This window comes from Kribbella sp. NPDC058245, from assembly GCF_042882005.1.
GTDB lineage: Bacteria > Actinomycetota > Actinomycetes > Propionibacteriales > Kribbellaceae > Kribbella.
Genome location: NZ_JBHVWY010000007.1, coordinates 241128 through 355961 on the forward strand (window position 1 = coordinate 241128; position 114834 = coordinate 355961).

General features: G+C 67.5%; 100 protein-coding genes and 2 pseudogenes (2 of these 102 running past the window's edge). 56 read left to right on the top strand and 46 right to left on the bottom strand.

The window, feature by feature from the left end:
* The 6 genes from ACFVWG_RS18920 to ACFVWG_RS18945 all read left to right on the top strand — a co-directional run.
* Positions 1-222, top strand: partial view of a glutamate--cysteine ligase gene (locus tag ACFVWG_RS18920; protein ID WP_391544597.1) — the final stretch only. The gene continues 1257 nt to the left of window position 1, outside the view; 222 of the gene's 1479 nt are visible here — the last part of the coding sequence; its start codon lies off the left edge, out of view; its stop codon occupies positions 220-222.
* A 411-nt stretch (positions 223-633) separates the two neighbouring features.
* The gene (locus ACFVWG_RS18925; RefSeq protein ID WP_391544598.1) at positions 634-1062 is read left to right on the top strand and encodes a universal stress protein; all 429 of its coding nucleotides are present in this window, start codon (positions 634-636) and stop codon (positions 1060-1062) included.
* 1 nt (position 1063) lies between these two features.
* The gene (locus ACFVWG_RS18930) at positions 1064-1684 is read left to right on the top strand and encodes an HhH-GPD-type base excision DNA repair protein (protein ID WP_391544599.1); all 621 of its coding nucleotides are present in this window, start codon (positions 1064-1066) and stop codon (positions 1682-1684) included.
* A gap of 233 nt (positions 1685-1917) precedes the next feature.
* The gene (locus tag ACFVWG_RS18935) at positions 1918-3246 is read left to right on the top strand and encodes an RNA polymerase sigma factor (protein ID WP_391544600.1); all 1329 of its coding nucleotides are present in this window, start codon (positions 1918-1920) and stop codon (positions 3244-3246) included.
* Between the two features lie 4 nt (positions 3247-3250).
* Entirely contained in the window at positions 3251-3505 is a 255-nt protein-coding gene (locus ACFVWG_RS18940) for a DUF6412 domain-containing protein (protein WP_391544601.1), read from the top strand.
* 48 nt (positions 3506-3553) lie between these two features.
* Positions 3554-4231, top strand: coding sequence for a YidC/Oxa1 family membrane protein insertase (locus tag ACFVWG_RS18945; protein ID WP_391544602.1), 678 nt, complete (start codon positions 3554-3556; stop codon positions 4229-4231).
* Between the two features lie 16 nt (positions 4232-4247).
* On the opposite strand, the gene ACFVWG_RS18950 is transcribed toward ACFVWG_RS18945, so the two are convergent.
* Positions 4248-4973: a TetR/AcrR family transcriptional regulator gene (locus ACFVWG_RS18950; RefSeq protein ID WP_391544603.1), complete on the bottom strand. Its 726-nt coding sequence runs from the start codon at positions 4971-4973 to the stop codon at positions 4248-4250.
* A gap of 641 nt (positions 4974-5614) precedes the next feature.
* On the opposite strand from ACFVWG_RS18950, the gene ACFVWG_RS18955 reads away from it, so the two are divergent.
* From ACFVWG_RS18955 to ACFVWG_RS18965, 3 genes and pseudogenes are all read left to right on the top strand, one after another.
* Positions 5615-6928 carry an MFS transporter gene (locus ACFVWG_RS18955; RefSeq protein ID WP_391544604.1) on the top strand — a complete coding sequence of 438 codons (1314 nt, stop codon included), beginning with the start codon at positions 5615-5617 and terminating at the stop codon, positions 6926-6928.
* Between the two features lie 42 nt (positions 6929-6970).
* Positions 6971-7877, top strand: a pseudogene (gene ppk2, locus ACFVWG_RS18960) (polyphosphate kinase 2).
* A gap of 200 nt (positions 7878-8077) precedes the next feature.
* Positions 8078-8773, top strand: a complete 696-nt coding sequence (locus ACFVWG_RS18965) for an alpha/beta fold hydrolase (RefSeq protein WP_391544605.1) — start codon at positions 8078-8080, stop codon at positions 8771-8773.
* Here ACFVWG_RS18965 and ACFVWG_RS18970 read toward each other — a convergent pair.
* Positions 8673-9875: pseudogene (locus ACFVWG_RS18970) on the bottom strand (MFS transporter). The gene ACFVWG_RS18965 and the pseudogene ACFVWG_RS18970 overlap by 101 nt on opposite strands.
* A gap of 83 nt (positions 9876-9958) precedes the next feature.
* Between ACFVWG_RS18970 and ACFVWG_RS18975 the strand changes: the two are divergent.
* Complete coding sequence (locus tag ACFVWG_RS18975; protein WP_391544606.1) at positions 9959-10849, top strand: LysR family transcriptional regulator; 891 nt, start codon at positions 9959-9961, stop codon at positions 10847-10849.
* Here the strand turns inward: ACFVWG_RS18975 and ACFVWG_RS18980 are convergent.
* The 4 genes from ACFVWG_RS18980 to ACFVWG_RS18995 form a co-directional block, all read right to left on the bottom strand.
* Positions 10842-12278, bottom strand: coding sequence for a sensor histidine kinase (locus tag ACFVWG_RS18980; RefSeq protein WP_391544607.1), 1437 nt, complete (start codon positions 12276-12278; stop codon positions 10842-10844). The two genes, ACFVWG_RS18975 and ACFVWG_RS18980, sit on opposite strands and share 8 nt — an antisense overlap.
* A 56-nt stretch (positions 12279-12334) precedes the next feature.
* A complete protein-coding gene (locus ACFVWG_RS18985; protein ID WP_391544608.1) occupies positions 12335-13036 on the bottom strand; it encodes a response regulator transcription factor in 702 nt (233 codons plus the stop codon).
* Positions 13037-13114: 78 nt separating this feature from the next.
* Positions 13115-13657, bottom strand: coding sequence for a hypothetical protein (locus ACFVWG_RS18990; RefSeq protein ID WP_391544609.1), 543 nt, complete (start codon positions 13655-13657; stop codon positions 13115-13117).
* Positions 13658-13720: 63 nt separating this feature from the next.
* Positions 13721-14206 (bottom strand): DUF456 domain-containing protein, encoded by a 486-nt coding sequence (locus tag ACFVWG_RS18995; RefSeq protein WP_391544610.1) that lies wholly within the window; start codon positions 14204-14206, stop codon positions 13721-13723.
* 42 nt (positions 14207-14248) lie between these two features.
* Here ACFVWG_RS18995 and ACFVWG_RS19000 point away from each other — a divergent pair, with 42 nt between their 5' ends.
* Positions 14249-16228 carry a glycogen debranching N-terminal domain-containing protein gene (locus tag ACFVWG_RS19000; RefSeq protein ID WP_391544611.1) on the top strand — a complete coding sequence of 660 codons (1980 nt, stop codon included), beginning with the start codon at positions 14249-14251 and terminating at the stop codon, positions 16226-16228.
* Between the two features lie 14 nt (positions 16229-16242).
* Here ACFVWG_RS19000 and ACFVWG_RS19005 read toward each other — a convergent pair whose 3' ends face one another.
* Complete coding sequence (locus tag ACFVWG_RS19005) at positions 16243-22674, bottom strand: RHS repeat-associated core domain-containing protein (protein ID WP_391544612.1); 6432 nt, start codon at positions 22672-22674, stop codon at positions 16243-16245.
* A 294-nt stretch (positions 22675-22968) separates the two neighbouring features.
* Between ACFVWG_RS19005 and ACFVWG_RS19010 the strand changes: the two genes are divergently transcribed.
* Complete coding sequence (locus ACFVWG_RS19010; protein WP_391544613.1) at positions 22969-26844, top strand: RICIN domain-containing protein; 3876 nt, start codon at positions 22969-22971, stop codon at positions 26842-26844.
* Between the two features lie 96 nt (positions 26845-26940).
* Here the strand turns inward: ACFVWG_RS19010 and ACFVWG_RS19015 are convergent, their stop codons facing one another.
* The gene (locus tag ACFVWG_RS19015; RefSeq protein ID WP_391544614.1) at positions 26941-27189 is read right to left on the bottom strand and encodes a hypothetical protein; all 249 of its coding nucleotides are present in this window, start codon (positions 27187-27189) and stop codon (positions 26941-26943) included.
* A gap of 399 nt (positions 27190-27588) precedes the next feature.
* On the opposite strand from ACFVWG_RS19015, the gene ACFVWG_RS19020 reads away from it, so the two are divergent.
* Positions 27589-29673, top strand: coding sequence for a type IIA DNA topoisomerase subunit B (locus tag ACFVWG_RS19020; protein ID WP_391544615.1), 2085 nt, complete (start codon positions 27589-27591; stop codon positions 29671-29673).
* On the opposite strand, the gene ACFVWG_RS19025 is transcribed toward ACFVWG_RS19020, so the two are convergent.
* Positions 29640-30563, bottom strand: a complete 924-nt coding sequence (locus ACFVWG_RS19025) for a LysR family transcriptional regulator (RefSeq protein ID WP_391544616.1) — start codon at positions 30561-30563, stop codon at positions 29640-29642. The two genes, ACFVWG_RS19020 and ACFVWG_RS19025, sit on opposite strands and share 34 nt — an antisense overlap.
* A gap of 88 nt (positions 30564-30651) precedes the next feature.
* Between ACFVWG_RS19025 and ACFVWG_RS19030 the strand changes: the two genes are divergently transcribed.
* Both ACFVWG_RS19030 and ACFVWG_RS19035 read left to right on the top strand, forming a co-directional pair.
* Entirely contained in the window at positions 30652-31710 is a 1059-nt protein-coding gene (locus ACFVWG_RS19030) for a threonine aldolase family protein (protein ID WP_391544617.1), read from the top strand.
* Positions 31679-32299 carry an HAD family hydrolase gene (locus ACFVWG_RS19035; RefSeq protein ID WP_391544618.1) on the top strand — a complete coding sequence of 207 codons (621 nt, stop codon included), beginning with the start codon at positions 31679-31681 and terminating at the stop codon, positions 32297-32299. Before ACFVWG_RS19030 ends, ACFVWG_RS19035 begins: the two co-directional genes overlap by 32 nt.
* A 12-nt stretch (positions 32300-32311) precedes the next feature.
* On the opposite strand, the gene ACFVWG_RS19040 is transcribed toward ACFVWG_RS19035, so the two are convergent.
* Positions 32312-33604 (bottom strand): hypothetical protein, encoded by a 1293-nt coding sequence (locus ACFVWG_RS19040; protein WP_391544619.1) that lies wholly within the window; start codon positions 33602-33604, stop codon positions 32312-32314.
* Positions 33605-33723: 119 nt separating this feature from the next.
* On the opposite strand from ACFVWG_RS19040, the gene ACFVWG_RS19045 reads away from it, so the two are divergent.
* Complete coding sequence (locus ACFVWG_RS19045) at positions 33724-34452, top strand: carbonic anhydrase (RefSeq protein WP_391544620.1); 729 nt, start codon at positions 33724-33726, stop codon at positions 34450-34452.
* A 319-nt stretch (positions 34453-34771) separates the two neighbouring features.
* On the opposite strand, the gene ACFVWG_RS19050 is transcribed toward ACFVWG_RS19045, so the two are convergent.
* The 10 genes from ACFVWG_RS19050 to ACFVWG_RS19095 all read right to left on the bottom strand — a co-directional run bounded on the left by ACFVWG_RS19050 (position 34772) and on the right by ACFVWG_RS19095 (position 46504).
* Positions 34772-36082, bottom strand: a complete 1311-nt coding sequence (locus tag ACFVWG_RS19050) for an FAD-dependent monooxygenase (protein WP_391544621.1) — start codon at positions 36080-36082, stop codon at positions 34772-34774.
* A complete protein-coding gene (locus tag ACFVWG_RS19055) occupies positions 36079-36717 on the bottom strand; it encodes a VC0807 family protein (protein ID WP_391544622.1) in 639 nt (212 codons plus the stop codon). The genes ACFVWG_RS19050 and ACFVWG_RS19055 overlap by 4 nt, the downstream gene beginning before the upstream one ends.
* Entirely contained in the window at positions 36717-37316 is a 600-nt protein-coding gene (locus ACFVWG_RS19060; RefSeq protein ID WP_391544623.1) for a TetR/AcrR family transcriptional regulator, read from the bottom strand. Before ACFVWG_RS19060 ends, ACFVWG_RS19055 begins: the two co-directional genes overlap by 1 nt.
* A gap of 78 nt (positions 37317-37394) precedes the next feature.
* Positions 37395-37892 (bottom strand): beta-class carbonic anhydrase, encoded by a 498-nt coding sequence (locus ACFVWG_RS19065; RefSeq protein ID WP_391544624.1) that lies wholly within the window; start codon positions 37890-37892, stop codon positions 37395-37397.
* On the bottom strand, positions 37889-38836 hold the full coding sequence (locus ACFVWG_RS19070) for a sucrase ferredoxin (RefSeq protein ID WP_391544625.1): 948 nt from the start codon (positions 38834-38836) through the stop codon (positions 37889-37891). Before ACFVWG_RS19070 ends, ACFVWG_RS19065 begins: the two co-directional genes overlap by 4 nt.
* A 45-nt stretch (positions 38837-38881) precedes the next feature.
* A complete protein-coding gene (locus tag ACFVWG_RS19075) occupies positions 38882-40552 on the bottom strand; it encodes an MFS transporter (RefSeq protein WP_391544626.1) in 1671 nt (556 codons plus the stop codon).
* A 10-nt stretch (positions 40553-40562) separates the two neighbouring features.
* Positions 40563-41267 (bottom strand): LppX_LprAFG lipoprotein, encoded by a 705-nt coding sequence (locus ACFVWG_RS19080; protein ID WP_391544627.1) that lies wholly within the window; start codon positions 41265-41267, stop codon positions 40563-40565.
* Positions 41268-41272: 5 nt separating this feature from the next.
* Complete coding sequence (locus tag ACFVWG_RS19085; RefSeq protein WP_391544628.1) at positions 41273-43723, bottom strand: DNA topoisomerase (ATP-hydrolyzing) subunit A; 2451 nt, start codon at positions 43721-43723, stop codon at positions 41273-41275.
* Between the two features lie 34 nt (positions 43724-43757).
* Positions 43758-45710 carry an FtsX-like permease family protein gene (locus ACFVWG_RS19090; protein ID WP_391544629.1) on the bottom strand — a complete coding sequence of 651 codons (1953 nt, stop codon included), beginning with the start codon at positions 45708-45710 and terminating at the stop codon, positions 43758-43760.
* A 2-nt stretch (positions 45711-45712) separates the two neighbouring features.
* Positions 45713-46504, bottom strand: a complete 792-nt coding sequence (locus ACFVWG_RS19095) for an ABC transporter ATP-binding protein (protein ID WP_391544630.1) — start codon at positions 46502-46504, stop codon at positions 45713-45715.
* Positions 46505-46613: 109 nt separating this feature from the next.
* Between ACFVWG_RS19095 and ACFVWG_RS19100 the strand changes: the two genes are divergently transcribed.
* The 4 genes from ACFVWG_RS19100 to ACFVWG_RS19115 are packed head-to-tail and all read left to right on the top strand — an operon-like array spanning position 46614 to position 49380.
* Entirely contained in the window at positions 46614-47888 is a 1275-nt protein-coding gene (locus ACFVWG_RS19100; RefSeq protein WP_391544631.1) for a sensor histidine kinase, read from the top strand.
* The gene (locus ACFVWG_RS19105) at positions 47870-48523 is read left to right on the top strand and encodes a response regulator (RefSeq protein ID WP_391544632.1); all 654 of its coding nucleotides are present in this window, start codon (positions 47870-47872) and stop codon (positions 48521-48523) included. The genes ACFVWG_RS19100 and ACFVWG_RS19105 overlap by 19 nt, the downstream gene beginning before the upstream one ends.
* Before the next feature lie 14 nt (positions 48524-48537).
* Positions 48538-48939 carry a CoA-binding protein gene (locus tag ACFVWG_RS19110; protein ID WP_391544633.1) on the top strand — a complete coding sequence of 134 codons (402 nt, stop codon included), beginning with the start codon at positions 48538-48540 and terminating at the stop codon, positions 48937-48939.
* A gap of 18 nt (positions 48940-48957) precedes the next feature.
* A complete protein-coding gene (locus ACFVWG_RS19115) occupies positions 48958-49380 on the top strand; it encodes a TIGR03667 family PPOX class F420-dependent oxidoreductase (protein WP_391544634.1) in 423 nt (140 codons plus the stop codon).
* Between the two features lie 613 nt (positions 49381-49993).
* On the opposite strand, the gene ACFVWG_RS19120 is transcribed toward ACFVWG_RS19115, so the two are convergent.
* The 4 genes from ACFVWG_RS19120 to ACFVWG_RS19135 form a co-directional block, all read right to left on the bottom strand.
* Positions 49994-50239 carry a DUF2630 family protein gene (locus ACFVWG_RS19120; RefSeq protein WP_391544635.1) on the bottom strand — a complete coding sequence of 82 codons (246 nt, stop codon included), beginning with the start codon at positions 50237-50239 and terminating at the stop codon, positions 49994-49996.
* Positions 50240-50354: 115 nt separating this feature from the next.
* Positions 50355-51122: an ABC transporter permease gene (locus ACFVWG_RS19125; protein WP_391544636.1), complete on the bottom strand. Its 768-nt coding sequence runs from the start codon at positions 51120-51122 to the stop codon at positions 50355-50357.
* A 124-nt stretch (positions 51123-51246) separates the two neighbouring features.
* Positions 51247-52968 (bottom strand): AMP-binding protein, encoded by a 1722-nt coding sequence (locus ACFVWG_RS19130; protein ID WP_391544637.1) that lies wholly within the window; start codon positions 52966-52968, stop codon positions 51247-51249.
* Positions 52969-53021: 53 nt separating this feature from the next.
* Positions 53022-54062 (bottom strand): SLC13 family permease, encoded by a 1041-nt coding sequence (locus ACFVWG_RS19135; protein WP_391544638.1) that lies wholly within the window; start codon positions 54060-54062, stop codon positions 53022-53024.
* A gap of 41 nt (positions 54063-54103) precedes the next feature.
* Between ACFVWG_RS19135 and ACFVWG_RS19140 the strand changes: the two genes are divergently transcribed.
* The 4 genes from ACFVWG_RS19140 (at position 54104) to ACFVWG_RS19155 (ending at position 58972) form a co-directional block, all read left to right on the top strand.
* A complete protein-coding gene (locus tag ACFVWG_RS19140; RefSeq protein ID WP_391544639.1) occupies positions 54104-56830 on the top strand; it encodes a GNAT family N-acetyltransferase in 2727 nt (908 codons plus the stop codon).
* Positions 56831-57070: 240 nt separating this feature from the next.
* Entirely contained in the window at positions 57071-57763 is a 693-nt protein-coding gene (locus tag ACFVWG_RS19145) for a 4a-hydroxytetrahydrobiopterin dehydratase (protein ID WP_391544640.1), read from the top strand.
* A 7-nt stretch (positions 57764-57770) separates the two neighbouring features.
* A complete protein-coding gene (locus ACFVWG_RS19150) occupies positions 57771-58361 on the top strand; it encodes a GNAT family N-acetyltransferase (protein ID WP_391544641.1) in 591 nt (196 codons plus the stop codon).
* Between the two features lie 32 nt (positions 58362-58393).
* Positions 58394-58972, top strand: a complete 579-nt coding sequence (locus ACFVWG_RS19155; RefSeq protein ID WP_391544642.1) for a GNAT family N-acetyltransferase — start codon at positions 58394-58396, stop codon at positions 58970-58972.
* 117 nt (positions 58973-59089) lie between these two features.
* Here the strand turns inward: ACFVWG_RS19155 and ACFVWG_RS19160 are convergent, their stop codons facing one another.
* Complete coding sequence (locus ACFVWG_RS19160) at positions 59090-59596, bottom strand: hypothetical protein (RefSeq protein WP_391544643.1); 507 nt, start codon at positions 59594-59596, stop codon at positions 59090-59092.
* A gap of 78 nt (positions 59597-59674) precedes the next feature.
* On the opposite strand from ACFVWG_RS19160, the gene ACFVWG_RS19165 reads away from it, so the two are divergent.
* Entirely contained in the window at positions 59675-60157 is a 483-nt protein-coding gene (locus ACFVWG_RS19165) for a hypothetical protein (protein WP_391544644.1), read from the top strand.
* Between the two features lie 31 nt (positions 60158-60188).
* On the opposite strand, the gene ACFVWG_RS19170 is transcribed toward ACFVWG_RS19165, so the two are convergent.
* Positions 60189-60698, bottom strand: a complete 510-nt coding sequence (locus ACFVWG_RS19170) for a DUF2087 domain-containing protein (RefSeq protein ID WP_391544645.1) — start codon at positions 60696-60698, stop codon at positions 60189-60191.
* 52 nt (positions 60699-60750) lie between these two features.
* Here ACFVWG_RS19170 and ACFVWG_RS19175 point away from each other — a divergent pair, with 52 nt between their 5' ends.
* From ACFVWG_RS19175 to ACFVWG_RS19195, 5 genes are all read left to right on the top strand, one after another.
* Positions 60751-61800 carry a P1 family peptidase gene (locus ACFVWG_RS19175; protein ID WP_391544646.1) on the top strand — a complete coding sequence of 350 codons (1050 nt, stop codon included), beginning with the start codon at positions 60751-60753 and terminating at the stop codon, positions 61798-61800.
* A 109-nt stretch (positions 61801-61909) separates the two neighbouring features.
* A complete protein-coding gene (locus ACFVWG_RS19180) occupies positions 61910-62617 on the top strand; it encodes an ABC transporter ATP-binding protein (RefSeq protein ID WP_391544647.1) in 708 nt (235 codons plus the stop codon).
* Between the two features lie 5 nt (positions 62618-62622).
* Positions 62623-64260: an FtsX-like permease family protein gene (locus tag ACFVWG_RS19185; RefSeq protein WP_391544648.1), complete on the top strand. Its 1638-nt coding sequence runs from the start codon at positions 62623-62625 to the stop codon at positions 64258-64260.
* An 80-nt stretch (positions 64261-64340) separates the two neighbouring features.
* Positions 64341-64952 (top strand): DUF5998 family protein, encoded by a 612-nt coding sequence (locus ACFVWG_RS19190; protein ID WP_391544649.1) that lies wholly within the window; start codon positions 64341-64343, stop codon positions 64950-64952.
* Positions 64953-64956: 4 nt separating this feature from the next.
* Complete coding sequence (locus ACFVWG_RS19195; RefSeq protein WP_391544650.1) at positions 64957-66081, top strand: alkaline phosphatase family protein; 1125 nt, start codon at positions 64957-64959, stop codon at positions 66079-66081.
* 1 nt (position 66082) lies between these two features.
* Here the strand turns inward: ACFVWG_RS19195 and ACFVWG_RS19200 are convergent, their stop codons facing one another.
* Entirely contained in the window at positions 66083-67723 is a 1641-nt protein-coding gene (locus ACFVWG_RS19200; protein WP_391544651.1) for a S8 family serine peptidase, read from the bottom strand.
* Between the two features lie 142 nt (positions 67724-67865).
* Here ACFVWG_RS19200 and ACFVWG_RS19205 point away from each other — a divergent pair, with 142 nt between their 5' ends.
* Positions 67866-68519 (top strand): thymidine kinase, encoded by a 654-nt coding sequence (locus ACFVWG_RS19205; RefSeq protein WP_391544652.1) that lies wholly within the window; start codon positions 67866-67868, stop codon positions 68517-68519.
* Positions 68516-69337: a sulfurtransferase gene (locus tag ACFVWG_RS19210; protein ID WP_391544653.1), complete on the top strand. Its 822-nt coding sequence runs from the start codon at positions 68516-68518 to the stop codon at positions 69335-69337. The genes ACFVWG_RS19205 and ACFVWG_RS19210 overlap by 4 nt, the downstream gene beginning before the upstream one ends.
* Before the next feature lie 76 nt (positions 69338-69413).
* On the opposite strand, the gene ACFVWG_RS19215 is transcribed toward ACFVWG_RS19210, so the two are convergent.
* Complete coding sequence (locus ACFVWG_RS19215; protein ID WP_391544654.1) at positions 69414-70286, bottom strand: hypothetical protein; 873 nt, start codon at positions 70284-70286, stop codon at positions 69414-69416.
* 238 nt (positions 70287-70524) lie between these two features.
* On the opposite strand from ACFVWG_RS19215, the gene ACFVWG_RS19220 reads away from it, so the two are divergent.
* Positions 70525-71583 carry a DUF4185 domain-containing protein gene (locus tag ACFVWG_RS19220; RefSeq protein ID WP_391544655.1) on the top strand — a complete coding sequence of 353 codons (1059 nt, stop codon included), beginning with the start codon at positions 70525-70527 and terminating at the stop codon, positions 71581-71583.
* 95 nt (positions 71584-71678) lie between these two features.
* On the opposite strand, the gene ACFVWG_RS19225 is transcribed toward ACFVWG_RS19220, so the two are convergent.
* Positions 71679-72050: a VOC family protein gene (locus ACFVWG_RS19225; RefSeq protein WP_391544656.1), complete on the bottom strand. Its 372-nt coding sequence runs from the start codon at positions 72048-72050 to the stop codon at positions 71679-71681.
* Positions 72051-72247: 197 nt separating this feature from the next.
* On the opposite strand from ACFVWG_RS19225, the gene ACFVWG_RS19230 reads away from it, so the two are divergent.
* The 7 genes from ACFVWG_RS19230 to ACFVWG_RS19260 are packed head-to-tail and all read left to right on the top strand — an operon-like array spanning position 72248 to position 79421.
* On the top strand, positions 72248-73624 hold the full coding sequence (locus ACFVWG_RS19230) for an ABC transporter substrate-binding protein (RefSeq protein WP_391544657.1): 1377 nt from the start codon (positions 72248-72250) through the stop codon (positions 73622-73624).
* 4 nt (positions 73625-73628) lie between these two features.
* Positions 73629-74549: a carbohydrate ABC transporter permease gene (locus tag ACFVWG_RS19235; RefSeq protein WP_391544658.1), complete on the top strand. Its 921-nt coding sequence runs from the start codon at positions 73629-73631 to the stop codon at positions 74547-74549.
* Positions 74546-75427, top strand: coding sequence for a carbohydrate ABC transporter permease (locus tag ACFVWG_RS19240; RefSeq protein ID WP_391544659.1), 882 nt, complete (start codon positions 74546-74548; stop codon positions 75425-75427). Before ACFVWG_RS19235 ends, ACFVWG_RS19240 begins: the two co-directional genes overlap by 4 nt.
* Positions 75424-76296: an NAD-dependent epimerase/dehydratase family protein gene (locus ACFVWG_RS19245; protein WP_391544660.1), complete on the top strand. Its 873-nt coding sequence runs from the start codon at positions 75424-75426 to the stop codon at positions 76294-76296. The genes ACFVWG_RS19240 and ACFVWG_RS19245 overlap by 4 nt, the downstream gene beginning before the upstream one ends.
* Positions 76297-77550: an enolase C-terminal domain-like protein gene (locus ACFVWG_RS19250; protein WP_391544661.1), complete on the top strand. Its 1254-nt coding sequence runs from the start codon at positions 76297-76299 to the stop codon at positions 77548-77550.
* A gap of 51 nt (positions 77551-77601) precedes the next feature.
* Entirely contained in the window at positions 77602-78867 is a 1266-nt protein-coding gene (locus ACFVWG_RS19255) for an ROK family transcriptional regulator (protein WP_391544662.1), read from the top strand.
* The gene (locus ACFVWG_RS19260) at positions 78864-79421 is read left to right on the top strand and encodes a GNAT family N-acetyltransferase (protein WP_391544663.1); all 558 of its coding nucleotides are present in this window, start codon (positions 78864-78866) and stop codon (positions 79419-79421) included. The genes ACFVWG_RS19255 and ACFVWG_RS19260 overlap by 4 nt, the downstream gene beginning before the upstream one ends.
* Here ACFVWG_RS19260 and ACFVWG_RS19265 read toward each other — a convergent pair.
* The 5 genes from ACFVWG_RS19265 to pepN form a co-directional block, all read right to left on the bottom strand.
* Positions 79418-80506 (bottom strand): Gfo/Idh/MocA family protein, encoded by a 1089-nt coding sequence (locus ACFVWG_RS19265; protein ID WP_391544664.1) that lies wholly within the window; start codon positions 80504-80506, stop codon positions 79418-79420. The two genes, ACFVWG_RS19260 and ACFVWG_RS19265, sit on opposite strands and share 4 nt — an antisense overlap.
* 7 nt (positions 80507-80513) lie before the next feature.
* Positions 80514-84353 carry a discoidin domain-containing protein gene (locus ACFVWG_RS19270; protein ID WP_391544665.1) on the bottom strand — a complete coding sequence of 1280 codons (3840 nt, stop codon included), beginning with the start codon at positions 84351-84353 and terminating at the stop codon, positions 80514-80516.
* Between the two features lie 262 nt (positions 84354-84615).
* Positions 84616-85029 carry a hypothetical protein gene (locus ACFVWG_RS19275; protein ID WP_391544666.1) on the bottom strand — a complete coding sequence of 138 codons (414 nt, stop codon included), beginning with the start codon at positions 85027-85029 and terminating at the stop codon, positions 84616-84618.
* Between the two features lie 253 nt (positions 85030-85282).
* Positions 85283-86689, bottom strand: coding sequence for a septation protein SepH (gene sepH, locus ACFVWG_RS19280; RefSeq protein WP_391544667.1), 1407 nt, complete (start codon positions 86687-86689; stop codon positions 85283-85285).
* Positions 86690-86898: 209 nt separating this feature from the next.
* The gene (pepN, locus tag ACFVWG_RS19285) at positions 86899-89355 is read right to left on the bottom strand and encodes an aminopeptidase N (protein ID WP_391544668.1); all 2457 of its coding nucleotides are present in this window, start codon (positions 89353-89355) and stop codon (positions 86899-86901) included.
* 22 nt (positions 89356-89377) lie between these two features.
* On the opposite strand from pepN, the gene ACFVWG_RS19290 reads away from it, so the two are divergent.
* The 3 genes from ACFVWG_RS19290 to ACFVWG_RS19300 all read left to right on the top strand — a co-directional run bounded on the left by ACFVWG_RS19290 (position 89378) and on the right by ACFVWG_RS19300 (position 91806).
* Positions 89378-90322, top strand: a complete 945-nt coding sequence (locus tag ACFVWG_RS19290) for an aldo/keto reductase (RefSeq protein WP_391544669.1) — start codon at positions 89378-89380, stop codon at positions 90320-90322.
* Positions 90319-91080 (top strand): YaaA family protein, encoded by a 762-nt coding sequence (locus ACFVWG_RS19295; protein WP_391544670.1) that lies wholly within the window; start codon positions 90319-90321, stop codon positions 91078-91080. The genes ACFVWG_RS19290 and ACFVWG_RS19295 overlap by 4 nt, the downstream gene beginning before the upstream one ends.
* Before the next feature lie 105 nt (positions 91081-91185).
* On the top strand, positions 91186-91806 hold the full coding sequence (locus tag ACFVWG_RS19300; protein ID WP_391544671.1) for an HNH endonuclease family protein: 621 nt from the start codon (positions 91186-91188) through the stop codon (positions 91804-91806).
* 53 nt (positions 91807-91859) lie between these two features.
* Here the strand turns inward: ACFVWG_RS19300 and ACFVWG_RS19305 are convergent, their stop codons facing one another.
* Positions 91860-92801, bottom strand: coding sequence for a DUF389 domain-containing protein (locus ACFVWG_RS19305; protein ID WP_391544789.1), 942 nt, complete (start codon positions 92799-92801; stop codon positions 91860-91862).
* A 118-nt stretch (positions 92802-92919) separates the two neighbouring features.
* Here ACFVWG_RS19305 and ACFVWG_RS19310 point away from each other — a divergent pair, with 118 nt between their 5' ends.
* Positions 92920-94338, top strand: a complete 1419-nt coding sequence (locus ACFVWG_RS19310) for an APC family permease (RefSeq protein ID WP_391544672.1) — start codon at positions 92920-92922, stop codon at positions 94336-94338.
* Here ACFVWG_RS19310 and ACFVWG_RS19315 read toward each other — a convergent pair.
* Entirely contained in the window at positions 94280-95509 is a 1230-nt protein-coding gene (locus ACFVWG_RS19315) for a Cmx/CmrA family chloramphenicol efflux MFS transporter (protein ID WP_391544673.1), read from the bottom strand. The two genes, ACFVWG_RS19310 and ACFVWG_RS19315, sit on opposite strands and share 59 nt — an antisense overlap.
* A gap of 82 nt (positions 95510-95591) precedes the next feature.
* On the opposite strand from ACFVWG_RS19315, the gene ACFVWG_RS19320 reads away from it, so the two are divergent.
* Entirely contained in the window at positions 95592-96197 is a 606-nt protein-coding gene (locus ACFVWG_RS19320) for a rhomboid family intramembrane serine protease (RefSeq protein WP_391544674.1), read from the top strand.
* 888 nt (positions 96198-97085) lie between these two features.
* On the opposite strand, the gene ACFVWG_RS19325 is transcribed toward ACFVWG_RS19320, so the two are convergent.
* Complete coding sequence (locus ACFVWG_RS19325; RefSeq protein WP_391544675.1) at positions 97086-98006, bottom strand: threonine/serine dehydratase; 921 nt, start codon at positions 98004-98006, stop codon at positions 97086-97088.
* 25 nt (positions 98007-98031) lie between these two features.
* Here ACFVWG_RS19325 and ACFVWG_RS19330 point away from each other — a divergent pair, with 25 nt between their 5' ends.
* On the top strand, positions 98032-99912 hold the full coding sequence (locus tag ACFVWG_RS19330) for a propionyl-CoA synthetase (RefSeq protein ID WP_391544676.1): 1881 nt from the start codon (positions 98032-98034) through the stop codon (positions 99910-99912).
* A gap of 68 nt (positions 99913-99980) precedes the next feature.
* Here the strand turns inward: ACFVWG_RS19330 and ACFVWG_RS19335 are convergent, their stop codons facing one another.
* Positions 99981-100760, bottom strand: coding sequence for an alpha/beta fold hydrolase (locus ACFVWG_RS19335; protein WP_391544677.1), 780 nt, complete (start codon positions 100758-100760; stop codon positions 99981-99983).
* Between the two features lie 36 nt (positions 100761-100796).
* Between ACFVWG_RS19335 and ACFVWG_RS19340 the strand changes: the two genes are divergently transcribed.
* Positions 100797-101447 carry an SDR family oxidoreductase gene (locus ACFVWG_RS19340; RefSeq protein WP_391544678.1) on the top strand — a complete coding sequence of 217 codons (651 nt, stop codon included), beginning with the start codon at positions 100797-100799 and terminating at the stop codon, positions 101445-101447.
* Between the two features lie 41 nt (positions 101448-101488).
* Positions 101489-101917: an OsmC family protein gene (locus ACFVWG_RS19345; RefSeq protein WP_391544679.1), complete on the top strand. Its 429-nt coding sequence runs from the start codon at positions 101489-101491 to the stop codon at positions 101915-101917.
* Here the strand turns inward: ACFVWG_RS19345 and ACFVWG_RS19350 are convergent.
* The 3 genes from ACFVWG_RS19350 to ACFVWG_RS19360 form a co-directional block, all read right to left on the bottom strand.
* Positions 101898-102683 carry an SDR family oxidoreductase gene (locus ACFVWG_RS19350; RefSeq protein WP_391544680.1) on the bottom strand — a complete coding sequence of 262 codons (786 nt, stop codon included), beginning with the start codon at positions 102681-102683 and terminating at the stop codon, positions 101898-101900. The genes ACFVWG_RS19345 and ACFVWG_RS19350 overlap by 20 nt on opposite strands.
* A complete protein-coding gene (locus ACFVWG_RS19355) occupies positions 102680-103522 on the bottom strand; it encodes a hypothetical protein (RefSeq protein WP_391544681.1) in 843 nt (280 codons plus the stop codon). The genes ACFVWG_RS19350 and ACFVWG_RS19355 overlap by 4 nt, the downstream gene beginning before the upstream one ends.
* Positions 103523-103585: 63 nt before the next feature.
* Entirely contained in the window at positions 103586-104482 is an 897-nt protein-coding gene (locus ACFVWG_RS19360) for a toxin-antitoxin system, toxin component (protein WP_391544682.1), read from the bottom strand.
* A gap of 120 nt (positions 104483-104602) precedes the next feature.
* Here ACFVWG_RS19360 and ACFVWG_RS19365 point away from each other — a divergent pair, with 120 nt between their 5' ends.
* From ACFVWG_RS19365 to ACFVWG_RS19375, 3 genes are all read left to right on the top strand, one after another.
* On the top strand, positions 104603-105553 hold the full coding sequence (locus ACFVWG_RS19365; RefSeq protein ID WP_391544683.1) for a helix-turn-helix transcriptional regulator: 951 nt from the start codon (positions 104603-104605) through the stop codon (positions 105551-105553).
* Positions 105546-105836, top strand: coding sequence for a DUF1905 domain-containing protein (locus ACFVWG_RS19370; RefSeq protein WP_391544684.1), 291 nt, complete (start codon positions 105546-105548; stop codon positions 105834-105836). Before ACFVWG_RS19365 ends, ACFVWG_RS19370 begins: the two co-directional genes overlap by 8 nt.
* A 74-nt stretch (positions 105837-105910) precedes the next feature.
* Positions 105911-106477, top strand: a complete 567-nt coding sequence (locus ACFVWG_RS19375) for an isochorismatase family protein (RefSeq protein ID WP_391544685.1) — start codon at positions 105911-105913, stop codon at positions 106475-106477.
* Here the strand turns inward: ACFVWG_RS19375 and ACFVWG_RS19380 are convergent.
* Both ACFVWG_RS19380 and ACFVWG_RS19385 read right to left on the bottom strand, forming a co-directional pair.
* Positions 106455-107126: an HAD family hydrolase gene (locus tag ACFVWG_RS19380; protein WP_391544686.1), complete on the bottom strand. Its 672-nt coding sequence runs from the start codon at positions 107124-107126 to the stop codon at positions 106455-106457. The two genes, ACFVWG_RS19375 and ACFVWG_RS19380, sit on opposite strands and share 23 nt — an antisense overlap.
* 19 nt (positions 107127-107145) lie before the next feature.
* Complete coding sequence (locus ACFVWG_RS19385) at positions 107146-108000, bottom strand: aldo/keto reductase (RefSeq protein WP_391544687.1); 855 nt, start codon at positions 107998-108000, stop codon at positions 107146-107148.
* Between the two features lie 239 nt (positions 108001-108239).
* Between ACFVWG_RS19385 and ACFVWG_RS19390 the strand changes: the two genes are divergently transcribed.
* Entirely contained in the window at positions 108240-109391 is a 1152-nt protein-coding gene (locus ACFVWG_RS19390; protein ID WP_391544688.1) for a lipid II:glycine glycyltransferase FemX, read from the top strand.
* Here ACFVWG_RS19390 and ACFVWG_RS19395 read toward each other — a convergent pair.
* Positions 109342-109971: an AAA family ATPase gene (locus tag ACFVWG_RS19395; RefSeq protein ID WP_391544689.1), complete on the bottom strand. Its 630-nt coding sequence runs from the start codon at positions 109969-109971 to the stop codon at positions 109342-109344. The genes ACFVWG_RS19390 and ACFVWG_RS19395 overlap by 50 nt on opposite strands.
* A 64-nt stretch (positions 109972-110035) precedes the next feature.
* Here ACFVWG_RS19395 and ACFVWG_RS19400 point away from each other — a divergent pair, with 64 nt between their 5' ends.
* A complete protein-coding gene (locus ACFVWG_RS19400; protein WP_391544690.1) occupies positions 110036-110200 on the top strand; it encodes a hypothetical protein in 165 nt (54 codons plus the stop codon).
* Positions 110197-110946 (top strand): DUF3626 domain-containing protein, encoded by a 750-nt coding sequence (locus ACFVWG_RS19405; RefSeq protein WP_391544691.1) that lies wholly within the window; start codon positions 110197-110199, stop codon positions 110944-110946. Before ACFVWG_RS19400 ends, ACFVWG_RS19405 begins: the two co-directional genes overlap by 4 nt.
* Here the strand turns inward: ACFVWG_RS19405 and ACFVWG_RS19410 are convergent, their stop codons facing one another.
* Positions 110947-111291, bottom strand: a complete 345-nt coding sequence (locus tag ACFVWG_RS19410) for a hypothetical protein (protein ID WP_391544692.1) — start codon at positions 111289-111291, stop codon at positions 110947-110949.
* Between the two features lie 162 nt (positions 111292-111453).
* Here ACFVWG_RS19410 and ACFVWG_RS19415 point away from each other — a divergent pair, with 162 nt between their 5' ends.
* Positions 111454-112194, top strand: a complete 741-nt coding sequence (locus tag ACFVWG_RS19415) for a DinB family protein (protein WP_391544693.1) — start codon at positions 111454-111456, stop codon at positions 112192-112194.
* 65 nt (positions 112195-112259) lie between these two features.
* Here ACFVWG_RS19415 and ACFVWG_RS19420 read toward each other — a convergent pair whose 3' ends face one another.
* Positions 112260-112592 carry a hypothetical protein gene (locus ACFVWG_RS19420; RefSeq protein WP_391544694.1) on the bottom strand — a complete coding sequence of 111 codons (333 nt, stop codon included), beginning with the start codon at positions 112590-112592 and terminating at the stop codon, positions 112260-112262.
* 378 nt (positions 112593-112970) lie between these two features.
* On the opposite strand from ACFVWG_RS19420, the gene ACFVWG_RS19425 reads away from it, so the two are divergent.
* A protein-coding gene (locus tag ACFVWG_RS19425; RefSeq protein WP_391544695.1) for an RHS repeat-associated core domain-containing protein crosses the window boundary here: on the top strand, positions 112971-114834 show its 5' portion. It continues 1292 nt past the right edge of the window; the window shows 1864 of its 3156 coding nt (coding positions 1-1864); the start codon lies at positions 112971-112973; the stop codon falls past the right edge of the window.

A 114834-nucleotide genomic window follows, 5' to 3' on the forward strand; every position in this document is an offset into this window, starting at 1 on the left:
GAGGCCTGGGGTGTCGACACTGCTGTGCGGGATCGCCTGCTGGGCATCATCGAACAGCGCTGCCTGACCAACCGGAACGGTGCGTCGTGGCAGGTCGAGGAGTTTCATCGACTGTATACAAAGGGATCGCACAGCCGGAAGGACGCGTTGCGGGGCATGCTGAGCCGCTATCGCGACCACATGCACGAGAACACGCCGGTGCACGAGTGGCCGGTGGACTGAACTGCTTCGTGAGCGTTCGGGGCGCTGGGGCGGGGAAGGTATCAAGCGAGACAACGGTGGACAACACGCTCGGGGGAGCGCGGAACCACGGTCAGTCGGGTGGAACCGGCGATCTTGCCCAGGGCAACTGGGTGGACGAGTTCGATAACGACCCGGCCTACAGGGGTGGCGCGTTGGGTGACAGCCCTGCAAAGGTGTGGCAACCGGAAGGTTAGAGCGTCCCGCCGCGGGTAGTACTCGGGCACCGGCGTCAGCCGTCTTCGCAGACGGCGCGGCGGTGATGGAGTAGTACCCGCTGACGATCAGCCGACCGCGACACCAGTTGGTGTGAATGCAGCGGATGCCGACCACGGCGCGGAGCAGTATCGTTCGGAACGGGTCGACATTGATACCCGGAGGTGAGGCAGGGCGATGACGACCATCGTCGTGGGATATGTGCCGAAGGCCGAGGGCCGAGCCGCCCTCAGGCGAGCGGCCGAAGAGGCGACGCTGCGCGACGCCAAACTGGTGGTGGTGAACTCGCACCGCGGTGGACGGAGCTTCGACAGTGATGAGGCCGCGGCGAGCGACGCCGCGTTGACGGAGGTTCGGGAGCAGCTCGACTCGACCGGTGTGCCGTACGAGGTGCGGCAGCTGGTGCGTGGACTCGATCCGGCGGAGGACCTGGTGGCCGTCGCCGAGCAGGTGCACGCAGAGATGATCGTGATCGGGCTGCGGCGCCGGTCGCCGGTCGGCAAGCTCATCCTCGGCAGCAATGCCCAGCGGGTGCTGCTGGACGCTCCGTGTCCGGTGCTGGCCGTCAAGGCCGAGCCTGAGTTGTCTGAAGGGGAGGAGGACTGAGGTGACTTCGACACGCAGCAAGAAGCTGTGCCTCGCACAGCAGCCCGACGCCGACGAGATGCTGAGCAGAGACCCGTTCGCACTGCTGGTGGGGATGTTGCTGGATCAGCAGATCCCGATGGAGCGTGCGTTCGCCGGACCGGTGGCGATCGCCAAGCGGATGGCCGGCCCGTTCGACCCGACCACGGTCGCGCACTACGATCCCGACGCGTTCGTCGAGATCGTCGCCGGTCCGCCGGCGGTGCACCGGTTCCCGACCGCGATGGCGGCCCGGATCCAGACCCTGGCCAAGCACCTCGACGAGGAGTACGGCGGGAACGCCTCAGGGCTGTGGTCCGACGTGAAGTCCGGGGACGACCTGCTGGCCAGGCTGTCGGCGCTGCCGGGGTTCGGCGCGCAGAAGGCGAAGATCTTCGTCGCGCTGCTCGGCAAGCAGCTGAAGGTCCGGCCGCGCGGCTGGCGTGAGGCCTCCGAGCCGTACGGCGAGGACGGCGCGTACAAGTCGGTCGCGGACGTGATCGACGTGGCCTCCCTGGTGAAGGTGCGTCAGTTCAAGCAGGAGGAGCAGGTCGGCCGGCAGCGGGTGGTCGCCCGTCCACTGCGGCAGACGAGGAACGGTTAGCACGCCACTACCCGACGTACAGGATCAGGCCTCCATCGGAGCGGGAAGACCGCTCGGTGGGGGCCTGAGGGCGTCGTTTCGGGGGGTCGCGGAACGCCGCGGCTTGGTGCGCAGATTACAATGGAGTGTTGTCGCAGCCTGACCAGCGCGCAACCGCCGACAGTCGTATCCAAAAGCTTGTTGCACCAGCACCAGTACGTCGTACAAACCCTGCGTCAGACGAGAGGTATTTCGTGTCGTCCAGCTCGTCCGAGAATGTTCCCGCCGAGTCGGCCCGGGCAGTGGTGGCCGCCACAGCTCGCAGTGCGGCTCCGAGGACCAGCGCCCGAGTGACCGGCCCCGCTGCCAAGAAGGCGGCGGCTGCAAAGAAGACTACAGCGGTCAAGGCCGCCGACACCTTGGAGGACGGTATCCCCGCCGCGAAGAAGGCTGCCGCCAAGAAGGCGCCGGCGAAGAAGGCAGTGTCCGAGGCCGGACTGGCGATCGATCCCAAGACGGGCAAGCCGCGCGCGCTCGACGAGGTCGACGACGCCGACTTCAAGCCCGATACGGTGAAGGTCCTGGAGAAGGAGATCACCGAGGACCAGGGCTTCATCGTGTCCGAGGCCGACGAGACCGACGAGCCCGAGCAGCAGGTGATGGTCGCCGGGGCCACCGCGGACCCGGTCAAGGACTACCTGAAGCAGATCGGCAAGGTCCCGCTGCTGAACGCCGAGCAGGAGGTCGAGCTCGCGAAGCGGATCGAGGCCGGCCTGTTCGCCGAGGAGCAGATCGGCGACGAGGCGAACAAGCTCAAGGAGAAGGTCCGCGACGAGTACGAGTGGATCTCCGAGGACGGCCGCCGCGCCAAGAACCACCTGCTCGAGGCCAACCTGCGCCTGGTGGTATCGCTGGCCAAGCGCTACACGGGCCGCGGCATGCTGTTCCTGGACCTGATCCAGGAGGGCAACCTCGGTCTGATCCGCGCGGTCGAGAAGTTCGACTACACCAAGGGCTACAAGTTCTCGACGTACGCCACCTGGTGGATCCGGCAGGCGATCACCCGCGCGATGGCCGACCAGGCCCGCACCATCCGGATTCCGGTGCACATGGTCGAGGTCATCAACAAGCTGGCCCGGGTCCAGCGCCAGATGCTGCAGGACCTCGGGCGCGAGCCCACTCCGGAGGAGCTCGCCAAGGAGCTCGACATGACCCCGGAGAAGGTCATCGAGGTGCAGAAGTACGGCCGGGAGCCGATCTCGCTGCACACTCCGCTCGGTGAGGACGGCGACTCCGAGTTCGGTGACCTGATCGAGGACTCCGAGGCGATCGTGCCGGCCGAGGCCGTCTCGTTCACGCTGCTCCAGGAGCAGTTGCACGCGGTCCTCGACACGCTGTCCGAGCGCGAGGCCGGTGTGGTCTCGATGCGCTTCGGTCTGACCGACGGCCAGCCGAAGACGCTGGACGAGATCGGCAAGGTCTACGGCGTCACCCGCGAGCGGATCCGCCAGATCGAGTCCAAGACGATGTCGAAGCTGCGGCACCCGTCGCGCTCGCAGGTCTTGCGCGACTATCTAGACTGATCGGATGGGACAGTTGATCGCCAGCGCGCTTGCGCTGGTGGTCCCTGTCCTCGATACGGCATCTCTGGCCGCCGCCGTGTTCACGGCGGCGGCTTTGCTGTTGGCCGTGCTGCTGGTCGCCCGCGCCGCGGCGCCCACCCCAGCACCGCTGCTCGCCCGCGCCGCCTCAGTTCGCGATCGCGCCGAGCGCACCGCGTTCCTCCGGCTCCGCGATCCGGACGCTGCAGGCAGACCCAGGCCCAGAGCTCCAGGACGGTAGCCCGCTCTTCTCGGGTTACCCATTCCTGCTCACCTTCCTGGAGTTGCTGTGCCTTCTTTCCTGGAGGCACCGGTTTCCGGTGCCTATCACCTGCTCACGTCTCTCGTCTCCGCGCTGCAGCCGCTCGCCGGCCCCTGGGCCGCGGTGATCGCGATCATCGCCTGCACTCTGCTGGTCCGCCTCTGCCTGCTCCCGCTCAGCGTCCGCGCGCACCGCGGCCTCAAGGCGAGAGCCGAAATGATGCCGCACTTCCGCAAGCTGTCCGAGAAGCACCGTGACAACCCAGAGCGTCTGCAACGCGAGCTTGCCAAGCTGCAGTCGGAGCACGGTACGTCGATGTTCGCGGGCATGCTGCCGACGCTGGCTCAGTTGCCGTTCTTCTGGCTGATGTACACGCTCTTCTCCCGCGCGCTCGTCGGCGGAGAGACCAACCAGCTGATCAGCGGAACGCTCCTGGGTGCGCCGCTTGGTCTGCACTGGCCGGTGTTCGCGGCCACGCCCGGGTTCCTGGTGCTCGCCGTACTGCTCGTGGTGGTCGCATGGTTCTCGGCGCGGCTGGCGCTGCGGCAGCTGGACTCGTCCACTTCGCCGCTGATGCGGAGGATCGTCGGGGTGATGCCGTTCGCCACCCTGGTGACCGCGGCCTTCGTTCCGCTCGCCGCCGGTCTCTACCTGCTGACGACAACCGCATGGACCGTCGCCGAGCGCACGGTCCTGCAACGTTGATTGCCCTCAGCAACCTTTAGCTGAGGCGCGCCGCCAGGCCGTCGAGAACGCACGCGAGTCCGTAGTCGAAGACCTCGTCATCGTTCTCGGCGGCATCGCGCGCGGTGTACTCGTCGTACAAGGCCTTCACCCGCGGATACGCCTCAGCGGCCTGCTGAGCGGCCGGCCAGACCTTGGTCATCCACTCCTCGGCCGACAAACCACTCCGCTTGATCTTGCTGACCGCCGCGGCCTCGGTCGAGGCAAGGCCGACGACGAAGCTGACGACCGCTGTGGAGGCATGGTTCGCCTCGCGCAGGCTGAAGCCGGCCGTCTCGTAGATCGCCAGCATCTGATCCGACCGACGCAACATGTTCGGCCCCAGCAACGTCAACCCGACATCGGCCAGCGTCGCGCCCATCCAAGGGTGGCGCAGGATCATCCCGCGGAACCCCTGCGCACACTTCGTAGCAGCCTCCCGCCACTCAACCTTGGTGGAAACCTCCGGTACGTCGATCTCGGCGTACACGTGATCGACCACGAGCTCCATCAACTCGTCCTTGGTGGCGACATGCCAGTAGACCGCAGTCGCGACCGCACCCAGCTCGACTCCGAGCTTGCGCATCGTTAACGCCTCGAGGCCGTTCGCGTCCAGGAGCTTGATCGCCGCCCCCACGATCTGCTCCTGGGTGAGCGCCGGCTGCTCCCGCCGCCGATTCCGCTTAGGCCGAGCCCACACCGACCCATACTCCTCAGTCGCCATACCCGAACCCTACCTGAACACCGTTCAACTCTGGAGTGGACTAAGTCGCCTCCGCGCCATGGCTCCCCAAACCGGTTCGGGGAGAGTTCTCTCCGCCGGAGAGGTCGTCTGGGGAGGATTCACTGCCCGAATCGGTCCTGGAACCGCCCCAAAGCGGTTTGGGGAGATGACCTGCGCCCCTGAACCCGGTTTGGGGCGGATTCACCCCCTGAATCCGTCCCCGACCCTCCCCAAAGCGGTTTGGGGAGGAACCATCCATCACATCGCAACAGCTACTGGTCGGCAGGGTTGAGGAACCGGACCGCCCCCACTCACCAAGTGCCTCTGGCAGGAGTTCCCGCACCTCGATTGGGCGTGCCGGACGAGATGCCGCGCAGGTTAGTGAGTGCTGGCGGTCCGCCCCGGCGCACAATGTGTCCTGCACAAGGGTTCTTGTCTAATTGCTGGCAAGCTGTAGTTCTGCCGAGGGAAAGCGAACTTCCACCGCGACCGAGCGGGGATGCCGGCACCGAGCAGCGGGACCCTCTTCCGCTGGTCGTCGAACCCGGAAGTGCGCTCATTCCACTGGGCGAAACGTTTGTCCGCACAAGATCTGAGTGCGGGGTAACGTGCGACGATCCGCCCTCAGATCGGAGCACACAGTGACCGCCACCACCGTGAAGGCGCCGCCGGGCGCGACCCGTCGGCGCTACCTGATCCTCGGTCTCGCCTTCATCGGGCTGTCACTCAACTATCTGGACCGGGCCAACCTGAGTGTCGCGCTGCCGTTCATCCAGGAGGACCTGCACCTCGATCTGTCGAACGCGGAGAAGGGGCTGATCCTCGGCGCGTTCTTCTGGGCGTACGACGGCGCGATGCTGGCCGCCGGGTGGATGGCGGACCGTTACGGATCGCGGAAGGCGTTCACGTTCGCGGCGCTGTGGTGGAGTGTGATCACCGCGCTGACTCCGTTGGCGCGCGGGTTCTGGTCGCTGTTCGCGTTCCGGTTCGCGCTCGGTGCGGGCGAAGCACCGGCGTACCCGAGCGCCACCAAGGCGGCGTCGCGATGGTTCCCGCGGCATGAGCGGGCGTTCGCGACGGCGGTGATCGACTCGGGCTCGCGGGTCGGCACGGTGTTGTCGCTGCCGCTCGTGACAGCGCTGATCGCCTTGGTCAGTTGGCATTTCTCGTTCGTCGTCCTCGGTGTGGTCGGCATCATGTGGGCTGCGGTCTGGTACTGGTATTACCGCGATCCGCGTGAACATTCCGGCGCCAACGACCTCGAGCGCGAGTACATCGCAGCGAACGGCGCGCGGCTCGAGGAGACCGATGACGAGGCCGCGGCGCAGGTGCGCTGGCGGGATCTGTTCCGCTACCGGACCATCCGCGGCATGATGCTCGGCTTCTTCTGCCTGAACTTCGTCATCTACTTCTTCCTCACCTGGTTCCCGTCGTACCTGAAGGACGCCCGCCATCTCGACCTCGCCGAGCTCGGCACCCTCGGCACGCTGCCCGGGATCACCGCGATCGCGGGCGGCTGGATCGCCGGCATCCTCGCGGACCGGCGGATCCGTGCGGGCGCCGATGTGACGAGGGTGCGCAAGACAGTGATGGTCGGCGGTCTGCTCGGTGGTGCGGCGATCGTCTTCGCGGCTCCGGCAAAGTCCGTGTACGTCGCTCTGCTGTTCCTCGCGATCTCCTACGCGAGCCTGGCGATCGCGGCCACGGGGATCTGGTCGCTGCCGGGTGACGTCGCACCGAGCTCACGGCACGTAGCGTCGATCGGCGGCATCCAGAACTTCGCGTCCAACATCGCAGGCATCATCAGCCCGTTCATCTTCGGTCTCTTGCTCGACCTGTACGACGGCAACTACCTACCGTCATTTCTCGTCGCCGGCGTGGTCGCGGTGATCGGTGCGCTGACGTACGCGTTCATCGTCGGGAAGGCGGAGCCGTTGCCGGTGCTCGATCGGTGACCTGTTCACCTGGATGTCACCGGGCCAGACGAACCTGGGTCCATGAGCACCCCTGATCTGGTTCAAGAGCTCGGCTTCCGTGTTCTCGACGAGGAAGACGATGATCCTGTCCTGCTGCGCGCCGACGGTACGCCGGTCGACACCTGGCGCGAGGCTATCCCTACAGCGAGCGGATGGCGCGGGAGGTCTACGACCGGGACAAGCGGCTGCTCCAGATCGAGCTGCTCAAACTGCAGTACTGGGTGAAGCGGTCGAAGCAGAAGCTGGTGATTGTGTTCGAGGGCCGCGACGCGGCCGGCAAGGGCGGCACATCAAGCGGTTCATGGAGCACCTGAACCCGCGCGGTGCCCGGATCGTCGCGCTCGAGAAGCCGACCGAGCGCGAGCAGACACAGTGGTACTTCCAGCGGTACGTCGAGCACCTGCCCGCGGCCGGCGAGATGGTTCTGTTCGACCGGTCCTGGTACAACCGCGCCTGTGTCGAGCGCGTGATGGGGTACTGCACCGACGACCAGTACGAGGAGTTCATGCGGCAGGCGCCGGAGTTCGAACGGATGCTCGTCCGGTCCGACACGCTCCTGGTGAAGCTGTGGTTCTCGGTGTCGCAGGCCGAGCAGCAGACCCGCTTCACGATCCGCCAGATCGACCCGGTCCGGCAATGGAAGCTGTCGCCGACCGACCTCGCCTCGCTGGACAAGTGGGCCGACTACACCGAGGCGAAGGAGGCGATGTTCCACTACACCGACACGCCCCACGCGCCCTGGACCGTTGTCAAGAGCAACGACAAGAAGCGCGCCCGCCTCGAGGCCATGCGGCACGTCCTCAGCCTGTACGACTACACCAACAAGGACCACGAGCTGGTCGCGCAGCCGGACCCCAAGATCCTCGGCCCGGCCGCCCAGGTCCTCGAACACGGTGAGACCGCGAACCGCCCCTTCCCGGTCCTCTAGCGCAGCGCCGCGACCTTGTGCACGGCTCAACCATCTCGGCGGTCCTCGGGTGGTTGATCGGTGCTCAAGGTGAGTCGGCGATCTGACTTTGTGCACGGTTCGACCGTTTTGGCGGTCCTCGCATGGTTGATCGGTGCTCAAGGTGGCTCGTGGCCTCGGAGCCGGTACGCCGCAGTCGGCTTCCCGGCTACGGTGTCGCCGTGGCGAACTTCGTGCTGGTTGCGGGTGCTCGGCTTGGCGCGTGGGCGTGGGATGAGGTCGTCCCACCCCTGCAGTCTGCCGGGCACGGCGTCTACCCGCTGACGCTGTCCGGGCTGGCTGAGAAGCAGGGACTCCCGGCTGGCCAGCAGACTCATGTGCAGGACATCGTGGACGCGGTAGAGAATCAGGACCTGTACGACGTCGTACTGGTTGGCCATAGCTATTCGGGTGTTCCGGTCGGCCAGGCGGCGGAGCGGATTGGTGACCGGCTGTCCCGCGTCGTCTTCGTCGACTCCAGCCTCCCGGTCGACGGAGAGCCGTTCTGTGCAGCGTTTCCCGACGGTGGCGTGCAACTGAAGGCCCTGCTCGCGGAGCACGACGGATTCTGGCCAGTTGCACCCGCCGCGCACTTCGAGGGCCACGGGCTCACCGACGAACAGATCGCGCGGATCGTGGCCGGTGCTACTCCCCATCCCGGTCCCACGCTCACCGAGCCCGCCGTACTGGCTCGACCGCTTGCGGAGCTGCCGGCGACGTACATCCTCTGTGCACTCGACCAACGTGAGCCGGATGACGACCTGGCTGAGCTACTAGCTAGTGAGCACTGGCGATTGGCCCGGATGGAGACCGGTCACTGGCCCATGATCTCGCAGCCGCACGAGCTTGCACGGATCCTTGGTGACGTACTGCGGTGAAGAGGGCGAGACCGAGGGCTGTGCTGGTGAGGCAGAGGGTGGTTCGGCCTGCGTGGGTGAGGAGCGCCGTACCGAGGAGTGGTGCTAGTACGGCGCCGACGCTCCACGTGGTGGACGCGATGCCCATGTAGCGGCCGCGGAGGTCGGCCGGGGCGAGGCTGGCGAAGGTGGCGCCGAACAGGACGGAGACGCCGATCTGGCCGAGCGTCCACACCAGAATCGCTGCAGCATAAGCAGCACTGCCCTGTACGACGGCTGTGAGTCCACCGCCTATTCCGGCGAGCAGCATGGAGATCGCCAGAGCTGTGGTGGTGTCGCGACCGTCGAGAAAGCGGACCGCGATCGGCTGCACGGTGATGATCACTATTCCGTTCAAGGCGAGCACTGCGGCGTACGTCCCCGGGCCGACGCCGTCGCCGGCCATGACGAGGGGGAGCGTGGAGAACACCTGCAGGAACATGGTGAAGTAGACGACGTGGATTGCTGTCATGGCGAGCATCACCGGGTCGCGGAGCAGGACGGGTAGCAGCGCTCGCTTGGGTGCATCCGACGGTGCCGGCCGGGTCTCGGGGACGCAGCGCCAGACGATGAGCGCTGACAAGAGGGCCGCGGCGGCGTTGATCCAGAACAGCAGGCCGTAACCCTGCCGAACGAGTACTCCTGCAGCCACTGTGGCGACCGTGGAGCCGACATTCGCCGCCCAGAACAGTCGGCCGAACGCTGACAATCATTCCTGGGGAGGCAAATCGGCCAACGCAGCCGAGCCGACCGGGCGGAAGAGCTCAGCCATCAGCCCGACACCGAGAGCTGAGACGCAGATCGCCGGCAGCGTGGTTGCCGAACCCAGTGCGATCAGTGCGACGGCTGTGCCCAGGAAGCCGATCAGCATGGTGTGGCGGCGTCCGATCCGGTCGCCCAGCCAGCCGCCCAGAAGTTGCGAGCCGATGTCGCCGACGCCGACCGCGGCGATCACGGCTCCGGCGGTCGTGGCGGACAGTCCGCGTTCCTGGGTCAGGTAGAGCACCAGGAACGACCTCGCCACCCCACCTGCCCGGCTCACGAAGTGCGTGGCCATCAGTCCCGACACCAGGTTCGCTCTCATGATTCGACGGTAGGGAGGCCGAGGGCATCGTGAAAAGCGATTGTTTTCGATCGATTCGATCGGCCTCGGCTATATTCAGATCCATGGTCGATGTGGAACTGCGGCATCTCTTGGCGATGGCAGCCATCGTGGAAGAGGGCACGTTCGGACGGGCAGCTGGACGGCTCGGGTACACCCAATCGACGATCAGCCAGCAGGTTGCCGCCTTGGAGCGGTCGGTCGGGGGAGCGCTCTTCGAGCGACCAGGAGGTCCCCGGCCGGTGCGCCTCACACCGCTCGGCACCGTCGTTCTCGAGCAGGGGCGCGAGCTGCTGACCAAGGCTCGAGCTCTGTCCGATGCCGTCGACCGGTTCAAGGCCGGCGGCGGCCGGATCGACATCGGCACCTTCCAAAGCGTGTCGCACGTGATCTTGCCCGCGCTCATCGGCCGGCTGCGTGCCGAGCAGCCGGACTGCGAGATCAAGCTGGCCGACATGCCGGCCGAAGTCCCAGAGATCGGTGATCTCGACCTGCTGTTCTACGACCGTCCGATCGAGGGCGACCTGGAGCAGCTCAGGCTGATCGACGATCCGTACCTGCTGGTCACCCAACCCGGCGACCTTCCCGACGGGCCGGTCGCGTTGGCAATGCTCGACGGCCGTCCCATGGTGGGCTGCCACGAGGCCTGTGACCAGGTGTGGATGGGTCCTGCCATCGCCGAGGCGGGTGCGCGACCGGAGATCGTGTTCCGCACACCTGGCAACGAGACGATCCTGTCGATGGTCCGCGCCGGCCTCGGCTGGGCAGTGCTGCCCCGGCTTGCCGTGTACGGCGCTGATGCCCGTGCTGACGCTCGTCTCGCCGTACACGCTCTGGAACCGGCGCCGACGCGCGGGATCTACCTGCACTGGCCGGCGAGCAGGACGCAGTCTCCGCTCGCGAAGCGGGCGATCGAGATCGCCCGTGAGATCGCGGCCGAGATTTCGGCTAGTTAGGTAGGGGCAGGAGCACGGTGAAGGTCGCGCCGTGTGGGTCGGTGTCGGTCACGGTGACGCGACCCGCGTGGGCTGCGACCAACGCGGCGACGATCGACAGGCCGAGGCCGGAGCCACCCGTCGTACGGGTGCGGGCTGAGTCGGCGCGGTAGAAGCGTTCGAACACGCGCGCCTTTTGCTCCTGGGTGAGCCCGGGACCAGAGTCTCGAACCTCCAGTACGGCGTCGCGGCCGCGCGTCCCGACCGAGACCAGGATCGGCGCATCGACCGGAGTGTGGTGGAGCGCGTTGCTGATCAGGTTGCCGAGGACCTGGCGGAGCCGTGCCTCATCGCCTTGGACCACAGGAGCTTCCGAGTCGGTGAGGATCTTCAGCGAGATGTTGCGTTCGGGCTGGACGGCTTGCGCGTTGTGCAGCGCGTCGGCGGCGACAGGGAGCAGGTCGACTGCCTCCATGCGGAGTGGTCGTTGCTGGTCGAGGCGCGCGAGCAGGAGCAGGTCGTCGACGAGTAGGCCCATGCGCTTGGCCTCGTCCTCGATCCGCTTCATCACGTCCGGCTCGACCATGCCGCCGCGTTGCCGGCTGAGTTCGGCGAAGCCGCGGATGGAGGTCAGGGGAGTGCGGAGCTCATGCGACGCGTCCGCAACGAAGCGCCGCATACGGTCCTCCGACTGCTTCGCGTCCTCCTCGGACCGGCGAGCGGTCTCCTCGGAGATACGGGCGGCGAACTCGGAGGCAGTGCGTTGGGCAAAGGCATTCTCGATCTGACCGAGCATCTGGTTCAGCGCCTGCGAGAGACGGCCAACTTCGGTGCGGGGGTCCCGCTCCGGGACGCGCCGGCTGAGATCCCCACCGGCGATCGCAACCGCGGTGTGTTCGACATCCTCGAGTCCGCGCAGACTTCGCCGTACGACGTAGGTGCCGACGCCGGCGAGCAGTACCAGCAGGATGAATCCAGCCGCAGCCTGCACCCCGACCAATCGCTGCACAGTCCGCGTGACGTCGTGCAGGTTCTGCGCCACCATGACGGACCCGGAGCTGTCGTTCATCGGCACCGCCAGCACCCGCCAGGTGTCGCCCCCAGAGGTGGCAGACACGTTGAACGGCTCACCCTTCAACGCACGGATGTCGTCGAGATCGAGGGTGGGGAGCTTCGGCGGTGCGGCGCCCTCTGCGAGAGGAGCTTGGTGGGGGCCGTCGTCAACGGGGCTTCCATCCGGCCAGTTGATCTGGATCACGAACTGGCTCGGTAGCGGCCGCCCGCTGTTCTTACCACCACGGAACTGCGGGGGAGGTCGGTCGCCGTTTGCGAAGGGCGTTGCGACCTGGGACAACTGGGTGTCGATCTTGTCGACCAGGTAGCCGCGCATGATGGTGGTCGCTACGACGCCGGAGCCTACGAGTGCCAGCGCCACCAACGTCAGCAGCATCACGACGATGGTGACGCGTAGTGGGTATCTGTCGGTGAAGCGCCGGTGGTTGAGCATCAGCTGGGGCCTCGCGGGGTGCGTAGGACGTAGCCAACCCCGCGGACGGTGTGGAGCAGCTTCTGGTCGCCGTTGTCGACCTTACGACGCAGGTACGACATGTAGGACTCCACCACTCCGGCGTCGCCGGCGAAGTCGTAGTTCCAGACCGCGGAGAGGATCTGGCCCTTGGACATGACGCGCTCGGCGTTCTCGAGCAGGCAGCGCAGGAGCTTGAACTCGGTCAGCGAGAGCTGCACGGCTTCGCCGGCTTTGAAGACCTCGTAGCTGTCCTCGTTCAGCTCGAGGTCGGCATACCGCAGTACGGCGGACTCTGTCGCGGTCTGCTCGCGGTGACCGGAGCGTCGCAGCAGGGCGCGGACGCGGGCGACCAGTTCGTCGAGACTGAACGGCTTGGTGACGTAGTCGTCGCCGCCGGTCTGCAGACCGAGGACCTTGTCCTCGACGGCGTCGCGGGCGGTGAGGAACAACACCGGCACATGCCGATCCTCACCCCGCAGTCGCCGGACCACTTCGAACCCGTCCAGCCCGGGCATCATCACGTCCAGCACGACCAGGTCGGGCTGGACCTCCCGCGCCTTGCGGAGGGCCTCGGTGCCATGGCTGGCCGTGGACACGTCGTACCCCGCGAAGCGCAGGCTCGCGGAGAGCAGTTCGACGATGTTCGGCTCGTCGTCGACCACCAGCAGATGCGCGCTCATGTGCACAGTCTGCCGCGACAAGCCATGCTTAGCCTGGCAGCTTCCTGGCAATCAGCTGTGAGTCGCCAGGGGAGTCGCTCAGCGCGGTCCCCTATGGAAGCCCCATTTCTCCCCAGCGGCCTGACGGACAGTGCCGTCGTCGACGCTGCTCGCGGTGGCCTTGCCGTCGGCGACCACAGCGGACACGTTGACCGTGTTCCCGGTCTTCACGTCGTCGATGCCGTCACGGGCAGCATTCACCAGGGTGTCCTCGGTCAGGGTGTAGGTGCGGCTGAAGCCGTCCTCGCTCTTGACCGTGATGGAGTCCTTGCTGACCGCGGTGACCTGGCCGCGCTGGGTGGCTACGGTCTGGTAGCCGCCGCCGTCCTTCGGTACGACGAACTCACCGTGCAGCGCGCCGCCCTGGCCGAGGAACTTGCCGGGGCCGCCCGCGCCTCTGCCCGGACCCTTGCCGGGATCAGCCGGCTGACCGGGGGTGGACGGCGAGGCGGAGGGGGACGGAGTCGGGTCGGCGCTGGTCGCTGCCCAGGCCACACCGCCCGCCGTGGTGGTGACAGCGACCGCGGCGATCGTGCCCGCGATGCGCCAGCGCTTCTCTGAGAACTTCCTGAACATAGCCATACGTTCCAGAGTTGCTCGCAGGTCTGAGACGAGCCTCCGGTGCGCCTGAGAAAACCCTGGCAATCAGACCAGGAACAGGACCGCGATCAGCCAGACCGCGGCCGCGAGCGACGTACCGATGAATTCGATCAGGATCGACAGACCGGTCGCTCGCAGAGCGTGTTTGGTGGAGGTCCAGGCATCCGCGTGGGTCTTGAGCCGCTGCCGCTCAGACAGATAGACGCCGAGCGGGAACCCGATGAACATGCCCACCACCGGGATGACGAAGAAGCCGACGATGCCGAGCAGTACACCGATGAACATCGAGCGCCGCGGTACGCCGGACTCGCGAAGGCGTCGTTCGGGAACGATGTACTTCACCACCTGGCTGGCGCCGATGAGCACCACAGCAGCGGCCAGCACGATCCACCCGGTGGCACTGCGTTCCACCAGCGCCCAGACCAGGATGGCTGCCAGGCTCAGGATGGCTCCGGGCAGCACCGGGAGCACGATGCCGAGGATGCCGACGAAGATCGCCACGCCGACGAGGACCGTCATAGCAGTGTTCACACGGACACTCTGCCGCAAATCGGGCGCCCTTAGGGTGGAGACATGTCCCAGCAGCACGAATTGGTCACTGCATTGGCTGCACCCTGGGTGGTCCTGTCACCCCGCTCCGGGCAGCTCACCGGCTCTGGTACCGAGGGTGTCTATGCGCGTGACAGACGCCTGCTGTCCAGATTGGCAGTCACCGTTGACGGTGTGGAGCCGCTTCCGCTGCAGGTGGACGAGCAGAGCGCTTCGACCCATGTGTACGTGGCGAAGGTCGACAGGGAGGAGACCGCCCTGCTGTACCGCCGGCGTGAGGTCAGCCGCGACGGGATGACCGAACACATCACCCTGGTGAACAACTCCCGGGAGACGCTGACGTGTCGGCTGGAAGTTGCCTTAGGCACCGACCTCGCGGGCATCGTGCAGGTGCGGAACAGCAGCGCCGTGACACTGCCCACTATCGAGCCCCAGTACGACGGTTTGTCCCGCATCTACTGGGAGAATGAGGGCACGCGGGTGACCGCGGAGCTGGACCCCGGGACGACTGCCACACCTGAGCTGGCGCCGGGGGAGCAGTTCACGATGATCATTAAAGTGATCGCTTCCGTCCCGCGCTCGGTCAGCGGGTTCGATATCGACCCACCAGTGAACACTATTGTGTACACCGCAAGTGTTCACTGTAGTGATCACCGAGTCGAGCGATGGTTCGCTCGCTCGTTGGATGACGTGCAGGCGTTGCAACTTGCGATTGGCAACGATCGCTACCTCGGCGCCGGCCCACCCTGGTATCTGACGCTGTTCGGCCGGGACTCCCTGATCTCGGCCGGAATGCTGATTCCGGTCGACCCCGAGCTAGCCGCCGGCACCCTGCGAGCACTCGCCGCCTGGCAAGGCACCAAGGTCGACATCGACACCGCTGAACAACCCGGCAAGATCCCGCATGAGCTCCGTGCGGAAGCCGCCGAACACGGCACCGACTTCGTTCTGCCGCCGGTGTACTACGGAACGCACGACGCGACGCAGCTCTGGATCACCACACTGCACAAGGCCTGGCGCTGGGGGATGCCCAGTGATCAGGTGAGTGAGTTGCTCCCGAACCTCCGTCGTGGACTCGAATGGATGCGGGACTACGCCGATCCGGACGGCGACGGCTTCCTCGAGTACATCGACGAGTCCGGTCACGGGCTGGCGAACCAAGGCTGGAAGGACTCCGACGACTCGGTGCAATGGCCGAACGGCGATATCGCGACCGCGCCGATCGCGCTGTGTGAGGTGCAGGGCTACGCCTACGCGGCTGCGGTGCGTGGTGCAGAGTTGCTGGACGCCTTCGGTGAGTCCGGCGATGAGTGGCGTGCGTGGGCGGCCGCGCTACAGGAACGCTTTCGCAGCGCGTTCTGGGTCGACGGCTATCCGGCGATCGCTCTCGACGGCGCCAAGAACGCGGTAGCCGGCCGTGCTTCGAACATGGGTCACCTGCTCGGAACCGGTCTCCTGGACGCGGACGAGGAACAACGCGTGGCCGACATCCTCGGCGAGGATGATCTCGACAGCGGCTTCGGCCTTCGCACGCTGTCGACGACGATGTCCCGTTTCAACCCGATCGGCTATCACACCGGCAGCATCTGGCCGCACGACACCGCGATGACCGTCCAAGGGCTCTACGCAACCGGGCACGACGACGTCGCTTCGTCGTACGTCGCGGGACTCGTCCGGGCAGCCGAGGGCTTCGACTACCGCCTTCCCGAGCTGTACGGCGGCCGCGGGCTCAGCACGGAGATCCGGCCGACGCCGTACCCGGGCTCGTGTCGTCCCCAGGCCTGGGCCGCGGCCTCCGCAGTCGCGGTCCTCGTTGCTGCGTTGGGCATCGAGCCGGACGCCCCAGGCGGCACGCTGACGATCAATCCGGCGTTGTCGCTGCCGTGGTCCGAGCTGAGACTCGAAGGGCTCAAAGTCGCCGGCGCACCGCTCACGGTCGAGTGGCGCGACGGAAACGCAGCAGTGCTGGAGGCCCCGAGGGACCTCCAGCACCTGGTCAGCTGACTACTGCGCCGAAGTTACTTCGGCAGGAAACTCGTCAGGCCGGAGGGGGACTTGAAGCTCCAGTTCTTCGTTGTTCGTAGTGCGTCGCCGAACGCTTCGCCGACGCCCTTGGGCCCCGCGATCGGACTGAACCCGCCACGGAAGACGCTCTTGGTCATGGCCCATCCGCCAGTTCCGGTGACCTTCCGCATCCCACTGATGGCTCGGCCCGGTGACGCGTTCTCAACGAACCACCCGGCCACCTTGCCCGGGGTGATCTTCTCCCCGCTGAAACCCGCCACAGCGCTGTTCAGGCCAGCGCCGATCACGCCGCCGGCCGCCATCCCGACCAGCGCGCCGCAGATCAGGGCGGCCGGACCACAGGCCAGACCGACGACCGCACCGGCGACGATGCCAGTGACGAGGTTGGCCCCGATGTGGAGGAGCTTGCGCCCGGTCTCGGTCTGGGCCCAGTTCTTGAAGCCGTTGCCGACCTTGTTCAGCCAATCGGTCTGCATCTTGAAGCCGATGCTGCTGATGGCCAGGCCCATCTTCCAGTTCTGTTTCAGCTTCTCCTTCGCATTGGCGAAGGTACTCTTGGCCACCACCTTCGCCTTCGCGAGGAAGACCTGGACCTTCTTGACGTGTGGTTCGATCTTGGTCCGGTAGACCGTCTTGGCGACCTCCTTCACCGCGTTGACGAAGTTGGTGACCGCGTTCCACACGCCGCCCGAGGCCTGGACGTAGTTGATCACGGGTGCCAGGAACGGCACCGCGACCTTGATGATCTCCGGGATCCGGGTGACGACCTGCTCCACCGTGGTCTTGATGGCGCTGCCGATCGACGACACCACGCTGCTGAACCAGGAGTTGCCGCTGGGGTCCGAGAACGAGATCGGGCTGTTGTTCGAGTACGAGTAGCCGTTGATCGTCTGCGGATCCGAGTAGTTGGCCTCCGGGTCGACCGAGATGAATCGCCCGGTCTTCGGGTCGTACTCCCGGGCCCCGAGGTGGACCAGCCCCGTGCTGGGGTCTTCGGTCCCGCCGACGAAGCCACGCTGTCCGGGCCACGCCGCCGGAGCAACGCCGCGCAGGTTGCCGTACGGGTCGAGCCGCTTGCGCTGCACGTTCTGCGCCGGCGTGTTGTCGATGACGATGGTCGAAGTGCCGTGGTGGTCCGCACCGAGCCAGCTGAGCTGGTTGGCTCCGACCCGGACCGCGACCGTCTGCTCGCCGTGCTTGTAGTACCGCGTGCCGACCAGCGAGCCGTCGGCCTTGAGCAGCACCTCGTTGTTGTTCGGCAGGTAGAGCGTGACGCCCGCCGGGTCCTTGCGGATCAGCCGGTCGCCGTCGGCGTTGTTGATCACCTCGGTGGTCTTGCCGGCGCCGTCGACCTTGACCATCTCGCCCTGGGCATCCCAGTCGAAGGTCTCGATCCCCGCTGCGTTCAGGTTGCGGGTCTTCAGGTTCCCGGTGTCGTCGTAGCTGTAGTTGTCGGTCTTGGTGCCACCGGTACCGGTGGTGACCACGGACTGCACCGCGTGCGGCCGCGGCTGACCGGTCGCCGGGTAGCTGTACGTCGCCGTCGTGGAACCGGCGGCGTCCGTCCGGGTCTCGGTCTTGCGGTTGCCGGTCACGTCGAACGTCCAACCGTGCCAGTACGGCGCCGGTCCGCCCAAGCTGTCCTTGGTCGGCGCGGCCGCGCAGTCACCGCTGCCCGGGGTCCACGCCGAGGTGAGGCGGCGCAGGTGGTCGTAGGTGAAGCACTGCGTGTCGGTGGTCTCGCCGGCGTCGGTGATCTTCGTGATGTTGCCGGTGGGGTCGAACGCGTACCGGACGATCGAAATCGGGTCGGCGGCGGTCTCCGTGCTCGTGGTGACCTTGTTCAGCCGCCGGGTCCCGGCCTCGTAGTCGAACTCCTGGGTGACCGACTTGCCGCCGGTGCCACGCTGGACGAACGACGAGACCTCACCCATCGTGGTGTACGCCGTACCGGTCACGTAGGTCGAGATGTCCGAGCTCAGCGTGGTCGGCAGGTCCTTGTCGTTGTAGCCGTACTGCAGGGTCTCGGCCGGAAGTCCGCCGACGGCCGGCATCGTGGTGGACGCGACCTCACCGTCGTCCTTGTAGGTGTTGCCGAACGTGTAGGTGCGGGCCAGGCCGCCCTGCACGGCCGGGATCACGACCTCCTGCCCCAGTGGCTTGCCGCTCTTGTCGTAGCCGGACACCTTCGTGGTGTACGGCTGCCCGTCGACCCAGTGCGTGCTGGAGCTGATGTTGCCCTTGGCAACGGCACCAGCCCCGCCGACGACCGGCGTGTTGTCGTAGGTCCACTCCGAGATCAGCTTCGTCGGACCCGTCTTGGGTACCTCGCTGATGGCGGTCTTGCGCCCGATCAGGTCATAGGTGTACTCGAGCGTCGTCCCACGGTTGTCGGTCGAGGTGACCAGCTGGTCGAGGTCGTTGTAGGTGAAGGTCGACGTGCCGCGGTCCGGGTCGACCTCCTTGGTCTTGCGGCCCTGGATGTCGTACTCCCAGCTCCACTTGTTCCCGGCCGCGTCGGTGACCAGGGTCGGCAGACCCCGGCTGTTGTAGCTGTACGACGTCTTGTCGAACGCACCGGTCGCCGTCTGGCCCTTGAACTGGCGCAGCTCGACCAGGCGGCCGTCGCCGTTGGTGACCTTCGTGGTCGCCTGCTCACCCTGCTGCGGCTCGACGGTCTCCTCGTCGGCCGAGTTCTTCCGCTTGGTGCTCCACTTGATCGTCTTCGCGGACTTGAAGGTCTCCTCGGTGGTCCGCCCGGCCCCGTCGAACGTGATCAGCTTCTGGGTCGGGATGACGTTCTGGTCACCGTGGAAGACGTCCTCGGTCACGGGCTGCGCGTTCCAGTACGGTCCGTTCTGCCGCACGACCAGACCCCGGGAGTCGTACCAGGTCTCGGTCACCGTGCGGCCGCCGCCCGGGGCGAGCTCCTGCTTCTGCACCGGCCGGAACAGGCCGTCGGACAGGTCGTAGCTCTCGTTGACGCTGCCGTCGCTCTGCAGGGACTTGGTGATCACCGAGCTGGCACCGTTGTCGATGCCGATCCGGTACTCGTACTCGAGGTTCGGAATCACGGCGTTGTCGGCGGTGAAGGCCTTGCCCGCCGACTTGCTCTGCTTCGCGGCGGAGCCGGTCCGGCCCGGCATCCACACCTTCAGAAGCCGTCCGAAGCCGTCGTACGTTGCTTCACTGCTGCGGCCGCTCTGGTCGGTGACGGCGACCTCCTGGCCGAAGGCGGGGTCGACCTCCGTCGTGGTGGTGTGCCCGTTGGCCTTGGTCGCGACGCGCTCGGTGACCGGACCACCGTTGGCCGGGAAGTAGCTGGTCGTGGTGACCGCGCCTCCCGCGTCTGTGGCCTTGGTCGGCCGGCCGAGTGCGTCGTACTCCAGCTTCGACTGCTCGTCGTACACCGGCTTGCCGGCCGCGTCGTAGCTGTCGACCCGCTCTGTCTTGGTCGGGTTGCCCTTGGTCGGCGTCGCGTTGACGTCGGTCGCGCCGTCGTAGTAGGTCTGCTGGTCGCTGATCACCTGCTCCTTGGTGTACGGCTGGTCGCAGGCGGTCGAGACGGCGTACTCGCGCTTGATCAGCTCGCCGATGCCGGCCCCTGCGTTGCTGGCGTACTCGTAGTAGGTGCAGGTGTCATCGGCCGTGGTGGTCACGTCGTTGGCGTCGTACTTGGACTTCAGTGCGCCGTCGGCGTCGTAGTTGTTCTTCGCGGCCAGCTTGCGCAGACCGCCGCCGGCGACGGTCTGGACCTGGGTGTTCCCCCCGGCCTGGGACTGGTAGGCCTTGACCGTGCCCCAGGGCTTCACCCGGGTGGCGGTCGGCTCGGAGACCCACTGATCGGAGATCGTCCGGTCGACGATCTCGGTGCCGTTCAGCGTGGTCTGCTCCCGGGACTGACCCGACAGCGGCGCCAGGTCGGGTACCGCCACGTTGTTGGAGTCGGTGATCACCGGGTGCTTGATCGTGCCGTCGGCCTTCTGGTCGCCGTCCATGCCCTGGAAGTACCGGGTCTCGGTGACGGTCGGCGGCCCGTCGCTACCGTCGCCCTTGGTCACCCGGACCAGGCTGTAGCCGCGCCACTGGGCCCAGGTCTTGCTCCCGATCTCGACGAGACCGTCCTCGTCGTCCTTGCGCCAGGCCGGCTTCGACAGGTACTCGACCTTCGTCACCGCGGGCCGGGTGTCGGCGAGCCGGTCGGTCTCGGTGACCTGCGAGACGACGTACTTGTTGAACCAGTCGGTCCGCTCGGTGCCGTTGTCCGGCGTCCACTTCAGCGGGTGACAGCGACGGGTGTTGTCGTCGGGGTTGGCCGGGACGTCACCGGACTTGCAGTCCGGGTCGGCATACGTGACCTTGATCTGGCCGCCACTGCCGTAGTTGACCGCGCTGACGCGCAGCCAGTTCATCGGCGGGTTGGTGTCGCCCGGCGGCACGATGCGGTTCGCCAGCTGGATGCTGTCGAAGTTGGTCTCCGGCATCTGCGCGGGCTCACCGGCCAGACCGGCCTCGCTGATTCCCTCCAGCCAGAGTCCGGCCCTGGTGCCGTCACCGGGGTCACGGAAGGACTGGCGCAGGTCCCAGCGCTGGACGTCACCGAACTTGTTCTCCGCCGCACGCCAGACCTGGGTGGTGATCTTGGTCAGCCGCTTCTTCGTCCAGAAGCTCGGGTTGAAGTGGTTGTTGCAGTTGGTGCTCGAGGTGCACTCCTGGTCGAGCGGAGTGTCCAGGTAGTCGGCCGCGACACACGATGCGGACGCGATGCAGCGGTCGGTCGTGGTGAACACCATCTGGGCGACGGGCTTGGTCTGGTAGACGTTGCCGTCGGTCTGGCCGTACTCGATCCGCTGGACGTTGCTGGCCCGCGTGTACGAGCTGACCTTGGTGGCGGTCATGCTGCGCGCGTAGTAGTTGCTCTCGCGGTCGTAGAACAGGCTCATCGTGTTGCCGTTGCGGTCCACGACGTAGTCGAGGTTCCACTTGTAGGCCTGCGTGCACCAGGAGTCGGCGAACGCGGCCTTGTTGCAGGGCTCACCGGCGTTGTTGCCGAACACCGGCAGCGTGGAGACCGATCCGGTCTCCTGCTTGACCGCGGGGTCGGGCTTGTCCCAGCCGGGCAGGTGGTTCAGGCCGAAGTAGTACTTGATGCCGTCCTTGCTGGTCAGCTCCCAGTACTCGCCGTCCTTGGCGCCGTTGTTCGCGCCGGTGAGGCGGCGGATCGTCGATCCGTCCTCCTGGCGCGCGTGCCACTCGCCGGTGGTGTCGTCCTTGACGAGCTCGCCGCCGGCGCCGTTCAGCGTGAAGGTCGCGTTGTCGGTGGCCCAGCACTGGTCGCCGGTCGGCGTCTTGCCGTTGTTCCCGGTCTGCTCGCTCTTGGAGCCGCAGGACGCGTAGCGGCGCTCGATCGAGCCGCCCGGAGCGAACTCGAAGCCCTCACCGACCCAGGACGGCTGGTTGTTGGTGGACGAGGTCCGGCCGTCGACACCGCCGGAGGAGTAGCCGATGGTTGCCTGCGGCAACGGGCCGCCGAGGGCCGGCGGCGTCTGGAGCGGATAGTTCCAGCTGAAGTCGCCGGACGATCCGCCGACCGTCCAGGTGGCTTGCGGCTTCAGGGTGGTCGCCTTGTAGTCCCCGGCGCTGCTGGCCGCAACGGCCGCGACGGCGAAGGTGCTGTCCGAGGAGCCGGCCGGAGCGACCGGTACGTCGGCGCTCAGGGCGCCGGCGCCGTTGTTGACCGTCTTGAGCAGCTTCGGCGCACAGTCCGGGCCGGGAGCAGCCTTGTTCAGGCCACAGGCCGGCAGCTGGAAGACGCGCAGCCGCAGGGCGTAGTCGGCGCCGAAGGCCTTGCTGAACTGGTCGTAGCCGACCGTCAGCCTTGTCTGCCCGGCCTTCGCGATGTCGTCGGCACGGTTGAGCTTCAGGAGGAACTGGTTGCCCTGACGGCCGAGCGACTCGACCTTCACCTTCGCCGGTACGGCGTCCACCGCCGCCGCGGCCGTGAGACCGGCGGCCGGAGCGGGAGTGGACAGCCAGACCGGCAGTGCACCGGCCTTGCCCTTGGCGAGCTCGATCGGGGAGACCTGCGTCTTCGGCTGCGGACCGAAGGCGAGCCGCGGGTCGACCGCCGACACCGCAGGCTGGACCTCGGTGGACCCGGTCGCGGGCCAGCTGACCTCGGGCCGCTTGGTCACGTCGAGCTTGGCGCCCGTGTCGACCGGCCGCGGCTTGACCGCGACCTTCTTGCCAGGCACGGATTCGAGCTTCGTGGTGTGGGGTTCAGTGTCTTTCTTGGGCGTGCTCGCGACTGCCTGAGCGGCCTGGCCGTGGACACCGACCGACAGCGACATGGCTGCGGCCAGTATCAGGCCTGCGCGGGGCAGGGCGAACCGGCGTGATCGCCGGTGACCGGGGTGGGCGGGCATGGAAAAACCTCCGGTGTTCGAGAGGGGGACGAGGTAAGGCTGACACCCGTTCGCCGATCCGGCAGCCGTTTCGAGGTCGGTCGAAACGTGCGCGGCGCGCGCCCTTGTCATGCATCATCGAGCATGTCCCGCCCGCGCCACCGAGGGGTCGTCCCAATCATGCCGCCCAGTCGCCGTCTGCTGCCCGGACTGCTGTCCCTGCTGCTCGCCGTCCCTGCGATCGCTGCTATACAAGGCGATCCGCCCCCTGCAACAGCCCAACCGGAAAAGTTCAGTAGACCACAGACGCCTGAGGTGAGGGCCACCGACGAGGCGGCCCGGACCGGGCGCAGGGTCGAAGTGGTCGACTGGCGTAACGAGACCTCAGAGGTCTACGTCAATCCCACTGGCTCGAAGACGATGACCCAGCACGCGAGGCCGGTCCGGGTGCACAAGGGATCCGGCTGGGCGGCGCCGGACGCATCGTTGCGCCGTCAGTCCGATGGCACCGTGCAGCCGGTGGCCGCCGCCGTACCGATGATTCTGTCGGGCGGTGGCGACAAAACCGTGCTGCGCATCGGAAAACCGGGCAGCCGGGTCACGTTGGGCTGGCCGAACAAGTTGCCGGCTCCGCGGATCTCCGGCGACACCGCCACCTACCCTGAGGTGTACCGCGGTGTCGACCTCCAGATCAAAGTTGCCGTAGACAACTTCTCGTACCTGCTCGTGGTGAAGAACCGCACCGCGGCCCTGACCGACGCGATGCGTGCGCTGCGGACGCCGTTCGTCGGAGATGGACTGCGGTTGTCCGTGCGCCGCGACGGTTCGACGACTGCGGTCAATGCGCTGGGGGAGTTGTTGTACACCGCCCCGCCGCCGACGATGTGGGACAGCACACCGGCCGCCCCGCGGCACGCGAAGGTCGGTATCCGGCTGCAGGCGGGTGCCCTCGAGCTCACGCCGCAGCGTTCGCTGCTGACCGACCCGAAGGCGAAGTTCCCGATCTACATCGACCCGTCACTCAGCGGCCGGAAAGCCGGCTGGCTGCACGTCAACGCGAAGATGGGCAACCAAACCGGTTGGGGTTACGACACCGGTCAAGGTGCCAAGGTCGGTCTTGCCTACGACGACCCCAAGCACAACATGTACCGGTCGATGTTCTTGATGAACACGACCAACGGAGCGCAGACCATTGCCGGGAGCACCATCAGCAAAGTGGTGTTCAGCATCACCCTCGACCACAGCCCGACCTCTACCGCGACGCCGGTGGACCTGTGGCACCTGAACGACTTCACGACGGGCACCTACATCGACTGGGCCAACAATGACCAGTTCTGGCACGAGAAGGTCGCCCAGCGCAGCGCCGAGTCGTACCCGCCACCCGAGGACAAGGCTGTCACGTTCGAAGAGCCCCGGATGGTCCAACTGGTGCAGCAGGCCGCCGATGAGCGCAAGCTGACGATCGGCTTCGGACTGCGGGCGCCGAACGAGGGCGACCAGAACCAGTGGAAGAAGTTCAAGTTCGACACCGCCGTGCTGTCGATCGAATACAACACCGCACCCCGCGAGCCCAAGTCGCTGAACATGATCCGGCCCCGCCCGTGTGGCACTGCTCAAGCCCCGACCGCGATCGCCACACGCACACCGCAGTTCTCCGCGGTCGCGAACGACCCGGACAGCGGTGACGGTGTCACGACGACGCTGGAGATCGCGAACTCGGCGAACACGGTGGTCTACTCGAATGCCGTCGGACCGACCGCGACCGGTGCTGCCTTCTCCTGGGCAGAGGTCCCGGCCGGCAAGCTGAACGAGAACGAGGTCTACCACTACCGGGCCTTTACCCGGGACGCGATCGTCGCCGGCCCGGCGACGACGGACTGCTACTTCGTGATCGACTCGATCAGTCCGGACATCCCGACCATCAGCTCGACCGACTTCCCGGACAGCCTGCGCCGGACTGCGGCGTACACGACCGGCACTGTCACCTTCCGCCCCGCGGCGGGCCAGGAGAACGAGGTCGCGGAGTACGTGTACGGCTTCCTGTCGGACAAGCTGGCGATGCGGGTGAAGGCAGGCGCGGGTGGTGTGGCGACCGTGCCGATCACGCTGACGCCGTCCGCGGAGACCGGCTCGTTCGATCGCACTCTGTACGTCGCCGCCGTCGACAAGGCAGGTAACCAGAGTGAGCTGACGGAGTCCTGGAGCCTCCGGGCCCTCACGGGCGGCACCGCACCGGCGCCGGTCCGCGGTGACAGCAACGGTGACGGACGTGCCGACCTGAACGCGATCTTCGACCAGGGCTTCGGGCGGACCGCCATCTGGTCGATGCCCTCGGCCGGCATGAGCTTCCACACCGGTGTGATGGAGTGGGACACGAGCGAGGGCGGCAGCTTCGCCCTGACCAGAACGCGCGCAGTCCAAGGCGACTGGAACAAGGACGGCAAGGCCGACATGGCGTTGCTGCGGGAGGGCGCCGGCCGGCAGATCTGGCTATACAAGCTGATGTCCGAAGGCAACCGGTACGACGCGCTCGACGCCAGCTGGACGAGTGGGGCGAACGGCTGGCCGCTCAGCACTGCCCGGGTGGTCTCCGGCGATGTCGACGGCGACAAGGCGTCGGACATCGTCGTGCAGAACGCGACGGCCAACGGTGGTTTCGAGGTCCTGGTGTTCAGAGCCGCCACCAACTTCACCGCGCCGGTGAAGTGGTTCACCTCGGAGGCTTCGAACCAGTGGACCCGCAGCACTCCGCTGCTGGCCGACATCAACGGTGACGGCAAGGCCGACTTCGTCAGCATGCACAACCTTGACGGCTGCCGGACCTCGGTGGAGGTCTTCGCCTCGAGCGGATCCGCCTTCGCCGCGCCGGCAACGGCGTACGACTCGGGCGCCGGCGCCTACTGCTGGGAGAAGAGCAAGGCAGCTGTCGCCGACCCGGACGGCGACGGTCGCGACGACATCGTGGCCATGTACGAGGACAGCCCGACCAACGCGTCGCTGCAGGTGTTCAAGCCGTCCGGGTCGACGCTGACCCGGAGTACCTGGTGGTCGGTCACGAACAACGACCTCGACCTGTCCAAGACGAGCCTGTCGGTTGGTGACTACAACGGTGACAAGAAGGACGACGTCTCCCTGCTGTACGCCGGCGGCAGCACACCCGGTGGCCGGCAAGCGTTCACTCAACTGTCCACCGGTACGGCGTTCGGTGCGCGACAGCAGACGTGGTCCGGTCAGGTCGATGCGGTCACCGGGCCGAAGTTCGAGCTGGAACACCGGGCGTACGACCTGGTCAGCAAGAACAGCAACAAGTGCCTGAACGTCGAGTTCGCGAGCACGAACGACGATGCGCGCTTCATCCAGTACCAGTGCCTGCCGGTCGACCTGAACGCGAGGTTCCGGGTCGATGCCATCGCCGGGACCGACCAGTACAGTGCCCGCCCGATGCACAGCATGAAGTGTGCGGACGTCGAGGACTTCGGCCAGCAGGACGGCGCCCAGTTGCTGCAGTGGCCCTGTGGCAGCGGGACCGGCGAGCCGACAGCGAACCAGCAGATGACGATCGAGTACATCGAAGGCACCAGCTACGACACCGTCGTCCAGTTGAGGTTCGCCCACAGCGGCAAGTGCGCGACTGTGACAGCGGAGCCGGAGAAGAACGTGACGGTCTTCGACGACTACGCACCGATCAAGCAGCAGACCTGCGGTCAGCTGAGCACCCAGCAGTGGACGGTGCGTCCGTCGTACAACCAGACGCAGCTCGGTGAGAACGGCAACGCGAGGTACCGGATCGAAGCCGCTACGTCACACAACGTGCTCGACATCGCCAACTGCGCGGCCACTGACGACATCCGGATGTGGGAATGGGTGCAGGGCAGCCCCTGCCAGAGCTGGAAGGTGGAGAGCCTCGGCGACGACGTCTACAAGATCGTCGATCCCAGTAGTAACCGGGCGCTCGACATCCGCGGCTGCTCGAAGCTGCTCAAGGGCTCTCTGATCGCCTTCCCGAGCAACAAGGGGGAGTGTCAGCGCTGGCGGATCGAGCCGGCCGCCGATGGGAGCTTCGCGGTGACCTCGGTGAGTACGGGGCTGTCGATGGATGTCGACAGCTGCAACCCGGCCGCCGGGACCGACGTGATCACCTGGTCCTACCACGGTGGCCTGTGTCAGCGGTGGTACTTCATCAAGCAGTAGGGCCCGAGAACGCAAGGATGGCGGTCTCCCTCAGGGGGACCGCCATCGGCTCTGTAGGACTTTGGCGCCGTCATTGGCGCGTTTATGAGACCTGGCTTACCGTTCGTCCTCCGCGGCAGCGACGGCGGCGGGAGCGGCTTCGAGCCGGCCCGTCTCGTCGTGAATGGTGACGGCGATGTTGCGCAGCTTGTCCGAGTGCTCCCGGCCGTGGTGGGCGCAGAACAGAAGCTCCCCACCGCTGGTCAAGGTGACACGGACGTAGGCCTGCGCACCGCAGCGGTCACAACGATCCGCGGCCGACAGGGCCGAACTCGGGGCGAGTGCTGTAGTCACTTGAGGCCTCATCTCATCTAGTTCCGTTCTCACCAGATAGCAACATCCTGACATGCGGATCGCTTCCCGGTGGGGGCAACGTGTCCGAATGTGAGACGAACCACCTGCTCCCTTATGACGCATGCTGACGCGGAATCGTTTCTGATTCGAGCGATTCAGGCGGAACACGCTGCGTCGGGCGTGTCTTATCTCACTCTGCGCCATGACCTCGTCACGCGGTGCTGATTTTCGGTGTGTCGTGGGGCACGCCCGAATGAGTCCGGATCGATATCTGCCCCGTCATGCAGATACAGCCACCTTCTTAGTTGTGTTGTCAGGTTCCCCGTATGTCGGACCGGCTAACAGGTTTTGGGGGTGCAGCCGCATAGGCTGTGTTTTTGTAGTGAGTTGGTGAACCAGTGAAGGAGCCCTGTGGCCGCCCCGACGCCTCGTAGTACCGAGCTCGACCCGACGTACAACGCCCGCAACCTGCTCGTCCTCGAAGGACTCGAGGCGGTCCGGAAGCGGCCCGGTATGTACATCGGGTCCACCGACAGTCGCGGCCTGATGCACTGCCTGTGGGAGATCATCGACAACGCCGTCGACGAGGCCCTGGCCGGCCACGGCGAGCGCATCGACGTCGTCCTGCACAAGGACGGCTCGGTCGAGGTGCGGGACCGCGCCCGTGGCATCCCGGTCGACATCGAGCCGAAGACCAAGCTCAGCGGTGTCGAGGTGGTGTTCACCAAGCTGCACGCCGGTGGCAAGTTCGGCGGTGGCTCCTACAACGCCTCCGGCGGTCTGCACGGTGTCGGCGCCTCGGTCGTGAACGCGCTGTCGGCGCGACTCGATGTCGAGGTCGACCGCGGTGGCGTGGTCTGGACGACGTCGTTCCGCCGTGGGGTCGCCGGTGAGTTCGACGCCGAGGGCGCGGCGGCCGGTTTCACCGCGGTGACGGGCCTGCGCAAGGCCGGTCGCGCGAAGAAGGGCATGACCGGGACCCGGATCCGCTACTGGGCCGACCAGCAGATCTTCACCCGCGACGCGAGCTTCAACTACGACGAGCTGGTCACCCGGGCGCGGCAGACCTCCTTCCTGGTTCCCGGCCTGGAGCTGGTGATCCGGGACGAGCGCGGTGAGGAGATCACCGAGGAGCGGTTCAAGCACGACGGCGGGATCAGCGAGTTCTGCGAGTTCCTGGCCACCGACCAGAAGGTCACCGACGTGGTCCGGCTGACCGGAACCGGCCGCTTCACCGAGACCGTGCCGATGCTCGACGACGCCGGCCACATGACGCCGACCGACGTCGAGCGCGACCTGGACGTCGACATCGCCGTGCGCTGGGGCGACGGGTACGAGACCGAGCTCCGCTCGTTCGTGAACATCGTGGCCACCACCAAGGGCGGCACGCACGTGGCCGGCTTCGAGCGTGCGCTGGCCAAGAGCTTCACCAACGCGATGGAGGGCACCCGGCTGCTGAAGAGCGGCGAGGAGCTGATCAAGGACGACGTCCTCGAGGGCATGACCTCGATCGTCACGGTGCGCCTGGCCGAGCCGCAGTTCGACGGCCAGACCAAAGAGGTCCTCGGTACGCCGGCCGCTTCGCGGATCGTCTCGAAGGTCGTGCAGACCGAGCTGGAGTCCTTCCTCACGTCGACCAAGCGCGAGCACAAGGCCCAGGCCCGCGCCGTGCTGGAGAAGGTCGTCGCCGCGTCCCGGACGCGGGTGGCCGCCCGTCAGCACCGTGAGCTGCAGCGCCGCAAGACCGCGCTCGAGTCGTCGGCGCTGCCGGCCAAGCTGGCCGACTGCAGAAGTAACGATGTCGACAAATCGGAGCTCTTCATCGTCGAGGGTGACTCCGCCCTCGGAACCGCCAAGGTGGCTCGCAACTCGGAGTTCCAGGCGCTGCTGCCGATCCGGGGCAAGATCCTGAACGTGCAGAAGGCGTCGGTCGCCGACATGCTGAAGAACGCCGAGTGCGCCTCGATCATCCAGGTCGTCGGCGCCGGCTCGGGCCGCAGCTTCGACCTGGAGCAGGTCCGCTACGGCAAGATCATCTTCATGGCCGACGCCGACTCCGACGGCGCGCACATCCGCTGCCTGCTGGCCACGCTGTTCTTCCGCTACATGCGGCCGCTGGTCGACGCCGGTCGCGTCTACACCGCCGTACCGCCGCTGCACCGCTTCGAGCTGACCAACCCGAAGAAGGGTCAGGAGAAGTACATCTACACCTACAGCGACGCGGAGTACCAGCGGAAGACGGCCGAGCTGATGAAGAAGGGCGTCAAGTGGAAAGAGCCCCCGCAGCGCTACAAGGGTCTCGGTGAGATGGACGCCGACCAGTTGGCCGAAACCACTGTCGACCCGCGGCACCGCACGTTGCGCCGGATGACGGTCGACGACGGTGAGGCAGCGGCTCAGGTCTTCGACCTGCTGATGGGCAACGATGTCGCTCCCCGCAAGGAGTTCATCGTGCAGGGCGCCTACGAGCTGGACGAGAGCCGCATCGACGTCTGAGCGGCCTCGGTGAGGTTGCGGGCGAGCTCGGAGATCAACGCCGAGGCTCGCCCGGTGCGCACGGCGAGGAGTAGCCGCCGGGCGAAGACGCGACGGACGGTGGTGTGCAGTGAGAGCTGCGCGATTCCGCTGACGTCGCTCGGCCAGGCCAGTCGCGGTACGACGGCGATGCCGAAGCCGCTGCGGACGAGACTGGCCGTGGCGGCGTAGTCGGCGGTCTCGAAGGCGACGTGGGGTGCGAAGCCGGCGCCCGCCGAGGCCGCGGCCAACGCGATCCGGTTCGGATCGGCCGTCGTACCGGAGATGAAGGTCTCGTCGCGGAGCTTGCCGATGTCGACGCGGGTGCGCCCGGCCAGCGGGTGATCGGCAGCGACCATGAGCAGGAGCGGGTCGGCGATCAGGGTCGCGGTGCGAACTCCGGTGGGCGCGCTCCACGAGACGCCGGGGTAGCGGTGGGTCACCACGGCGTCGACCTCGCCCGCGGCTAGTTGGGTCAGGCCGTCCGGTGGCTCGTAGTGCATCAGCGCCAGCTCCAGATCTGGATGCGCGGCGCGCAACCGGCCGAGTGCTCCCGGGACGAGGTGGTGGGCGGCGCTTGGGAAGGTACCGACGCGAAGACTGCGCAGCTGGCCGGCTGACTCACGCACTGCGAGCACGGTCATCTGCGTCTCGGCCAGAAGCCGGTCGGCGCGTTCCAGCAAGACCGTGCCTGGAGTGGTGAGCCGGACACCTCGGGCCCCTCTGACGAGCAGCTCGCACTGCAGTTCGTTCTCGAGGTGGGCGATGTGTTGGGAGACCGCCGGCGCGGTGTAGCCGAGCGCCTCGGCGGCTGCGGCGAACGACCCGAGCCGGGCCGATTCGACGAACGACCGCAGGCGTAACAGGTCCATACCGGGCTCCTTCGGACCAAAGCTGAGCTTTGGGGTGCTCAAGCAACGGTACCTGGTCTTTGGTCAGTCGACTTCCGACACTGGACGTATGGACCTTCTACCTCCCGAACATTCCTTCGTCAGCGACAACGCCGCCGGCGCCCACCCCGCCGTACTGGATGCGTTGGTACGAGCCAACGTCGGCGACGCGACGCCGTACGGCGGTGATCGGTGGACCGCGGCCGCGGTGGCTCGGATCCGCGACCTGCTGGGTGCGCCGGGAGCCGAGGTTCTCTTCACGTACGGCGGGACCGGGGCGAACGTTGCCGCGTTACAGGCGGCGGTGGATCCGTTCGAGGCGGTCATCACGGCTTCGACCGGGCATGTGCACACCGACGAGTGCGGAGCCTTCGAGCGGTTCACCGGCTCGAAGATCCTCGACGTACCGACAGCCGACGGCAAGCTGACGCCAGAGCTGATCGCACCGCTACTGAATCCGTTGAACGGCGAGCACAACGTGCAGCCGGCCGTGATCGCGATCAGCCAGGCGACCGAGCTCGGGACCGTCTACAGCCTCGAAGAGATCAAGGCGCTGGCGGACCTCGCCCACGCGTACGGGATGCTGCTGTTCCTCGACGGCGCCCGGATCGCGAACGCGGCAGCCGCGCTGGACTGCAGCCTGCAAGACCTCGCCGGCCACGTCGACATCCTCACGCTCGGCGGGACGAAGAACGGCATGCTGTACGGCGAAGCCATGGTGGTGCTGCGGCCCGAGCTGATCCGGCGCGCACGCTTTGCGCGCAAGCAGTTCGGCCAGCTCGCCTCGAAGATGCGCTTCATCGCCGCCCAGTTCGACGCTCTCTTGTCCGACAACCTCTGGCTGCACAACGCCCAGCACGCGAACCGGATGGCCGCGCGACTCGCCGACGGCATCCGCGACCTGCCTGGCGTCGAACTGATGCAGGCTCCGCAGACCAACAGCGTCTTTGCCCGGCTTCCGGCCGAGGCCGTTGCGCCGCTGCAGCAGTGGTCGCCGTTCCTCAAGTGGGGAGCCGGCGTGCGTTGGATGACCAGCTTCGCCACCACCGAGCAAGACGTTGACCGCTTCCTGGCCGGCGTGGCGCAGACTGTGCAGTGTGCTGACTTCGCCACGGCTGGTGTGCTTTGACCTCGACAACACGCTGATCGACCGGGACGCGGCGTTCCTTGCGTGGGCGCGGTGGTGGTGCGGTGCGGCCGGGGTGGACGCGGTCGAGTGGTTAGTTGCCCATGACAACGGTGGGTTCACGCCGCGGGCGGAGTTGTTCGACGGATTGCGAGACGAGTTCGGTACGGCGCCAACGGTGGACAGCTATGACCGCGAGCATCCGTTGTTCACGACGGTCGAGGACGCCGTACTGGCCGGGGTGGCCGGGCTGCGCGCGGCCGGGTGGCGGGTTGCTGTGGTGACGAACGGGACAGTGGTGCAGCAGAGCTTGAAGCTGGAGCACACCGGGATCGCGGCGGCCGTGGACTTCTCCTGCATCTCCGAGGCGGTTGGGGTACGGAAGCCCGAGGCGGAGATCTTTGCGATCGCGGCTGAAGGGGCAGGCGCTGCGTTGGACGGCTGGATGGTGGGTGACCATCCGGCGTACGACGTGGCTGGTGGGCGGAATGCCGGCCTGCGGACGATCTTGGTGGGAGATCGGATGGGCGGGCCGGCTGCTGATTATTGTGTCCGGTCGGTGCTCGAGGTGTTCAGAATTATTGCCACCTGATCAGGAAAGTGATCAGAGGGCTTGGCGGAGGACCGCGTGGGCGCCGCGGACGATGGCTTCGCGGTTGGCCTCGTAGGTCGGGTCCGTGATCGCGGTTTTGTTGGCCGTGTCGAAGGAGAGTACCGGGACGTGGAGGTGTCCGGCGGGCATCGACGGATCCTTGAGATCGCGTTGCAGAGTGTTGCGGTAGGCAACCTCGTTGGACAGGTAGCCGCCGCCAGTTCCCTCGGAGGCGATCGAGCCGGGCGTCGGGCCTAGGGGTTGCCGGACGGGTGCCGTTTGGCCGGCGGGGATCTCCAGGACGGAGGTGTTCACGCGGGTGCGGAAGGGCGTGACGTCGGCCTGTGCCATCCGGGCGAGCGGGAGGCTGGAGGTGATCCATTCCGGTCCCGCAGGCATGCTGGGGGAGACGACCGGGGCTGCGATCGTGCCGCCACCCCAGAGGTTGTTGTTGTCGCCGATCGAGCTCACCGAACGCCGGCGGCCGTTGAAGACCTCCAGGTCGAAGATGCCGACGCGGCCCTGGCTGGCGGTCATCACCAGGTCCGCGTGCTGCGGGCCGCTGCGGTAGTGCGGCGCGAGAGCATCCTCGACCATGCTCTGGTCGAAGTCGGTGTACCGCACCGGGAAGACGACCGTCTGGATCTCGTACGTCGTTCCGTTGACCGTCCAGCGTTGTCCGTCGAGCGTGAGCGCGTTCGCGCCGGACGGGTTGCCGATCCGGATGTCCGCGTCGAGTGTGAACGGATCGAACCCGGTCACCAGGATCTTCTTGACTCCCGGGGAGAACCGCGTGCTGGTGATCCCGCGGGAGGAGTATTCGAGTGAATGGATCAGTTCGGCACGGTCCGTCGTACCGACTGTGAAGCGTGGTTGCCACTGACGCACGGCGAGGGCCATCGAGATGCGGGCCCAGTACAGACCGCGGTCGTCGGTGGAAGGCAGTGCGTCGGTCCCGGAGACCGGGTGCTGAGCGCGGTGGATCGCCGTCCGCCACAGCGCCTCGCCCTGGGCGCGGATGAGTAGCTTGGCGGCTTCGCGGCTCGGCATCGCGCAGAGCAGCCGGCTGAACAACTCCACTTGCTTGTCGAACCCGGTCCGGCGCAGGATCTCGGCCGGTACCGACGGTCCGCCAGCGATGCCGCGGCTGAGCCGCTGCTCCTCAACTGTCCCGGTGATCGAGGTGTCGAGGCAGCCAGTGGTAACCGGGGCGGCGTGGACGATCGGAGCGCCGGACAGCACGCTCGTCAGGGCCAGGGCACCGACCAGCAGGGACCGGGGAAATGAGCTGGGGCGGAGTCTCATATGGCGTATCTATCAGATCTGGGCCGGGAAGCCGAGAGATCTGAACAAACTGCGCGTATTGCAGACTGTATGCAATCGGCTATCTTCGGAAGGCGCCGCCCTTTCTGAGGAGTCCGCCCGTGACTACCACCAGCCGCCGCCGTTTTCTGACCGCCGCCTTAGCCGCCGGAGCCTGTGGTGCCGGCCTGTCTGCCTGCGCCGACGAGAGCCCAGCCGGTACGTCGATTGCTGCCTCGAACCCGCCGACCGGCGCCCCGGTTCTGGACGGTGAGCAGGCACTTGCGCGCCTGATCGCCGGCAATGCGCGCTTCGTGGCCGATCGCGACGAGCGACTCGACGAGGGCGTGGCGCGTCGAGTGGCGGTGAGTCAGGGACAGCATCCGTTCGCGACTGTGCTGGGCTGTGTGGACTCACGGGTGCCGATCGAGCTCGTCTTCGACCAGGGGCTTGGTGATCTGGTCGTCGTACGGAGTGCTGGTGAGGCGCTCGACCACTCGGTGACCGGCAGTCTGGAGTTCGGCGTCTCTGAGCTGCACACCCCGCTGCTGGTGGTTCTCGGCCACCAGCGCTGCGGTGCGCTCGACGCCACGATGAAGGCTCTCGACACCCACCAGCGCACCTCCGGGGCCGGGCAGATCGGCTACCTCGTCGAGGCGCTGGCGCCCGCCGTACGGCAAGTGGCAGGCAAGCCCGGCGACCGCCTCACCAACGCTATCCACGCCAACGTCGCCCTCACGCTGGCCAAACTCCGCCAGTCCCCAGTCATCGCACCCCTGGAGGCGGCGGGCAAGCTCAAGGTCGTCGGCGCCTACTACGAACTCGACACGGGCCGAGTAGTCCTCACCTGATCGCGCGTCGGCGCAAACCGGGGAGCGCTAGGAACCCGAATCGGCAGGCAGAACTCCCCAGCGCTTCCTGACTCCGGCCATCACTAGTGGCGGGAGACAGGAAGTTGGGGCTGGAGATGGTGGGCAACAGGTCTCCGGTGGTCACAAGGTGTCTCAGGCCACTAGTGGTGGCGCGGGCGCGACCACTGATCCGGCGGAGGGGGATCAGCGAAGATCACTGCCACATAGCGGCAGTGGTCTTCCGCAAACAGGATCCGACCGCAGCCGGCGCTGCTGATGTCCGAAAACACGCCGACCACGTACTGCGATCGTTCGGACGTTAGCGTGGGGACGCGGCCTGCACGTAGCCGTCAGGGCGAACGACAGCTCGTGCGGCGGAGCCGTCCGACGGCTCGACCACGATGGTCCGGCCGCGACGCAGTTCCCGCATGACGGTGGAGCCGTTGGGCAGCTTCAGATCGGGCATGCGGTGACCGACCAGCGGGTGGTTGCCGGGGGAGTAGCTGACGGCCAGACCGGAGATGACACCTGCCAACTGGTGGTTGACCTGCGGGAGGTGGAGGAGGTCGGCGAAGGTCTCGCGCAGGCAGGTGACGTCAGCGTCCGGGACGATCAGCACGCCCTGGGCGCGAGTGTTCGCCAAGACGGCCGCGCCGGCCGGGTGCCGCTCGGAGTGGTAGCTGTCCAGGAGCGTATCCGGGGAGTCGCCGCGGATCACGGCTCCGAGCTTCCAGCCGAGGTTGAAGGCGTCCTGCAGTCCCAGGTTCATGCCCTGACCACCGGTCGGCGAGTGGATGTGGGCGGCGTCGCCGGCCACGAAGACCCGGCCCTCCCGATACCGGTCCGCCTGTCGCACCGCATCGGTGAACCTGGACGCGTAGCGGACGTCACGCAGTACGACGTGGTCGCCGTACCAGCCGCTCAGCGCCGTAGCCACCTCGTCGTGGCTGACCGGTTGGTCCTTCGGTAGCCCTTGCTGCTCAGGCCCGGTGAACAGGACCCGCTCGACCCCTCCGCCGAGCGGGACCATCGTCAGCACCGCACCGTCCCGCGGCTCCAGCTTCGGTAGCTGCCAGTCCTCGCGGACACCGTCGACCACTACGTCGGCGACGACCGCACTGAACCGCCCGTCCCGTCCTGGGAACCCGATACCGCTCAGCTCACGCACCGCACTCCGTGCACCGTCGCACCCGACCACCCAGTCCGTGTGGATCGTCGTACCGTCCGCAAAGGCCGCAGTCACCCCATCCGCTGACTGATCGAGTCCGCTTAGCTCCAGACCCCGCCGTACGACGACGCCCTGCCGCGCCAGATGATCCTCAAGATGCTGCTCGATCCGCAGCTGCGGAATCCCGAGCTGATACGGGAACGGCGTGTTCCACGAGCTGTAGTCCAGCGGCAGGCCAGCAAAGTGACCACCTGGCAGCTCACGAGCCTCAGCCAGCAGCGGCTCGAGCAGTCCACGCGAGTGGAGGATCTCCACCGACCGTGGCTGCAACGACAGCGCCTTCGACTGCCCAGACCGCTCCAGCCTCTTGTCCACCAGTACGACGGATGCTCCCGCCAGCACGAGCTCTGACGCCAACAGCAACCCCGTCGGGCCGGCGCCAACCACCAGGACGTTGGTCATGCCAGTAGGTCGTTCTTGCGTGAGTACCAGAACATGAAGACGTAGAGCAGTACGAACACCACGATCCACTGCACTGTCGTCACCCCCGGTACGGCGTCCAGTGGCAGCGCGAGCGCGATCGCCACCCGTACCACTGCGTCGAGCAGCAGTCCGACACCCCACACCGTCGTGATCAGCCGGAGCCCGTGCCGGAATGCGGGCTCGGAGTCCCACCGGCTGGCCCACACCTCGCCACCGCCCTTGCCCCGCTTGGCCTCCGCGATGCCACGCCCGATGGCCAACAGCAGTGGCTTGCCGACCACGACCGTGGCCAGCAACCACAGCCCACACATCGCGGTGATCACGCCATCCTTGGCGAGCAGCATCCGCGGGCTGTGCATGGCCAGTGAGGCAATCGTGCCGACCGCCAGCGCCACCAGCATGAAGACGGCCATCCAGTCAGGCTTGCGCCGAATCACGCCGTACAAGGTCCGCACGGCCGGGATCACCGAGCCGGCGAGGGTGGCCCCGACGATGCCGACGCCGGCCTGCCGGAGACCGTAGAAGATCAGCAGCGGGATCACGAGGTCGATCAGGACTGGCGCGAGGACCGCGCCCCAGCGGGCCTTCGGCTTGCTCTCGGTTGCGGCAGACATCAGGAGTCCTCTCGTGTTGCGCGGTCGAAGATCTCGACAAGTTCCTGGGCGCAGGTCGCCGGGTCGGCTCCGGCGATGACTCTTCCAGCGGCGGCGTCGAGCGCGGCGCGCAGCGTGACCGCCATCAGCAGGGCGTCGAACTTCCGGAAGCCCCCCGTCCGCTGACCGTCGTCGAACAGCGCCACCAGCCGCGACACCGCGCCGTCGGCCTCCTCGCTCGGCACCTCGGCGGCGCCGAACACGATCTGCTGCACGGCCCGGACGTGGTTCGGCCGCGCCGCGACGAAGGCGACATTCGACCGGATGTAGGCCGCCAGCTTCCCGCCCGGCCCCGCGGCGTTGTCGATCGCGGGCCGCATCAGCACTGCCGCGTCGGCGGTCACCCGGTGCAGGACCTCGGCGAGCAGCTCGTCCTTGGTCTTGAAGTGGTACGAGATCAGTCGCTTGCTGCTCAGCCCGGCCTCGGCGCAGATCGCGTCGTAGGTCGTCGCCGCGAAACCGCGCTCAGCCAGTACGGCGATGGTCGCGGCGACGATCTGGTCCCGGCGTGCCGCCGTGCTCCCGGCGCGATCCAGCGCCTCGTCATGTTTTATCCCCATGGATAAAACTTATCCGACTGGGTAAAACGATGTCAAGAGAAAAGCGCCGACCACTTGGCCGGCGCTGATCGAAGGGGGCTAGACGTGCTGGGTCAGTAGCCCGGTGTCCACGTCGTACATGAAGCCGCCGACGAGGATCTCCTCGCCGACGAGTGGGTGCTCGCGGACCGCGGTGACGTCGTGGCGCAGCGCTTCGAGCTGGTCGGGGATGACGTTGATGGGGAGATAACCGGCGGGCTTGCCGGCGGCCTTCTCGACCTTGGCTCGCAGCTCGTCCTCGGACATGGCAGCCATCGCGCAGCGGGTGTGCGGGATGACCATGATCCGGCGGATGCCGAGCAGGTTCACGCCGAGCACCAGCCCGGTCAGGGTGATCTCGGTGACCCGGCCGCCGGCGCTGCGCAGCACCTTGGCGTCACCCGGCTTGAGGCCGAGCAGTTCGAGCGGCGGGATCCGCGAGTCCATGCAGGTGACCACACCGACTCCGGCGTGGGCGATGCCGTCGAAACCGCCGTAGTGGAAATCGGCGGCGTACTCGGCGTTGGCAGCGAGAAGGTCTTCGAAACCGGGGGTCATCGGACGGCACTCGGCACAAGCACTGGAGTTCCGGCCTTCAGGATCGACATCGCGAACGGCTCCTTTCCACAGGACTCCGGACGAGGCGGATCGGCGGGTGCACTGGTCACCGGTACGGTCCAGGACCGCCCGTCGCGATGCCACACTGTCACGGATTCAAGGTCTTCGCCCGCGACAGTGAGGGCGTCCAGCGAGAGTTCACCAGTTTGCTGGCGGACGGCGATTTCCGCGGCCTGACCGCGTTTCGTCCACGTGGTGCGGCCGCGCAGACCGGTGAGCAGAGTATCCCCGATGTCCGAGGCCGCCAGCACATCGAGGGCGGTCTTGGCGTTGAGGTGACCATGCATCGTGCCGGACGGTAGCAGCACGGCCGTGGGGGAGAAGCGGTGGCCGCCGAGGTGGCTCGCCTCCCAGACCCGGCCGGGCGCGGCCGTGGCGAGCGCGTTGACCAGCGGGCGGCCGAGGATCGCGCAGCACTCGTCGCGCTTGCCGTTGGTGCAGACCAGCATGATCGACTCGTGGACCGGCACCAGGCCGGGCAGCGACGCGTTGACGGCCGCGCGGTCGCCGCGGGCGACCGCGCCGAGATCCAGCCCGCTGAGGGTCTCGGGGTCCGTCACATGAGCGCTGAGCAGGAAGGTCTTGCCGGGAACGGTGGAGGCGACGTACACCTGCTGGGCGTGATTGGCCGGGAACGAGTGCCGGCCAGGAGTCCGGATCAGGCCGAAGCGCACGTCGACTTTCTTGCATTCGGCATCGAATCGGCTGCCGAACTCAGGGTCCAGGTGACTGTTGACGACGGCATCGGCGCCCCAGGGACCGGGTTGTTCCAGGACGACCCAGCCACTCGCCACAATGGCGGATCCCTCGAGCGGCTCGAGGAGCTGGCGGCAGTAGGTCGAGCACAGACCTGGCCGACTGGTCGCGTCGGGTGGAACTCTCACAGCACCACTGTAGGTTAGGCAGGCCTCAGTTCCGTGCACCGACCATTAAGTGTGGACAAAACCACGTCGGCCGAGCAGCGCGACCGCCAGGATCGCCGCCAGGAACGCGCAGACGGCGGCTCCCGCGAAGATCGCGTGCGATTGTGAAATGGCCGCGTCGCGCAGCGCGTCGATGAACGGCCGGCACGAGGCGGGCGCGGTCGGACAGAGCTCGTTCGGTGACGGTACGTCGTCGACGATCGAGAAGTAGCGCCGCAACCCGATCGCGGTCAGCGCCGACACGCCGACCAGCATGCCGACCATCCGTGCGACGACCACGAGCGCGCTGACCAGACCGTGGTGAGCCGGGGGAGTCGCGCCAAGGACGGCGGTGTTGACCGGTGAGAGCGCCAGCCCGAAGCCGAAACCACACAGCAGCAGTACGACGGTCGCCGCGAAGTGGTCGAGTGCGTGGCGGCTCCAGAACGCCATCAGCACGAACATGGCCCCGGCCAACGCCAGTCCGGCGCCGGTGATCAGCCCGAGCCCGTAGCGCCTGGTGAGCCACCCGCCGATCACGGCGCCGACCGGCAAGGCGATCAGGAACCGCACGAGCACCAGCGCCGCTTCGAGCTGCCCGCCGCCCTGCGTGGTCCGGGCGAAGACCGGTACGTCGACCAGCGCGGCAATCAGCGCGCAACCGACCAGGAAACTGACCGCCAGCGAACCCCAGGCCGGCCGGGCCGCGAGCAGACCCGCCGGAACGATCGCCCGAGGCGTCCGACGCTGCCAGGCGATGAAGGCGACTGCGAAGACAGCGGCACCGACGAGAAGCCAAGGACCGGCGGGAGACATGAGCTCGCGCTCGGGATCCGCGGTGGCGAAGGCGAGGACCACCCCAGCCAGTGCCGCGGCCAGCAGGAGCGCGCCCGGCAGGTCCACCTGCTTGAGCAGCGCGAGCGCTTGAGAACGACGGAGGGTGAGGAGCAACCACAGCAGACCGAGGACGAGAGCCGCGACCCCGATGGGCGTGAGCAACCTCGACGTACCGGTGAACGGGACGAAGGGCAGTCCGAGGGTGACGTCGGTTGCGAGGCGTTGTGGTGCGGTCAGCGTGAGTCCGAGTGCGACGGCTGCTAATAAGCCGACCGCAGCTGAGAGCGGCGGTCGGCGCGCGCCGCGTAGCAAGACCGCGAGGACGACGGCGACGACCAGGTTCAACCAGAAGATGTACCGCCAGTCGGCCACAGCCAGTACGGCGGCGCCCAGCAGCGGGCCGAGGACCGAACCGAGCTCCTGTACGGCGCCGACCACTCCCAGCGGCAGTCCACGTCGCTCGGCCGGCCACAGGTCGGCGACCAAAGCGAGCGTGGCCGGTACGAGCCCACCACCGCCCACGCCCTGAAGAAACCGACCGGTTACCGCCGAGGGCAGGTCGAACGCCGCCGCCGTGATCAGCGACCCGACCGCGAACAGCATCAGCGCGCCGACCAGGACCGGTGTCCGCCCGGCGACATCCGCGATCCGGCCGATCAGCGGCAGGACGGCGATGTAGCCGAGCAGGAACCCGGAGATGATCGGGGCGGCCCGCTGCAACTGGTCCGCGGACAGCCCGATCCCGGACATCAGATCGGGCAGCGCGAGGACGACGACATACGTGTCGGCGGCCGCGAAGGCGACCGCGATCGACGCGAGCGTGAGCTGTGCTCTCGGCCGGGCGGCCACCGCGTTGCTCACTGGTTGCCCACTACGGCTTGGTGATCGTGACTTGTTCGCCGTACTTGTCGAAGGTGACGTCGTAGCTGCTGGTGGCGCCGTCGTAGAACGGGCCGGAGATGGTCGCCGAGACGAGCTGCTTGGAGTCCTTGTCGAGCTTGAAGCTGCTCGGGAAGTCCTGGTCGGCCGGTGCCTTCGGGAAGATCCCCTGCAGCGACTTGCCCGGGACCGAACCGGTGATCTCGGTCAGCACCTTGTCGCCGTCGCGAGTGTCACCCTTCACCTGCGGGTTCTTCAGCGCCGGCAGCACCGACGTCAGGCCCTTGGCCGGGTCCAGCAGGATCGCCGGGTCCGGGGCGCCGAATCCGGTCAGCTGGTCGGGCGTGAGCTCGACGAACTGCCCCGTGAACGGCAGCTTGGCGTAGACCTTCTTGTCGACGGCAACGACCTCGGAGTCGATCGGCGAACCGCCGGTCCGGATCGTGAGCTTGCCCTTGAACGCCGGTGCGTGGGTGGCCAGGCCATCGCCGCTGGCCAGCGTCTGCGCACTGTCCGGCAAGTCACGGCCGGTCAGCACGATGTGGACGCTGGAGGCGTCGTCGATCGCCTTCTTCGCGGTCGTGAGCTGGGCAACCGCGTCGTCGGACTTCGCGGCGCCACCGCCGGAATCCTTCTTGTCACTGCAGCCGACCAGGGCCAGCACGAGCACCGCGCTCAGCGCGACGAGTCTCTTCATGGGGGTCAGCCTGCCAGCTCGGCGGCCAATGCCGCGATCGGTTGGGCCACCGGCACGCCGGAACCGTCGCGCCGCGGGTCGATCGGCGGCAGGTCCACCGGTGCACCGCTGTTCGCGCTGGCCTTGACCGGGGCCGCGCCGATGAAGGCGAGCAGCAGCCCGTCCTCACCCTTGAGCAGCCGCTGGCAGCGCACACCGCCGGTCCCACGACCCTTGCCCGGGTACTCGCTGAAGGGCGTCACCTTGACCGCGCCGACCTCGGTGCCCGGCAGGGCCGAGTTCGAGCCGGCGATCGTGACCACCTGCGCTTCGCGACCGGGCTCGATGGCGCCGAAGAAGACCACCTTCGCGCCGCTGGCGAGCCGGACCCCAGCCATACCGCCGGCGGTGCGGCCTTGCGGCCGGACTGCGGAGGCAGGGAAGTGCAGCAGCTGGGCATCCGACGTGACGAAGCACAGCTCTTCTTCGCCCGTGGTGAGCTCGACGGCCCCGACCACCTCGTCGCCGTCGTTCAGCCGGACGATCTCCCAGGCATCGCGGTTGCTCAGGTGATCCGGTACGACGCGCTTCACGACGCCGGTCGCCGTACCGAGAGCGACACCGATCGACTCCGGATCCATCGTGGTCAGGGCGAGCGCCTTCTCACCCGGCTCCAGCGAGACGAACTCGGCGATCGGTGCGCCACCCTGCAGGTTCGGCGCGGCGGCCGTCGTCGGTACGGCGGGCAGGTCGAGCGAGTCGAGCCGGATCAGCCGGCCGGCGGTGGTGATCAGCCCGTACTGACCGCGGGCGGTGCTCTTGATCGCGGAGACGATCGCGTCGTGCTTGGCCCGGCCCTCGCCGGACCCGAACGGCTCGACCCCGTTGGTGCGGGCGAGCAAGCCGGTCGAGCTCATCAGGATCCAGCACGGGTCGTCGGTGACCTCGAGCGGCACGGCCGCGGTCTTGGTCGCACCGGACGACTCCAGCAGCACGGTCCGGCGCGGGGTGCCGTAGGTCTTGGCGACCTCGGCCAGCTCGTCGCCGACCGTCTTCTTCAGCAGCGCCGCGTCCTCGAGGATCGCGGTCAGGCGCTCGATCTCGCGCTCCAGCTCGGCCTTCTCGGTGTCCAGCTCGAGCTTGGAGAACTTGGTCAGCCGGCGCAGCGGCATGTCCAGGATGTAGTTGGCCTGGATCTCGGACAGGTCGTAGATGTCGATCAGCCGGGTCCGGGCCGCGGCCGCGTCGTCGCTGCTGCGGATGATCTGGATGACCTCGTCGATGTCGAGGATCGCGATCAGCAGGCCGTCGACGATGTGCAGCCGGTCCTGGGCCTTCTTGCGGCGGAACTCGCTGCGCCGGCGGACGACGTCGTACCGGTGCTCGAGGTAGACCTCCAGCAGCGTCTTCAGGCCGAGCGTGCGGGGCTGGCCGTCGACCAGGCAGACCGCGTTGATCGAGAACGAGTCCTCGAGCGGCGTCATCTTGTAGAGCTGCTCCAGCAGCGCCTCGGGGACGAAGCCGTTCTTGACCTCGATCACCAGCTGGGTGCCGTGGGTGCGGTCGGTCAGGTCCTTGACGTCGGCGATGCCCTGCAGCTTCTTGGCCTGGACCAGCGTCTTGATCTTCTCGATCACCTTCTCCGGGCCGACCGTGTACGGCAGCTCGGTGACCACGATGCCCTTGCGGCGCGGGGTGACGTTCTCGATCCGGGCGGTGGCGCGCATCTTGAAGCTGCCGCGGCCGGTCGCGTAGGCGTCCTTGATGCCTTCCAGGCCGACGATCTTGCCGCCGGTCGGCAGGTCCGGTCCGGGAATGAACCGCATCAGGTCGTCGAGGTCGGCGGTTGGCGTCTTGATCAGGTGCCGCAGTGCCTGGATGATCTCGACCAGGTTGTGCGGGGCCATGTTGGTGGCCATCCCGACCGCGATCCCGGCGGCGCCGTTGACCAGCAGGTTCGGGAAGGCCGCCGGCAGCACCGCCGGCTCTTCCTCGCGGCCGTCGTAGTTCGGCCGGAAGTCGACGACGTTCTCGTCCAGGCCGTTGGTCATCGCGATCGCGGACGGCGCCATCCGGCATTCCGTGTATCGCATCGCCGCCGGACCGTCGTCCAGAGATCCGAAGTTGCCGTGGCCGTCGATGAGCGGGAGCCGCATCGACCACGGCTGTGCCGTCCGGACCAGGGCGTCGTAGATCGCGCCGTCGCCGTGCGGGTGGTACTTACCCATCACTTCACCGACGACGCGGGCCGACTTCACATGGCCGCGGTCGGGGCGGATGTTGTTCTCCGCCATCGAGAACAGGATCCGCCGCTGGACCGGCTTGAGCCCGTCCCGAGCGTCCGGCAGCGCCCGGGAGTAGATCACCGAGTAGGCGTACTCCAGGAAGCTGGTGCGCATCTCGTCGGAGACATCGACGTCGAGGATGCGCTCCTCGAAGTCTTCGGGCTCGGCGGTGGTACTCGAACGGCGTGCCATACGGGCTGAACTACTCCTCGGTCGAACGGAGATCCTATTGTCGCTGGTGAACGACAGTTTCCCGACTCACGACCCGCAGGATGTACGACGTCGGAGCCAAGGCGGACCCTACCGCGAGCGTCAGACAAAGTCCGGCGATGCCCAGCAGGACACCCCAGGGGACGGTCACCGGTACGTCGGAGACGCCCGCGGTCATCGCGTGCCGGATGAGGATCCCGACCGTCACGGTGATCGCCGTACCGAGGCTGAGCGCGACCATTCCCACCAGCGAGGACTCCCACAGCACCATCCGGCGGATCTGGTTCGGCGTGGCCCCGAGCAGGCGGGAGGTGACGAATTCCTGCCGCCGTTGCAGGCTGCCCATCAGCAGCGTGTTGGCGATCGCGATCGCGCTGTAGAGGGCGGCAGGCCCGAGCAGCATGATCAGCCCGAGCTGGTTGCCCTTGCGCACGCCGTCGCCCTGATCAGCCTCCCAAGCAGTGGCCAGTACGGCGTTGTCGATCCGGGTCACGAGTTCCGCCGGATCGACCCCTGGTGCGGGTTGCACGAACAGTTGCGCGGGCTTGGCGTCCGGTGCGTGTTGCCGGACGAGGTCGAGGGGCAGCAGGAAGCTCGGGTTCACGCCGAAGCCATCCGGCACGATCGCGACGATGCGCAGCTTGACCGCGGCACGATCCAGGAACGTCACCGGGACCTCGTCGCCCACCTGGTAGTTCTCGAGGCCGGCCATCTCCTTGCTGACGGCCGCGGTGTTGCCGGTGAGGTGACTGAGATCGCCGGACAGCGGTGTGAGCCGCCGGGTCTGAGACGCGATCGTCGGATCGATCCCTTCGGCATCTTCCAGCTGAGCGTCCTCGGCGCCCGCCCGCACGAACTGCGTCGGCAGCCCGGCATCCACCGCGCCGACGCCTGGGACTGCGGGCATGCTCGCGGCCGCCACCACAATCGGCGCACGGAGCGTGTCGCGGATGGTGGCGACCGCGCTGTCGGCGGCGAAGCTCAGGCTGAGCACCATCGACCCCGCGATCGCCGAGATGGCCAGGATCGGCGCAGCCAACGAGGCACTCCGGCGTGGTGTCGCGGTCACGTTGCTGCGGGCGAGTCGGCCGGTCACGCTGGTCCAGGCGACCAGCGGGATCGCCCACAGCCGCCCGAGCAGCGGTACGACGAGTGGCGCCAGCAGCGTCAAGGCGATCACGAGGATCATCGGGGTGAACATCGCCAGGGGTACGACGCCGTCACCGCTTGACGGCCGGATCAGCGCGAGCATCGTGATCGACCCGGCCAGGAAGAGCAGCCCGAAGATCACCCGCACCGGACCGATCCGCCCCGACTCCAGTGCGGATTCCCGCAACGCGTCGATCGGACCCACCTGACCAGCCCGTCGGGCGGCCGACCGCGCGCCGAGCATCGCGACCACCAGCCCGATCCCGACCGCGATGGCCAACGGCACCCACGGCGATGCGGGTTCCAGCTTCACTGGCGCGAGTTCCGTGTACGACGCTTGGCTGAGCAGCAGCGGGGTGGCGAGCTGGGCCACGAGTGCACCGGTGAGCGAGGCTGCGAGCGCGACGACGAGTGCCTCGCCGAGGATCATCCGGCGAACCTGCCGCGGCGTCGCCCCGATCAGGCGAAGCAGTCCGAGCTCACGCCGTCGGGAGGCGACCGCGAACGCGAAGGTGCTGGCGATGACGAAGATCGTGATGAACCCGCTGATGGTGCCGACCAGGCTGAGCACGACCTGCAGCCCGGACACATCCGCACCGGGTAGCGGCACCTTGACCGGCCGTGGTGTTGCGTCAGCGTCGCCCAACGTGCTGACGGTGATGCTGGCGAGCGCGGGGCCGTGATACGCGATGGTGGCAGCGGTCGCGTTCGCCGCCAGGCCGAGCAGGAAGACGCCCACCGCGAGTGCCACGAACGAACCGGCGTACAGGTGTCGGTGTCTTCCGACCGTCTGCCTGCTGATGAAGAACAGCTGTGCCATCTCTAAGCCCACCCCTCCGCCCCGGTACTGGGTTCCAGATCGCTCATGGCAGCGGCGATCTGGCCGGGCGTACCGCGGTCGAGGTGGCCCGCGATCAGGCCGTCGGAGAGGAAGACCACGCGTTCGGCGTACGCCGCAGCCACCGGATCGTGGGTGACCATGACGACCGTCTGTCCGGCTCGATCCGTTGCCTCGCGCAACAAGCTGAGTACCTGCCGGCTGCTGTTGCTGTCGAGGGCGCCGGTCGGTTCGTCGGCGAAGAACACCGATGGCTTGGTGATCAGCGGGCGAGCGATCGCGACTCGCTGCTGCTGTCCGCCGGACAGCTCGGCCGGCCGCCGCTTGACCTTGTCGCCCAATCCGACCTGCTCCAGTACGGCGTGAATCTCGGCGCGCTGTGGTCGCTTGCCGGTCAGCCGGAGCGGCAGCGCCACATTGTCGTACACGGTCAGCGACGGCAGCAGGTTGTACGCCTGAAAGACGAAGCCCATCTCCTGGCGGCGCAGCTTGGTCAGTTCGACCTCGCCGAGCCCGTTGAGCTGCACACCACCGAGGATGACGACACCGGTTGTGGGCTGATCGAGTCCGGCCGCGCACTGCAGCAACGTCGACTTGCCCGAGCCGGACGCGCCCATCACCGCGGTGAACGAGCCGCGCGGGAAGTGGTAGGTGACGCCCCGCAGGGCGTCGACCCCACCGGCCTTGGAGCGGTAGGTCTTGGTGATCCCGTCCAGCACCAGGGCAGGAGCATTCTCCGGTACGACGTTCGGGTACGAGGGCGCGATTGCGGTCATGGAACCAGCCAACCGGTGAGCGTCGCTTTGTACCCTGGCCCAGAGGGGAGTCCGCGAGTAGCGCGCACGCTACCGTCCAGGAGCCTGGCCGGGACCTAGGGTTGATCGGGTGCAGAAACCGAGGACGGGCTGGGCAGCGCTGGCGTCACCGCGCTACCTGGTCTCGTCATGGCCGTGGCGCAGCTACGCCTACCTGTTCACGTCGGTCGTGACCGGCCCGATCACGATCACGATCCTGCTGACCGCGGCCGGCATCAGCATCGTGCTCAGCCCGCTCGTGGTCGGCGTACTGATGATGACCGCGTTCCCGCTGCTCGGCGCGATGGTCGGGTGGGTCGAGCGCAGGCGGGCGCGGCTCATGCTGCTCGACGGCATCAGCAGTCCGCACGCGGCGATGCCGCTGCGGCTGTCACTGCGTGAGCGACTGCGGTACCGCCGCCGCGAGCCGGCGTCGTTGCGTGCGCTCGGATACGGGTTCCTGCTCGGCACGTTAACCTGGCTGGTGAGCTTGGGGTTCGCGGGGGGCTGTGCCACGGTGCTCGGCACCACCCTGTTGGCGCCCGTACTGTCGACTAACGACACGATGGGGATGGGTCCGTGGACGCTGGACACCACCGGTGAGGGTGTCCTGTTCCTGGTCGCGTTCGGTCCGCCGTTCTATGCGATCAGCTCATATCTGGTCGGGGTCGTGGCGGCTACACAGGCGTCGTTGGCCAAGGCGATGCTTGGGCCGCGGCAGGAGGAGCTGCAGCGCAACGTGGCCGAGCTGCGCCGCTCCCGGCTGGATCTGGTCGATGCGTTCGAAACCGAGCGGGCACGCATCGAGCGGCACCTGCACGACGGCGTACAGCAGCGGCTTGTCGGGCTGACGATGACGCTCGGGCTCGCCGAGCTGGACCTGCCCGAGGGGGAGGGCCGGCGGTTGGTCGTGAAGGCGCACTCCGAGGCTGAGGCGGCGCTGGCCGATCTTCGGGAGGCGGTCCGGGGGATCCATCCGCGAGTGCTGATCGACCACGGACTGGAGGCCGCGATCCGAGAGGTTGCCGACCGCAGTCCGATGCCGGTCTCGGTGTCGATCCCGCTCGCGATCCGGTTGCCGCCGCCGATCGAGGCCGCGGCGTACTTCGTGGTCAGTGAGGCCCTGTCGAACGTCGCCAAACACGCCCAGGCGCGGACCTGCTCTGTGGCCGGCCGAGTAGAGGGCCAGCAGTTGATCGTCACGATCACCGACGACGGGATCGGCGGCGCGACGGTCGGCGCGGGGAGCGGATTGACCGGCCTGGTGACACGGTTGGACGCCTTGGGCGGCACACTCGTGGTCGACAGCCCACCTGGTGGGCCTACACGACTGCGAATGGAGTGCCCGTGCCGACTCGGCGACTGAGCATCGTGCTGGCCGAAGACTCGCTGCTGTTGCGCGAGGGATTGGCCAGCATTCTGGATCGGGCCGGGCACGAGGTTCGCGACACCGTCGGCGACGGGGACACACTGCTGGCCGTGGTCCGCAAGGAGCCGCCGGACCTCGTGATCACCGACGTACGGATGCCGCCCGGGCACAGCGATGAGGGGCTGCGGGCCGCGGCCGCGATCCGGGCCGAGTTCCCGGCGATCGGGATCCTGGTGCTTTCGCAGTACGTCGCCGATGCGTACCTGTCGTCGTTGCTCGAGTCAACGACCGGTGGGATGGGGTATCTGCTAAAGGACCGGGTCGGTCACGTCGCCGAGTTCCTCGAGTCGCTCGATCGCGTCGCCTCGGGTGGGACGGTGGTGGACCCTGAGGTGGTTCGGCAACTGCTGGCTCGGCGCCGGAACGACGGTCCGCTCTCGGCGCTGACCCCGCGGGAGCTCGAGGTGCTGGCGCTGATGGCCGAGGGCCGCGTGAACGGCGCGATCGCTCAACAGCTCGTGGTGAGTGAGGCCGCCGTACGGAAGCATGTCGGCAACATCTTCGCCAAGCTGCAGCTGGACGACGGACTCGATCGCCGGGTGTCCGCCGTACTCACGTATTTGCGTGGCTGAGGGACTCTTGAACCATGGATGCGGATATCCGGAAGATCTTGGCGGACTGCGACACGTGGGCCGTGGTCGGGCTGTCGAACAACACCGACCGAGCGGCGTACGGCGTGGCGCGCTTCCTGCAGTCTCACGGCAAACGGATCGTGCCGGTGCACCCGTCGGCCGAGACCGTGCACGGTGAGCAGGGGTACGCGAGTCTGGCCGAGATCCCGTTCCCGGTGGACTGTGTCGACGTGTTCGTCCGGTCCGAGCTGGCCGGTGAGATCGCGGACCAGGCGGTGGGAATCAATGCGCGCGCGGTGTGGTTCCAGCTGGGTGTAGTGGACCAGGACGCCTACACGCGTACGACGGCCGCGGGACTCACGATGGTGATGAACCACTGCCCGGCCATCGAGTGGGGTCGTCTCGGTCCTTCGTGACGACCCAGGGGCTCTCGAATGTTCTCGATCGACACGTCCACAAACTTCGGCAAGCGGATCGCCCAGCAGTTGGAAGATGAGCGAGTGGTCTGGTTGACCACCGTCGGCAGGTCGGGGACCCCGGCACCGAACCCGGTCTGGTTCCTCTGGCACGACGACGAGATCCTGGTCGCCAGCCAGCGCCACAAAGCCAAGCTGCACAACATCACGTCGCACCCTCAGGTCAGCGTGAACTTCAACGCGACCCACGGCGGCGGCGACGTCGGCGTCATCTCCGGTACGGCGGCCATCGACACCGAGCCGCTCGCCGCGGACGTGGTCGCGATCTACAACACCAAGTACGGCGACGACATCGTCGGCCTCGGCATGACCACCGAGCAGTTCCACTCGGAGTACTCGGTGATCATCCGCATCACCCCGGACAAACTCCGAGGTTTCTAACGTCCGAACACCCGCAGTGCGTGGTCGGCGTGTTTTCGGACGTTCCCGTGTGCGTACGCTCGGATGCGGCCGGCAGCGTACGCGGTGGTTGCTCGCTGCTGCGGCCGGCTGACAAAGGAGGGGTGGTTGGCGTGGCCTCGGGCTGAGGGGGATGGTGCGGCCGGCGAACGGGCCTCCGTTGCCTGAGCTTCCGGGCTGTGGTTGCGGCCGGTGTCGACGAGGCCTGTTAGCTCACCCGTCGCGCTGGTCAATCAGCTCCCCGAGGTGCCCCGCGAGTGAACCCATTCTGTGCGTGGGCTCGCTGTGGCGTCGAGTGTGCGGAGTGTGTCCCCAGAAATCGATATCCAGCAGCACGGTTCGCACACTCGATCGCCGACCGCACACTGGCGCCACTCGCGCGGCTGCCGAGGTCGCTCGGGGGAGCGTCTGACCACAGTGGCCCAGGAGGAACGCACTCATCCGGGCGCAGTGGTTGACTACGCCAACCGGCATGGCGGCCCGCCTTTGTGGTAACCCAGGGTCGCCCAGCGACCCGGATGTTCCACAAAGCGAGCAGATCCACGGAGTTCTCCTGTCACCCAGCGGCAGGAGAATTCCGTGAATCGGAGCTGGGCTAGTTGAGGTAGCCCTCGACTGTGGAGGCGGGGCGGGCCTCGGCGGTCTCGGGGTCCTCGCCGAACTCGCGCTTGGCGCGGCGCTGGCGGAGCAGGTCCCAGCACTGGTCGAGCTCGACCTCGAGGGCCTTGAGGCGGTCGCGCTCCTCGCCGTCGCCGATCTCGCCGGCCGCGTGCTTGCTGCGGAGCTCGTGCTCCTCGGCCACCAGGGCGTCGATCTTGGTGAAGATGTTGTTGTCCGTCATGGGGCCTCCTGGCCTGGACTGAGGAGCGTAGGGAGCGAAGCGACTGGAGTGACGAGGGAAGGATCTGGAGTTGAGCCCCATGACGGGCCGCGCGGAGCGCGGCATTCAAGAGAGCTCATGGGGAAACGGTACGCCCGTCCGGAAGCTGCGAGCGGGACAGCAGCTCGGTGATCACCAGGATGGCGATGGTTTCGGCGGCGATCAGGCCGATCAGTACGACGAGTTGGAGCGCCGCCGCCGCTGCGGGAGACGCGCCGCCGAGGACCATGCCGACGAAGGCGCCGGGCAACGAGACGAGGCCGACGGTCCGGGTCTGGTCGAGGGCGGGGAGCAGCGCGTCGCCGGCGACCGGGCCGACGACGAGCTTGAAGGCGTCACGGGGGAGCAGGCCGATCGACAGGCCGGCCTCGAACTCGCCGAACCGGGTGCCGTACTCGCTCAGCACCCGGCGGCCGGCGAGCGTGGTGGCGGTCATCGCACCGCCGACGATGATGCCGCCCATCGGAAGGATCGTGGCCGGGTTCCGCGGCACCACACCCGGCACGATGATCAGCAACAGCACGGTCAACGCACCCGCCCCGATGGCGGCACCGCAGTACATCCACTGATGCGGAATCACCGCGGTCTGGTGCAGCCGGCGCGTGCTGGTGAAGGTCGCGACGCCGAACATCAGCAGCACGAAGCCGATTGCCCCGAGCGTGTGCTGCAGCGCGAACCCGACCACGAGCCCGACGGCGGCCAGCTGTACGACGGCCCGCAGCGCGGCGGTGACGATCCCCTTGTCGTGCCGAAGCCCGGCGTACCGCGATCCGGCCACTGCGATCGCGATCAGCAGCGGCAGGACGATCAACGCAGCCGGCGCGAGTCCGGTGTCGAACGACATTGCCCCATTCCAGCACGCGGCGTACCGAAGGACTGGTAGTAGGCCGCTCCGAGCGAGTCGTGAGGCGTGCGCCAGGCGGGACGGCGGCCCGCGGCTGTGACGTACTAACAGTCGGTCGGTACGCCTACTCGGATCTGAAGTCCGCCTCGTCGTAGGCGTGGCCCCCGGCCTTGCCGCTGGCGACCTTCGATGCCTCGTCGGCGCGCAGTTCGACGCGACGGATCTTGCCGGAGATCGTCTTCGGCAGGTCCGCGAACTCGATCCGCCGGATCCGCTTGTACGGCGCGAGGTGCTCCCGGCAGAACTGCAGGATCTCCGCCGCGAGTTCTCGGGTCGGCTCGTGTCCGGCAGCCAGTACGACGTACGCCTTCGGCACCGCCAGCCGGACGGGATCCGGCGACGGGACGACAGCGGCCTCGGCGACGGCCGGGTGCTCGATCAGGACCGACTCGAGTTCGAACGGCGAGATCCGGTAGTCACTCGCCTTGAACACGTCGTCCGACCGGCCGACGTACGTGATGTAGCCGTCCTCGTCGCGGCTGGCGACGTCGCCGGTGTGGTAGAAACCGCCGCGGGTCGCCTCGGCGGTCAGCTCCTCGGCGTCGCGGTAGCCGCGCATCAGCGGTACCGGCGGGCGAGCGAGCTCGATGCAGATCTCGCCGTCGTCGCCGATCTCGTCGGTGCTCGGGTCGACCAGCGCGATTGCGTACCCGGGCAGCGGCCGGCCCATCGAGCCGAGCTTCACCGGCTGACCGGGCGGGTTGCCGATCTGCGCGGTCGTCTCGGTCTGTCCGTAGCCGTCGCGGATGGTGATGCCCCAGGCGTTGCGCACCTGCTCGATCACCTCGGGGTTGAGCGGCTCACCGGCCGAGATGCACTCACGGATCGCGACCTCGACCGCGGACAGGTCGGCCTGGATGAGCATCCGCCAGACGGTCGGCGGCGCGCAGAACGTGGTCACGCCGTACGTCTGGAGGACGCGCAGCATCTTCTCCGCGTCGAAGCGCGTGTAGTTGTAGAGGAAGACGGTCGCGCCGGCGTTCCACGGGGCGAAGACGTTGCTCCACGAGTGCTTGGCCCAGCCGGGAGACGAGACGTTCAGGTGGACGTCGCCGGGCTGGAGGCCGATCCAGTACATGGTCGAGAGGTGGCCGACCGGGTAACTGACCTGCGTGTGCTCGACCAGCTTCGGCTGACTCGTCGTACCGGAGGTGAAATAGAGCAGCAGGGAGTCGTCGGCCGCGGTGTCCACGTCGGGCACGGGGCCGTCGTACTGCTCGTAGTCGTCGTAGTGCAACCAGCCGTCAACCGGATCACCGACGGCGACGCGGATGCAGTCGTCCGCGATTCCGGCGTACCGGCTGGTCTCGGTGCTCGCGGTGACCACCGCGCGAACGTTGCCCCGGGCAATCCGGTCGGCCAGGTCGGCGTCGGTGAGCAGCGTCGTCGCGGGGATCATCACCACGCCGGCGCGGATACAGCCGAGCATCGTTTCCCAGAGCGGTACGACGTTGCCGAGCACGATCAGCACGCGGTCACCGGGCTTCACCCCGGCCTGGGTCAGCCAGCCGGCGAACTTGCGGGAGCGCTCGGCCAGTTCGGCGTACGTCCGGGAGTTGACCTCACCGTCCTCCTCGACGATCGTCAGCGCCGCCACCTCGGCCTGCTCGACCGCCAGCGCGTCGAACCAGTCCCGCGCCCAGTTGAACCGCTCGAACTCCGGCCACTTGAAGTCCCGGTACGCCGTGTCGTAGTCCTCGCGATACGCAACCAGGAAGTCCCGCGCGGTCCGGAACTCGCGCGTCACATCCGCCGTGCTCTGCTCGGTGCTCTCGACTTCGCTCATGCCCGCATGATTGCCCATCGCCTACCAATCGGTAAACGCCCCTGGGATGTCGCTCACATCGCCAGGACTGCGCCGGTGATCACCAGGGGAGTGAGGATCAGGCCGCGCCAGACGAAGGACCACCAGGTGATGGTGACGCTGGCGGACTTGCAGCGGGCCCGCCACAGCAGGGTGGCGAGGGAGCCCCAGAGGGTGAGCAGGCAGCCGGTGTTGACGCCGATCAGCAGGGCGGCCATTCGGTGCGGGTCGGCCGAGGCGACCGGTTCCATCGCCAGGTAGGCGGGGAGGTTGTCGAACAGGTTGGCGCCGAGGGCCGCGGTGGCGCTGAGCCGCAGGTCAGAGGTGGTTCCGGCGACCTGCCGGAGGAGATCCTCCAGGCCGTGGTCGGTGAGGAATGCGACCACCGCGAACAGGATGACCACCCCAACGACCAGCTTGGCCGGGATGAGCGACCAGTGGAGTTCACTGCGGCGGCGGATCGCGAAGACGACAACCAGGATCAGCGCGCCGGCACTCGCCGGGTAGGCGACCTCGATTCCCGATACGAACGCTGGGCCGAGTGCCACGCAGACCGCGGTCGAGGTCCAGAACAGCACCTTGTCCTCCACCGCGGGAGCCGCCGGTACGTCGTACGAGCGGCCGAGGTCTTTCAAGAACAGCGCTGCGAGCACGACGACCGTGATCACGATCGCGGCGATCGCGGGCCGCCAACTGACCGAGAGGTACGAGACGTCCAGCAGGCGGAACTGATGCAGCGCGAGCAGGTTGGTGAGGTTGGACACGGGCAGCAGGAGGGACGCCGTACCGGCTAGCCAGACAGTGGTGAACGCGAACAGCTTCGGCGGGATGTCGAGCTGGCGAGCCATCGCGAGCACGACCGGGGTGAGCAGCACCGCGCAGGTGTCGAGCGACAGCACAATCGTCAGTCCGGTCGCCAGCACGACCACCAGCAACCAGAGCCGCCAGACGCGGCCCCGAGCCAGGTGCGCGGCCTCGCGGGCGGCCACGTCGAAGACCTTGGCCTTGTCGGCCAGTTCGGCGATGACGGTCACTGCGATCAGAAACACCAGTACTGGCGCGATCCGCGCGACCAAATTCCCCGCCTCCCGTGAGTCCTGTTGAGTACGCTGGCTGGGTGACCTCGCCGGATGACACGTCGCCTGGACAGCTTGCACAGTATGCCGTGCAGGCCCCGGCCGATTATCCGGTGGACTTCGAGGCCGATGTGGTGCTCCGCGACGGCGCCACAGCGCGCCTGCGGCCGATCACGCCGAGCGACGCCGACCTGCTGGTCGAGTTCTACGCACGCGTGTCCGAGCAGTCGAAGTACTACCGGTTCTTCGCTCCGTACCCACAGCTGTCGGACCGTGATGTGGCGCGATTCACGCAGGTCGACTACCACGACCGGCTCGCCCTGATCGTGACCGTCGGCAACGAAATGATCGGTGTCGGCCGGTACGAACGAACAGGACGCCGTACGGCGGAAGTCGCGTTCCTGATCGAGGACGCGCACCAGGGCCGGGGCCTCGGGCAACTGTTGCTCGAGCACCTCGCCCAGGCGGCCCGGGAGAACGGGATCGCGCACTTCGTCGCCGAGGTGCTGCCGGACAACCGCAAGATGATCACCGTCTTCACCGAGGCCGGCTACAAGGTCGCGCGGGAGTTCGAGGACGGCGTGATCATGGTCGAGTTCGACATCGCGCCGACCGACACGTCGTTCGGGGTGATGCAGGCGCGTGAGCAGCGCTCCGAGGCGCTGTCGATCGCGCGGTTGCTGACGCCGTCGAGTGTCGCGGTGATCGGTGCGAGCCGGCGCGAGGGGACGATCGGGAACGCGCTGCTGCGGAACCTGCGTGACAGCGGGTTCTCGGGGCGGATGTACGCCGTCAATGCGGATACCTCGGCGGATGAGATCGAGGGGGTTCCGGCGTACCCGACGATCCGTGAGGTGCCGGATACGGTCGACCTGGTGATCGTGGCGATTCGCGCTGAGAAGGTAGCGGACGTCGTACTGGATTGTGCGGCCAAGGGCGTGCGCGGGCTGGTCGTGGTGTCGAGCGGCTTCGCGGAGATCGGCGACGAGGGGCGTCGGCGGCAGCGGCATCTGGTCGGGCTCGCGCGGTCTTATGGCATGCGGGTGATCGGGCCGAACGCGCTCGGCCTGATCAACACCGCCGCGGGCGTCTCGCTCAATGCGACGCTGGCGCCGACGATGCCGAGTCGCGGGCGGGTGGCGTTCTTCTGTCAGTCGGGGGCGCTCGGCGTACCGATCCTCGCGGATATGACTGCACGTGGGGTTGGGTTGTCGAGCTTCGTGTCGGCCGGGAACCGGGCTGATGTCTCGGGCAACGATCTGATGCAGTTCTGGTATTCGGACGAGGCGACTGAGGTCGTGCTGCTGTACCTGGAGTCGTTGGGTAACCCACGCAAGTTCAGCCGGGTCGCGCGGCGCCTCGCCGGGCGCAAGCCGGTGGTCGCGCTGAAGTCCGGGCGCGCCACGCAGGGTGTGCCGGTCGGGCAGTTGGTCCGACGGAGCAAGTTGCCGGCTGCAACGATCGACTCGATGTTCCGGCAGAGCGGTCTGATCGGCGTGGACACCACGGGTGAGCTGTTCGATGTGGCTCAGTTGCTCGCGCACCAGCCGCTGCCGAAGGGGCGTCGGGTCGCGATCGTCAGCAACTCGGACGCTTTGACGCTGCTCGCCCTGGACACGATGGCCGAGGTCGGGCTGCAGGTCGGCGGTGATCCACGCAACCTCAGCGCAGACGCGTCCGCCGCGGACTTCGGTGCAGCGCTGACCGAGGTCTTCGCCGACGATCGGGTGCACTCGGTCGTGGTGATCTACACGCCGCCGGTTCAATCGGGCGGGGCCGAGGTGGCCGCCGTACTGGCTGCTGCGGCTGCTGGGTCGGACAAGCCGGTCGTGTCGACGTTCCTTGCGTCGCGGAGTGTGCCTAAGGAGTTGCAGGTCCCGGATGATGACGGCGGCGCGGCTCGTGGGTCGATCCCGTCGTTCTTGAACCCGCAGTACGCCGTGGGGGCGCTGGCCAAGGCGACCCAGTACGCCGAGTGGCGCCGTCGGTCGGACAGCGGCGTACCGGATCTGCCGGATGTGAACACGACCGGTGCCGAGGACTTCGTGGCCGAGTATCTGCAGCGGCATCCCAAGGGCGCTGACCTGGACGACTCGGACCGGCAGTTGCTGCTGAGCTTCTACGGGATCTCGGTGCTGCCGGCGTTCCCGGTACTAAGCGCTGACGAGGCGGTCGCGCGAGCGGAGGATCTGGGCTTCGAGGTGATCCTGAAGGCGACCGCCGAGCAGTGGCGGATGCGGCCCGACCTGGCCGACATCTGGCGGCACATCCACGACGAAGACGACATGCGCGCCGCCTGGGCCGAGATGACGAACACCTTCGGTGTCGCCTCCGACCCGGGGCGCGCCCAGTTCGTCGTACAGAAGATGGCGCCGCCTGGGGTGCCGGTGGTGATCTCAGCGCTGGAGGACGTGTCGTTCGGCCCGGTTGTCACCTTTGGGTTGTCCGGCGTCGCAACTGATCTGCTCGGCGACCGCTCCTACCGCATGCCGCCCCTGACGACGCGGGATGCGGCCGAGATGGTCCGCGAGGTCCGCGCTGCCCCGTTGCTGTACGGCTACCGCGGTACCGACCCTGCCGACATCGCCGCCATCGAAAACCTCCTGCACCGAGTCTCCCGCCTCACCCTCGACCTGGAAGAGGTCGTCAAACTGGACCTCCGCTCCATCCTGGTCGGCGTGCAAGGCGCAACGGTGCTGGACGCCGCCATCCGCATCGCCCCCAACGAGAAGCCCCGCCAAGACACCCCCGTACGCCGCCTCACCTGACCGGCGACGGCAGTAACCCCACCCGTGGCTGTGATCTGCGTGTCGCTGCATCCCGGCCGAAAGCGTGGGCCATTTCAGGGGATCTCCCCTCAGATGGCCCCTTCTCCCCTGAAATTTCGGGCAGAGAACCGGCAACTTCAGGGGATCTCCCCTCAAATTGCCGGAGGGGAAGGGGGAGGCAATTGGCAGGTAGCGGTCAGGCCTCGGATGGAGGGTGAATCGGGAGTAGGGTCCGCCTGCATGGACATGCTGAAGGGTGAGCAGATCGCTGCGGCCGGCCTGGTGGACTGGCGCAAGCTGGCTCAGGGGCTGCACGCCCGCTACCTGGTGGAGGACTTCGGCGCCGGTGTGCGGTTCGTTGCTGCGGTGGGGGAGGCGGGCGACGCGCTTGGGCACCACCCGCGGGTGTCCATCGGCAAGGGGTACGTCGACCTGAAGCTGGTTAGCGACGACGCCATCTACCGCGACGACGAAGGCACCGAATACGTCGTCGAGTGGGTGACTCAGCAGGACATCGACCTGGCGCGACGGATCAGTGAGATCGCTGCCGACCAGAAGGCCGAGGCTGCCCCGGCCACGGTCAGCGAACTCGAACTCGGCCTGGACACGGCGCGCTCAGCGACCATCGCGCCGGTGTGGGCCGCACTGCTCACTGGGAACCCCGAAGCCCAGGGACGGGGGACCCCCGGCGACGAGATCAGGGACGCCATGGGCCGGGTACCGAACCTGTGGTTCGGGGACGAGAGCCCGGGGCAGCGGTTTCACGTCGAGGTCTATGTCGCGCCCGAGGCGGCTGGCCAACGGATCGCCGCCGCTGTCGCTGCGGGTGGGACGATCGTCGATGACAGTGAGGCTCCCGGGCTCACCGTGATCGCCGACCAGGACGGCAACGAAGGAATCGTCTGCGTCGACATGTCCGCCGTGAAGAAATAGGAACGCCATGACCACCGAGACGTCGTACCGGATCGCGCCGCTCAGCCCTGAGACCTGGGCCGCCTTCGATGCAATGGTGGTGAGGCACAACGGCATCTTCGGGGGCTGTTGGTGCATCTGGTTCCACCCGGACGGGCCCGAGCGCGGCCAGGGCGCCGAGGCCAACCGGGCTCTGAAGAAGGCCTACGTCGAGCAGGGCAAGGCGCACGCCGCACTGGTGATGGACGGTGATGAGGCCATCGCGTGGGCCGAGTACGGGACACCGGTCGAGTTGCCCACCCTCCATCACCTCAAGCAGTACGACGCGACGAAGACCGCGGATCCCGACTACCGAATCACCTGCGTCTTCGTCGACAAGCGCTACCGGCGCCAGGGCGTCACTGAGCTGGCGATCACCGGCGCCCTCGATCAGATCGCCCAGGCCGGCGGCGGCCGGGTCGAGAGCTATCCGCACGACCTGACCAACGAGACCAAGAAGATGTCGTCGTCGTTCCTCTACAACGGCACCCGCCGCCTCTACGAGCGACTCGGCTTCACCTACGACCGACCCAAAGGCCTGAAGAACTGCGTCATGGTCAAGACCATCGATCCGGCCTGAGTGCAGCGCGAGCTCGACGAAGGAGAACGCCGGTGACCGGTGCCTATACGACTCGCCCGTTGTCGCCGGAGACGTGGGACGACTTCTGTGCGTTGGTGGAAGCCAACAACGGCGTCTGGGGTGGCTGCTGGTGCATGGGCCTTCATGTCGAAGGGTTCGGCGAGGCACCTCACAGCCCTGCGCGCAACCGCGCTGCGAAGCAGGCCCATGTGGACAAGGGCACAGTGCACCAGATCCTCGTCTACGACGCCGACGGCGATTGCGTGGGCTGGTGCCAGTACGGAACCCCGGCGGAACTGCCCAATATCAAGAACCCGGCCAAGTACGCCGCTGGCGCCTCGGAGCTTCCCGCGTGGCGGATCGGCTGCATCTTCACTGGAAGTCGCCATCGCGGCCGGGGCGTCGCGCGTGCCGCTGTCAGAGGAGCGCTGGACGCGATCCAGGCTGCCGGCGGCGGACTGGTGGAGGCCTATCCGGAGCAGACGATCGACCGCAAGCCACAGCGCGGCGCCTACCTGCACACGGGCCCAGAGGAGCTCTACGAGCAGTTCGGGTTCGTGCGTGACCGCCAGATCGCCAAGTGGCGGTGGGTCATGCGCGCGGAACTCTGACGGCCACGTCGGCGCGGACCTGTGCCACTCACCAACCTCCTCCTCAGCTGTACTGGGAGGATGCGCTGAGCGTGAGCCAGCCAGGCCGCGCAGAGTTGGTGAGTGCTGGCGGTCCGCCTACTGAGTTCCCGACTCACGGTCGTGGGCCAGTTCGAGCATGGTCTGCCCAGATGGGGGTCCGTAGTACCAGACGGTTCCTTGCGGCGGGACCGGAAGGGTTCCGCGAATCAGCTGAGCCAGCGCATGGCCCAGCTCGGCCGCAGGCCCCGTCTGTCGAGGTTCCTCGCCCCGGAATATCACCGGAAAGCCGTCAAGAATCGGCCACGCGTCCGCCTCGTCAGCGGTGAAGACCCCACGCTCCCGCACCAGCTCGGCCGCCTCGTCGAACAGCCGCGCCAACTCTTCGCGCTCGTCATCGTCCAGCCCAAGCTCAAGGTCGAACTGAACATCACCGACCACGGCCTGCTGACGCAGCTCCCGCTCAACCCTCGACCACCACGCCGGCCGCCGATCGGGCAACGACCCTTCGACCAGCCGCACGGTCTCGGCGAGCACCAGCGACAAACTCGCGTCGTACGCCCACATCCACACACCGCCCAGCGCCACAGGCTTGGTCTTGCTCACCGCCCGATCATCGCACCGCTCCCGGCCAACCATCCAACGGGTTTCGATGACGAGGCCTGGCAGCTAGCCTTCACCTCCGTGACAGACAACCCGTCGAACCACCAGGTCATGGTGATCTATCACCAGTTCTTCCTGGCTCCCTATGGGCATGCGACCCTTCCGGATCCGGCCGCGCCGGGACGACTGCTCAATGCCGACCCGGAAGGACGGGCCGCCATCGTTCGTTGTGGTTGCGCCATGGGCCCGGTCAACGTCAGCATCAACGTCGGCACCGACGATTTTCCGGACCTCGCTGTGGCAGCGGCCGAGTGGGAGATCGCCGAGGAGATGTCGCTGCAGATCGATGGAGATCTCTACCTTGTTCCGCTCGTCCCCGAAGGTCCCGTCATCAAGGTGTACAGCCCGCCGGCGCCGGGTCCGCACGTTGTCCAGGCGTTCGCCCGGGGCCGCGCAAACCACTACGACTCGGTCGTCGAAGACCCGACCGAGGACTACCTGATCACCATTGCACCGACAGCGGCTCCACGCCCGCGGCGACAAGTCGGCGACGACACCATCTGACGGCTCAACCAACTTCTGCAGGCGGGTGGGGTTAATGCGCTCGGCGGTAGATGCTGTTGGTGCGGGTGAGGAGGCGGGCGTCGACGAGGGTACGGCGGAGGGCGGCGTGGTCGGGGTGCCAGCGGTTGAGGAGTTCGTTGACCTCTGGCTCCGGGTAGTCGCGGTCTTGGTCGAACGAGGTGGCGATGTGCTCCAGCACGATCTGGAGCTTCTCCGGGTACGTCGGGAAGTGGGTGAGCCGGCCGTCGCGGATGAACGCCTTCAGGACGGCGTCGCGGGCTGGGTCGGGGTCGAGTGGGGTCCAGGCGGGGCGTTGGTCGCGGACGGCGTTCTTGAACGCGTCTTCGTCGGCCTGCAGGGCAGGGTTGGCGGTGACGAGTCCGGCCTTGATCAGCTTCTGGAGGGCCTTGCCGATGGTGGCGTTCGGCAGGCCGGTCGTTCCGGCGACCTGGTCGGGGGTGGTGGCGCCGAGGACGACGGCGGAGTAGGTGCGCAGTCGGGACGGCTCGGCCAGCAGACCACAGAGCTGATCGGTGTTCATACCTACCAAGCTAATGTCGGTGGCAACCAGATTTTCTGCGTGAGGAGCGAGGATGCAGCCGGGTCCGCACAACGCGATCACCGACGTCCCCGGAGTGCTGGTGGGGCAGGTCGAACGCGTCGACGCTCCCTACCTGACCGGTACGACGGTCATCTACGTACCGTCCACTGCGGTCGCCGGTGTGGACGTGCGCGGCGGCGCTCCCGGCACACGTGAGACCGACCTGCTCGACCCGGTGAACTCGAACGGCGGCGTGAACGCGGTCGTCCTGACCGGCGGCTCCGCCTACGGTCTCGACACGGCCGGGGGCGTGATGCGCTGGCTCGAGGAACGGGGTGAAGGTGTCCGCGTCGGCCTGGGCGACAAGGACGTCGTACCGATCGTGCCCACGGCAGTGATCTTCGACCTCGGTCGTGGCGGTGGCTTCCAGGCGCGGCCGGACGCGTCATGGGGGACCGACGCGATCGCCAACGCGTCCGACGGACCGGTTGCCCTCGGCAACCACGGCGCCGGGGCCGGCGCTCGGGCGCGGTCGCTGAAAGGCGGCGTCGGCTCGGCAAGCGTCCGCCTCGATGACGGTACGACGGTCGGCGCGCTGGTGATCGTGAACGCGGCCGGCTCGGCCGTCGACGCGAACGGCGTCCTGCACGGCGCACGCTATGGCCTCGGCGACGAGTTCACCCACCTGCAGGTCCCGACCGAGCCCCCACCACCGGCTGCACCCGGCCGCAACCTGATCCCTGGCCCAGCGATGAACACGGTGATCGCGGTCGTCGCTACCGACGTACCGCTGGACAAAGCCGCCACCAAACGGATGGCGATGATCGCCCACGACGGCCTGGCCCGGGGGATCGATCCGATCCACACCCTGGTCGACGGCGACAGCATCTTCGCCCTCTCGACCCGCACCGACGACGGCCCACGCCTGAGCGTCACTGACCCAGCAGCCCTGGCCCAGCTGGAGTCGGTGTACACCGCCGCCGCCCGCACCCTGTCCCGCGCCATCGTCCACGCCATGCTCACCGCGGAGACCGTCGAGACGCCCGCCGGTGTCATCCCCAGCTACCGAGACGCCTACCCCTCGGCGTTCCGCGCAGGTTGACGTACGACTCAAGTCGTACGTCGCCGGGCTGAACGGCAACCGGAAGGCGATGCCAAGACAGGCCTGTGGGCCGACGAATCGGAGGCTGAAGAACGGAAAGCTCGTCAGTATGAGCTTCCAGAGTCCCCAACTCGCACCGCAGGTCGTCCTCAGTGGGCATGGCCTGGTCAAGTACTACGGCGACGTCGTCGGTCTGGCGGGCGTCGATGTCGGCGTCCGGTCGGGCGAGGCGTTGGCCGTCATGGGCCCGAGCGGCAACGGCAAGACGACGCTGTTGCACGTGCTGGCCGGCATCCTGACGCCGGATCAGGGGGAGGTGTGGCTGGGCGGCGAGCGGGTCGACCAGCTGAACGACGCCGCCCGGACTGTGTTGCGCCGGCGTCGGCTCGGGTTCGTCTTCCAGGACAACCAGTTGCTGGCCGAGCTGCCGGCCGACGAGAACGTCGCGCTGCCGCTGATGGTTGACGGCATCAGCCGTCGCGATGCGATCGGCCGGGCTCGCAACATGCTGGCGCAGGTCGGGCTGGCCAACGAGGCAGGCCGGCGGCCAGGGGAGCTGTCGGGTGGTCAGGCGCAACGCGTCGCGATTGCACGGGCCCTGGTCGGCGAGCCACAGGTGGTGTTCGCCGACGAGCCGACCGGTGCGCTCGACGCAACGACTGGTTCCCAGGTCATCGATCTGCTGATCGGCGCGGCCACCCACCGCGGAGCTGCGGTTGTCGTGGTCACCCACGACAACTCGGTCGCCGCGCGGTGCCACCGGGTGCTCACCATCGTCGATGGCCGCGTGCACGAGTCGCTGGGGGCGAACCGATGAATCCTATGACCGACCTCGGGCTGCGCTTCGTGCGCCGCCCGGGACCTGGCGGACGGGCCGCCAACCTCGCGGCGCTGGGGGCGACCGCGATCGTCGCGCTGCTCGTCACGTTCCTGATCGCGGGTTCGCTCGGCATCTCGCATCGTTCGGACCGGATCGGCTGGCGGGGTGCCGACCACGCCGATGCCAGTACGGCGATCGGCGCGACGCACGAGGTCCAGGATCAGAAGCTCAACGGGCAGAACCTGTTGCAGATCGACCTGACCACGCTGCGGCCGAACAACCAGCCGCCTCCGCCGGGGCTCGATCACACGCCCAAGCCGGGCGAGGTGTTCGTCTCGCCGGAGGTCGCCAAGCAGTGGTCGAGCCTCAGCGCCAAGTTCGGCCTCGACAAACCGACCGGCATCATCACCGACAAGGGACTGTCCTCGCCGGAGGAACTGGTCGTCATTCATGGCGTGGACAAGCTCGACACGAAGTACCCGAACTACGTCGACACCTGGCAGACCGAGCACATGGACAGTCGCCTGGCTGGCCTACTCATCGCCGTGGCGTTCGGCATCGTGCTGGTGCTCTTCCCACTCCTCAGTCTGGTCGGCCAGGCCGCAGGTGTGGCAGCGAAGCGTCGTGAGCATCGACTGGCCGCACTGCGGCTCGCTGGCTCCACTCGGAGCCAGGTGCTCTGGCTAAGCGCAGTCGAACAGGCTGTGCTGAGTCTGGCCGGTGCAGTGGTCGGACTGCTCGGGTACGTCGTTCTGATACCTCTCATTGCGCGGATCCCGCTCGGTGGTGGTCGCTGGTACATCTCAGACATCGCACCGAACTGGTGGACCGTGCTGATCGTGCTGGCCGCCGTACCGGTGCTGTCGGTGCTGAGCGCGATGATCGGGCTCGGCCGGGTCAGCATCACGCCTCTGGGCGTCGTACGGGGTCAGACGCGCAAGGCGACCACTGCGCTGCGGCTGGTACCGCTGCTGATCGGACCGATCGCACTGGCGTCGCTGGGCATGGGCGCCGCGATCGTGCCGCTGCTGATCGCGATCGGGTTCGGAGCACTCGCCGTACGGATCCTTGGTCCGTTCGCAGTCCAGGTGATCGGCAAGATGCTGGCGAACCTGGCCAACGGGCCAGTCGCCCTCCTCGCTGGCCGACGGCTGGCAGACGACCCGAAGGCAGCCTTCCGGCCCGTGGCCGCGCTGGTGCTGAGCGGCTTCGTCACCGGGTTTATCTCGGTGTTCATGCCGGGTGGCGACGATGACCCGACCTGGCAGGACATGCGGATCGGCGTCGCCTTGCTGATGGGCCTGGTGTTCCTGACCGCGGCAGCGTCCACAGCGGCCGGGGCAGTCGGTACGGCGCTCGACCAGGCCGGACCGGCCAAGGCGCTGCGCCGATCGGGTGTACCACTGACCGTGATCGAGCGCGCGGCTCGACTCGCAGCCCTGGTCCCGGTGGTCGGAGTCGGCCTGCCGGTGGTCGGATTCGGTGCCCTGTGCGGTCTGGCACTGAGCGGTGGCCACATCCTCACTCAAGGCAATTCCGGCATCCTGCTGCTGATCGGGCAGATCGTGGTCGGCCTGGCGCTGGTCGCGGCGGCCGGGATGGCGGGCGCGCCGGTGCTGCGGAAGGCAAGTGCGAACTGATCGCGGTTGTCCACAAGGTGTGACCACAGTTGTCCACAAGGGGCAAACGCAGGCGGCAGCGGTCGTGCAAGGATGAGGGTATGCGTGACCTGAATACACCGGAGCTCGTGGACGCCTCCCCGGAGCTGCGCGCGGCGATCGACCACTGTGGCTACTACCCGGACGTGGTGACGGATTCGCTCGCGATCGCGATCGCGAGCGAGCCCATCCGGGCCTTCGTCCTGCAGCACGAGCCGACGTTCGACCGCGACGAGGTCCGGCGGCACATCACGATCCTGGCGCTGACCCCGACCCGGCTGATCGTCGGGCACACCGACGAGCACGCGGCCGACGACCTGATCCGGGCGCCGTACGCGTCGACCTCGACCGAGGCGATCCCGCTGTCGCGGGTGAACGCCGTGGTGGTCAACCGGGTCGTTCCGAACCCGGCAGGCTATGCCTCGGGCAAGTCCGACCCGGCCGTGTCCGGTGGTGGCGAGGTCGTGCTGACGATCGGCTGGGGGATGGTGAACCGGATCGATCTCGAGCCCGCCGTCTGCGCCGATCCGAACTGCGAGGCCGACCACGGCTACACCGGTTCGGTCGCCGCCGACGACATCTCACTGCGGATCAGCGCCGCCGCCGACGGCCCGGCCGGCATCCAGCAGGTGCTGGACTTCGCCCGCGCGCTGTCGTTCGCGACCACCAAGTAGTGCCGTGATCGAGTCTGTCAGCCCCCAGTACGGCGGGGGCGCGCTCGCCGACGTACTGCCATCGGTGGCCGGTGCTTTGTCGGTGCCCGACTTCACGAACGTGCTCGAGCTCCCACCGGCCGCCCGGTACGCCGTTCTGCTGTTCGACGGACTCGGTTGGAACCTGCTCAAGCGCTATGCGGACTCAGCGCCGTACCTGTCCTCACTGCTTGCCACCGGCCGGAGTCTCACCGCCGGGGTGCCGTCGACGACTGCGGTGAGTCTGACGAGCCTTGGGACCGGGCTGCCGCCCGGTGCACACGGCATGGTCGGCTACACGACGATCGTGCCGGAGACCGGCTCTCTGTTGAACGCCTTGCAGTGGGACGCGCCCGTCGACCCCTGGAAGTGGCAGCCGCACACCACGGTCTTCGACCGAGTGGCAGCCGCCGGGGTAGTCACCCGGAACGTGAGCAAGGCCCGCTTCGAGAAGTCCGGCCTGACCCGGGCGGCGTTCCGGGGGAGCATCCATCGAGGTGCCGACACGATCGAGGACCGGCTGGACGCGACACGGTTCGCGAGCCGCGAGGGCACGTCGTCACTGACCTATGTCTATGACTCCCAGCTCGACTACACCGGTCACGGGCAGGGCTGCGACTCGTGGCAGTGGCGCAAGGAGCTGGTCGCGGCGGACGCGTTCGCGATGCAGGTCCGGTCCTCGCTACCGCGCGACGCCGTACTGGTTGTGGTTGCCGACCACGGCATGATCGACGTTGCTCCGGAGAACCGGGTCGACCTCGACAACGAGCCAGAGCTGACCGACGGGCTGCGGCTGATCGGTGGCGAGTCCCGCTTCCGGCATCTGTACTGCGTCGACGGCGCGGCGGACGACGTACTGGCGACGTACCAGGAGCGGCTCGGGGACCGGGCGCTCGTGCTGAGCCGGGACGACGCGATCGGGCGCGGATGGTTCGGGGCGGTCGAGGATCGGGTCGCGCCGCGGCTGGGCGATGTCATGGTGGCGGCGCTGGGGCCGTTGTCCGTCGTTGCGAGCCGACGGTTCCCGCAGGAGGCCGGGCTGATCGGGCTGCACGGCTCGCTGACGACCGACGAGATGGAGATTCCGCTCCTCGTCGACCCGGGCTACTGAGTCAGAAGCTCCAGACGTTCCAGTAGAAGCTCGTGCTGGCGGTCTTGGCCTCGCCGTCGCGCGCGATGACCGTGACCTTGTAGCGGCCGGCGCCCGGAGTCAGTACGCCGGTGATCCAGCCGCGCTCCGGGTTGATCTCCAGGCCAGGCGGCAGACCGGTCGCGGTGTAGCTGATGTCGCCTGATCCACCCATGCCCTTGATGAGCAGCGGCACGGCCGGGATACCGCCGACGCCGAGCTGCTCACCGGGCTTGGTGACCGAGATTGCGCCCTTCGGCTGCGCTGATGCTGCGCCGACCGCCTCGGCGGCGTCGACGAGACCCTCGCCGAAGAACGAGTTCTTGGTCGCGGTGCCCTTGCAGTCCGCCGACGCTCCGGCTGGGCAGGCGATGTCGTTGGCCTGCTCATTGAGCTTGGCGCGAACCTGCTCGGGCGTCAGCTTCGGGTTCGCACTGCGCAGCAGCGCGGCAACTCCCGCCACGTGCGGCGAGGCCATCGACGTACCGCTCATCGCTGCATAGCCGCCACCGGGGACGGTCGAGAAGACGTTCTCACCGGGGGCGGCGACGTTGATCTTGTTCTCGCCGAAGTTCGAGAAACGCGACTTCGCGCCGGCCGCGTCGACGGAGGCGACCACGACCACGTTCGGCAGCTCGGTCGGCAGGCTCACGCAGTCGTTGGTGATCGGGCGCGGTGCCGGAGTGGAGTCGTTGGGGCTCGAGTCGTCGGAGTCCTTGTTGGCCAGGTCGTAGTCCTCGTTGCCGGCCGCGGCCACGTTCACCACGCCCTTGGCATCCGCGTAGGCGACGGAGCGTCGTACCGCCTCGGCGATCGCGTCCTGGTCCTGGTTCGACGGACAGAGGAACAGCCACGGGTCGACGTAGTAGCTGTTGTTGGTGACCGAGACACCCTTGTCGGCGGCGAACATGAACGCGCAGACAGTGTTCTCCGGGAAGAACAGGTTGTCCCCGGTGCTCTCGGCGACCCGGATCGACGAGACCTTCACGCCGGGTGCGACACCGACCACGCCGACGCCGTTCTTGGCGGCCGCGATCGTGCCGGCCACATGCGTGCCGTGGTCGGCAACCGGCCGCCACGCACCGGGCCTGGTGTCCGCCTTGCCGTAGGCACACGACGCCGACTTGGAGGCATCGAAGTTCGCCTTGAGATCGGCGTGCTGGTCGTCGACGCCGGTGTCCAGGACGCCGACCGTGATCGTCTTGGCGCCGAGGGTCTTCGTCCACGCCCGATCGGCGCCGATCTGGCTCATGTCACTGCGGTCGGTCTCCGGTGCGTTGTCCGCCGACTCGGTGATGGCCGGCGGAATGGCCGGGTTCGCGACCTCGGCGGGCAGATCGCTCGTCCGGGTCGCGCCCACCTTCTGCACACCACCGGCGCCTCGGAGTTTGGCGGCGAAGTCGGCGTTGGCCGAGTGCACGACGATCACCCCGATCGCGTCGTACGCGGCATAGATCGTGCCGCCGTTCTGCGTGATCGCACCGGTGACCTGACTGGTCTTGGCCGGTTCGGTGATGACGAAGTACGCCCGGAGCCCGGCCGTCGGCACCGCCATCGCCGGGGTGACGACCGAGGACACGACCGTCAGCACGACCGCAAGAACAAGCAGGAGACCTTTGCGCACGGTCCATTCAAACCGTACGCGCGCAAATACCCAAGCCGGGTCCACCCCTCGTCGGCAGCTTCCGGCCACGCCCGCCGATCTGACCGCCGTAGACACCCCCCGAGGTGCGCTCCAGTCGGTTGACTTGGCAGGATGATCGCCCGTGGCTGAACTGCTCTACTTCACCGGGACCATGGACTGCGGCAAGTCCACGCTGGCGCTGCAGATGGATCACAACCACAAGGCGCGTGGTCGCCGGGGGCGGATCTTCACCAGCAACGACCGGGCGGGGGAGTCGGTGCTGTCGTCACGGCTCGGACTGGTCGCCGACGCGATCGAGGTGCGGCCCGAGTTCGACTTCTGGGACCACGTGGTCAACGAACTCACCCAGGGTGGGCGGATCGACTATGCGGTGTGCGACGAGGCGCAGTTCTACAGTGCGCTGCAGATCGAGCAGCTGGCCCGGCTCGTCGACGAACTGCAGATCGACGTCTTCTGCTTCGGCATCCTGACCGACTTCCGGGCGACGTTGTTCCCCGGATCGGCGCGGCTGGTCGAGCTCGCCGACCGGATGGAACTGCTCCAGGTCGAGGCATTGTGCTGGTGCGGCGAGAGGGCCACCCACAACGCCCGTACGATCGGTGGAGAGATGGTGACCGAAGGCGAGCAGCTGGCAGTGGGCGACATCGAGAGCAACGCGGCCGAGATGGCCTACGAGGTGCTCTGCCGTCGCCACCACCGGCGTCGCCTCACGCAGGCCCGAGCCCGCGCCACGCTGTCACCCGAAGTCCTACCGTTCGGAGGAGCCGCGTCATGACCAGCCCACTGATCACCGTCAACGAACTGCGCGCCCTGGAGCCGCAGCCGGTGCTGATCGACGCCACCTGGAACCTGGCCGGCCCGCCCGGACGCGAGGCGTACGACGCCGGCCACCTCCCCGGCGCCTTCTTCGTGGACCTCGATACCGAGCTCGCCGGCCCACCCGGCCCCGGCCGGCACCCGTTGCCGGACGCGACCACGGTCAGCGTGCTGGCACGCCGTACCGGAATCTCGGCCGAGACGCCGGTCGTCGTGTACGACGCGGCAAACTCACTCGCGGCAGCCCGCGCCTGGTGGATCCTGCGGTACTTCGGTGTCGCGGACGTGCGCGTTCTCGACGGCGGACTCGCCGCGTGGCAGGCCGCCGGGGGAGAGGTCAGCACCGACGTACCGGCCGATGACGACACCGACTTCACCGCCACGCCCGGCCACCTGCCCCTGGTCGACGCCGAAGGAGCCGCCAAGGTCGCGGCCACCGGCGTACTCCTCGACGCCCGCGCCCCCGAGCGCTTCGCCGGCGAGGTCGAGCCGATGGACAAGGTCGCCGGCCACATCCCGGGCGCCGTCAACACCCCCATGGCGGCCTTGCTGAATGCGGATGGCCACTTCAAGCCGACCGACGAGCTGGCCACCTACTTCGCCGCCCACGGAGCAACCCCCGACGCCGAACTGGCCACCTACTGCGGCTCCGGCGTAACAGCAACCCACACAGCACTAGCCCTCGAATCGGTCGGCATCAAAGCCCCCGTCTACATCGGCTCCTGGTCAGACTGGATCACCGACCCCACCCGCCCCATCGCCACCGGCCGCGACTGAAGCTGTACCGAAGAACGGGTAGTGGTGGGCGTTGAGGTTCGCCCAGCGCGGTAGCCTGCGCGTGCAGCGCTTACGTCTACCCGTTCGTTGGTACACCCAGCCGCTGGCTGCGCACGGCACGCGTCGTCGCGACGACGCCGGCCGGGTCGAGGATGATGTCCTGGTAGGTGAAGAGGAGAACTAGCCAGCCCGCCGCGACGAGTTCGTTGTAGCGGCGACAGTCGGCGGCGAACTGCGGGGGAGCCGCGTGGTACTCGTGGCCCTCTGCCTCGACGGCTAGGCGTATGCCGCGCTCGCCGAGGTCCACCCGAATGCGGCGGCCTCCGAGATCGATCACTACCTGGGGCTCGAAGTCTTCGAGGCCCGCCTCCAGGAACACCGCACGCGCCATCGACTCCAGAAAGCTCTCTGCTCTGGCGTCCGCGGCCGCCGCCACGCGTACCGCGTTGGGCCGGCCCGGTCCCTGCATCTTGAAAGCGGCGGCCTGCAACTCCTCCGCGTTGAGTCGGCCAGTGCGAAGTGCCGCGTCGGCAACCGCCAGTGCCTCCCCGAACGGGAGGGTCCGGGCGCAGTCGAGCACTGTGCGTTCCAAGTTGGTGAGCCGCCGACGGAGATCGTCCTTGGGGAGGTCTGCCCAATGCAGGACGGCCTTCTGGGTCGACCGAGCCGCGCGATTGGTCGGCACGGTGACGTGTGGAACCGTCGGTGGGACCAGGAGCGGCAACCGCCAGGCTGCGGCCGCGCTGGTGTGTGACAGCACCCCGTGGTGACTGACCGCGGCGCCGTAATCGGTCGCGAGTGCGGGATGCCCGTAGATCCCGCGGGCGAGCCGGATGACATCTCCCCGCCGAAGCGCCCCTGCCAAGGCTCGTCGCGAGGTCGCCTTGACCAGGTCGGCAGCCGTGGCCCAACCGCCTAGCTGGACCACCACCTCCGCCACCGATTCCATACGAGAATCCTGCCTAATGTGGCGGGAGAGGCGCGGAAGTTATCCACAGCGTACGAACGAGCGGGTAGTGGTCGACGTCCGAGGCTGTCGGCGAGCCGAGCGCACCGTGGCGATAGGCGCAGATGGTGACCACTACCTGCCCTTCGGTACGTCTCGCCCTTGACTAGCTGGGGCTGGTTGTGGAGGGTGAGGGGAGAAATCGATTTCCCGTCCGCCCTTTTGAAGTGGGAGTTTGTCGATGGAGCTTTCTCGGAGAGCGTTGTTGGGTGCTGCGGCAGGTGTTGGCGCTGCGGCTGTTCTGCCTGGTACGGCGTTGGCCGGGCCGCAGGCGATCACGGTGAACAAGGTGAAGGATCTGACCGGGCCTGGGTTGACGGACCGGTTCCGGATGGCGGCCACTGACCTGGGGATTCCGGCGCGGGCGCCGGACGGGCGGATGGTGTTCGTGTTCGGGGACACCTTTGAGGAGGCCCGGGTCGGAGGTGGGTGGTGGCGGTCGCCGGTGGCGTTGTGGTCGAACACGACTGACCTGGCCGGGGGAGTGACGTGGTCGGGTGCGGTGGGTGGGGCGGCGGCGCAGCAGTTGTGGGACTACCCGCATGACAACCCGACATTCTCGACCGTGCTGCCGTCGGATGTGATCACGATCGGCGGGTCGATGTACCTGCACGTGATGGTGAACAAGGGCCTCGGCAACGTGGTGTGGACGGAGATCTGGCGCAGCGACAACTCCGGCGCGAACTGGTACCACACCGGCGCGAAGTTCGATCCGAACATCGACGGCGGGCTGTTCCAGTGCATCACCTGGGGCCTGGGCAACGACGGCTACGTCTACGTGTACTCGACCGGCTTCCAGCGCGACAAGCCGATCATCCTCAAGCGTGTCCGCAGCGACCAGATCGCGAACCCGGCCGCCTACGAACCCTGGGGTTTCCGCGACAACGCGTGGGGCTGGGGCAAGCCCGCCACCCCGATCCTGACCGGCAGCTTCGGTGAACTGTGCCTGCGTCCGCTCGGCGGCAAGTGGATCCTGACCTGGTTCAACGCCGGTGACTACCGCATCGACGGCATGATCATGAACACTCCCACCGACAACCTCTACACGGCCATCCGCCAGCCGCTCATCTACGGTGGCGCCTGGGGCCAGGAGAACGACAACCACGTCGCTCAGCTGTACGGCGGCTACATCATCCCCGGCTCCACCCTCAGCGACCTGCACCTCTCGGTCAGCCAGTGGAAGACCGACGCCGGTTGGCCCTACCGCGCGATGCAGTTCCGAGTTCGCGGCTTCGGGTAACAAGCACCGGGGCCAAAGGTCCAGCACCATGAAGGTCGCCGGCGGTCGCCGGTCGCATGCCACATCCTCGACGACCGCCGGACCGTCGGCCGAGCCTATTTCGGCCCGGCCAGCCCGATCAGGTTCCCTTCGGGGTCGGTGAACCGGGCGACGACGAGTTGCCCCGGATCGCCTTCGGGGCCGAACACCGGCGTACCGCCGAGCTTCTCGGCACGCTCGAGAGCCGCCGTGACGTCGTCGACACCGATGTAGAAGAGCACCTTCGGCTGCAGCAGCGGTCCGCCGCCGACCCCGCCGTTCAGGCCTGCGACCTCGCTCCCGATGAAGCCGTACCCGCCGCCCTCGTACGCCGCCGCCGGTACGGCGCTGCCGGCCGTGTACTGCCAGCCGAAAAGCTCCGCGTAATACGTCTGGAGACTGGCGGGGTCGGTCCCGATGATCTCGAAGTGCACAACGTGGTCTGCCATGGATCCTCCTGGGTGAGTGTTTCTCAGCCGGTACGTCGGAGGCCGGCGACCGCGCTCGACATCGGGCGTCAGGCAACGATTCGGGTTGGCGAGGGAGGAGGTCTTGAATTAGTAACACGCTTGGTTTAACTTACTCAAGAATTTGGCCGGTGTGGCTCAGAGCACATCGGTGCATCCGGAAACCTTGAGGAGTTCCGATGACGAGAGTGAACAGGTTGGGCGCCGGACTGGGCGTGGCGGGACTGGTGTTCGGCCTGGCGGCGTGTGCCGACGGAACCACGCCCGCGGACAGTACCGGTGCGATCGACCAGAACGCGCCGGTCACGATCACGGTCGGGGACCGCCCCACCCCCGACAAGCCGAACGACCTGAAAACGTTCGAGCAGAAGGTCAAAGACTTCACGGCGAAGAACCCGAACATCACCGTGAAGACGACCGAGACCAGCTGGCAGGCGCAGACCTTCCAGGCCCAGATCGCCGGCGGAACGCTGCCGACGGTGATGTCGATCAGCTTCACCGAGCCGGCCAACATGATCCCGAACAAGCAGCTCGCGGACATCACCGACGAGCTGAAGCTGGTCGACCTGACCAAGGACCTGAACCCGAACGTGCTGAAGATCGTTCAGGACGACAAGGGCCGGATCTACGGCGTACCGACCGACGTGTTCTCGGTCGGTCTGGCCTACAACCGGGCGCTGTTCAAGCAGGCCGGGCTGGACCCGGACAAGCCGCCGACGACCTGGGACGAGGTCCGGCAGTACGCCAAGCAGATCGCGGACAAGACCGGCAAGGCCGGCTACGCGCAGCTCACCACCAACAACACCGGTGGCTGGATGCTGACCACGATGACCTACAGCATGGGCGGCACGGTCCAGAGCCAGGACGGCAAGAAGAGCACCTTCAACGACGCCCCGACCAAGAAGGCGCTGCAGACGCTCAAGGACATGCGCTGGACCGACAACTCGATGGGCAGCCGGTTCCTCTACAACCAGGAGGAGGTCCGGCAGGACTTCGCGGCGGGCAAGATCGGCATGGTCATGCAGGCGCCGGACGCCTATGACATGAGCGTGAAGCAGTTCGCCATGAAGCCCGCCGACTTCGGTGAGGGCGCGCTCCCGCAGGCCGGCGGCCCGTTCGGCACGCTGACCGGTGGCTCGCTGAAGATGGTCAGCCCGAAGGCGACCAAGAACGAGATCGTCGCCGCGCTGAAGTGGATCAAGTTCGACCAGTTCGACAAGTACACGTCGGAGTCGGTCGCGGTGACGGACGCGAAGAACGCGATCGCCGACAAGGGTTTCGTCGGCCGGCCGAGCATCACGCCGCTGAGCCAGCAGACCTTCGACCAGTACAACAAGTGGCGTGAGCCGTACGTGAACGTCCCGGTCAAGCAGTTCCAGGGCTACATCGACTCGACCACCTCGCTGAAGCTGCTGCCCGAGCCGGGCAACAAGGGTCAGGAGGTCTACTCACTGCTCGACCCGGTGGTTCAGCAGGTGCTCACGAAGCAGGATGCGGACATCGACAAGCTGTTGAGCGACACCGCTTCGAAGATCGACGCACGCCTGGCGCGGTAAGCCCATGTTCCAGTCGACCAAGCAGAGCCGCAGTGGTACCAGGTCCGTCGCGACCTGGTACCGCTCCGGCGGGCTCAGCGCGGTGATCTTCGCCGTACCGCTGGTGCTGACCTTCCTCTACTTCTCCTGGGGCCCGATCGTTCGCGGTCTGGTGCTCAGCTTCCAGAAGAACAACCTGGTCACGCCGCCCGAATGGGTCGGGATGGCCAACTTCAGCTACGTGCTGACCGACCCGCAACTGCCGCAGGCCGCGCTCAACACCCTGTACTTCGCTGCCCTGGCACTCGTGTTCGGGTTCCCGGTGCCGCTGTTCCTGGCCGTGTTCGTGAGTGAGCTGCGCAAGACCGGCTGGCTCTACAACGTGCTGTCCTACCTACCGGCCGTCGTACCGCCGGTGGCCGCGATCCTGCTCTGGACGTTCTTCTACGACCCGAGCGCGGCCGGCGTGTTCAACTCGATCCTCGGCTGGTTCGGGATCGGGCCGTTCGCCTGGCTGAACTCGCAGAGTCTGGCGATGCCGGCGATCGTGCTCGAGGCGACCTGGGCCGGCGCGGGCGCCACCTCGATCATCTACCTGGCGGCGCTGACCGGCGTCCGCACGGAGCTGTACGAGGCGGCCGAGCTGGACGGCGCCGGGATCTGGAGCCGGATCTGGCACGTCACGCTGCCGCAGATCCGCGGAATCATCTTCATCATGATGCTGCTCCAGCTGATCGGGACGTTCCAGGTCTTCACCGAACCGTTCCTGTTCACCGGCGGCGGCCCGAACAACGCGACCATGACGGTCCTGCTGCTGATCTACCGGTACGCCTTCGTCAACGGTGACTTCGGTGCCGCGACAGCGCTCAGCGTCCTGCTCGCCGGGGTGCTCTGCCTGCTCTCGGTCGCCTACCACTTCGTCACCCGCCGCTGGAGCACCACATGAGCCATGAGCGCGGAATCATCTCGACCAAGGACCGACGCCGTACGACGGTCCGCTACGGCCTGCCGGTGATCCAGGTCCTGCTCTTCATCGGGGTTCTGATCGCAGGGGTCGGCCCGTTGCTCTGGCTGCTCAAGTCGGGCGTCTCGACGAGCCAGGACATCCTCAGCGGCCCGATGCAGCTGTGGCCGTCGGGCATCCAGCTGAAGAACATCCCGGATGCCTGGAACCGCGTCCAGATCGGCGCCTACCTGGGCAACACCGCCTTCATCGCGATCGGCTCGATGATCTCGACCCTGTTCGTCTGTACGACGGGTGCCTTCGTCCTGAGCGTGCTCCGTCCCAAATGGGGACCGATCCTCACCGGCGCCGTACTGGCGACGCTGTTCTTGCCCGGTGTCATCTCGTTGGTCCCGCTCTACATGACCATCCTGAAGATGCCCGTGCTCGGGATCAGCCTGCAGAACACGTTCTGGGCGGTCTGGCTCCCGGCGGCGGCGGGCGCGTTCAACGTGCTGGTGATGAAGCGGTACTTCGACTCGATCCCGCGTGAGCTGATCGAGGCTGCCCGGATCGACGGCGCGAGCAATCTGCGGATGTTCACCGCCTTGATCCTCCCGCTGTCGAAGCCGATCGTCGGTGTCGTCGCGCTGCTGACCGTGATCGGTTCCTGGAAGGACTACCTCTGGCCGCTGCTCGTGCTGCCCGATCCGAAACTGCAGCCGATCTCGGTCGCGCTGCCCCGGGTCGCCAAGACGACGGAGATCTCGCTGCAGATGAGCGCGCTGTTCCTGGCGGTGCTGATCCCGGTCGTGCTGTTCTTGGTGTTCCAGAAGCAGTTCCTCAGAGGTGTGGGGATGAGCGGGGGAATCAAAGAATGACGTCTGCACTCAATGGCCGACGGGTGCTGGTGACGGGGGCCAGCGGCCGGATCGGTCTGGTCACCGTGCAACGACTGAACGAGCTGGGCACGCTGGTGACGGCCTTGTCGAACACCGAGCATCCCGATCTGAAGGCGGATCGGGTGCTCGTGGGTGACACCCGATCGGAGACTGATGTCGCCAAGGCGCTCGACGGCGCCGAACTCGTGGTGCACCTCGCCGCGTTGGCGCACCCGTCAGCCGGTACGCCGTACGACGTGTACTCGATCAATGTGGTGTCGACGTTCAACGTGCTGGCCCAGGCCGGTGCCCTCGGCATCAAGCGCGCGGTGACCGCGAGCAGCATCAACGCGACCGGACTGGTGTTCAACCCGCACGACGTCCGGCCGGCGTACTACCCGTTGGACGAGCGGATCCCGGCCGACGTCGCGGATCCGTACTCGCTGTCCAAGCAGAACGACGAGAACACCGCGCGAGCGGCTTGGCGGCGGTTCGGCATCGACGTGGTCGCGCTGCGGTTCCCGCACACGAACTCGGCCGAGGTCTTGCAGTCGCAGGCCGAGCACATGCGTGACCAACCGGCCACCGGACTGCGCGAGGTCTGGAGCAACCTGGACAGCCGCGATGCGGCGTACGCGATCGAGCTCGGACTCACCGCGCAGCTCGAGGGTGCGCACGTCTTCTTCGTCGCGGCCGGTACGACGAACGCGCCGTACTCGACTGAGGCCCTGCTGGACAAGTTCGCGCCGGACGTTCCCCGCCTGCGGCGGTTCATCGGCCGCGAGGTGCCGATCGACCTGACCGCGGTGCGCACGGTGCTGGGTTTCCAGGCACAGCACGAACTCGACCTTCCGACCCTGGAGTTGTGAATGCCTTCGAACTTCGACCAGCCGTGGCCGGTCCGGGACGACGTCCGGATCCGGGCGGTCAAGGCGATCGTCACCGCGCCGCAGGGCATCCCGCTGGTGGTGGTGAAGATCGACACCACCGAGCCTGGGCTGTACGGCCTTGGCTGTGCGACCTTCACCCAGCGGTGGAAGGCGGTGCAGACGTTCGTCGACGAGCACCTGGCCCGGCTGCTGATCGGGCGTTATCCCGGTGACATCGGCGACCTCACGCGGCTGGCCGGGTTCACCGGCTACTGGCGTGGTGGCCCGGTGACCAACAATGCGATCTCCGGGATCGACCAGGCGCTGTGGGACATCGCCGGCAAGCGCGCCGGGATGCCGGTCTACGAGTTGCTCGGCGGCAAGGTTCGCGCGGCCGCCGACACCTACCTGCACGCGAGTGGACGGACGATCGAGGAGGCGCTCGAGCACGCCCAGAAGCTGGTCTCGCAGGGCTTGCGGCACATCCGCTTGCAGATCTCGACTCCCGGCGGTGGCGGGTACGGCGCTCCGGCGGTCCCGACGCTCTACCCGGATGCGCCGTACCGGAATGGTTGGTCGGCGCGCGACTACCTGCGGGCGACGCCCGAGCTGTTCGCGGAGGCCCGGCATGTGCTGCCGGACAACATCGAACTCCTGCATGACGTGCACTCGCGGCTGACGCCGAAGGAGGCTGTGCTGCTCGCACGGTCGCTGGAGGAGTACGGCCTGTTCTTCCTTGAGGACGTGCTGCCGCCGGAGCATTGGGATCGGCTGCCCGAGGTCCGGGCTGCATCGCCGGTACCGCTGGCTGTGGGTGAGCTGACGACCTCGATGGGCGACGCCGTCCGGCTGGTCCGCGATGGTGGCGTCGACTTCATCCGCTCGCACGTCTCCGACATCGGCGGGCTCACGCCGGCTCGGAAGCTGGCCGATCTCGCCGAGCTCTCCGGCGTACGGACTGCTTGGCATGGGCCTGGCGACACCTCGCCGATCGGTGCCGCGGCGAATGTCGCGCTCGACGTCAGTTCTGTTGCCTTCGGCATCCAAGAGGGCCACCTGTACGGCGACGCCGTGCACGAGGTGTTCCCCGGGACGCTCCGGATCGAGGACGGCTGGCTGACGCCGAACGACACGCCGGGCTGGGGAATCGACCTCGATCTCGAGGCCGCGGCTCGTTATCCGGCGGAGTTGTCCGGCCACGATGAGTGGGCGGCGGGAGTGCGGCGCATCGACGGTGCGCTCGAAGCGCCGTAAATACCGTGCACGCACAGTACGATCACGGCTGATACGACGGGGAGGTGCACGATGGTGACGGCCGACGACGGGTTCGAGGAGCCGGGACGCGCAGGGGCGAACCAGTACGACCTGGGGTCCTTCAACGAGGCTGTGATCATCGAGACGATCCGGCTGGCCGGCATCATCAGCCGGACCGAGATCTCCCGCCGTACCGGGCTCACGCAGCAGTCGGTGTCGCGGATCCTGCGCATCCTGCTGCAGCAGGGCCTGCTGGTTGAGGAGGCGCAGGAGCGGGCCGAGCGGCTGGGCAAGCCGCGGACGCCGGTCCGGCTGCGCTCGAACGCCGCGCACGCGGTCGGGATCCATCTCGATCCCGAGCTGCTGACGGTTGCGGTGGTCGACCTGGACGGCACGATCGTGCGCCGCGAGACGGTCGACCTGGCCGACGATCTGCCGACCGACAAGCTGATCGATCTGACCGCGGCGACTGTGACCGCGGCGCTCAGCATCAGCCAGGTCGACCCGAAGTCCATGCTGGGCGTGGGCGTCGCCGTACCGGGGCCGATCGATGCGGACGGTTCGTTGCTGGCCTTGCCGTTGCAGCCGGCCTGGCGCGGGTTGAAGATCCGGCATCTGCTGCAGGAGAAGCTCAATCATCCGGTCCTGGTCGAGAAGGACGGTACGGCGGCCGCCATCGGCGAGCGTTGGATCGGCCGATCGGCTCGGGCTCGCGACTTCGCGTACCTCTATCTCGGGACGGGTGTCGGCAGCGGGTTGATTCTGAACGGCTCGATCTATCGCGGCGGGACGGCGAATGCCGGCGAGTTCGGGCAGGTCGCGGCGTTGCGGATGGGGGAGTGGGACGTCGAGAACGGCCCGCAGATGGTTCCCGAGTGCAACCCGACCGCGTCGCTGCCGGTGATCGCGGCGTCGTACGGGTATGTCGAGACGGATCTGGACGCGACGGACGAGGCGAAGCGCTACAAGGCTGTCTGCCGGGCCGCGGCCGCCGGTGACGAGGCTGCTTTGCGTGCAGCGACTCGTGTTGGTCAAGTTATCGGGCAGGGCGCGGTGGGGCTGGTGGATCTGCTCGATATCGACCTCGTGGTGGTCGGTGGGCCGGCGTACGCGCCGGAGATCTCGACCATCCTGCTGACCGAGATCGGCCGGGCGGTGAACCTGCATCCGGTGGCTCGCGAGATCCGGCCGGTGGTGGTCGAGGAGTCCATGTTGCAGGCCGATGCGGCCGCGGTCGGCGCGGCCTCGACGATCTTCCACGACGCTTTTACCCCGCGAGTCAGCGGCTCGAGTCAGGCTCGTAGGCTTCCGAAGTGATCAAGCCCCGCCAACTCACGACCTCGGTTGCTCTCCGCCTTGCCGCTCTCGACGACGCTGCCGCGCTGGCCGACGCCTACACCCGCAGCTGGGATCACTTGAAACCCTGGGAACCCACCCGGCCGGACGACTGGTTCACGCCTGAGGGACAGCGGACGCGGCTGACGTCACTACTGGCGAACTTCGAGCGCGGTACGACGGTGCCGCTGCTGCTCGCCGAGGGCGACCGAATCGTCGGCGCGGTCACCTTGAACGACCTCGTGCATGGCCCCTTCAGCAACGCACACGTCGGCTACTGGCTCGCCACCGAAGCGGTCGGCCGCGGCCTGATGACGCTGGCCGTGGAAGCCGCCGCTGAGCTTGCCGACACCGAGCTGAAGCTGCATCGGCTCCAAGCCAGTGTGTTCGTGCACAACGCCGCGTCGCACGCTGTGCTCGAACGCACTGGCTTCACCCAGATCGGCTTCGCCCCGAACTACCTCTACATCGGCGGTCGCTGGCAGGACTCGAATCTCTTCCAGCGCATCCTCAACGACCGCGCCCCCGGCACCTAAGCCGGCGGCAGGCCGATACCGCGGGAGACGTCGACGTCGTCGTACCGGCCTTCGAGGACGTCGACGAACTTCACCGGCCGCTGCAGGGTCGACGCGATGTAGACGGCCTTGACCGTGGCCAGTGCGTCGATGGCGTGCTGGACGGTGATGCCTGGCTGCTCGCCGTTCGCGATGGCGGCCAGGATGTCGTCGTACTGCGCCTTGTGACCGCCGGGCGGACCGGCGTCGATGGACTGGTCGTCCTTGACGCCGTCGGCGTTGAAGCGTGCCAGCAGGTCGTCCTCGAGCTCGGCGCCGCCCTCGGTGCCGTGCACGGACACCCGCGTGCGGCCGCCGGGGAAGGCCGCGGTGGTCGCGTGCAGGGTGCCGACGGCGCCGTTCTCGAAGGTGATCGTGGCGACAACGGTGTCCTCGACCTCGATCGCCTGGTGAGCCGCCCGGATGGCCTGGGCGTAGATGCTGACCGGTCGGCCCATGAACCACAGCAGCAGGTCGACGGTGTGCACGCCCTGGTTCATCAGCGCGCCTCCGCCGTCCTGCGCCCAGGTACCGCGCCAGCCGGCAGAGGCGTAGTACTCGTCGCTCCGCCACCAGGCGACCGTCGCGACGGCAGACGTGAGCTGACCAAAGCGGCCGGCGTCGATCGCCTGCTTCACCTGAGCGCTGCCGGCGTCGAACCGGTGCTGGCTGATCACGGACGTGACCACGCCGTGGTTGGCCGCCCGGCTCGCGGCCGCCCCGAGCCGGCGGGCCCGGATCAGCTCGACGTCGAGCGGCTTCTCGATCACGACATGCTTCTTCGCTTCCAGCGCCTCCTCGGCCAGGGCGGCGTGCGTACCGCTCGGCGTACAGATCGCCACCAGGGTCACGTCGGACTCGCTCAGCGCTCCGGCCAGGTCGTCGTACTGCCCCGGTTCCGGGTGCCCGGCCTCCTTCAGCCGGGCGGCCAGCGCGGCACGGGCGTCGGCGTCGCTGTCGACGAGCGCCGTGACGGTCGCATCGGGTCGTGCTGCGATGGTGTCCGCGTGGGTGCGGCCGATGATGCCGCACCCTACGATCGCGACGCGCTGGTCTGTGTCAGCCATCTCGCTCCTACTTGCCGGTGAAGTTCGCGGTCAGGACCTGGTCCGTGGTCACCGTGAACGTGTACGCCGGGTCGGTCGAGACGACGGTTCCGGCCACGGTCCAGTTCTGGAAAACGCTATCCGATGTTGGCGCCGCCGTCACGGTCACTTGCGCGCCCGGTTCGTACTTCCCGGGCTCGGACTCGTTTCCGGCGATCCGGACGTCACCGTTCCCGTTCGCTGTGACGCTCACACTCCGCTGGACCATGTTGATCGCCATCACGTTGCGCAAAACGGCCGGGCCTTGGAGGGTCGCGCCGTTGTAGCGGGCGATGTTCGTGACTGCGACGTTGCCTTCAGCGACCTTCACGGTGAAGCCGCCGTCGCCGAGGTTGTCGGTGCCCAGGTTGATCGCGTCCACCTGACCGCTGTTGACCACCAGGCCGTCGTGGAACCCATAGGCGAACACGTTCAGCAGGCTGACGCCGGTCGTCCCGTCGACGGTGACGATCTTGGCGGTCTTGCGCATGTACTTGTCGATGACGAGTTCGAAGATCCGGCCCTCGTTCATCCAGTACGGCTGCTGGTAGCCGGTTCGGGTGACCGCGTTCCCGTTCGAGAGCACGCCCTCGACCCGGGCGTCGCGACCGGCGCCGAGGTGGATGGCATGGTCGAAGAACGCTCCCGCGACCTTCCGTACGACGGTGTGGTCGCCGCGCAGGTCGATGCCGTTCCACGCGTTCGGGAAGCCGGCGTTGATCACGTAGTTCCCGCCTGCCGAACCGCGAACGGCGTACGGGTAAGGAACGACGCCATCGTCACTGCCGGGGTTGTTCTCGGGGTAGAAGACCCGGAGCCCGCGCAGACCGCCTTTGGCGCCGAGCGTGATCAGTGCGGGAGCGCTCTCCGGCGCGTTCCGGCCCTCGAAGGCCTGCAGAACGGTGCCGTAGCTGGCGCCGCCTTCATCCCGGTTCGGTACGGCGGAAGCTCCGCGCAGCTCGACCTTCGCGGGCACTGTCAGGTGCGTGCTGATCCGGTACCAGCCGGCGGGGAGGTAGACGATTCCACCGCCGTTCCGCCCGGCCTGGTCGAGCACCTTCTGGACGGCGCTGGTCGCGTCGGCGGTCGGGAGGTATCCGATCCCGTGCGGCGCATCGACGACGTACAGGCGTTGCGTCGGCTTGGGGAGCGCTCTCTCGGTGTAGCTCGGCGCCTTGCCGCTCATCTGGTGGATTACGCCTGTGAGAGCGCCGGAGAGCGCTACCCCGGTGAGTTTCACGTAGCCCTGTGAGTTGTTGACGATCGCGTGGTCGCTGCCCTCGATCCGGCCGCCCGCGACCTGCCAGCCCCACCGGCTGTCCATCTCGTCGACGACGACACCGACATCGGTACGGCGGATGTCCAGGTCGAGGAAGCTGCCGGTGAACTGCGCTCGCTGACCGGTCACCACGTGGATCCCGGTCTGATAGTCGGAGAGCGCGATCCCGCGGAACTGATCCCACTCGAGATCACCGAGCGCCAGACCGGTGCCGTGCGCGCGGGTCCAGGTGTCGAGCGCGGTCCGGGCCGGCGGATGGAAGGCCGCGGGAGCCGTCGCCCAGTAAGAGTTGCTGAAGGCAACGTTCTCCCAGGTGCCGACGTCGGCGCCGTTGTAGGCGCGAGCGCCCTCGAAGAGAGCGGTTCCCCTGATGTTCCGGATCGTCGTCGACTCGTGCACCTGGCCGGAGCTCGGCGCATTGCCGTGGTCGTTCGGCATCGTGCTGATCCCGATACCGCGGTACGAGTTCAGCATGGTGATGTCGCCGATCGTCGACATCATGTAGTTCTCGTTGCCGATCCAGGCGCCGCCCGGCACCTCGAAGGTGTAGTTGTACGGGACCGGGTTGGCCGCGTTCTGGTTCGGGTAGTACGTCGTGACGCCGAGGACGCCGGCGCTGCCGCCGACCCGGAACAGGCTCGGTCCGTCGTCACCGGACTTGAGATCCGCGATCACAACCGTGCCGTAGTCACCACGGCCCTTGTCCGGATCGCGACGGTCGCCGCGCAGCGTGCAGAACGCGTGCACCTCGATCGTGTCGGTCACCTTGTACCTGCCGGCCGGCAGCCACACCGTCCCGCCACCGGCATCCTGGCAGGCGTAGATCGCCGCCTGGATCGCCTTGGTCGAGTCCTTCCGGCCGCTGCGATCGGCGCCGTACGCGGTCGCATCGAAGTCCGCGACCACGCCGTCCTCGGTCGGGTTCACTGTGTCGACCAGGCGCGGCTTGGGAGTCACGACTGGTGCGAGTCTCAGTTGGAGTTCGTTGACGATGAACGAGTCGGCGCCGGTCATCGCGACACGCACGTAGCGGGCGGTCGTGGTCGCGAAGCGGGTCCGGCTGAACTGGTTGGCACCGGGTGAGCCGGTGCGGCCGACAGTGGTGAACTGCTTGCCGTCGTTCGAGACCTGGACGGTGTAGTCGGGGGAGAAGGCCTGCGCCCACTCAACCCGGACGTCGTTGACCTTGCGCGCCGTGCCGAGGTCGAGCTGGATCCACGAGTCCCCGGGACCGCTGGTCCACGCCGACTGGTGGTTGTTGTCGTTGAGGTTCGCCACCCCGGTGCCGCCGCTCGCGGACGCCGTACCGGAGCCTGCGAAGTTGGTGTCCACTGGCTTGAAGGCGTCGAGCTTGGCCTGCAGCGTCTGGAGCGCCGCCTTCACCTGGACGTCGGTCGCACCCGGCGTGTTCGCGACCACCTGCGCGTCAGCGATCGCCTGTCGTAGCGTCGCGCGGCTTCCGGCCGGATACTGCCCGTCGCGGGTTCCCTCGCGAGCCGCCTTCTCCACGCGGGTCGCCGTACCGATGAGGTCGAGCAGACCCTCGGTCACGTTCAGCGTGGTCGCAACCTTGGCCACGCGAACGGCCGCGACCTTCAGATCGACCGCACCGTCACCGTTGTGGATGCGGAAGTCGCCACCATTCGAGCGGTTCGTCAGTACGGCGTCCGGCAGCGCGAACGTGTACGTCTTCCAGGTCTTGGTGTCGCCGTAGCGAACCACCTCGGAGTTCTTGAACATCTCCGGGATCGTCGTCCCGGGGGAGTCGTAGTGCAGCCCGAACTGCCCGTTGCCCGCATCGAAGTAGTCGATGCTGACCAGCACCAGCGCGCGGTTGTTGTAGAGGTAGGTGTCGGACACGTTCATGTAGAAGAAGTTCGTGCCGGGCGCCGGAGCCGTGTGATCGGTCTGCCAGTACGGACGCCCATCCTGTACGCCGGTCACCAGGTTCTCGGCGCGGTCACCGGCCCGCGGGCTGATGCCGGACTGGATCGGTGACGCCCCGAGCTCGACCGACGCACCCGCCGTACTGATGCGCAGCCCGGCGACCGTGATGTCGGCGCTGCCGAAGAGCCGGAGGTCGGCGTCGCCGAGGCGGTTGGTGAAACCGATCCCGGTCAGCTCGAAGATGCCGGTCTTCCACTGGCCGCTGCCGGTCAACTGGAGGTCGGTCGCATCCGCCTGCGGGTTGGTGGCGGCGTCGTACTGGAGTTCGAGGCTTCCGGTTCCACGGTCGAGATAGGTCACCGTCACCAGGACATCGTCGGTGCCGATCTCGTCCACGTAGTCCCGGTCGACATCGAACTCCAGGTAGCCGGTCCCGGCCGCCTGGTCCGTCTGCCAGAAGCCACGGCCCTGCTCGGTCCCGGTGCGCAACCCGGCTGGGTCGTCACCGGCCGCCGGTTTGACGCCGAGCGTCGTCGGCGTCGGCCCGAGATCGGCACCCACGCCGCTCGGATACATCGTCGCCGCCTGGGCTGTCGCCGGTACCGCTATCGAACCGGCGAGCAGGAGGGCGGGTAGTAACCGGGCAAGCAGACGTCTGGTCATGCAGGTCTCCAGGTGGCGGTCCGGAAGCTCACGAGGTCAGGCGCCGATAAGTTAAACCAAGCGTGTTACTAATTCAAGAGCCCACGATCCGACCACCCCAACCCATGCCCAACTACCTCCGTACCTCCGTACCTCCGCCGGCCCCGGCGCGACGCCATTTCGCTGGCTAGGCACCCAAATTGGGGGTTCTGCACTCATAACCACGGTGCAGAACCCCCAACGGGAGTGGCTAGCCAGGCAAATGGGTGGGGGGAGGGGGAGGTCAGGCGACGCCTACTAGTTGGCGGGTGGGGGTGTGGAGGTCTTCGAGGAGGGTGAAGAAGTGGGTGGCGGCGTCGGTGAGGCGGAGGAGGCCGGCCTCGTGGTGCTGCCAGCCGAACTGGAGTTCGCCGTCGATGATGCGCTCGTCGGTCGGTACGGCGTACCGGCTGAGGGCGACGCGGGCCGGGCCGGTCTGCGGGTGGTGGTCACCGCAGCCGCACTCGGCGGCGATCGTGATCGCGGTCAGGGCTTCGGCGGGGTAGTGCTGAAGCTGCAGGGTGGTACCGCGGGCGGTGAAGCGGGCGATCGTGGCGTCAGGCAGCTGGACGAGCAGCTCGACCGGTACGGCGTGGGAGCCGGGCAGCAGGCGAAGCCCGCGGGACGCGAGGAGATCGGCAAAGGCCGGAAGGTTCATGGGTGCAAGATCCTGTGGGTGCTGGTGTCGGCGGGCGGGCCTGGGAAAGGGCAGGGCCTCGTGCGCCGGAGACGGCGCGCGTCAGCGACAACAACAGCAACAACACAGCAGGTTCTGCATGCCGATGATCATGGCAGAGCCCGCGCGCATCGACAACACCATCCGCGACACTGTCCGCGATTTGGGACAACTGTCCGTAGCTACGACAAAACCCGCACCGAAGGATCGATGCGGGTTCGCTGATGCCGTCAGGTCAGTCGGCCTTCTTGCCGAACATGATCTCGTCCCAGCTCGGCACGCTCGCACGCTTCGACGCCCGCTTGGCCGGCTTCTTCTTCGGCTCCTCCGCAGGAGCGGCCGGCTCCTCGGGCAGCTGCTCCTGAGCGGCCGCGGACTGGCTCGGGGTCGGCGGGGCCTCGGTCTGCTGCGGGCGCAGCTCGGCCGGGCGAGGGTCAACATGACGCGATTCGGCCGGGCGAGGGTCAGCAGGCCGCGGTTCGGCCGGGCGTGCGGGCTCGCTGGGCCGGTGGTCGGCCGGACGAGCCGGAGCCGGGGGAGTTGCCGCCGCCGGACGCTCGTACGGGCGCTCGACAGCAGGCGTCTCGGCCGGCGGCGGGCTCGCCGGACGCTCGGGTGCGTTCCGCGACTCCGGGAACGGCGTCTCACGCCGTTCGGTGAATGGGTTCGACGGCGGTGCCGCACGCTCTTCAGGCGGCGCGAACGCGGCCGACTCGACCGGCGGCTGGGCCGGCCGCTCGACCGCGCGAACCGTCGGGTGCAACGCCGGCGGCTGCTCGACCGGTACGTCGATCAGCGTCGGCTCCTCATCCGGATTCGGTACCGAGTGCACCCGCCGCGGACCACGCTCTGCATCACGGGAAACCGGCTGGTTTCCGGGCTGATTGCGCCGCGGCAGACTGATCGTGTCCTCGAAGCCGGCCTCATAAGAGTCGGCGCCGTGATCAGGAGCGACCGAAAGATCGATATCGGCGACGGCGGTCAGCCGCCGCTCACCAGGCTGGACAACCGGCTGCACCGGCGGGGGCAGCACCTGCGCCTGCTCACCGACCAGCCAACGCGCCTCGTCGTCGTCCGGGACGGCGTAGCGCCCGGGAGCGTCGTACGCGAAGTGGGCGATCTTCTCTTCCTTGCGCTCCGGGTCCGCGGCGTCCTCGGCCTCGACGAAGTAGGAGACGCGGACCTGCCAGCGGCCGTCGTCGCGTCGCCAGGCGTCCCAGTCGGCCGTGGCCGGATCGACGTGCCGGGTCCGCAGCCGCTCGGTCACCCACGCACCGAGATTGCGGGTCGGCGCGTCGGCGCCACCACGGCGCCGGACTGAGGCACGCTGGGCGAGGTTCGCGATGTGGTCCCGCTCGGCGAGCACCGGGCCGGCGAACGCCATCACGCGTTCCATCGGCATCTGGGCGACCGCGGCCACTGCCTCGGGACTCTCCCCGGCCCGGATCCGCGCCTGGATGTCTCGTGGGCGCAGCGCGCTCTCCATTTGAATCTCCAGCTGGCCGAGTCGGGCACGGTCGCCGCGCAGGGCCGCACGCAACCGGTCGTCGACCGGGACGGCGAACTCCTCACCCGTCTCTGCCATCGCCAGGATCAGCTGTTTGCCATCCTGGCTCAGACCGACGAGCCTCGCCTCGCGCATTGCCTTTGTTCTCCTGTGCGGTTCTCGACAGTCTCTCCCGGGACACCGGGCCTGACCAAGACCGGCACGCCGTACCGGCCGGTCATTGTGGAGGTTATGTCACGAAAGCGGATTCGTGCTGCTCACCTAGGCCCTTTTCGTCACACCAGTCACATTAGTCACAACGCGCGGTGGCTGCGAGACGATAAGGGCCCGGCGACTGTCACAAATCAGATCTGGTACGCCGCCCGTACCGCGAGCGCCCGCTTCAGATCGTCAGTACGGTCACCGACCGAGCGCCGGATTCCCGCCGCCACGGACTCGTCGGCGATCAGGTCGGCGGCGCGAGCCACGACCCGTTCGTCGACCGCGAAGCGCGGGAAGGCCAGTCCGGCCGTCGCCGCCACGATCCAGCCGGAGCGCAGCTTCTCGGTGCCCGGAATCTCGGCGAAGAACCGCTCCAGGTACGGCGCGGTCAGCTCGGCCTGGGTCGGGTGCCAGAACCCCTCGGAGGCAGCGTCGAGCTCGTAGTTCGGTACGTCGGCGTCGGTCATGATGATCGCCCACGCACGCTCCTTGGCCTCAGCCAGCGGGAGGGCCGCGCGGCAACGGGTGGCGTGCACCTTGCCTTCGGACGACGAGTCGCGCTCGAGTTCGGCGTCGATCTCCGCGTCACCGATCGCACCGAGCCGGGCCAGTTGCACCGTGACGAGCCAGCGCAGGTCCGCGTCCATGGTGACGCCTTCCGGTACGCCGGTTCCGGCGAGCCAGCCGTTCAGTACGGCGGTGTCCGCACTGAACCGCGCGTACGCACGCACGACCGCGAGCTGCAGGCTCGTGCCAGCCGGCACCTGCGGCAGTCGATCCGCCAGCACCTTCTCGAGGCGCGCGCGGTTCTCCTCGTAGGGCAGGTAGCCGCCGAGAAGGTGAGTTCGCGCCCAGTCGGCCATCGTGCTGACGCCGACGTCGGTGGTCTCGGTGGCGAGCATCCCGAGCAGGATGTCGAACGCCAGCCGCGGGTCGAGCTCCGCGTCGGCGGCCGAGTCGCGCACGCTGTTCAGTACGACGGCCCGCGTCACCCCGTCGGTGATCTTCGGCAGTACCGCGGTCAGGTTGGCCAGGCTGTCGGCGTCGAGCCGGATCTTGGCCCAGGTGTCGTCACCGGCGTCGGGGACGACGACCAGGGTCGCCGGGTCCAGCGGTACGTCGACCTCGTCACCATCGAGTACGACGTCGACGATCGTGGCGGCGCCGTCCGCGTCGTACCCGCCGACGGTGAGCTTGTGCGGCCGCGACGCCGGGTAGGCCGCGGGAGCGGTCCGGCGCAGCTTGATGCCGTCCGGGGTACGGACCGCGCTGATCGTGTCCAGGCCCGGCGTACGGAGCCAGTTCTGTGCCCAGGCCTCGATGTCGACCGCGCCCGCCTCGGTCCACTTGGCGAGCAGGTCGGCGAAGGTGGCGTTGCCGAACTCGTTGGCTCGGATGTGCGCGTTCACGCCCGCCAGGAAGATGTCGTCACCGAGGTAGCTGTTCAGCTGCTTGAGTACCGCCGCGCCCTTGGCGTACGAGATGCCGTCGAAGTCGTCCAGCGACGAGATCGCGTCCTTGACCGGGTCGGCCGCGACCGGGTGCGTCGACGAGCGCTGGTCGGCCTGCAGGCCCCACCACTTGCGCACGTAGGAGAAGTCGACCCAGTTGTCCTTGTAGTCGGTCGCGACGGTCGAGACCCGGTGCGCCATGTACTCGGCGAACGACTCGTTCAGCCACAGGTCGTTCCACCACTTCATCGTGACCGTGTCTCCGAACCACTGGTGAGCCATCTCGTGGACGATCGTGTTGGCGCGCGAGCCGCGCTCCTGGTCGGTCGCGGTCGAGCGGAACACCATCGGGTCGCGGAACGTCACGCAGCCCGGGTTCTCCATCGCGCCGGCGTTGAACTCCGGCACGAACGCCTGGTGGTACTCACCGAACGGGTACCGGTAGCCGAACATCCGGTGGTACTCGTCGAAGGACTGCTTGGTGACCCGGAAAATGTCCGCCGCCTCGCGGTCCAGCGCCTCCTTCAGCGACTGCCGCGCGACCACGCTCAGCGGGATCCCGTCGTGCTCGTCGGTGAGCTGGTGGTACGGCCCGGCGACGATCGTGACGAAGTACGTCGACAGCGGCTGCGTCTCGGCCAGCTCCCAGCGACCGGGGGAGACCTGCGTCGCGGCGCCGTTGCCCAGCACCAGCCACTCGGTCGGCGCGGTCACCTTCACCCGGTACGGCGCTTTGAGGTCGGGCTGGTCGAAACAGCCGAAGATCCGCGGTGCCGCGTCGAGGAACGACATCGCGTACGTGTAGACGAGACCGTCCGCAGCGTCGACCGCGCGGTGAATGCCTTCGCCGTCGTGCGTGTACGCCATCGTCGCGACCACGACGAGCTCGTTCTCGGCCTGCAGCCCGGTCAGCTCCAGCCGGCCGTCGTTGAGACCGGCGACGTCGACCGGCTCCCCGTTCAGCGTCACCGACAACAACTCGTCGGGCTTGACGTCCACCCAGCTGTGCGGCTCGGACGCAGTGAACCGGATGACGGAAGTAGATCCGAACGTTCGCTCGCCCTGGGTGAGGTCGAGATCGACGTCGTACGACTGGACGGAGAGTGCGGCGGCCCTGGTGCGGGCCCCGGCGACGGAGAGACTCGGCATGCCGCCACTCTATGCTCTGACTATGAGCAGCATGGAGTACCGGCAACTAGGTGACTCAGGCCTCACAGTCAGTGTAGTTGGCCTGGGCTGCAACAACTTCGGACGCAGGCTGGACGCGTCCCGAACCGACGTGGTGGTGAACGCCGCGATCGACGCCGGGATCACGCTGTTCGACACCGCGGACATCTACCGCGGCGACCACGGTTCCAGCGAGGAACTGCTCGGCAAGGCGCTCGGCTCGCGCCGCGACCAGGTAGTGGTGGCGACCAAGTTCGGCGGCGACATGCACGGTGAGAACGGCCCGGACTGGGGTGTGCGCGGCTCGCGCCGCTACATCCGCAAGGCGGTCGAGTCGAGCCTGCGGCGGTTGGGGACCGACTGGATCGATCTCTACCAGCTGCACTTCCCAGACCCGGTGACTCCGATCGAGGAGACCCTGTCCGCGCTCAGCGAACTCGTTGCTGAGGGCAAGGTCCGGTACATCGGCAGCTCACAGTTCGCCGGCTGGCAGGTCGTCGACGCCGACTGGGCCGCGCGGACCGGCGGACACGAGCACTTCATCAGTGCCCAGAACCACTACTCGCTGCTCGAACGCGACATCGAGGACGAACTGGTCCCCGCCGCCGAGCACCTCGGGATCGGCGTCCTGCCGTTCTTCCCGCTCGCCTCCGGTCTGCTGACCGGCAAGTATCAGCGCGGTGCGGCTGCCCCCGACGGCACCCGTCTGGCCGGTCAGCCCGAGCGGCTGGCCAACGCCGACTTCGACAAGATCGAGGCGCTCGAAACCTTCGCGGCCGAGCGCGACCTCACCATGATCGACGTTGCGATCGGCGGCCTGGCCGCGCAGCCTGCGGTCTCCTCGGTGATCGCCGGCGCGACGAGCGCCGAGCAGATCGCCCAGAACGTCGCGGCCGGCACGTGGCAGCCGACGCTCGAGGACCTCGCGGTGCTGGACGACCTGACGTGACCCTGATCCTGCTGCCCCCGTCCGAGGGCAAGACCGGCCGGTCCCGCGGCCGCGCGGTCGACTTCGAGTCGCTGTCGTTCCCCGAACTCAACCCCGTGCGTGAGCAGGTCCTCGAGACGCTCGCCAAGGTGTCCGCCTCCCAGGACGCGTACGGCGTTCTCGGCGTTGGCGCCTCGCTCCAGCCCGAGGTCGATCGCAACACGCGCTGGCGGACCGAGCCCGCCGTACCGGTATCTGAGCTTTACTCCGGTGTCCTGTACGACGCTCTCGGGTTCTCGACGCTGTCCGCCGGGTCCAAGCGCCGTGCGGGGAGCCGGTTGCTCGTCGTCTCCGCCGCGTGGGGTGCACTGCGCCTGGCCGACCGCGTACCGCCGTACCGGCTGTCCATGGGTACGACGCTGCCTGGTCATGGACCGCTCGCTGGGGTCTGGCGCGAGCCGCTGGCCGCAGCACTCGCCGAGGCCGACGGTGTGATCGTGGACTGCCGTTCCTCGACGTACGTCGCTGCCTGGCGCCCCAGTGGTGAGCGGGCCTCGAAGTGGGTGTCGGTCAACGTGGTGCGCGAGCGGGCCGGCGTACGGACTGTCGTGTCACACATGGCCAAGCACACCCGCGGTCTGGTCGCGCGGCACCTGGTGGAGTCGGGCAAGGACCCCGGTACGCCGAAGGCTCTGCACAAGCTGATCAGTGAGCGGTGGAACGCCGAGCTCACTCCGGCGGCAGCGGGCTGGACGCTGACCGTGGTGGAACACGACTGACCGTTCATCCAGCTGTCATCGGCAGATGGTTTCCGTTGTGAGCAGGCCGGGGAAGGCTTGAGGCAGCAACGTCAGGGGGGATCCGCCCTTCGGAAGGCCTGACCGATGCGACGCTTCACCGCCCTACTGCTCACCGGCCCCACCATCTGGGCGCTCACTTCGAGCCCAGCCCTGGCAGCTCCGCCAACCCCACCCTCAGCCAGTACGTCGACCACCTATCTGAACAGCCTGACGGTCAAGGCCGAAGGGACGACCACTGGCTATTCGCGGGACAAGTTCCCGCACTGGCACACCGTGTCCGGCACGTGTGACACCCGTGACGAGGTCCTGAAACGGGACGGCACCGGCGTCACCGTGGACAGCGCCTGCGAACCGACCGCCGGCCGTTGGTACAGCTCGTACGACGCGACCTGGGTGACCGACGACTCGGCGATCGACATCGACCACATCGTGCCGCTCGCGGAGGCGTGGAAGTCCGGCGCGAGTGGATGGACGACCGCGAAACGCGAGGAGTTCGCGAACAACCTCAGCATCGCGCAACTGATCGCGGTGACCGCCTCGAGCAACCGCTCCAAGGGCGACTCCGACCCGTCCGAGTGGAAGCCGACCAACACCTCGGTGCACTGCATCTACGCGCGGAACTGGATCTGGGTAAAGCACACCTACAGCCTGTCGCTGCAGGCCGCCGAGAAGACGGCGCTGCAGAGCATGCTCGCGACCTGCTGAGGGTAAGGAGTAGCTGGGAGCGGTCGTGCGCGGACCGGACAGGGGACGCCCGGTCAAGCCTCAACGCGCGCGCCCGCTCTCGCCGGATCCCGCCAGATCGCGCGCTGCACGAGCAATGTGAGCACCCCGGCGAGCGTCATACCGGCCAGGTTGATGCCGAGCTGCGCGGCTGCGCCACCGATGTGGTCGGGCGCCCACAGCGCGACCGACAGCGCCAGATCACCGGCGGCCGGCACGGTCGTGACCGAGATGAAGACACCGACCAAGGCATTAGATCGTCCGGCGGTCTGTGACAGCACTCCCGCACACCCAGCCAGTACGGCGACCACCGCTGACCACTTGTCCGGTCGCCAGATGAATCCGGTCAGCGGCCGGGCGGCAGTGACCGAATCGGTGTCCACCCATCCCACGGCCCGAGCCAGCAACGCGGCGACGGTCGTGACCGCGATCGCGAGCAGGAAGCCGAGGACGAGCAGCCGTACCGCCCGCCAGGTCAGCCCCTGATTCCGCAGCGCGAGCCCGACGGCCAGTGCGGCCACGACACCGAACTCAGGCCCGACCACCATCGCCCCCACCACGAGGATCGACGAGTCGGTGACGACGGCCACGGCCGCGATCATCGTGGCGAGTGTGAGGAAGGCGTAGTAGCTCCACGAGGTGCCGGCTTCGTTGTACGCCTGATCGACGACCGCGTCCCAGATCACCGCGTCATCAGGTGCGCCCGGTGCCGCCTTCTCGGTCGCTCGGGCGTTCCGCGACGGTGACGCCTCGACCTGGGCCACCGCGACGGAGCCGTCGTCGTACAGGCCCTGCTCTTTCAAGAAATCGAGGATGTCGGAGGTCGCCTCGCGGGTGACATCGCACTCGATGACGTCGCCTGCGGGTCGCTGGGCGGCCCCGGGGAGGCGGACGACGCTCGTCACGCGTGGATCGCCGACGAGTGCGTTCAAGACGCGGTCGCTGCGATCCGATGGGACGATGAGACGAAGGTGCATCACGGTTCACATGCTCGCAGCACGCGCCGGTCACCTTCCGGTCAGACCCCTCTCAGCGGGCCGTGGCGGTTGCACTCTTGGATAGGGTCCACTGACGCACCGAATCCAGGGAGGCACAATGAGCGACACTGCAGGCGCCACGACTGCGCCCGCAGCAGGCGACCGGCCGGAGCTGAAACGGGTGATGGGTCCCGGCCTGTTGCTGCTGTTCGTGGTCGGCGACATCCTCGGCACCGGCGTGTACGCGCTGACCGGGAAGGTGGCCGGTCAGGTCGGAGGTGCGGTCTGGCTGCCGTTCCTGTGCGCGTTCATCGTGGCGATGCTCACCGCGACCAGTTACCTCGAGCTCGTCACGAAGTACCCGAAGGCCGGCGGCGCGGCGGTCTACACGCACAAGGCGTTCGGCATCCACTTCCTGACCTTCCTGCTCACCTTCGCGGTGATGTGCTCCGGACTGACCTCGGCCTCCACCGCCTCGAAGTCGTTCGCGGCGAACTTCTTCACCGCGGTCGGGATCGGCAAGGGCCACGGCTCGGTGCTGCTGATCACCGCGCTCGCGTTCATGACGCTGATCGCGGTCGTGAACCTGCGCGGTGTCGGCGAGAGCGTGAAGGCGAACGTCGTCATGACCATCGTCGAGCTGACCGGTCTGCTGATCGTGATCGGGGTCGGTGCCTGGGCGCTGATCAGCGGTGACGGCGACACCTCGCGGCTGACCCAGTTCAACGTGCCGGACGGGGAGTCGCCGTTCGGCGCCGTCACCGCGGCGACCGCGCTGGCGTTCTTCGCGATGGTCGGTTTCGAGGACTCGGTGAACATGGCCGAGGAGACCAAGGACCCGGTCAAGATCTTCCCGAAGATGATGCTGCTCGGCCTGAGCATCACCGGCGTCATCTATGTGGCTGTCGCGATCTCCGCGATCGCGCTGGTACCGCCGGACAAGCTGAGCGAGGGCGACGCGCCACTGCTCGAGGTGATCAAGGCCGGCGCCCCGGGCTTCCCGCTCGAGATCTTCGCCTGGATCACGATGTTCGCGGTGGCCAACTCGGCGCTGATCAACATGCTGATGGCCAGCCGCCTGCTCTACGGCATGTCGCACGAGAAGGTGCTGCCGGGTCCGCTCGGCCGTGTCCTGCACAAGCGGCGGACGCCGTACGTGGCGATCTTCTTCACCACCGCGCTGGCCTTCGTCCTGATCGGGTACGCCGACCTGACGGCTCTCGGCGGCACGACGGCATTCCTGCTGCTGTGCGTCTTCGCGATCGTGAATGTCGCCGTACTGGTGCTGCGCCGGGACAAGGTCGAACACAAGCATTTCCACGCACCGACCGCGCTGCCGGTGATCGGCTCTGTCTTGTGCGTCTACCTGGCCAGCCCGCTGTCGGGTCGGGCGTCGGCCGACTACAAGATCGCCGGCTACCTGATGGTCGTCGGTGTCGCGCTGTGGGCGCTCACCTGGGCGCTGAACAAGTACGTGTTCAAGCGGAAGGCCGACTTCGATCCGTCACACCTTGACCAGAGTGGTCCGGTGAACTGACCGGCAGATAGGCGGCCACCACGACCGTCGCGAGGGCCGTGAGCCCGGTGACGACCGCGATCCAGCCGAGGGAGCGATACCCCGCTCCCGCGTTGATCGCGAGCCCACCGAGCCACGGCCCGAGCGTGATGCCGATGTTGAACGACGAGAAGTTCGTCGCGGTCGCCAGGATCGGGGCGTCCCCGGCCAGGCTGAAGACCCGCGCGTTGAGGGCCGGGTTCACGGCGAAGCCGAACCCACCGAGCAGGAAGATCGCCGCGACCGCCACGATCGGGCTGCTCGCGGTCAGCGCGAGCACGGCCGACAGGACGACCAGCCCGCTGATCCCGGTGAAGAGCGTGTGGAACGGCATCGCGTCCGCGGTCCGGCCGCCGATCGCGATCCCGATGAACGAGCCGAGGCCGTAGAGCGCGAGCACCCCCGGTACGGCGCCTGCCGGCAACCCGGTGGTCTGGATGAGCAGCGGCGCGAGGTAGCTGAACACGACCAGGATCGACGCGGTCACCAGCGCTGTCGTGGCGAACGCGAGCCACAACCGGGGGCTCATCAGGACCTTGAGCTCCTCGCGCAACCGCGGTGCTGCGGCGGGATCCGGCTTGCCGCCCGGGATGGTCCGCAGGACGCCGATCATCGCGAGCACACACAACCCGGCGACTGTCCAGAACGCGGCCCGCCAGCCGAGGTGCTGACCGAGCACGGTCCCGATCGGCAGGCCGACGATGGTCGCGATCGTGAGACCGCCGGTGACGATGCTCATCGCGCGTGCCCGGCGGTTGGCCGGGACAAGGGCGACCACTGTGACCGCGGCGACCGACCAGAACCCGGCGTACACGAAAGCACCGACGATCCGGGTCGCGAGGAGGACGGCGTAGTTCGGGGTGAGGGCGCCCGCGATGTGGGTCAGGGTGAAGACGCCGAGGAACAGCAGGAGCGCCGTCCGCCTAGACCACTTCAGTGTCAGCACGGCCAGAATCGGGGCGCCGAGCAGCATGCCGAGTGCGAACGCCGAGATCAGCAGGCCCGCGGCCGGGATCGATACGCCGAGGTCCGTGGACAGCTCGGGCAGCAGTCCGGCCAGCATCAGCTCGGACGTTCCCTGCGCGAAGATGCTCAACCCGAGCACATAGACGGCGACCGGCATCGCGATTCCCCCAAACCCCTCGACAGCCACCTTGAGTATCCCAGAGATCACGCTGCGCTGTCGCCGCGCCCGCCGCGCCTTGAGACTTGGTCCAATACGGCATCGTTGGGGCATGAGCTCTCAGACACCCGCGCGACGGACCGGACGGGCGGTCGACACCTCCCGGATCGGGAGTGGGCTGAAGCTGCTCGCCGTGCTGGTCGGGCTGATGTGGCTCAGCGAGGTCATCGACACCGCTCTCAACGGCCGCCTCGACCGGTACGGCATCATCGCCCGCGACCCCGAGGGCCTGATCGGCATCATCACCTCGCCGTTCCTGCACCTCGGCTTCGGTCACCTGATCTCCAACACCCTGCCCCTGGTCACCCTCGGCGCCCTGATCGCCCTCAGCGGCGCCGCCCGCCTGGCCGCAGTCACCGCCGTCGTCGCGATCATCGGCGGCTTCGGCACCTGGCTGATCTCCCCACCGAACACCATCACCATCGGCGCCAGCGGCGTCGTCTTCGGCTACGCCGCCTACCTCGTTGCCCGCGGCATCTTCAACCGCCGCCTCACCCAAGTCCTCGTCGGCGTACTGGTCATCGGCGTCTGGGGCAGCGCCCTCCTGGGCGGCCTCTTGCCCCAAGACGGCATCTCCTGGCAAGGCCACCTCTTCGGCGCCATCGCCGGCATCCTCGCCGCCTGGCTCCTAGCCGACGACAAACCCAAACCCCGCTAACGCTCTACGCCGGCGGCTCGGGCCGCCGCTCGGATGCGGCCGGGCCGGTACGGCGAGGTGGTTGCTCGCCATTCCGTCTGCGGCCGGATGTGGGCTTGTGGTTGCTCGCCGCTGCGGCCGGCTTACAGAGACGGGTGGCTGGGGCTGTCTTGGGCTGAGGGGGATGGTGCGCCCGGCAGCGTACGGCGTTTGGTTGCTCGCCATTCCGTCTGCGGCCGGGGATGTGGGCTTGTGGTTGCTCGCCGCTGCGGCCGATTTACAGTGGCGGGTGGCTGGGGCCCGGCGCGTGGCTGAGGGGGATGGATCCGTCGGCGACCGCGTGCCCGTTGCCTGGCCTTCCGGGCTTCGGTTGCGGCCAGTAGCGACGAGGCCTGAAAAGTGACCCACCGTGGCGGACGCTCCCGCACAGGCCCTCGCCCCCCTCCGCATCTGATGGGTTCACCCATGAGCTTGTGGGTTCTGCACCCGCATGCGAGTCCAAAGCCCACCACCTCATGGGTTAACCCATCAGATGGCAGAGGCCCGGGGGCGCTCGGGGGCCGGGGGTGCGGCCGCGCCTGGGATTCCTCGCTAATTGGTGGATTTTCGTCGCCGAGTCCCTAAAACTCACCAACTAACGCGCATCTCGAACCTCAGCCACAGCCCGGAAGCCCAAGCAACGGAAACGCGGTCGCCAACCGCACCATCCCCCTCAGCCACCGCCGTGCCGGGCCATCCGTCTTCAGGAAATCGGCCGCAGCGGCGAGCAACTACCGGGTACGCCGTCGGGCGCAGGTTTGCGGAGTCCACCAGGGCCACGCAGCGGCAGTGATCACCCGCTAACCGGCGGAAAGGTGGCTAACGTCCGAAAGACCGGAGACGGTGCCTCCGGTCTTTCGGACGTTAGCGTCAGGTGAGGGTGGTGGGGTCGGTGTTGGCTCCGCAGACCAGGACTACTACGCGTTCGTCAGGGGCTGGTTGGTAGACAGCCGAGTGGAGGGCGGCGTAGGCGGTGGCGGCGCCGTGTTCTACGGCTAGGTGGTAGTCGTGCCAGAGCTTCAGGCGGGCGGCGATGATCGCTTCTTCCTCGACGAGGAGGGAGCCGATGTTTTCGCGCTTGGCGATAGCGAAGGCGATGTCGCCGAGGCGGCGGGAACCGAGGGAGTCGGCCGCTATGCCACCGACCGGGCCGTCGACCGGTTGGCCGGCTTCGAGGGCGCGACGGAGGTCGGGGGCCTGGGTGGGCTCGACGCCGATGACCTTGGCGCGGTCGCCGAGGGCGGCGGCGATTCCGGCGGCCAGGCCTCCGCCGCCTACCGCGACCAGGACCGTGTCGAAGCGGTCGACCTGCTCGAGGAGTTCGAGGCCGATGGTGCCTTGGCCGGCGACGATCTCGGGCTGGTCAAAGGCGTGTACGAGCAGCGCGTCGGTCTCGTCGCGGGCAATCACCGCGGCTGCGAAGGCCTCGGCGTACTCGTTCCCAACCTGTACGACGTCCGCGCCGAGCGTGCGCAGCTTCGCGACCTTGGGCGCGGGTGCGTTCACAGGAACGAAGATCCGAGCCGGTACGCCGAGTTCACGCGCAGGGTAGGCGGACGCGAGACCCGCGTTTCCGCCGGACGCTGCGACGACGCCCTGACCCGTGAGTTCGCCGGTCTCCTTCGCGAGGAGCAGGCGGTTGAAGGCTCCGCGCGGTTTGAACGAGCCGGTGTGCTGGAGCAGTTCGAGCTTGAACGTGAGCCCGGGGGAGACCTCGATCACCGGGGTCCGTCGTACCCGTCCATGAATCCGCTCGGCTGCAGCTCGCACGTCCTCGACATTTACCGTCATGTGTCAACCCTGCCACGATGCTGGCATGGGCGCGTATGAGGACAGTTACCGGCAGAGCCTGGACGACCCGGAAACATTCTGGCTGGACGCCGCGGGGGCGATCTCCTGGACGACTCCACCGACCCGGGCACTCGACGACTCGGCCGCACCGATCTATCGCTGGTTCCCCGGCGCGGAGCTCAACACGTCGTACAACTGCTTGGATCGGCACGTCGAGGCCGGCCACGGTGACCGGGTCGCGTTGATCCATGACTCACCGGTGACCGGCAGTTCGCAGACGTTCACGTACGCCGAACTCCGCGATGAGGTTGCGAGATTCGCGGGAGCGCTCTCCGGGCTGGGCGTCGGCAAGGGCGATCGGGTGATCGTCTACCTGCCGATGGTGCCCGAGGCCGTCATCGCGATGCTGGCGTGCGCGCGGCTCGGCGCCATCCACTCGGTGGTGTTCGGTGGGTTCGCCCCGAAGGAGCTCGCGGCCCGGATCGACGACGCGACACCGCGGGTGATCGTGTCCGCGTCGTGCGGGATCGAACCGACCCGCGTGGTCGAGTACAAACCGATCATCGATGAAGCGCTGACCCTGAGCACGCATCAGCCCGAACACACGATCGTGCTGCAGCGCCCCGCCGTACAAGCAACGCTCGGAGAGCGCGATCTCGACTGGGCCACGCTCGACGCGTCACCGGTAGATCCGGTACCGGTCGCGGCAACCGATCCGCTGTACATCCTCTACACGTCCGGCACGACCGGGAAGCCGAAGGGCGTCGTACGGGACAACGGCGGCCACGCGGTCGCGCTGGCCTGGTCGATGCGCGCGATCTACGACATCGGGCCTGGTGATGTCTGGTGGACCGCGTCCGATGTCGGCTGGGTCGTCGGCCACTCCTACATCGTTTATGCGCCGCTCCTGGTCGGCGCGACGACCGTCCTCTACGAAGGCAAACCAGTCGGTACGCCGGACGCCGGCGCGTTCTGGCGCGTCATCGCTGAGCATCGAGCGAGCGCTCTCTTCACCGCTCCCACCGCGATCCGCGCGATCAAGAAGGTCGACCCCGAAGCGAAGTTGGCCGCCGACTACGAGCTGAGCAGCCTGCGTACGCTCTTCCTGGCCGGCGAACGCCTCGACCCCGAGACGTACCACTGGGCCCACGAGCATCTCGGCGTACCGGTTGTGGACCACTGGTGGCAGACCGAGACCGGCTGGCCGATCGTCGCCAACCTCCGCGGCCTCCAAGCGCTCCCGACCAAGCCCGGCTCAGCCACTGTCCCGGTCCCCGGTTGGGACGTGCAGATTCTCGACAGCACCGGCGTACAGCTGCCGGCGGGGGAGGAGGGCTCGATCGCGATCAAGCTGCCGCTGCCACCCGGCGCCCTTCCGACCCTGTGGGGTGACGACCAGCGTTATGTCGACAATTACCTCAGCCGGTACGACGGTTACTACCTGACCGGTGACTCCGGCTACCTCGACGAGGACGGCTACGTCTTCGTGATGGGCCGCACCGACGACGTCATCAACGTCGCCGGCCACCGCCTCTCCACCGGAGCCATGGAAGCCGTCCTCGCCGCCCACCCCGCCGTCGCCGAATGCGCAGTCATCGGCGTCCACGACGCCCTGAAGGGTCAACTCCCACGCGGCCTCGTCGTGCTCAAAGCCGGCGCCGACATCGACCCCGCCGTCCTCCAGGCCGAACTCGTCGCCGCCGTCCGCCGAGAGATCGGCCCAGTCGCCGCCTTCAAGGACGTCTCCGTCGTCGAAGGCCTGCCCAAAACCCGCTCCGGGAAGATCCTCCGTAAGACCATGCGCAACATCGCCGACGGCCGCACCGAACCCATCCCGTCCACCATCGAAGACCCCGCCGTCCTGGAAACCCTCCGCCCGATCCTTCGGGCAGACCCCAGCCACTGACCAACCTCGGCCAGAGGGTCTCGCGGGTCCTCGTTCAGGCGGGGACGGGTCGCGGCGTGCAGGGTTGATCAGTGGTGGCGGTCCGCCAGGAAGGTGAGGGCTAGTGGGCTTGCCACCGCCTGGAACTCGTGGAAGTAGGCGTGGCGGGCGCCTTGGATGATCTCGGCGCGGGAGTCGGGGATGCGGTCGGCCAGGACCTTGGCGTTGGCGACCGGGCTGAAGATGTCTTCCGACCCGTGCAGGATGAGCGTTGGCGCGATGATGTCGGGCAGGCGATCCCATGCCTCGTGCTTGTTGCTGGCCACCAGGTGCCGGCCTTTCGCGTACGGCGGCATGTCGCGATCACCGAGTACCGGATACGGACCGGGATTCCCGGCTCGCCACTGCGGCGTGTACATCAGGTCGACGAGCACCCGACCGCCCTGCACCGGGTCCGCCAAGGCACGCCGGATCTCGGCGCTCCGCTCATATCCGTGAGCCGGCCCAGGCGACGTACAGCCGAGAACGAGTGCGTCGACGCGCTCCGGGTGGTTGATCGCGACCCACTGCGCGACCCGCCCGCCCATCGAGGTTCCGTAGATATGAGCGGTCGGCAGGCCGAGTTCGTCGAGCACGGCCACGACATCTTCGGCGAAGCCGGGCGTGCTGTAGACCTCGTCCGGTTTGTCACTGATCCCGGTACCACGCCAGTCGAGCGTGATCGTCTGATAGGCCGACGTGAAGTCGGCGCGCACCGGGTCCCACCAGGTGTGATTGTTGGACTGACCAGCCAGCAGGATCAGCGGTTGTCCCTCGCCACTGACCTGATAACCGATCCGGACACCATCAAGTGCTGTTGCATACGGCACCCGCCCAGTCTGCCCGACGCGAGCTAGGCTGCCGGTATGCGAGTCGTGATTGCGGGTGGACACGGGCAGATCGCCCTCCGGCTGACCAAGCTGCTGAGTGATGACGGGCACGAGGTGGTCGGGCTGGTGCGGAACCCCGATCACGAGGCCGATATCGCCGCGGCCGGCGGTCAGGCCGCCGTACTGGATCTGGAGCAGGCTGACGCCGACGCGGTGGCCGACGTACTGAAGCAGGCCGACGTCGCGATCTTCTCCGCGGGATCCGGTCCGGGCAGCGGGAACGATCGCAAGGACACCGTGGATCGAGGTGCTGCGGCGTTGTTCGCCGACGCGTCCGTGCAGTCCGGCGTACGGCGCCACATCCAGGTCAGCTCGATGGGCGCGGACCGGGCCGAGACGATCGATGCCGACGAGTCGTTCAAGATCTACCTGCGCGCGAAGAAGGCGGCCGAGGACGACCTGCGCGGCCGCGACCTGGACTGGACGGTCCTCCGGCCCGGGGCCTTGACCAACGACGCCGGCACCGGCCGGATCCTGATCGCGGACAAGACCGGGTACGGCAGCATCAGCCGGGACGACGTCGCGCTGGTGCTCGCCGGGCTCTGTACGACGACGGCCTCGATCGGCCGGATCCTGGAGCTGATCGCCGGGGACACGCCGGCGGCCGAGGCACTCGCGAATCTCTGACGTTCCTCTGACGTTGCCTGGGGCAACAGATTGTGACGGTTATGGGCGACTCACTGCGCCAGGTCGGTTTCGAACGCGTGGCGAACAGCAGTTACCGGGTGACCAATGCGCGCGGCGGCAGCATCACCGTGGGCTCCGGTGGCGAGGACGACACCGACTTCACGCCGGTCGAACTGCTGCTGGCCGCGATCGGGACGTGCTCGGCGATCGACGTCGACATCGTCGTCAGCCGGCGCGCGGAACCGACCGAGTTCAGCGCGGTGGTCCGCGGTGACAAGGTCCGCGACGCCGACGAGGGCAACCGGATGGAGAACCTCGCGGTCGAGTTCACGATCCGGTTCCCTGAGGGCGAGGAGGGCGACAAGGCCCGCGAGGCGCTGCCGCGCGCGGTCAAGATGTCGCACGATCGCCTGTGCACGGTCAGCCGCACGGTTGAGCTGGGTACGCCGGTCACGACCGAAGTGGTCTGAGAAACTCCCGCACCGGACGCAGCCTGGTCTTGAGCAGGTGCTGCGTCCGCGTGCTGTCGAGCCGGATGTGCGAGATCGCGCCGGGCAACGCCGGCAGCGCATCCGGATCGAGGCCGTCGCGGATGGCGATCAGCCGCCCGAGCTCCAGCCGACTGACCGCCTCGGGTCCGCCGAGATGCGCGATGCCGGTGTGATCGGACTCGACGAGCTCAAGCAGTCCGGCCGCCAAGTCGCTCACGTGCACCGGGCAGCGGATGTTCTCGCTGAAGAATGCACCCGGTGCCCCATCGGCCAGCGCATGAGTCAGCAGCTCCGACTCTGAACTCCCCGCGCTTGCGACGATCAACGACGTCCGCGCGACAACAGCATTCGGATGAAACACCTGTACGGCGGTCTCCGCGGCCGCCTTCGCTGCGCCGTACGGCGTGATCGGGCTCGGCGGGGCGTCCTCGTCGTACGGGTCTGGTCCGCCGCCGAAGACCGCGTCGGTCGAGACGAACACGAACCTGACGTCGCGCGCCGCGACCGCGAAGTTGGCGGGACCGTGCGCGGTGGTCGCCCAGTCGTCCTGCTTGAACGCGGCATGGATGATCGCATCCGGCTGCACCCGCCGGATCACCGCCTCGACCTCGCCCCGATCGCGGACGTCGAGCCGCACGCCACCGTCGACTGGCGCCGAGTGATAGGTCGGTACGACGTCGTGGTCGGCCAGCCGGACGACCTCACGACCGAGCAGTCCGGCCGCGCCGGTCACCAGGAGCTTCACCCAATCACCCTATGACGGGTCAACCTCGAGCCTACGGTTCGCGAGGCCCGTCGTACCTCCGCGACGGTGCGGATCTTGCGAGGCAGCCGCCATGACTGTCCCGGCTTGTGCAGCACCCAGCCGTCGCCGATCGTGATCGCGGCGTGCTGCACGCGGTCCTCGCCACGCCACAGCAGGACGGTGCCGGGCTCGTCGTCGCGGCCGCCCGGGACGGTGTGCGCGGCCAGCCACCCTTCGAACGGCTCACACATCATCCACACTGTTTCCGCGCTCTCAATCCCGGCGGCTGCCATGACCGTGCCGAAGCAGTTCGGTCCGCTGCCGTCAGCGAACGTGCCGGCGAGTTCCCGGGCACGGGGGAGGGAGGCGGGCCAATCGGTGACCTCGGCGTGCCTGCTAGGCCCGAGGTCCTCGCTCACGATCTCCGGCAGAATCTTGTCCGCATGCTTTTCCAGCAGCGACTTCCACCAGACGAAGCGGTGTCCGTCGGCCTGCGCTCTGAGCTCAGGGCCGAGCAGTCCCTGCCACTTGCGGACGGTCGGAACCGAGCCACGGCCATGACGAACCTGCGCCCGCACCAACTGAGCACGGATCGGCTTGTCGAGCGCAGCGAACTGCGCCTCGCCCAGCCACACGATCACGCTCGCGGACTTGTCGACGGCGTACGTCCAGAAGGTGTCGCGGTCCTCGGCGCTGGGCTTTCGGCTCGTGCCCTCGAGGCCTAAAACCTCGGCCTGTTGCGGGGTGAGGAAGAACGGCTGCTCATCGGGGGCCTGCCAGCCGACCCACTTGTCGAGCAGTGCCGGCGGTACGTCGATTCCGAGGACGGTCAGAGTCACGCGGTCACCCTGCCACAGCAGGGGCCGATCGGGCCCGGCCTTTTCCGGCCGGGCCCGTCAGGGTCACTTCGCGCCGAGACAGAGCGTGTAGCTGCTGTACCGCTCCTGCTTCGTGTACGACGCCTCGTAGCCGGGGAACTGCTCACAGGCGCTGTCGTCCGTGCCGCTCAGCTTGCCGACGACCCGGTACTGCGCGTCCGAGCTGCTGCAGTCGACGACCTTCACGTTCGGGTCGGAGTCCGAGCCCTTGTTGACCACGCACGACCCGACGGTCGCCTCGCTGGTGGTCGTGGTGGTGATGTTGCCGATCACGATCGCCGCGATGATCGCGATCGGGGCGAGCAGCATCAGCGCCTGCGGGCGCTTGAACAGCGGCTTGCCCGGGTTCATCGGCTGACGCTGGGCACCCTGCGGCTCGGGCAACTGCTTGAACTTCTGCGCCGGGCCGATGTTCGACAGCATCACGAACGGAGTGATGATCGCCGAGCCGACACCCCACCAGCCCTGGACCATGGTCTTCGCGGTCATGTCGCGGACGGACGCCGTACCGCAGGTCTTGCAGAACGGGCCGGTCAGCTTGAGCCAGCGCATGATGATGAGCATGCCCTGGTGGCCGCGCACGGTCGCGTCGACCGCGGGGAAGCCACCGCAGAAGCGGCAGGTGCCCGGCTGGTACTGCGCCTGCTGGGGGAACTGGCCCTGCTGCGGGAACTGCTGTCCCGGCTGGCCCTGCTGTCCGAAGGGCTGCTGGTACGGCCCCGGCTGCTGCTGTCCGTACGGGGCCTGTGGCTGTCCGTACTGACCCTGGTCCTGCGGCTGCCCCTGCTGGGGCTGGCCGTACTGGGGCTGCTGCGGTGCCGGCTGCTGGGTGTACTGCGGGAACTGCTCCGGCGGGGGACCGTAATTGCCGGGCTGGCCGCCGGTCGGGTTCTGCGGCGGCTGCGGTGGTGATGTGGTCACGGGAACTTCCTGGGACTAGAAGCCTGAAAGACGAACTCCCGAACCTTACTCACCTTCGGAGTCAACTACTCTCTCCGCTAGCCTTTTGTACCGGACGAACTCCTTCCGGAACGGAGGCCGATGGCACACGACGTGAGCCCGACCGCGCGAACGCTGACGGTTCTCGAGCTGATCCAGAACCGGCCCGGTATCACCGCCGAGCAGCTCGGCGACAAGCTCGGCGTCTCCGAGCGCGCCGCCCGCCGGTACGTCGCGATCCTGCGCGAGGCGGAGATCCCGATCGAGTCCGTCCGCGGCCCGTACGGCGGCTATCGGGTCGGCCGCGGTCTCCGGCTGCCGCCGTTGATGTTCAGCACGGCCGAGGCGCTCGGCCTGGTGATGGCCGTTCTCGAGAGCCCGCGCGGCGTCGATGATCCCGTGGAGAGCGCTCTCGGGAAGATCATCCGCGTTCTCCCCGAGCCGATCGCCCGCTCGACCGACGCCGTCCGCAAGGTCAGCGCCCGCGCCGCCGACCCCGGGATCCGCACGCCGGATCCCGCGATCACCGCGGCCCTGGTGGCTGCGAGTACCGAGCGACGCCGCGTCATCGTCGACTACGCCCTCAGCCCGGACCGGGTCCGCCCGATGGAGGTCGACCCGTGGGCGGTCGTCGTACGGCGGGGTCGGTGGTATCTGCTGTGCTGGTCACACGCCAAGGAGGCCCAGCGGGTGCTTCGCGCCGACAAGGTCAAGAGCGTCGAGGAGACCGGCGCCGAGTTCTGCGCCCCGGCCGATCTCGATCCGCTGGCGGCCGTCGAGGAGCATCTCGCGATGGGCTGGAAGTATCCGGTCGAGATCGTCATCGATGCGCCGATCGATCAGATCCGGCATTGGATCGCCCGCAGCATGGGCCGGCTGGAGGCGATCTCCGACGACCAGACCCGGTTGGTGGCCAGCACCGATGAACCGATCTGGTACGTCGCCAAGCTGGCCGAGCTCCCGGCGCCGTACCGGATCATCGGCTCGCCGGAACTGCAGGAAGCAGCCCGGAACCTGGCGGCCCGACTGCTGGAGGCGAGCAACAATGCGTGATCTGGAGTTCACGGGCGAGATCTGGTTCTGGCGCGGCCCGGCGCCTTGGTACTTCATCACCGTCCCGGACGAGGAGTGCGCCTACCTCGAGGCCGAGTCCAGCTTCGTCAGCTACGGCTGGGGCATGATCCCGGTCCATGCCGAGATCGGCGCCAGCACCTGGGAGACCTCGCTCTTCCCCAAGGACGGCCACTACATCGTCCCGATCAAGGCCGCTGTCCGCCGGGCCGAAGACCTGGACGACGGCGACACCCCCACAGTTCGGCTCCGGCTGCGCACCTGACAAAACTGCGCACCTGACGAAAACTGTCGGAGGCCGCGGCTATCGTCTTTGTTCACCATCCAAGGAGGGGCGACATGAGCACGCTGATTGATCGGCCGAACGCGGCTTTGCTGGTGATCGATGTCCAGAACGGGGTTGTTTCCGGCGCGCATGAGCGCGATCAGGTGGTGGCGAACATCAACACCGCGATCGATGCCGCGCGGGCGGCAGCCGTGCCGGTGATCTGGATCCAGCACTCGAACGCGGAGATGGTCCCGGAGAGCGAGGCTTGGCAGTTCGTTCCCGAGCTCAAGCGGGATCCTGCGGAGCGGCTTGTTCCGAAGACCTTTCCGGACTCGTTCGAGGAGACCGACCTCGAGTCGGTTCTGGCCGATGGTGCGATCGGGCGGCTGTTTGTGACTGGCGCTCAGACGGACGAGTGCATCCGGTCGACCCTTCACGGCGCGATCGTGCGCGGGTACGACGTCACGCTCGTCTCCGACGCGCACACCACCGAGGACCTGTCCGAGTACGGCGCTCCGACACCGGACAAGGTGATCGCGCACACGAACCTCTACTGGCAGTACCACCGGGCTCCAGGGCGGACCGCGGGAGTTCAGACTGCTGCCGAGCTCTCATTCAGCGTGCCTGCGGCCAGCTGAGTTCGTCGAGACTGGCAATTCGCCGTACGCCGATGTCGGCGTGCTGGCCGGACCTGGCCAGAAGGACGGCACCCATGCCGACGGCGAGCGCACCCTGCACGTCGTTGGTGAGGGAGTCGCCGACCATCAGTGCCTGATCGGGCTCCACGCTGGTCAGGGCCAACGCCTGCCGAAACGCTCGCGGGTCGGGCTTGCCGGCCGGTAGCTGTTCGGACGAGATCAGACCGTCGATCTCCGCGGTGAGCCCGAAGCGGTCGAGCTTCTGCTGCTGATGGGCCGTGTTGCCGTTGGTGAACACCATGGCCCGCAGACCCGCCGCGCGAGCGCGTCGTACGGCGGGGATCGCGTCATCGAACAGCTGCCAGCCAGCCTCGTAGCGCCAGAGGTATTCGTCGAAGATCGCGTCGGCTTCGGTGTCGTCGACCTGAAGACCGAGGAACTCCTGGACCCGTGCACGGCGCTGCTCGGCGAAGGTCGCCTCCCGGCGCTGATACCGCCGGTAGTGAGGATCCGACACTGCGGCCCAGCGGGCGACGACGTCCGGGCCCGTGATGCCGTACTGCGCGGCCCACTCGACGACCGCCAGGGCCGCCGCGTGCTCTTGTTCGACCAGGGTGCCGTCGAGGTCGAACAGGACAATCTTGAGCACGCGGCGACCTCCAGATCGGTTAGCTAGACGGTACGGCGTCGAGGGCGGCGATGTCGGTGGGGGAGAGGTGGATGAATTCGGCGGTCAGGTTCTCGCTCAGGTGCTCGATGCTGCTGGTGCCTGGGATCGCGAGCATGTGATCGCCGCGGCTGAGGGTCCAGGCGAGCCGGATCTGGGCAGGTGTTGCCTGGTGGGCTTCGGCCAATTGCTGAACGACGTCGGATGCTTCCACGCCACCGGCCTCTCGCGACGCGCCGGCGAGTGCGAAGAACGGGACGAAGGCGATGCCCTGCGTACCGCAGATCCGGATCAGCTCGTCGTTGACCCGGCCGAAGCCGACGCCGTACCGGTTCTGGACGGCGACGACCGGCGCGATCTCTTGAGCCTGCTCGAGGTGTTCTGGCCGGACGTTCGACAGCCCGAGCTCACGGATGAGTCCCTTCTCCCGTAGCTGCGCCAGTACGCCGAAGTGCTCCGCGACCGACTCCAGACCGGTCTGCCGCAGGTAGACGACATCAACTGTGTCGCGACCCAGCGCGCGCAGATCGCTCTCCACCAGAGCCTGCAGTTCGTCCGGGCGGGCCAGCCCGCTGATCTGCGGCCCGACCTTCGTTGCGATCAGTACCTCCTGGTTCGCCGGTGCGAGTGCCTCGCGAATCGCGTCGTTCGCCCAGCCAAGGGACTCGAAACTGTGTGAGTTCCCACCCTGCGCGTAGCTCGGGTAGAACGCGGCCGTGTCGAGGTGGTTCACCCCCAGTTCGACCGCTCGCCGGATCAGCGAGACGGCCTTGGCGCGGACGTCGGTTCCGCCGCCGGACCCGGCCAGCCGCTTCGTGCCGAACCCGACCCGTCGCACTCCCCGCCAAAACTCCATGGACTTGCACCTCGCAATTTCTGGTGATATGTTTCTTAGTAGGAATGCATTTCCATTCCAATTGGGCATTCGCTCAGAATAAAACAAGAATTACTTCGAGTCCACCCTTTCGGGTGGATTTTTTATTGCCCGGGACCCGGTGACCCGCTCCGGATCCCAGCCCGGATCCCCAGCCCGCGTGTGACTTTTCGCGCGCCCGCTACGTCTGTGTAGGTAGAGGCGACTGCTGGGGAGGCACCGTGAGGACCGAGGTCAGGACGCGTTCGGAAGTACTTCAGATCGGAGTAATCACTCCGTCGGAATACCATTCGCTGGCCGAACTGCACGGTGGCCGGAGCTTTCTCCAGGTCGCTTCCTGGGCGGCAGTGAAAACGGAGTGGAGCTCTGAATTGCTGGCTTGGCGCACCAGCGACGGAGAGGTCGTCGGCACGACGCTGGTGCTGTACCGCCGGCTGCCGGGCGTCTCCCGCTGGTACGCCTACCTCCCCGAAGGGCCGGACATCGACTGGGCCGATCCACGGCTCGAGCGGTGGCTGGATCCGCTGCTCGAACACCTGGATCGGCGCCAGGTGTTCGCGGTCCGGCTCGGACCACCGGAGGTCTTGAAACGCTGGCAGGCAACGACCCTCAAGAGCGCCGTACGGCGGGGACGCCGCGTGGACGACGTACTGCCTGATGTCGTTGAACCGGTCGGAGCGTCGGTGGCTGATCGGCTGCGCGATCTCGGCTGGAGCCGTGGCGGCGAGGACGGAGCCGGGAGCGATGCGCAGCCGCGGTACCTGTTCCAGGTCCCGATCGGCGGGCGGACGAACGCCGAACTGTGGAGTGGGCTCAGCAAGGAGTGGCGGCGCAACATCCAGAAGGCCGAGAGGTCCGGGATCGAGATCCGGCGCGGCTCAGAGAGCGATCTCCCGGCGTTCTTCGCGTTGCTGGAGGCCACCGAGCGCCGCAACGGGTTCCGGCTCGGCCGGTCGTTGGCCTACTACCAACGCCAGTACCGGGTGATGAACGCCGAGCGGCACGGCCGGATGCGGCTGTACCTGTCCACCTGGAACGGCGAGGTCCTCGCGGCTCACACGATGAACGTTGTCGGCCGCCGCGTCTGGTACCAGTCCGGCGCCTCGGCCAACCACCACCGTGAGGTCCGCCCGAGCCACATCCTGCAGTGGAACATGATGACCGAGGCCCAGCAGCTAGGCGCCGATCGCTACGACATGCGTGGGGTGTCCGACTCACTCGATCCCGAGGACCGCGCGTTCGGGTTGCTGCGCTGGAAGCTCGGTACCGGCGGTGAACTCGTTCAAGCCGTCGGCGAGTGGGAACGCCCGCTGCCCGGCCCGATCAATCAGGTGCTCCTCCGCGCGATGACGCGCTACCGCTCCCGTCGCTGAAGAAACCGCTCTCTGAAGCGGCCTGGACGACGGCCGCAGCGCGCTCTTCCGGCGAGAGCGCTGCCGCATCCAGTCGTAGGTCGAACTCACCGTCCAGTCCGAGGCCGTAGTGTCCGCGTGCGTTGCCGAGATGCTGCCCGTGGTGCCGCTCTAGTTCGCGCGCCTCGATCACCTCCAGCGGCGCCTCGACCGAGACCCAGTAGACCGCTCTCCCGGACAGCGCTCGCCGCCAGGCCGGCACGATCGATTCGTCGACCGGCATGTCGTCGAGGATGACGTGATTCCCGGTATCGAGCAGGGCCAGCACGGCCGCCCGCATCCCCTCGAACATGCGCTGGCCCGCATCGCCATAGTGCGTGACGATCCGAGGCTTGCCGTCCGGATCGGTCAACATCTCCTGCCAGAACCCGGGGCCTGGTCCACGCCGGTGACCACCCCAGTCCTGCGGGAACATGTCGTAGAAGTGATCGAGACCGACCAGGAGATAAGGCTCGGGCAGCAGGAGCTGCAACTGCTTCGCGGTCGACGACTTCCCGGCACTCGACGTACCGATCAAGACGATCAGCCGACCACTCGTCATGCGGTGCGTCCTCCAGGATCAATTGCGTTGCGGCGCCAGCGAGAGTCCTGTCATCTTCTAACAGATGCCACCTTCCACCGAGCAAGACCTGCGCACCGCGCTCACGAGAGAGCGCTATCCCCGGAGCTCCAGCTACGACCCGAACTGGATCGTCGAGCGACCGATGGGACCGCATCCACTCCAAGGCGAGCTGCTCGGTCTGGTCCGCCTGCTCGCGCGCCGTCGGTGATCACGCTGCAGTTCCACCCGGACTGGCCGTACCAGGGCAGAACGGTGATCGACTCGATGGTTGCCGACGGCATCTACCGCTCCCAGTTCAGCACCGGCACCTCCAACGGCGGTCTCACCGCTCACCCCGGCGGTGACCGCTGGCGCTGGGAGTCCCGCCTCTTCTCCGGCCGGTACGACGACGCTCATGCCGAAGCCCGGCCCGTGTACGGCGCCTGGAACCGGCACGCCGATCCGTACGGGGGAGCGGTCCGTTTCGGATCGTCCTACGTGCGACTGCGTCCCGAGGTGGTCGACCGCGCCACCTTCTGCTTTCCGGACTCGGTCTACGAACCGACCGACTTCGGAGACCGGAGAGCGCTCCCTCGTCTCTGCACCCTTGCTGACGAATCAGCCCTGGGCGATCTCGACGACGCCGTCGAAGCCCAAGTCCACGGTCCCGTCCGGTTCAGCACCGACGCCGAGGCCGTCGTACTGGATCCGTGTTTTGCCGGCACACCCATCGCCGCGGCCGCCGAGCGGCTCGGGTGCCCGGTCGAGTACCACCCGGGCTTCCGGGTCCGACCCGCCGCGATCGGGCCGGCGTACCGGGGTTTGCACATCGTCGCGCTGGCCGAGTCCCTCGGCTCGGTGCTTACGCCCGACCTGATCGGCCGAGCAGCCCGAGCCGGGACCCAGTCGCTCCAAGACCTCAAACACCTGTGGCACTGCCTGGCTCATTTCGGCCGGGTGGGCAGCGCGACCTGATCAGCAGAGCTTGTGGTTCGAGCCTTCGACGCTCGACACGTTGCCGGCCCACACCCAGCCCATGCCGTTCGACGAGATGTCGCGGGCGTAGTACCAGAGGTTGCCCGAGTCGGGGTTGTACGTCGAGCACCAGATAGCGGCCTTACCCGAGTGGGCGATCGAGGCGCAGGAGCCCGCCGGTCCACGGTGGTAGGGAACCGAGCCGTTGGTGTAAAGGAACCCGCCGTCCTTGTTCGTTCCGTACTGGGTGCAGTCGATGGCTTGCGACGGACCGGCCGCCGCCACCAGCGAGGCTCCCGTGATCGCCACCGCCACGGCGATCCGTCCAATGATCTTGTTCGACATTCGCAGTCCTCCCGAATTGGAGTGCTGGCTCCTCTTGGCCAACAAGCCGTTCACGCTAGGCCCGCTCTCCCAGCCCCCCAAACCTCTTGCAGCTTCCTGCAACCGCCCCGCCGCCTGGCCGGTTGCTAGTCCGGAGAGGCTCCGGGTGTGAGACTGACCCGCATGGCAGCTTTCACGGAGAACGACGACCTGCAGAAAGCCGTGTTCACAGATGTGAACCTGTCCGGAGCGCGGTTCGTCCGGTGCGACCTGTCCGGGGTGATCCTGCGCTCGGCCGAGGTCGCGGGCGCGGACATCGACGCACCCTGGCTGCTCGGCGGTGACAACGCCTTGTTCGTGAACGGTGTCGACGTCGCCCCGTATGTCGACGCCGAACTGAACCGCCGTTTCCCCGGCCGCGAACTCCACCGCGCCAAGGACCCCGAAGCTTTGCGTACGGCGTGGGCCGCGCTCGAACGCGCCTGGGCCGCCACGCTCGAGCAGGTCGCAGCGATGCCGACCGGTACGACGGACATCTCCGTCGACGGAGAGTGGTCCTTCGCGCAGACCCTGCGCCATCTGGTGATGGCGACCGACACCTGGTTCCGGGGCGCCATCCTCGGCATCGAGAACCCGCTCCACCCCATCGGTCAGCCGAATGCCGAGTACGAGACCGACGGCCTCGACATGTCCGTGTTCAGTACGGCCAAACCGTCGTACGACGAAGTCCTCGCAGTCCGTGCCGACCACGTCGCCCAGGTCCGCGACTACCTGGCCACCGTCACCACGCAGGAGCTCGCCGGCGCCCGCAAGAACCCCTGGTCGCCGGAGTACCCAGAGACTGTGCTGTCCTGCCTGCACACGATTCTCCAGGAGGAGTGGGAACACCTCCGCTACGCCACCCGAGACCTCGCCACCCTGTAATCACTCCGGTCACCGGCCTCGCCACCCGCCCCGGCACGACGGCCACTCACGTAGTACGGCGGGGGTCAGGACCCGTTCATGAACAAGATCAAGCTGAGGAACAGCGCCAGACAAGACAGGGCCACACCGATCGCGGCCATCGGCTTGCCGCGACGGCGTCCGGTCAGGGCGACGATCGCGAGGACCAGCCCGGGCAACGCGAACGGCAAGGGCGAGTAGGCGCGGATGTCTTGCAGATTGATCGGCAGCAGCCACACCCCGCACGCGACAACGCCCAAGACCAAGGCGAGCGCCGCGATCCAGGCCCCCTTGGGAGGCTCGACCGGGGGCGGTCCGCCGGGCCAGCCACGCCCATGCGGATCGGTCCAGGGTTGACCAGGCGGCGGGCCATAACTCATGAGCGCTCCACTGAGGCGGATCGGATACTTGCCCACATTGGTATCAGCTGACCGGGTCCACGCGAAGCCCAGTCACACCGTACGGCGGAGGTGCCGGGGGACGGCTCGCATGACGCGGCCGAGGTCGTCGGTGATGGCGGAGACGCGTTCGGCGGTGCACGTCCGGGGCCGGTCCATGCTGGTCTGAGCGCGACGTAGAGGTCGAGCAGCTCAGCAACCGTGGTCTCGAGCGGCGCCTGGACCCGGTTGCAGGTTGTTGCAATTGTTTTTCGGCCTTGGCCGGTAGACGGTGGATGGTTGGCGTGTGAGGGTTACGGTCTCTGCTCGGCTTCAGCAGTGAGGCTTTGAGTGGGGTCTTTTTCTCGCTGGGGGTTCTGCATGTCTGTGGAGCGTTCACGCCTGCGCGCTGCCGGTACGGCGGCGGGTACGGTATTGATGTTGTTGTGCACCGGATTGGTGATGACACCGGCGCATGCCGCGGTGTCTGCAGTACAAACGGCACAGTTCACCGGGCCTCGGCCATCGGCGACTCGAGTGCCGTTCTCCATCTCGGACAAGGTGTCAGCATCGGTCGATGTCGCGACCGGGAACTTGCTGGTAACGACGTCGGATCTCGCACTGCCGGGGATCCAGAATGACGTGCAGCTTGGGTTGGTGTTCAACAGCCTGCGGCTGGTTTCGGGTGCGGCGTTGCCGTCGGGTTCGGCCGGTGCTGGTTGGGCGATGCGGGTCGGTCAGGACACGAAGCTGGTCGTCAACAGCGACAACTCGGTGCTGTATCTGGCGCCAGAGGGTCGTGAGGGCTTGTTCCAGGCGGCGACGTCGACGACGTACACGCCGCCGGTGGGGTTCAAGGTCGCGATGGTCAAGACCAGCTCAGGCTGGACCGTGACCGATCATACGAGCAACGAGGTATCGACGTTCAACACAGCGGGAACTCTGCTGTCGGTCAAGGATCGCAACGACCAGACCACGAGCTTCACCTACACGTCGGGCAAGTTGTCCCAGGTCGTCTCGACCCGCGGCGCGGCTGGTGCGAAGACGGCGAACTTCACGTGGTCGGGCAATGTGGTCACGATCGCTCAGGCCGGTGACGACGGCACCCCGCGCGATGTCGACTACACCTATACGAACGGCAAGCTGACGAAGATCTCGGATCCGACCGATAAACCCACCAGCTTTGGGTACGACGCGACGACCGGTGACCTGGTCACGATCACCAATGGCGAGGGCAAGCAGACCGCGTTCCAGTACGACTCGTCGCATCGGGTCAAGAAGGTCACCCAGGACAACCCTGCCGGTGGCGCGGCGACTCGCTTCACCTACTATTCCAGCGGCGAGACCTACGTCGCGGACCCTAACAACACAGCGACCAATCCCGCGGACGGTCCGCAGACGTACTACACGCTGAACGTCCAAGAGCTCGTGACGAAGGTCGTCGATCCGTTGAACCGGGTCCGGTCCAAGACCTATACGCCGCTCAACGACACCGCGACCTCGACCAGCGGTACCGGTGGTGTCACGACTTTCGGGCACGACCCGAGTGTCAACGGCGGCGAGTCCCTGACCGACGTCACGGCCGCGACCGGAGCCAAGGCGACTGCGGCGTACGCGAACACCGGCGCCGCGAAGTTCCTGCCCTCAGGTGGCAAGGACGGCCAGGGCAACAACAAGCTGTTCACCTACGACGGCGCCGGCAACCAGCTCACGTCGGCGAACTCGTCGGCGACTTCGACGTCTACGGTGACTTACAACCCCGATGGGACCCTGGACACCTCCACAGACCCGCGCAACAACGTCACCAGCTACAGCCGCAACACCGACCACCAGATCACCGGCATCACCCCGCCGACCGCTTCGTCACTGGCCGCGATCGTCGTCGACTACGACGGCTTCGGACGGCTGCACTCCGTCCGCGACGGGCGCGGGCTGCGCACCATCTACGCCTACGACCGCGCCGACCGGGTAAAGACGATCCAGTACTCCGACACCACCCCGGACGTCGCGTTCACTTACGACCGCGCCGGTAACGTCACGGTCCGCGGCGACGCTTCCGGTACGACGACGTGGACCTACGACGCCCAGAACCGCGTCACCTCCCGCACCTCGTCGGCCGGTGGCGGCACGCTGGCCTATGGGTATGACAAGGCCGGGAATCTGACGTCGAAAACCGACGCCCGCGGCACCACCAACTACGTGTACGACAAGGCGAACCAGGTCGTGGAGATGACGACCCCGAACG

What these genes read in the sequence shown, in the direction of transcription:
- ACFVWG_RS18925 (WP_391544598.1), top strand. Translation starts at nt 634, where the DNA reads ATGACGACCATCGTCGTGGGATATGTGCCGAAGGCCGAGGGCCGAGCC.
- ACFVWG_RS18940 (WP_391544601.1), top strand. Translation starts at nt 3,251, where the DNA reads ATGGGACAGTTGATCGCCAGCGCGCTTGCGCTGGTGGTCCCTGTCCTC.
- ACFVWG_RS18950 (WP_391544603.1), bottom strand. Translation starts at nt 4,973, where the DNA reads ATGGCGACTGAGGAGTATGGGTCGGTGTGGGCTCGGCCTAAGCGGAAT.
- ACFVWG_RS18975 (WP_391544606.1), top strand. Translation starts at nt 9,959, where the DNA reads ATGGTCGATGTGGAACTGCGGCATCTCTTGGCGATGGCAGCCATCGTG.
- ACFVWG_RS18980 (WP_391544607.1), bottom strand. Translation starts at nt 12,278, where the DNA reads ATGCTGCTGACGTTGGTGGCGCTGGCACTCGTAGGCTCCGGCGTCGTA.
- ACFVWG_RS18985 (WP_391544608.1), bottom strand. Translation starts at nt 13,036, where the DNA reads ATGAGCGCGCATCTGCTGGTGGTCGACGACGAGCCGAACATCGTCGAA.
- ACFVWG_RS18990 (WP_391544609.1), bottom strand. Translation starts at nt 13,657, where the DNA reads ATGGCTATGTTCAGGAAGTTCTCAGAGAAGCGCTGGCGCATCGCGGGC.
- ACFVWG_RS19000 (WP_391544611.1), top strand. Translation starts at nt 14,249, where the DNA reads ATGTCCCAGCAGCACGAATTGGTCACTGCATTGGCTGCACCCTGGGTG.
- ACFVWG_RS19005 (WP_391544612.1), bottom strand. Translation starts at nt 22,674, where the DNA reads ATGCCCGCCCACCCCGGTCACCGGCGATCACGCCGGTTCGCCCTGCCC.
- ACFVWG_RS19015 (WP_391544614.1), bottom strand. Translation starts at nt 27,189, where the DNA reads ATGAGGCCTCAAGTGACTACAGCACTCGCCCCGAGTTCGGCCCTGTCG.
- ACFVWG_RS19025 (WP_391544616.1), bottom strand. Translation starts at nt 30,563, where the DNA reads ATGGACCTGTTACGCCTGCGGTCGTTCGTCGAATCGGCCCGGCTCGGG.
- ACFVWG_RS19030 (WP_391544617.1), top strand. Translation starts at nt 30,652, where the DNA reads ATGGACCTTCTACCTCCCGAACATTCCTTCGTCAGCGACAACGCCGCC.
- ACFVWG_RS19040 (WP_391544619.1), bottom strand. Translation starts at nt 33,604, where the DNA reads ATGAGACTCCGCCCCAGCTCATTTCCCCGGTCCCTGCTGGTCGGTGCC.
- ACFVWG_RS19050 (WP_391544621.1), bottom strand. Translation starts at nt 36,082, where the DNA reads ATGACCAACGTCCTGGTGGTTGGCGCCGGCCCGACGGGGTTGCTGTTG.
- ACFVWG_RS19055 (WP_391544622.1), bottom strand. Translation starts at nt 36,717, where the DNA reads ATGTCTGCCGCAACCGAGAGCAAGCCGAAGGCCCGCTGGGGCGCGGTC.
- ACFVWG_RS19060 (WP_391544623.1), bottom strand. Translation starts at nt 37,316, where the DNA reads ATGGGGATAAAACATGACGAGGCGCTGGATCGCGCCGGGAGCACGGCG.
- ACFVWG_RS19065 (WP_391544624.1), bottom strand. Translation starts at nt 37,892, where the DNA reads ATGACCCCCGGTTTCGAAGACCTTCTCGCTGCCAACGCCGAGTACGCC.
- ACFVWG_RS19080 (WP_391544627.1), bottom strand. Translation starts at nt 41,267, where the DNA reads ATGAAGAGACTCGTCGCGCTGAGCGCGGTGCTCGTGCTGGCCCTGGTC.
- ACFVWG_RS19085 (WP_391544628.1), bottom strand. Translation starts at nt 43,723, where the DNA reads ATGGCACGCCGTTCGAGTACCACCGCCGAGCCCGAAGACTTCGAGGAG.
- ACFVWG_RS19090 (WP_391544629.1), bottom strand. Translation starts at nt 45,710, where the DNA reads ATGGCACAGCTGTTCTTCATCAGCAGGCAGACGGTCGGAAGACACCGA.
- ACFVWG_RS19095 (WP_391544630.1), bottom strand. Translation starts at nt 46,504, where the DNA reads ATGACCGCAATCGCGCCCTCGTACCCGAACGTCGTACCGGAGAATGCT.
- ACFVWG_RS19110 (WP_391544633.1), top strand. Translation starts at nt 48,538, where the DNA reads ATGGATGCGGATATCCGGAAGATCTTGGCGGACTGCGACACGTGGGCC.
- ACFVWG_RS19115 (WP_391544634.1), top strand. Translation starts at nt 48,958, where the DNA reads ATGTTCTCGATCGACACGTCCACAAACTTCGGCAAGCGGATCGCCCAG.
- ACFVWG_RS19120 (WP_391544635.1), bottom strand. Translation starts at nt 50,239, where the DNA reads ATGACGGACAACAACATCTTCACCAAGATCGACGCCCTGGTGGCCGAG.
- ACFVWG_RS19125 (WP_391544636.1), bottom strand. Translation starts at nt 51,122, where the DNA reads ATGTCGTTCGACACCGGACTCGCGCCGGCTGCGTTGATCGTCCTGCCG.
- ACFVWG_RS19130 (WP_391544637.1), bottom strand. Translation starts at nt 52,968, where the DNA reads ATGAGCGAAGTCGAGAGCACCGAGCAGAGCACGGCGGATGTGACGCGC.
- ACFVWG_RS19145 (WP_391544640.1), top strand. Translation starts at nt 57,071, where the DNA reads ATGGACATGCTGAAGGGTGAGCAGATCGCTGCGGCCGGCCTGGTGGAC.
- ACFVWG_RS19150 (WP_391544641.1), top strand. Translation starts at nt 57,771, where the DNA reads ATGACCACCGAGACGTCGTACCGGATCGCGCCGCTCAGCCCTGAGACC.
- ACFVWG_RS19170 (WP_391544645.1), bottom strand. Translation starts at nt 60,698, where the DNA reads ATGAACACCGATCAGCTCTGTGGTCTGCTGGCCGAGCCGTCCCGACTG.
- ACFVWG_RS19175 (WP_391544646.1), top strand. Translation starts at nt 60,751, where the DNA reads ATGCAGCCGGGTCCGCACAACGCGATCACCGACGTCCCCGGAGTGCTG.
- ACFVWG_RS19180 (WP_391544647.1), top strand. Translation starts at nt 61,910, where the DNA reads ATGAGCTTCCAGAGTCCCCAACTCGCACCGCAGGTCGTCCTCAGTGGG.
- ACFVWG_RS19185 (WP_391544648.1), top strand. Translation starts at nt 62,623, where the DNA reads ATGACCGACCTCGGGCTGCGCTTCGTGCGCCGCCCGGGACCTGGCGGA.
- ACFVWG_RS19190 (WP_391544649.1), top strand. Translation starts at nt 64,341, where the DNA reads ATGCGTGACCTGAATACACCGGAGCTCGTGGACGCCTCCCCGGAGCTG.
- ACFVWG_RS19210 (WP_391544653.1), top strand. Translation starts at nt 68,516, where the DNA reads ATGACCAGCCCACTGATCACCGTCAACGAACTGCGCGCCCTGGAGCCG.
- ACFVWG_RS19215 (WP_391544654.1), bottom strand. Translation starts at nt 70,286, where the DNA reads ATGGAATCGGTGGCGGAGGTGGTGGTCCAGCTAGGCGGTTGGGCCACG.
- ACFVWG_RS19220 (WP_391544655.1), top strand. Translation starts at nt 70,525, where the DNA reads ATGGAGCTTTCTCGGAGAGCGTTGTTGGGTGCTGCGGCAGGTGTTGGC.
- ACFVWG_RS19225 (WP_391544656.1), bottom strand. Translation starts at nt 72,050, where the DNA reads ATGGCAGACCACGTTGTGCACTTCGAGATCATCGGGACCGACCCCGCC.
- ACFVWG_RS19230 (WP_391544657.1), top strand. Translation starts at nt 72,248, where the DNA reads ATGACGAGAGTGAACAGGTTGGGCGCCGGACTGGGCGTGGCGGGACTG.
- ACFVWG_RS19235 (WP_391544658.1), top strand. Translation starts at nt 73,629, where the DNA reads ATGTTCCAGTCGACCAAGCAGAGCCGCAGTGGTACCAGGTCCGTCGCG.
- ACFVWG_RS19240 (WP_391544659.1), top strand. Translation starts at nt 74,546, where the DNA reads ATGAGCCATGAGCGCGGAATCATCTCGACCAAGGACCGACGCCGTACG.
- ACFVWG_RS19245 (WP_391544660.1), top strand. Translation starts at nt 75,424, where the DNA reads ATGACGTCTGCACTCAATGGCCGACGGGTGCTGGTGACGGGGGCCAGC.
- ACFVWG_RS19250 (WP_391544661.1), top strand. Translation starts at nt 76,297, where the DNA reads ATGCCTTCGAACTTCGACCAGCCGTGGCCGGTCCGGGACGACGTCCGG.
- ACFVWG_RS19255 (WP_391544662.1), top strand. Translation starts at nt 77,602, where the DNA reads ATGGTGACGGCCGACGACGGGTTCGAGGAGCCGGGACGCGCAGGGGCG.
- ACFVWG_RS19265 (WP_391544664.1), bottom strand. Translation starts at nt 80,506, where the DNA reads ATGGCTGACACAGACCAGCGCGTCGCGATCGTAGGGTGCGGCATCATC.
- ACFVWG_RS19270 (WP_391544665.1), bottom strand. Translation starts at nt 84,353, where the DNA reads ATGACCAGACGTCTGCTTGCCCGGTTACTACCCGCCCTCCTGCTCGCC.
- ACFVWG_RS19275 (WP_391544666.1), bottom strand. Translation starts at nt 85,029, where the DNA reads ATGAACCTTCCGGCCTTTGCCGATCTCCTCGCGTCCCGCGGGCTTCGC.
- sepH (WP_391544667.1), bottom strand. Translation starts at nt 86,689, where the DNA reads ATGCGCGAGGCGAGGCTCGTCGGTCTGAGCCAGGATGGCAAACAGCTG.
- pepN (WP_391544668.1), bottom strand. Translation starts at nt 89,355, where the DNA reads ATGCCGAGTCTCTCCGTCGCCGGGGCCCGCACCAGGGCCGCCGCACTC.
- ACFVWG_RS19290 (WP_391544669.1), top strand. Translation starts at nt 89,378, where the DNA reads ATGAGCAGCATGGAGTACCGGCAACTAGGTGACTCAGGCCTCACAGTC.
- ACFVWG_RS19300 (WP_391544671.1), top strand. Translation starts at nt 91,186, where the DNA reads ATGCGACGCTTCACCGCCCTACTGCTCACCGGCCCCACCATCTGGGCG.
- ACFVWG_RS19305 (WP_391544789.1), bottom strand. Translation starts at nt 92,801, where the DNA reads ATGCACCTTCGTCTCATCGTCCCATCGGATCGCAGCGACCGCGTCTTG.
- ACFVWG_RS19310 (WP_391544672.1), top strand. Translation starts at nt 92,920, where the DNA reads ATGAGCGACACTGCAGGCGCCACGACTGCGCCCGCAGCAGGCGACCGG.
- ACFVWG_RS19320 (WP_391544674.1), top strand. Translation starts at nt 95,592, where the DNA reads ATGAGCTCTCAGACACCCGCGCGACGGACCGGACGGGCGGTCGACACC.
- ACFVWG_RS19325 (WP_391544675.1), bottom strand. Translation starts at nt 98,006, where the DNA reads ATGACGGTAAATGTCGAGGACGTGCGAGCTGCAGCCGAGCGGATTCAT.
- ACFVWG_RS19330 (WP_391544676.1), top strand. Translation starts at nt 98,032, where the DNA reads ATGGGCGCGTATGAGGACAGTTACCGGCAGAGCCTGGACGACCCGGAA.
- ACFVWG_RS19340 (WP_391544678.1), top strand. Translation starts at nt 100,797, where the DNA reads ATGCGAGTCGTGATTGCGGGTGGACACGGGCAGATCGCCCTCCGGCTG.
- ACFVWG_RS19345 (WP_391544679.1), top strand. Translation starts at nt 101,489, where the DNA reads ATGGGCGACTCACTGCGCCAGGTCGGTTTCGAACGCGTGGCGAACAGC.
- ACFVWG_RS19365 (WP_391544683.1), top strand. Translation starts at nt 104,603, where the DNA reads ATGGCACACGACGTGAGCCCGACCGCGCGAACGCTGACGGTTCTCGAG.
- ACFVWG_RS19370 (WP_391544684.1), top strand. Translation starts at nt 105,546, where the DNA reads ATGCGTGATCTGGAGTTCACGGGCGAGATCTGGTTCTGGCGCGGCCCG.
- ACFVWG_RS19375 (WP_391544685.1), top strand. Translation starts at nt 105,911, where the DNA reads ATGAGCACGCTGATTGATCGGCCGAACGCGGCTTTGCTGGTGATCGAT.
- ACFVWG_RS19385 (WP_391544687.1), bottom strand. Translation starts at nt 108,000, where the DNA reads ATGGAGTTTTGGCGGGGAGTGCGACGGGTCGGGTTCGGCACGAAGCGG.
- ACFVWG_RS19395 (WP_391544689.1), bottom strand. Translation starts at nt 109,971, where the DNA reads ATGACGAGTGGTCGGCTGATCGTCTTGATCGGTACGTCGAGTGCCGGG.
- ACFVWG_RS19400 (WP_391544690.1), top strand. Translation starts at nt 110,036, where the DNA reads ATGCCACCTTCCACCGAGCAAGACCTGCGCACCGCGCTCACGAGAGAG.
- ACFVWG_RS19410 (WP_391544692.1), bottom strand. Translation starts at nt 111,291, where the DNA reads ATGTCGAACAAGATCATTGGACGGATCGCCGTGGCGGTGGCGATCACG.
- ACFVWG_RS19415 (WP_391544693.1), top strand. Translation starts at nt 111,454, where the DNA reads ATGGCAGCTTTCACGGAGAACGACGACCTGCAGAAAGCCGTGTTCACA.
- ACFVWG_RS19420 (WP_391544694.1), bottom strand. Translation starts at nt 112,592, where the DNA reads ATGAGTTATGGCCCGCCGCCTGGTCAACCCTGGACCGATCCGCATGGG.